This is a genomic window from Paraburkholderia nemoris (genome assembly GCF_905221015.1).
In the GTDB taxonomy this organism is placed as follows: domain Bacteria; phylum Pseudomonadota; class Gammaproteobacteria; order Burkholderiales; family Burkholderiaceae; genus Paraburkholderia; species Paraburkholderia nemoris.
In genome coordinates, this window is the sequence record NZ_CAJNBO010000013.1 from 1 (window position 1) to 115343 (window position 115343).

At 62.3% G+C, this 115343-nt stretch carries 101 protein-coding genes, 1 pseudogene and 2 riboswitches (1 of these 104 running past the window's edge); of the genes and pseudogenes, 48 read left to right on the forward strand and 54 right to left on the reverse strand.

Annotated elements, in window-relative coordinates; all coding sequences use genetic code 11:
• A partial coding sequence (locus KHO33_RS20690) for a hypothetical protein (protein ID WP_211629221.1) occupies positions 1–257 on the reverse strand: 257 nt, incomplete at its 3' end.
• 390 nt (positions 258–647) lie between these two features.
• Here KHO33_RS20690 and KHO33_RS20695 point away from each other — a divergent pair.
• On the forward strand, positions 648–1583 hold the full coding sequence (locus KHO33_RS20695; protein WP_200565909.1) for a flagellar brake protein: 936 nt from the start codon (positions 648–650) through the stop codon (positions 1581–1583).
• A gap of 47 nt (positions 1584–1630) precedes the next feature.
• Here KHO33_RS20695 and KHO33_RS20700 read toward each other — a convergent pair whose 3' ends face one another.
• The 4 genes from KHO33_RS20700 to cobW form a co-directional block, all read right to left on the reverse strand.
• Positions 1631–2221: a vWA domain-containing protein gene (locus KHO33_RS20700; protein WP_054036356.1), complete on the reverse strand. Its 591-nt coding sequence runs from the start codon at positions 2219–2221 to the stop codon at positions 1631–1633.
• Between the two features lie 80 nt (positions 2222–2301).
• Entirely contained in the window at positions 2302–3363 is a 1062-nt protein-coding gene (locus KHO33_RS20705; protein WP_200565910.1) for an ATP-binding protein, read from the reverse strand.
• Entirely contained in the window at positions 3360–7160 is a 3801-nt protein-coding gene (cobN, locus tag KHO33_RS20710) for a cobaltochelatase subunit CobN (protein WP_200565911.1), read from the reverse strand. The genes KHO33_RS20705 and cobN overlap by 4 nt, the downstream gene beginning before the upstream one ends.
• Positions 7161–7166: 6 nt before the next feature.
• Complete coding sequence (cobW, locus tag KHO33_RS20715) at positions 7167–8267, reverse strand: cobalamin biosynthesis protein CobW (RefSeq protein ID WP_328822803.1); 1101 nt, start codon at positions 8265–8267, stop codon at positions 7167–7169.
• A gap of 184 nt (positions 8268–8451) precedes the next feature.
• Positions 8452–8724, reverse strand: a riboswitch (cobalamin riboswitch).
• Between the two features lie 79 nt (positions 8725–8803).
• Positions 8804–9031, forward strand: a riboswitch (cobalamin riboswitch).
• A gap of 224 nt (positions 9032–9255) precedes the next feature.
• On the opposite strand from cobW, the pseudogene cobA reads away from it, so the two are divergent.
• The 5 genes and pseudogenes from cobA to bluB all read left to right on the forward strand — a co-directional run.
• Positions 9256–9978: pseudogene (gene cobA / locus KHO33_RS42805) on the forward strand (uroporphyrinogen-III C-methyltransferase); the annotation flags it as partial.
• Between the two features lie 33 nt (positions 9979–10011).
• A complete protein-coding gene (locus KHO33_RS42810) occupies positions 10012–10524 on the forward strand; it encodes a cobalamin biosynthesis protein (protein ID WP_328822805.1) in 513 nt (170 codons plus the stop codon).
• Entirely contained in the window at positions 10521–11123 is a 603-nt protein-coding gene (gene cobO, locus KHO33_RS20725) for a cob(I)yrinic acid a,c-diamide adenosyltransferase (protein ID WP_054036361.1), read from the forward strand. The genes KHO33_RS42810 and cobO overlap by 4 nt, the downstream gene beginning before the upstream one ends.
• 3 nt (positions 11124–11126) lie before the next feature.
• Entirely contained in the window at positions 11127–12425 is a 1299-nt protein-coding gene (locus KHO33_RS20730) for a cobyrinate a,c-diamide synthase (protein WP_200565912.1), read from the forward strand.
• A complete protein-coding gene (bluB, locus tag KHO33_RS20735) occupies positions 12409–13068 on the forward strand; it encodes a 5,6-dimethylbenzimidazole synthase (protein WP_200565913.1) in 660 nt (219 codons plus the stop codon). Before KHO33_RS20730 ends, bluB begins: the two co-directional genes overlap by 17 nt.
• Positions 13069–13090: 22 nt before the next feature.
• Here bluB and KHO33_RS20740 read toward each other — a convergent pair whose 3' ends face one another.
• The 4 genes from KHO33_RS20740 to KHO33_RS20755 form a co-directional block, all read right to left on the reverse strand.
• Positions 13091–13687, reverse strand: coding sequence for a DUF4136 domain-containing protein (locus tag KHO33_RS20740; RefSeq protein ID WP_236074691.1), 597 nt, complete (start codon positions 13685–13687; stop codon positions 13091–13093).
• 34 nt (positions 13688–13721) lie between these two features.
• Positions 13722–16244 (reverse strand): CHASE2 domain-containing protein, encoded by a 2523-nt coding sequence (locus tag KHO33_RS20745; protein WP_200565915.1) that lies wholly within the window; start codon positions 16242–16244, stop codon positions 13722–13724.
• 66 nt (positions 16245–16310) lie between these two features.
• Positions 16311–17696 (reverse strand): FecR family protein, encoded by a 1386-nt coding sequence (locus tag KHO33_RS20750; RefSeq protein WP_200566012.1) that lies wholly within the window; start codon positions 17694–17696, stop codon positions 16311–16313.
• 62 nt (positions 17697–17758) lie between these two features.
• Positions 17759–18496 carry a response regulator transcription factor gene (locus tag KHO33_RS20755; protein ID WP_054036368.1) on the reverse strand — a complete coding sequence of 246 codons (738 nt, stop codon included), beginning with the start codon at positions 18494–18496 and terminating at the stop codon, positions 17759–17761.
• 700 nt (positions 18497–19196) lie between these two features.
• Here KHO33_RS20755 and KHO33_RS20760 point away from each other — a divergent pair.
• Positions 19197–19415 (forward strand): type II toxin-antitoxin system HicB family antitoxin, encoded by a 219-nt coding sequence (locus KHO33_RS20760; protein WP_200565916.1) that lies wholly within the window; start codon positions 19197–19199, stop codon positions 19413–19415.
• 67 nt (positions 19416–19482) lie between these two features.
• Here KHO33_RS20760 and KHO33_RS20765 read toward each other — a convergent pair whose 3' ends face one another.
• The 4 genes from KHO33_RS20765 to KHO33_RS20780 all read right to left on the reverse strand — a co-directional run bounded on the left by KHO33_RS20765 (position 19483) and on the right by KHO33_RS20780 (position 24776).
• On the reverse strand, positions 19483–22968 hold the full coding sequence (locus KHO33_RS20765; protein ID WP_200565917.1) for a DEAD/DEAH box helicase: 3486 nt from the start codon (positions 22966–22968) through the stop codon (positions 19483–19485).
• 201 nt (positions 22969–23169) lie between these two features.
• Positions 23170–23949 carry a DeoR/GlpR family DNA-binding transcription regulator gene (locus KHO33_RS20770; protein WP_200565918.1) on the reverse strand — a complete coding sequence of 260 codons (780 nt, stop codon included), beginning with the start codon at positions 23947–23949 and terminating at the stop codon, positions 23170–23172.
• 114 nt (positions 23950–24063) lie between these two features.
• The gene (locus tag KHO33_RS20775; RefSeq protein WP_200565919.1) at positions 24064–24465 is read right to left on the reverse strand and encodes a type II toxin-antitoxin system MqsA family antitoxin; all 402 of its coding nucleotides are present in this window, start codon (positions 24463–24465) and stop codon (positions 24064–24066) included.
• A 2-nt stretch (positions 24466–24467) separates the two neighbouring features.
• Complete coding sequence (locus KHO33_RS20780) at positions 24468–24776, reverse strand: type II toxin-antitoxin system MqsR family toxin (RefSeq protein WP_054036375.1); 309 nt, start codon at positions 24774–24776, stop codon at positions 24468–24470.
• Between the two features lie 153 nt (positions 24777–24929).
• Between KHO33_RS20780 and KHO33_RS20785 the strand changes: the two genes are divergently transcribed.
• Positions 24930–27434, forward strand: coding sequence for a GcvT family protein (locus tag KHO33_RS20785; protein ID WP_200565920.1), 2505 nt, complete (start codon positions 24930–24932; stop codon positions 27432–27434).
• Here KHO33_RS20785 and KHO33_RS20790 read toward each other — a convergent pair.
• From KHO33_RS20790 to KHO33_RS20800, 3 genes are all read right to left on the reverse strand, one after another.
• Positions 27431–27970 carry a cytochrome b gene (locus KHO33_RS20790; RefSeq protein WP_200565921.1) on the reverse strand — a complete coding sequence of 180 codons (540 nt, stop codon included), beginning with the start codon at positions 27968–27970 and terminating at the stop codon, positions 27431–27433. The two genes, KHO33_RS20785 and KHO33_RS20790, sit on opposite strands and share 4 nt — an antisense overlap.
• Positions 27967–29058 carry a catalase family peroxidase gene (locus tag KHO33_RS20795; protein ID WP_200565922.1) on the reverse strand — a complete coding sequence of 364 codons (1092 nt, stop codon included), beginning with the start codon at positions 29056–29058 and terminating at the stop codon, positions 27967–27969. The genes KHO33_RS20790 and KHO33_RS20795 overlap by 4 nt, the downstream gene beginning before the upstream one ends.
• Positions 29059–29172: 114 nt before the next feature.
• On the reverse strand, positions 29173–29442 hold the full coding sequence (locus KHO33_RS20800) for a DUF4148 domain-containing protein (protein ID WP_054036532.1): 270 nt from the start codon (positions 29440–29442) through the stop codon (positions 29173–29175).
• 167 nt (positions 29443–29609) lie between these two features.
• Between KHO33_RS20800 and KHO33_RS20805 the strand changes: the two genes are divergently transcribed.
• The 3 genes from KHO33_RS20805 to KHO33_RS20815 all read left to right on the forward strand — a co-directional run bounded on the left by KHO33_RS20805 (position 29610) and on the right by KHO33_RS20815 (position 31821).
• Positions 29610–30335 carry an anti-sigma factor family protein gene (locus tag KHO33_RS20805; RefSeq protein ID WP_200565923.1) on the forward strand — a complete coding sequence of 242 codons (726 nt, stop codon included), beginning with the start codon at positions 29610–29612 and terminating at the stop codon, positions 30333–30335.
• Positions 30336–30478: 143 nt separating this feature from the next.
• Positions 30479–30997 carry a sigma-70 family RNA polymerase sigma factor gene (locus KHO33_RS20810; protein ID WP_054036380.1) on the forward strand — a complete coding sequence of 173 codons (519 nt, stop codon included), beginning with the start codon at positions 30479–30481 and terminating at the stop codon, positions 30995–30997.
• Entirely contained in the window at positions 30994–31821 is an 828-nt protein-coding gene (locus KHO33_RS20815; protein ID WP_200565924.1) for an anti-sigma factor family protein, read from the forward strand. Before KHO33_RS20810 ends, KHO33_RS20815 begins: the two co-directional genes overlap by 4 nt.
• Before the next feature lie 28 nt (positions 31822–31849).
• Here the strand turns inward: KHO33_RS20815 and KHO33_RS20820 are convergent, their stop codons facing one another.
• The 3 genes from KHO33_RS20820 to KHO33_RS20830 form a co-directional block, all read right to left on the reverse strand.
• On the reverse strand, positions 31850–32908 hold the full coding sequence (locus KHO33_RS20820) for a lipase secretion chaperone (protein ID WP_200565925.1): 1059 nt from the start codon (positions 32906–32908) through the stop codon (positions 31850–31852).
• A 4-nt stretch (positions 32909–32912) separates the two neighbouring features.
• Complete coding sequence (locus KHO33_RS20825) at positions 32913–34007, reverse strand: triacylglycerol lipase (protein WP_200565926.1); 1095 nt, start codon at positions 34005–34007, stop codon at positions 32913–32915.
• A 105-nt stretch (positions 34008–34112) separates the two neighbouring features.
• Entirely contained in the window at positions 34113–35048 is a 936-nt protein-coding gene (locus KHO33_RS20830) for an AraC family transcriptional regulator (protein WP_200565927.1), read from the reverse strand.
• 207 nt (positions 35049–35255) lie between these two features.
• Between KHO33_RS20830 and KHO33_RS20835 the strand changes: the two genes are divergently transcribed.
• Both KHO33_RS20835 and KHO33_RS20840 read left to right on the forward strand, forming a co-directional pair.
• A complete protein-coding gene (locus KHO33_RS20835) occupies positions 35256–36194 on the forward strand; it encodes an NmrA family NAD(P)-binding protein (protein ID WP_200565928.1) in 939 nt (312 codons plus the stop codon).
• A 26-nt stretch (positions 36195–36220) separates the two neighbouring features.
• Positions 36221–36421, forward strand: coding sequence for a hypothetical protein (locus tag KHO33_RS20840; RefSeq protein ID WP_200565929.1), 201 nt, complete (start codon positions 36221–36223; stop codon positions 36419–36421).
• A gap of 155 nt (positions 36422–36576) precedes the next feature.
• On the opposite strand, the gene ribA is transcribed toward KHO33_RS20840, so the two are convergent.
• Positions 36577–37227, reverse strand: coding sequence for a GTP cyclohydrolase II (gene ribA / locus KHO33_RS20845; RefSeq protein ID WP_200566013.1), 651 nt, complete (start codon positions 37225–37227; stop codon positions 36577–36579).
• A 267-nt stretch (positions 37228–37494) separates the two neighbouring features.
• On the opposite strand from ribA, the gene KHO33_RS20850 reads away from it, so the two are divergent.
• Entirely contained in the window at positions 37495–37938 is a 444-nt protein-coding gene (locus tag KHO33_RS20850) for a CBS domain-containing protein (RefSeq protein ID WP_054036399.1), read from the forward strand.
• Between the two features lie 322 nt (positions 37939–38260).
• Here the strand turns inward: KHO33_RS20850 and KHO33_RS20855 are convergent, their stop codons facing one another.
• The gene (locus KHO33_RS20855; RefSeq protein WP_200565930.1) at positions 38261–38605 is read right to left on the reverse strand and encodes a DUF4148 domain-containing protein; all 345 of its coding nucleotides are present in this window, start codon (positions 38603–38605) and stop codon (positions 38261–38263) included.
• Positions 38606–38876: 271 nt separating this feature from the next.
• A complete protein-coding gene (locus tag KHO33_RS20860; protein WP_054036403.1) occupies positions 38877–39524 on the reverse strand; it encodes a DNA-3-methyladenine glycosylase in 648 nt (215 codons plus the stop codon).
• Between the two features lie 394 nt (positions 39525–39918).
• Here KHO33_RS20860 and KHO33_RS20865 point away from each other — a divergent pair, with 394 nt between their 5' ends.
• Both KHO33_RS20865 and KHO33_RS20870 read left to right on the forward strand, forming a co-directional pair.
• Positions 39919–40284, forward strand: coding sequence for a BON domain-containing protein (locus KHO33_RS20865; RefSeq protein WP_054036405.1), 366 nt, complete (start codon positions 39919–39921; stop codon positions 40282–40284).
• Between the two features lie 424 nt (positions 40285–40708).
• The gene (locus KHO33_RS20870; RefSeq protein WP_200565931.1) at positions 40709–41791 is read left to right on the forward strand and encodes a calcium:proton antiporter; all 1083 of its coding nucleotides are present in this window, start codon (positions 40709–40711) and stop codon (positions 41789–41791) included.
• Between the two features lie 47 nt (positions 41792–41838).
• Here the strand turns inward: KHO33_RS20870 and KHO33_RS20875 are convergent, their stop codons facing one another.
• Complete coding sequence (locus tag KHO33_RS20875) at positions 41839–42732, reverse strand: LysR substrate-binding domain-containing protein (RefSeq protein ID WP_200565932.1); 894 nt, start codon at positions 42730–42732, stop codon at positions 41839–41841.
• Between the two features lie 564 nt (positions 42733–43296).
• On the opposite strand from KHO33_RS20875, the gene KHO33_RS20880 reads away from it, so the two are divergent.
• From KHO33_RS20880 to KHO33_RS20910, 7 genes are all read left to right on the forward strand, one after another.
• Positions 43297–44391 carry an ABC transporter substrate-binding protein gene (locus KHO33_RS20880; protein WP_200565933.1) on the forward strand — a complete coding sequence of 365 codons (1095 nt, stop codon included), beginning with the start codon at positions 43297–43299 and terminating at the stop codon, positions 44389–44391.
• Complete coding sequence (locus KHO33_RS20885) at positions 44388–45371, forward strand: ABC transporter permease (RefSeq protein ID WP_200565934.1); 984 nt, start codon at positions 44388–44390, stop codon at positions 45369–45371. Before KHO33_RS20880 ends, KHO33_RS20885 begins: the two co-directional genes overlap by 4 nt.
• Positions 45368–46255, forward strand: coding sequence for an ABC transporter permease (locus tag KHO33_RS20890; RefSeq protein ID WP_054036412.1), 888 nt, complete (start codon positions 45368–45370; stop codon positions 46253–46255). The genes KHO33_RS20885 and KHO33_RS20890 overlap by 4 nt, the downstream gene beginning before the upstream one ends.
• A 49-nt stretch (positions 46256–46304) precedes the next feature.
• Positions 46305–47378, forward strand: coding sequence for an ABC transporter ATP-binding protein (locus tag KHO33_RS20895; RefSeq protein WP_200565935.1), 1074 nt, complete (start codon positions 46305–46307; stop codon positions 47376–47378).
• Between the two features lie 90 nt (positions 47379–47468).
• Complete coding sequence (locus KHO33_RS20900) at positions 47469–48293, forward strand: transporter substrate-binding domain-containing protein (protein ID WP_054036414.1); 825 nt, start codon at positions 47469–47471, stop codon at positions 48291–48293.
• 67 nt (positions 48294–48360) lie between these two features.
• Positions 48361–49110, forward strand: a complete 750-nt coding sequence (locus KHO33_RS20905; RefSeq protein WP_200565936.1) for an amino acid ABC transporter permease — start codon at positions 48361–48363, stop codon at positions 49108–49110.
• Between the two features lie 2 nt (positions 49111–49112).
• Positions 49113–49769: an amino acid ABC transporter permease gene (locus KHO33_RS20910; protein ID WP_054036418.1), complete on the forward strand. Its 657-nt coding sequence runs from the start codon at positions 49113–49115 to the stop codon at positions 49767–49769.
• Positions 49770–49845: 76 nt separating this feature from the next.
• On the opposite strand, the gene KHO33_RS20915 is transcribed toward KHO33_RS20910, so the two are convergent.
• From KHO33_RS20915 to KHO33_RS20925, 3 genes are read right to left on the reverse strand one after another with little or no spacing between them, the layout of a single operon-like run.
• The gene (locus KHO33_RS20915; RefSeq protein WP_200565937.1) at positions 49846–51126 is read right to left on the reverse strand and encodes a c-type cytochrome; all 1281 of its coding nucleotides are present in this window, start codon (positions 51124–51126) and stop codon (positions 49846–49848) included.
• A 9-nt stretch (positions 51127–51135) separates the two neighbouring features.
• Positions 51136–53370 (reverse strand): xanthine dehydrogenase family protein molybdopterin-binding subunit, encoded by a 2235-nt coding sequence (locus KHO33_RS20920; protein ID WP_200565938.1) that lies wholly within the window; start codon positions 53368–53370, stop codon positions 51136–51138.
• Between the two features lies 1 nt (position 53371).
• Complete coding sequence (locus KHO33_RS20925; RefSeq protein WP_200565939.1) at positions 53372–53827, reverse strand: (2Fe-2S)-binding protein; 456 nt, start codon at positions 53825–53827, stop codon at positions 53372–53374.
• Between the two features lie 366 nt (positions 53828–54193).
• Here KHO33_RS20925 and KHO33_RS20930 point away from each other — a divergent pair, with 366 nt between their 5' ends.
• The gene (locus tag KHO33_RS20930; protein WP_200565940.1) at positions 54194–54592 is read left to right on the forward strand and encodes a hypothetical protein; all 399 of its coding nucleotides are present in this window, start codon (positions 54194–54196) and stop codon (positions 54590–54592) included.
• A 460-nt stretch (positions 54593–55052) separates the two neighbouring features.
• On the forward strand, positions 55053–55871 hold the full coding sequence (locus KHO33_RS20935; RefSeq protein WP_200565941.1) for an alpha/beta fold hydrolase: 819 nt from the start codon (positions 55053–55055) through the stop codon (positions 55869–55871).
• A gap of 169 nt (positions 55872–56040) precedes the next feature.
• On the opposite strand, the gene KHO33_RS20940 is transcribed toward KHO33_RS20935, so the two are convergent.
• Together KHO33_RS20940 and KHO33_RS20945 are read right to left on the reverse strand one after the other, a co-directional pair.
• Complete coding sequence (locus KHO33_RS20940; protein WP_200565942.1) at positions 56041–56994, reverse strand: peptidoglycan DD-metalloendopeptidase family protein; 954 nt, start codon at positions 56992–56994, stop codon at positions 56041–56043.
• A gap of 691 nt (positions 56995–57685) precedes the next feature.
• Positions 57686–58102 carry a hypothetical protein gene (locus tag KHO33_RS20945; RefSeq protein WP_054036427.1) on the reverse strand — a complete coding sequence of 139 codons (417 nt, stop codon included), beginning with the start codon at positions 58100–58102 and terminating at the stop codon, positions 57686–57688.
• A gap of 9 nt (positions 58103–58111) precedes the next feature.
• Here KHO33_RS20945 and KHO33_RS42630 point away from each other — a divergent pair, with 9 nt between their 5' ends.
• Entirely contained in the window at positions 58112–58246 is a 135-nt protein-coding gene (locus tag KHO33_RS42630; protein WP_267914199.1) for a hypothetical protein, read from the forward strand.
• Between the two features lie 136 nt (positions 58247–58382).
• On the opposite strand, the gene KHO33_RS20950 is transcribed toward KHO33_RS42630, so the two are convergent.
• The 4 genes from KHO33_RS20950 to KHO33_RS20965 form a co-directional block, all read right to left on the reverse strand.
• Complete coding sequence (locus tag KHO33_RS20950) at positions 58383–59645, reverse strand: cytochrome c (protein ID WP_234480659.1); 1263 nt, start codon at positions 59643–59645, stop codon at positions 58383–58385.
• Complete coding sequence (locus KHO33_RS20955; RefSeq protein WP_200565943.1) at positions 59642–60406, reverse strand: (2Fe-2S)-binding protein; 765 nt, start codon at positions 60404–60406, stop codon at positions 59642–59644. Before KHO33_RS20955 ends, KHO33_RS20950 begins: the two co-directional genes overlap by 4 nt.
• The gene (locus tag KHO33_RS20960) at positions 60403–63231 is read right to left on the reverse strand and encodes a xanthine dehydrogenase family protein molybdopterin-binding subunit (protein WP_200565944.1); all 2829 of its coding nucleotides are present in this window, start codon (positions 63229–63231) and stop codon (positions 60403–60405) included. The genes KHO33_RS20955 and KHO33_RS20960 overlap by 4 nt, the downstream gene beginning before the upstream one ends.
• A 458-nt stretch (positions 63232–63689) precedes the next feature.
• Positions 63690–64445: a DeoR/GlpR family DNA-binding transcription regulator gene (locus KHO33_RS20965; protein WP_200565945.1), complete on the reverse strand. Its 756-nt coding sequence runs from the start codon at positions 64443–64445 to the stop codon at positions 63690–63692.
• A gap of 123 nt (positions 64446–64568) precedes the next feature.
• Here KHO33_RS20965 and KHO33_RS20970 point away from each other — a divergent pair, with 123 nt between their 5' ends.
• Positions 64569–65156, forward strand: coding sequence for an NUDIX domain-containing protein (locus KHO33_RS20970; RefSeq protein WP_200565946.1), 588 nt, complete (start codon positions 64569–64571; stop codon positions 65154–65156).
• Positions 65157–65406: 250 nt separating this feature from the next.
• Positions 65407–65706, forward strand: a complete 300-nt coding sequence (locus tag KHO33_RS20975; protein WP_234476893.1) for a hypothetical protein — start codon at positions 65407–65409, stop codon at positions 65704–65706.
• A gap of 84 nt (positions 65707–65790) precedes the next feature.
• Here KHO33_RS20975 and KHO33_RS20980 read toward each other — a convergent pair whose 3' ends face one another.
• Positions 65791–66963, reverse strand: a complete 1173-nt coding sequence (locus tag KHO33_RS20980) for a porin (protein WP_200565947.1) — start codon at positions 66961–66963, stop codon at positions 65791–65793.
• Between the two features lie 547 nt (positions 66964–67510).
• On the opposite strand from KHO33_RS20980, the gene KHO33_RS20985 reads away from it, so the two are divergent.
• The gene (locus KHO33_RS20985; RefSeq protein ID WP_054036433.1) at positions 67511–68620 is read left to right on the forward strand and encodes an OpgC domain-containing protein; all 1110 of its coding nucleotides are present in this window, start codon (positions 67511–67513) and stop codon (positions 68618–68620) included.
• 170 nt (positions 68621–68790) lie between these two features.
• Positions 68791–69651: an alpha/beta hydrolase gene (locus KHO33_RS20990; RefSeq protein ID WP_054036536.1), complete on the forward strand. Its 861-nt coding sequence runs from the start codon at positions 68791–68793 to the stop codon at positions 69649–69651.
• An 84-nt stretch (positions 69652–69735) separates the two neighbouring features.
• Here the strand turns inward: KHO33_RS20990 and KHO33_RS20995 are convergent, their stop codons facing one another.
• A complete protein-coding gene (locus KHO33_RS20995) occupies positions 69736–70818 on the reverse strand; it encodes an AI-2E family transporter (RefSeq protein WP_200565948.1) in 1083 nt (360 codons plus the stop codon).
• A 345-nt stretch (positions 70819–71163) separates the two neighbouring features.
• Here KHO33_RS20995 and KHO33_RS21000 point away from each other — a divergent pair, with 345 nt between their 5' ends.
• Both KHO33_RS21000 and KHO33_RS21005 read left to right on the forward strand, forming a co-directional pair.
• Positions 71164–71448, forward strand: coding sequence for a DUF3331 domain-containing protein (locus KHO33_RS21000; RefSeq protein WP_028197253.1), 285 nt, complete (start codon positions 71164–71166; stop codon positions 71446–71448).
• Between the two features lie 382 nt (positions 71449–71830).
• On the forward strand, positions 71831–74395 hold the full coding sequence (locus KHO33_RS21005) for an adenosylcobalamin-dependent ribonucleoside-diphosphate reductase (protein ID WP_200565949.1): 2565 nt from the start codon (positions 71831–71833) through the stop codon (positions 74393–74395).
• Positions 74396–74457: 62 nt separating this feature from the next.
• On the opposite strand, the gene KHO33_RS21010 is transcribed toward KHO33_RS21005, so the two are convergent.
• The 4 genes from KHO33_RS21010 to KHO33_RS21025 all read right to left on the reverse strand — a co-directional run bounded on the left by KHO33_RS21010 (position 74458) and on the right by KHO33_RS21025 (position 80266).
• The gene (locus KHO33_RS21010) at positions 74458–75408 is read right to left on the reverse strand and encodes a dimethyl sulfoxide reductase anchor subunit family protein (protein WP_200565950.1); all 951 of its coding nucleotides are present in this window, start codon (positions 75406–75408) and stop codon (positions 74458–74460) included.
• A gap of 11 nt (positions 75409–75419) precedes the next feature.
• Positions 75420–76166, reverse strand: coding sequence for a 4Fe-4S dicluster domain-containing protein (locus KHO33_RS21015; RefSeq protein WP_054036437.1), 747 nt, complete (start codon positions 76164–76166; stop codon positions 75420–75422).
• 100 nt (positions 76167–76266) lie between these two features.
• Positions 76267–79188: a molybdopterin-dependent oxidoreductase gene (locus KHO33_RS21020; RefSeq protein WP_200565951.1), complete on the reverse strand. Its 2922-nt coding sequence runs from the start codon at positions 79186–79188 to the stop codon at positions 76267–76269.
• 145 nt (positions 79189–79333) lie between these two features.
• Positions 79334–80266, reverse strand: coding sequence for a 2-hydroxyacid dehydrogenase (locus KHO33_RS21025; protein ID WP_200565952.1), 933 nt, complete (start codon positions 80264–80266; stop codon positions 79334–79336).
• Positions 80267–80534: 268 nt separating this feature from the next.
• Here KHO33_RS21025 and KHO33_RS21030 point away from each other — a divergent pair, with 268 nt between their 5' ends.
• A complete protein-coding gene (locus tag KHO33_RS21030) occupies positions 80535–82013 on the forward strand; it encodes a sensor domain-containing diguanylate cyclase (RefSeq protein ID WP_200565953.1) in 1479 nt (492 codons plus the stop codon).
• A 79-nt stretch (positions 82014–82092) separates the two neighbouring features.
• Here the strand turns inward: KHO33_RS21030 and KHO33_RS21035 are convergent, their stop codons facing one another.
• Both KHO33_RS21035 and KHO33_RS21040 read right to left on the reverse strand, forming a co-directional pair.
• Entirely contained in the window at positions 82093–82395 is a 303-nt protein-coding gene (locus KHO33_RS21035; protein ID WP_200565954.1) for a putative quinol monooxygenase, read from the reverse strand.
• Between the two features lie 204 nt (positions 82396–82599).
• Positions 82600–82923 carry a VOC family protein gene (locus KHO33_RS21040; RefSeq protein WP_054036538.1) on the reverse strand — a complete coding sequence of 108 codons (324 nt, stop codon included), beginning with the start codon at positions 82921–82923 and terminating at the stop codon, positions 82600–82602.
• Between the two features lie 161 nt (positions 82924–83084).
• Here KHO33_RS21040 and KHO33_RS21045 point away from each other — a divergent pair, with 161 nt between their 5' ends.
• Complete coding sequence (locus KHO33_RS21045) at positions 83085–83522, forward strand: VOC family protein (protein WP_200565955.1); 438 nt, start codon at positions 83085–83087, stop codon at positions 83520–83522.
• Here KHO33_RS21045 and KHO33_RS21050 read toward each other — a convergent pair.
• Both KHO33_RS21050 and KHO33_RS21055 read right to left on the reverse strand, forming a co-directional pair.
• Positions 83502–84902 (reverse strand): heavy metal sensor histidine kinase, encoded by a 1401-nt coding sequence (locus tag KHO33_RS21050; protein WP_200565956.1) that lies wholly within the window; start codon positions 84900–84902, stop codon positions 83502–83504. The genes KHO33_RS21045 and KHO33_RS21050 overlap by 21 nt on opposite strands.
• A complete protein-coding gene (locus KHO33_RS21055; RefSeq protein ID WP_093638501.1) occupies positions 84899–85570 on the reverse strand; it encodes a heavy metal response regulator transcription factor in 672 nt (223 codons plus the stop codon). Before KHO33_RS21055 ends, KHO33_RS21050 begins: the two co-directional genes overlap by 4 nt.
• Before the next feature lie 182 nt (positions 85571–85752).
• Here KHO33_RS21055 and KHO33_RS21060 point away from each other — a divergent pair, with 182 nt between their 5' ends.
• The 3 genes from KHO33_RS21060 (at position 85753) to KHO33_RS21070 (ending at position 87888) form a co-directional block, all read left to right on the forward strand.
• Positions 85753–86385 carry a hypothetical protein gene (locus KHO33_RS21060; protein ID WP_200565957.1) on the forward strand — a complete coding sequence of 211 codons (633 nt, stop codon included), beginning with the start codon at positions 85753–85755 and terminating at the stop codon, positions 86383–86385.
• 100 nt (positions 86386–86485) lie between these two features.
• Positions 86486–87118, forward strand: coding sequence for a cytochrome b/b6 domain-containing protein (locus KHO33_RS21065; protein ID WP_200565958.1), 633 nt, complete (start codon positions 86486–86488; stop codon positions 87116–87118).
• Positions 87115–87888, forward strand: coding sequence for a molybdopterin-dependent oxidoreductase (locus KHO33_RS21070; RefSeq protein ID WP_054036452.1), 774 nt, complete (start codon positions 87115–87117; stop codon positions 87886–87888). Before KHO33_RS21065 ends, KHO33_RS21070 begins: the two co-directional genes overlap by 4 nt.
• Before the next feature lie 20 nt (positions 87889–87908).
• Here the strand turns inward: KHO33_RS21070 and KHO33_RS21075 are convergent, their stop codons facing one another.
• Positions 87909–88925 carry an AraC family transcriptional regulator gene (locus KHO33_RS21075; RefSeq protein WP_200565959.1) on the reverse strand — a complete coding sequence of 339 codons (1017 nt, stop codon included), beginning with the start codon at positions 88923–88925 and terminating at the stop codon, positions 87909–87911.
• A gap of 320 nt (positions 88926–89245) precedes the next feature.
• Between KHO33_RS21075 and KHO33_RS21080 the strand changes: the two genes are divergently transcribed.
• A complete protein-coding gene (locus KHO33_RS21080; protein ID WP_200565960.1) occupies positions 89246–90298 on the forward strand; it encodes an NAD(P)-dependent alcohol dehydrogenase in 1053 nt (350 codons plus the stop codon).
• An 898-nt stretch (positions 90299–91196) separates the two neighbouring features.
• A complete protein-coding gene (locus KHO33_RS21085; RefSeq protein ID WP_200565961.1) occupies positions 91197–92153 on the forward strand; it encodes a LysR family transcriptional regulator in 957 nt (318 codons plus the stop codon).
• A 37-nt stretch (positions 92154–92190) separates the two neighbouring features.
• On the opposite strand, the gene KHO33_RS21090 is transcribed toward KHO33_RS21085, so the two are convergent.
• Positions 92191–93336, reverse strand: coding sequence for a nucleoside hydrolase (locus KHO33_RS21090; protein ID WP_200565962.1), 1146 nt, complete (start codon positions 93334–93336; stop codon positions 92191–92193).
• Positions 93337–93398: 62 nt separating this feature from the next.
• Here KHO33_RS21090 and KHO33_RS21095 point away from each other — a divergent pair, with 62 nt between their 5' ends.
• Positions 93399–93671 carry a LysR substrate-binding domain-containing protein gene (locus KHO33_RS21095; protein ID WP_200565963.1) on the forward strand — a complete coding sequence of 91 codons (273 nt, stop codon included), beginning with the start codon at positions 93399–93401 and terminating at the stop codon, positions 93669–93671.
• A gap of 83 nt (positions 93672–93754) precedes the next feature.
• On the opposite strand, the gene KHO33_RS21100 is transcribed toward KHO33_RS21095, so the two are convergent.
• Positions 93755–94702 (reverse strand): hypothetical protein, encoded by a 948-nt coding sequence (locus KHO33_RS21100; protein WP_200565964.1) that lies wholly within the window; start codon positions 94700–94702, stop codon positions 93755–93757.
• 125 nt (positions 94703–94827) lie between these two features.
• On the opposite strand from KHO33_RS21100, the gene KHO33_RS21105 reads away from it, so the two are divergent.
• The 5 genes from KHO33_RS21105 to KHO33_RS21120 all read left to right on the forward strand — a co-directional run bounded on the left by KHO33_RS21105 (position 94828) and on the right by KHO33_RS21120 (position 101785).
• The gene (locus tag KHO33_RS21105) at positions 94828–95673 is read left to right on the forward strand and encodes a M15 family metallopeptidase (protein ID WP_054036462.1); all 846 of its coding nucleotides are present in this window, start codon (positions 94828–94830) and stop codon (positions 95671–95673) included.
• A 28-nt stretch (positions 95674–95701) separates the two neighbouring features.
• Positions 95702–95830, forward strand: a complete 129-nt coding sequence (locus KHO33_RS42635) for a hypothetical protein (RefSeq protein ID WP_266226574.1) — start codon at positions 95702–95704, stop codon at positions 95828–95830.
• A gap of 111 nt (positions 95831–95941) precedes the next feature.
• Positions 95942–99844 carry a type VI secretion system membrane subunit TssM gene (tssM, locus tag KHO33_RS21110; protein ID WP_200565965.1) on the forward strand — a complete coding sequence of 1301 codons (3903 nt, stop codon included), beginning with the start codon at positions 95942–95944 and terminating at the stop codon, positions 99842–99844.
• Positions 99841–100833 carry a type VI secretion system-associated protein TagF gene (tagF, locus tag KHO33_RS21115; protein ID WP_054036464.1) on the forward strand — a complete coding sequence of 331 codons (993 nt, stop codon included), beginning with the start codon at positions 99841–99843 and terminating at the stop codon, positions 100831–100833. Before tssM ends, tagF begins: the two co-directional genes overlap by 4 nt.
• Before the next feature lie 4 nt (positions 100834–100837).
• On the forward strand, positions 100838–101785 hold the full coding sequence (locus tag KHO33_RS21120) for an OmpA family protein (RefSeq protein WP_200565966.1): 948 nt from the start codon (positions 100838–100840) through the stop codon (positions 101783–101785).
• An 84-nt stretch (positions 101786–101869) separates the two neighbouring features.
• Here KHO33_RS21120 and tssA read toward each other — a convergent pair whose 3' ends face one another.
• The 9 genes from tssA to KHO33_RS21165 form a co-directional block, all read right to left on the reverse strand.
• Positions 101870–102979, reverse strand: coding sequence for a type VI secretion system protein TssA (gene tssA / locus KHO33_RS21125; RefSeq protein ID WP_200565967.1), 1110 nt, complete (start codon positions 102977–102979; stop codon positions 101870–101872).
• A gap of 67 nt (positions 102980–103046) precedes the next feature.
• Positions 103047–105722 carry a type VI secretion system ATPase TssH gene (tssH, locus tag KHO33_RS21130; protein ID WP_200565968.1) on the reverse strand — a complete coding sequence of 892 codons (2676 nt, stop codon included), beginning with the start codon at positions 105720–105722 and terminating at the stop codon, positions 103047–103049.
• Between the two features lie 35 nt (positions 105723–105757).
• A complete protein-coding gene (tssG, locus tag KHO33_RS21135; protein ID WP_200565969.1) occupies positions 105758–106852 on the reverse strand; it encodes a type VI secretion system baseplate subunit TssG in 1095 nt (364 codons plus the stop codon).
• Entirely contained in the window at positions 106816–108654 is a 1839-nt protein-coding gene (tssF, locus tag KHO33_RS21140) for a type VI secretion system baseplate subunit TssF (RefSeq protein WP_200565970.1), read from the reverse strand. Before tssF ends, tssG begins: the two co-directional genes overlap by 37 nt.
• Before the next feature lie 101 nt (positions 108655–108755).
• Positions 108756–109235 (reverse strand): type VI secretion system baseplate subunit TssE, encoded by a 480-nt coding sequence (tssE, locus tag KHO33_RS21145; RefSeq protein ID WP_054036473.1) that lies wholly within the window; start codon positions 109233–109235, stop codon positions 108756–108758.
• Between the two features lie 83 nt (positions 109236–109318).
• Entirely contained in the window at positions 109319–109822 is a 504-nt protein-coding gene (locus KHO33_RS21150) for an Hcp family type VI secretion system effector (protein WP_054036475.1), read from the reverse strand.
• A gap of 72 nt (positions 109823–109894) precedes the next feature.
• Positions 109895–111385, reverse strand: a complete 1491-nt coding sequence (tssC, locus tag KHO33_RS21155; RefSeq protein WP_093638439.1) for a type VI secretion system contractile sheath large subunit — start codon at positions 111383–111385, stop codon at positions 109895–109897.
• Positions 111386–111403: 18 nt separating this feature from the next.
• On the reverse strand, positions 111404–111949 hold the full coding sequence (gene tssB, locus KHO33_RS21160) for a type VI secretion system contractile sheath small subunit (protein WP_093638435.1): 546 nt from the start codon (positions 111947–111949) through the stop codon (positions 111404–111406).
• Positions 111950–111986: 37 nt separating this feature from the next.
• A complete protein-coding gene (locus KHO33_RS21165) occupies positions 111987–112679 on the reverse strand; it encodes a tetratricopeptide repeat protein (RefSeq protein ID WP_200565971.1) in 693 nt (230 codons plus the stop codon).
• Between the two features lie 365 nt (positions 112680–113044).
• Between KHO33_RS21165 and tssJ the strand changes: the two genes are divergently transcribed.
• The 3 genes from tssJ to icmH form a co-directional block, all read left to right on the forward strand.
• Positions 113045–113671: a type VI secretion system lipoprotein TssJ gene (gene tssJ, locus KHO33_RS21170; protein ID WP_200566015.1), complete on the forward strand. Its 627-nt coding sequence runs from the start codon at positions 113045–113047 to the stop codon at positions 113669–113671.
• Between the two features lie 108 nt (positions 113672–113779).
• On the forward strand, positions 113780–115126 hold the full coding sequence (gene tssK, locus KHO33_RS21175) for a type VI secretion system baseplate subunit TssK (RefSeq protein ID WP_200565972.1): 1347 nt from the start codon (positions 113780–113782) through the stop codon (positions 115124–115126).
• Positions 115123–115343 carry the 5' end (the start) of a type IVB secretion system protein IcmH/DotU gene (gene icmH / locus KHO33_RS21180; RefSeq protein WP_054036477.1) on the forward strand. Its footprint extends 559 nt past the window's final position, so the window shows 221 of its 780 coding nt (coding positions 1–221); the start codon lies at positions 115123–115125; its stop codon lies beyond the right edge, outside the window. Before tssK ends, icmH begins: the two co-directional genes overlap by 4 nt.

Here is a 115343-nt window from a genome sequence, read left to right on the forward strand (position 1 = left end):
TTTTTAAAGATCGAGTCCGCATTCACCACCGAACCGCCGCCCACTTCAACTACCCGGCACCGCTTCGTTCTGCGTCGCTGCATCAGCAGCAGAGAAACGAGATTATGGAGATAGGCCCGCCTGTCGTCAATCCCCCTTGCGCAATTATTTTCAAAAAGTTGAGAACCACCGAAACAGCCCTTGTTCACGACCCAAGAAAAATGCTTAGGTATCCAAGTTAATTCTCGAGCGATAGCAGTGATCGCAGTTTTTTGCAAGCGGGAGGCGCCGAAACGAACGAGCGAGCTCACATCACAAGAAGCGCAACCGAGGAGAGTGGTGTTATGAAGAACTCTTCGGCGCGCGCAGCGCCGCTGGAAGAATGACACCCTTGTCACAAGCACGTGCAGGGGCACGAACCCAGATTCCAGATGCACCACTACCCGTAGCAGGCTACGGTGCCCACTTAGCATGAGCGGTTTGAGCCGCTTTCTTTGCTTATCTTTCTTTGCGGCGGCAAAGAAAGTAAGTGCCGCCCCGCACAGGGGCAACGCTAATAGACCACTAACAAATCAAGCAAAACCACCACCCCAAAACAAACAACCCCTAAAGCTCCCAGCCAGACCAGCCGTAAACAAGTAATCCCGCCACATATTTAGCCACCGACCATGGAAAACCAGACAGAAGCCCAAGCCGAAGCTCAAGCCACGGCCCCAACCCCGTCCCTGACTCTGGAAGCCGTACCGGTAGGCACCCCACTCGACTGGCCGATCGCAGACGCCACCGGCACACTCCTCTTCGCCGCCGGCACCATCCTGGCGACCACGGACGAGCGCCAATTCCTCTTCGCCAACTTCCACCCGCACCGCGGCGACCTGTTGGAAAAGGCCCCACAACCAGAACCCCAGGCCGATCAACCCACCACCGCCAGCCTCACACTAAAAGACATGCACCTGACAATAGGTGCATTAGTCGGCGTGCGTTCCCAACTCGGCAGCGGCGCCCCGATGCATCCATGCCGCATCATCGGCTTCGCGCCCAACCATGCGCTCTTTGTCACGCCGCCGCTGCAAGACGGCCGCATCCTCCCGCTACGCCTCGGTGAAAACATCGAGATCGTCGCCATAGCAAGCCATGCCGTGTTTCGTTTCGTCTGCACGGTCGAGTCCGTGTGCCGCGCCCCATTCGACTACGTGGTGCTATCGAAGCCCGGCGTGATCCGCCGCCTGCGCGAACGCAAGTCGATCCGCGTCCACGCGCACCTCCCGGTGCGCTTCGGCATCGGCGAAACCGGGGATTCATATGACGGTCTGGGCCTCGCCAAAAGCATCAGCGCACTTGGCATGTCGCTGGCCGCTTCGTGGACGCTGGGCGCAGTCGGCGAACGACTGCGCATCGCCTTCAACCTCAAATCGGCGGAGATGCAAACGGAGATCGAAACCACCGCAGTCATCCGCAACGTGCAGAAAGGCAGTGCGCCGGGCGAACCGTCGACCCACGGCCTCGAACTCGATCAGCTCGACGCCGCGCAGCAGATGGCGATGAAAGTCTTCGTATTCGACCGCCAGGACGATGTGCAGTACTGGTCCAACGGTTTGAAATAAGCGCGCGAAAAAGACGTGCTGCGGCACGTCGCGCGTGCCGCGCAGACTCAGGCGATCAGTTCGTCCGGCGTAAACAGCGCCGCGCCCCATGCGTCGGCAAGCGTCTGACAACGGCCCAGCCGTATTGCCGCTCGCTCGAAGTCGACGAATACCACCTCGTCCGCGTGGCGCGGACGCGCCGGCTGATCGCCGCTGCGACCGTCGGTCAGGATCCACAGCCAGCGCTGCTGCGCGGGCTTGAGTCGGGCGCTGAGCTCCAGCACCTGCCCAGCCTGACGCACACCAGACGCTAACGGCGTCCCACCGCCCCCGCCCACCGGCCTTAGCCACCGCTCGTTCCACCAGCGCGGCACAGCAGGACCGAAACGCAGATCCGCGCCAGCCCCGCCAAAACACACCAGCGCCGCCTCGGCGCGAGCGGCGCTTGCGCGATCGAACAGCGCGATCAGCAGACCCTTGGCGAGCGCGAGGCGTTGGCCGCCCAGCATGGAACCGGAGCAATCGAGCACGAAGCAATGCAGCACCCCGCCCCGCGGCGCCTCTCGTGCGAAACGCAGATGCTCGGCCCGCAGCGTGTCCTGACGCTTTGCGACGAGCGTCGGCAGCCATGCAATGCGCCTGCCCGGTGCGCCTTGCAAGTGGCTGCGCGGACCTGCGCCGGCACCTTGCCGCCATCGAAAACCGCTGCGCGAGTCAGCGGCGGCACCCTTCCGATGGCTCAGCGTTTTTTTGCGTTGAGCGGAATGACGCCTTTCACCTGCGCGACGCCCGCAGGCTGCGGTGGCAAGTAACCCCAATCGCCATCGACGGCGGCAGCGCCTGGCGTTGCATCCAGCGAAGATGACGAGGACGCGGCATCCGCGTCGGCAGCCTGCCGCGGCGCATCGCTCTCACGTGCGTCGCCACCTGCGCGCGTCTCGCGATCGTGGCGTCGATGCATCAGCACCGACTCAGCGACCCGTTCGACATGCTCCGTCGTCACCGCATCCGCCTGCTCCAGCGCCGCCAATGCCCGCGCCGCGCGCAGCATCACGAGATCGGCACGCAACCCATCGACCGCCGCGTCGATGCACAGCGCACTGACATGCGCATGCACGGCATCGTCGAAGTGGAGTTGCGGCAGCGCTTCACGCGCCGCGCGAATCCGCTGAACATACGTTTCCTGTTGCTGGGTATATCCCGCGCGAAAACCCTGCGGATCGAGATCGAACGCCAGACGTGCCTTGACGATCTGCTGACGCACCTGCGGCTCAAAACAGTTCTGAAGTCCGACCATCAAACCAAAGCGATCGATCAGCTGCGGCCGCAATTCGCCTTCTTCCGGATTCATCGTGCCGATCAGCACGAAGCTCGCATCGTGACTATGCGAGACGCCATCGCGTTCGACGGTATTCACGCCACTGGCAGCCGCATCGAGTAACGCATCGACAAGCGCGTCGGGCAACAGATTCACTTCATCGACATACAGCACGCCGCGATGCGCCTTCGCGAGCAAGCCTGGCGAAAAACGCACCGAGCCGTCGCGCAGCACGGTTTCGATATCGAGCGTGCCAATCAAGCGGTCTTCACTTGCGCCGAGCGGCAAATTCACCAATTGCCCTTCCGGCAACAATTCGGCGAGCGCGCGCGCCGCGGTCGACTTCGCCGTGCCGCGCGGCCCGCTCACCAACACACCGCCCAGACCCGGATCGATCGCAGCGAGCAGGAGCGCCTGCTGCAATGGCGTCTGGCCGATCAGCGCGGCAAAAGGAAAAGCGGACCGTTGGGTCGCAGCGTTCATGTTTGCATTCCTTCAATCTGCTGCTCGCTCGTGAGCAGATGCTGTTCGACTTGCGCGCGATAGTCGCCGGGTGCCTGCCACAAACCGCGCTGCATCGCTTCGAGCAGACGCTCGCAGATCGAATGCATGGCGTGCGGATTGTGCCGCTGCAAGAACTCGCGTGTGTCGGCGTCGTTCAGATAAGCATCGGTGACGAGCGCATATTGATGATCGGCGATCACCCGCGCGGTTGCATCGTAGCCGTAGAGGTAATCGACCGTCGCTGCGATTTCAGCGGCGCCCTTGTAGCCATGGCGTTTCACGCCATCGAGCCATTTCGGATTGACCACGCGCGAGCGGACCACTCGCGCGATCTCTTCATGCAGCGTGCGCACGCGCGGCGCGGCTGGATTGCTGTGATCGGCGTGATAGATCTGCGGTTGATTGCCCGCCAGATGGCGCACCGCCGCGACCATGCCACCCTGAAACTGGTAGTAATCGTTCGAATCGAGCAGGTCGTGCTCGCGGTTGTCCTGGTTCTGCAGCACGACGTCCATCGCGGCGAGGCGTGTGCCGAACGCCTGGCGTGCTTCTTCGCCGGCGCTTTTCTGCGTGTACGCGTAACCGCCCCACGCCTGATACGCATTCGCCAGATCGGCGTCGGTTTGCCATTGCTGCGAGTCGATCATGTCCTGCAGACCCGCACCATACGCGCCGGGACGCGCGCTGAACACGCGCCAGCCGGCGCGCTTGCGCGCCTCGGCGGCGTCCATGCCGCGCGCAATCAGCGCGTCGCGTTCGCGCAGCACGCGCGCGCGGATCGGGTTCAGGTCTTCGGGCTCGTCGAGTTCGGCCACGGCCTGCACGGCGGCGTCGAACAGATGCATCACGTTCGCGAAGGCATCGCGAAAAAAGCCGGATACGCGCAACGTGACGTCGATACGCGGCCGGTCGAAAGCCTCGATCGGCATGATTTCGAAGTCGGTCACGCGATGACTGCCTGGTGCCCACTTCGGCCTCACGCCGAGTAAAGCAAGCGCCTGGGCGATATCGTCACCACCGGTGCGCATGGTCGCGGTGCCCCATACCGAGAGGCCGATCGCGCTCGGATAGTCGCCCTTCTCCTGCAAGTGCCGCTCGATCAACTGCTGGGCGGATTTCAAACCGAGCGACCATGCCGCTTGCGTCGGCACGGCGCGCGTATCGACCGAATAGAAGTTGCGGCCGGTAGGCAGCACGTCAGGCCGTCCGCGCGACGGCGAGCCGCTCGGCCCCGGCGGCACGAAACGTCCCTCAAGGCCACGCTTCAGGTGCAGCATTTCCTGCGAACCGCAGGCGTCGAGCCGCGGTAATACGTCGTTGCGCAGACGTTCGATCACCCGTTCGGCTTGCGGCAAAGTTCCGCTTGCGGGCGCCGCATCGGGCGTTTCATCGCCGCACACTTCACGCAACATCTCAGCCGCCAGCAGTTCCAGACGCTCGCGTGTATCGCCAAAATGCCGCCAGGGCGCATCGCTCACCCGCTGCAATACATCAGGACGTGGGCCGTCCCACGCCGCAGCCCAATCCACCGACAACGGATCGAATAGATGATCCATCAGCAGATCGCGCGCCAACGCATCGATCAAACCGGCCTTGCCGCCCTGGCCATCGCCGACCGGAAAGCGTCCCAGCGCCAGCAACGTATCGCGCCGCTGCACACCTTCAGGCGACTGCCCGAACGTATGCAAGCCGTCGCGAATCTGCGCCTCCTTCAACTCGCACAGCCACGCATCGACGCGCGTCAGCAGCGCATCTTCATCGTCCTGACCGTTCGGCTCCGCGAGACTCAACTCGTCATGCAGCTTGTGCTCGACGATGGTCGCGAGAATCGTGCGCCTCAACAGTTTCGAACGGCGCGGGTCGACCATCAGTGCTTCATAGTATTCGTCGACCTGGCGCTCGAGGTCCTGCAACGGCCCGTAACTTTCCGCGCGCGTAAGCGGCGGCATCAGGTGATCGATGATAACGGCCTGCGCGCGACGTTTCGCCTGACTGCCCTCGCCCGGATCGTTGACGATGAACGGATACAGATGCGGCATCGGACCGAGAATCAGATCGGGCCAGCACGCATCGCTCAACGCGACGCTCTTGCCCGGCAGCCATTCGAGATTCCCGTGCTTGCCGACATGCACGACCGCGTCGATGCCAAACTGATGACGCAGCCAGAAATAGAAGGCCAGATAGGCGTGCGGCGGCACGAGTTCGGCGTCGTGATAGCTCGCGTAGTCGCCCTGCTCGCGCGAACGCGAAGGTTGAATGCCAACGAACACTTGCCCACAACGCCAGCCCGCGATCATGAAACGGCCGCGCCGCAACGTTGGATCCTGCTCGGGCGAGCCCCAACGCGCGTTCAGCGCATTGCGAGCTTCCGCCGGCAACGCGTTGAAGTACACAAGATAGTCGTCGAGCGCGAGGCTTTGCAACGCAGGCCGCAAATCGCGCACGACCGGATCGTTGGTCACGCCTTCTGTCAGCTTCTTCAACAGCGCGTCGCCGTCGGCGGGCAGCTCGGCGACGCGATATCCCTCATCGCGCAACATGGCAAGCAGGCCGACCACCGAGGCCGGCGTATCGAGCCCCACGCCATTGCCGATACGCCCTTCGCTCATCGGATAGTTGGCGAGGATCAGCGCGAGTTTCTTGTCCGCGTTATCGAGCGTGCGCAGACGGCACCAGCGGCGGCTCAATTCGGCCAGAAAGCCGACGCGTTCGAGGTCCGGTTGGTAGCGGACCACATCGACTTCGGTATGCGGGCAACGATAGGCGAGCCCCTTGAAACTGATCGCCCGCGTGATGATGCGGCCGTCCACTTCCGGCAGCGCGATATGCATGGCGATATCGCGCGAATTGAGACCCTGATTGTCCTTAACCCAATCTTCACGATTACCGCCGCTCAGGATCGCCTGCAGCACCGGCGCGTCGCCGGCGAGCGCAAGCGGCTCGGGGTCGTCGATAGCAGACGCGGCGAATGCGGTTGTATTCAGCACCAGCGCGACATCATGTTGCGCGCACAACTGCTGTACGACGTCGCGGCTCATCGCATCTTTGAGCGAGGTAATCGCGATCGGCAACGGATTCAGGCCTTGTGCTTCGAGTGCATCGATCAGGGCGTCGAACACCGCTGTGTTGGCCGCCTGCAAATGCGCCTTGTAGAACAGAATCGCAGCGACCGGCGCGTCATCAAGCCAGCGCGCCTGCCAGTCGGCAATGGTCGGCGTGTCGCGTTCGGGATGGTAAAGCGTCGCGGCAGGCAACGCGCGCGGCAGCGCAGGCTCGCGCCCCCAGCCAAGCGAGCGGTACGCGATAAACCGCAGGAACGCCTCGGCATTCTGCGGTCCGCCTTCACGCAGATAGCGCCATAGCTGATGGCACAGATCGGCGTCAGCGGTGCTGCGCGCGAGCAGATTCGGGTCTTCCTGCAGATCGCCGGAGAACATCGCGAGCGTCTGCTGCTTGCGCTCGGCGAGGGCGACCACCTGTTCGATGCCGTACGGCCAGTATGCCTCGCCGCCGAGATGATCGACCACCACGACACGCGCATGCTGCAACACGTCTTCGACATAGAAATCGACCGAAGCCGGTTGCCGCAAATACGTGACGTTCGCAAGCCGCACGCTCGGAAAGCCCTCGCCCAAGCGAGGAAACACGCTCGCGAGCAACGATAGCGTGGTATCCGCGGAGCTGAGCACCACGATATCGGCGGGCTGCTGATCGATCCGGATCACGCCCTGGGTATCGTCGACAAAACCGCCCGGCGTGGTGCGCAGCAGATGCATGACCGGTTACGCCTGCTGCGGCTGGGCGCTCGCCACGGTGCCCAACGCGGCGTCGAATGCCTGTTGCAGCGCGGCCTGGTCGAGGTCTTCGCCGATCAGCACAAAGCGGCTTTGTTGATCTGCGCCGGTTTCACCCGCTTGCCAGCGCCGGTCGAAGTAACTATCGAAACGACGGCCCACGCCCTGGATAACCAGACGCATCGCCGCGCCCGGCAGCGCCGCGAAACCTTTGACGCGATAAATCGTGTTGGTTTCGACGAGCCCTTGCAACGCGGCGATCACGGCTTCGCGCGACAAAACATTCGCGTGCACGACAACCGAATCGAACTCGTCGTGGTGATGATCAGCGTCTTCGGCCGAACCGTGATGGTCGTGGCGTAGATGGATTGTTTCTTCCGAGGCCGCTTCGAGGCCCAGCAGCGTATGCAGATCAAGTTGACCCATCTGTGCGCGCACGATCTTCACTTGCGGCGGAATTTCTTCGCGGATAACGGTTTCGACAGCAGCTTGACGCGCTTCGTCGAGCAGATCCGTTTTGTTCAGAATTACCAGATCGGCCGCCGACAATTGATCTTCGAACAATTCGTGCAGCGGCGATTCGTGATCGAGATTCGGATCGGCCTTGCGTTGCGCATCCACGGCGACCGGGTTGTCGGCGAACTGACCGCTCGCCGCAGCCGGGCCGTCGACCACGGTGACAACCGCGTCGACGGTAAAGCTATTCTTGATCTGCGGCCAGTTGAACGCCTGCACGAGCGGCTTCGGCAAGGCGAGACCGGACGTCTCGATCAGCACGTGATCGATCTGCTCACGGCGCTCCACGAGCTTTTCCATCACCGGGAAAAACTCTTCCTGCACGGTGCAGCACAGGCAGCCGTTCGCGAGTTCATACAGTTGCCCTTCGGTCTCGACGCCGTTTTCATCGCAGCCGATGCCGCAACCCTTGAGGATTTCCCCGTCGATGCCGAGTTCGCCGAACTCGTTGACGATCACCGCGATGCGCTTGCCGCCCGCATGCTGAAGAATGTGCCGCAGCAGCGTGGTCTTGCCGCTGCCGAGAAAGCCCGTGACGATGGTGACGGGGATCTTGCGCATTTGAGTTTGCATCGTGAGGTCCATCCGTAGGAGTTGCTCGTGCACGCCGAGGCATCGTGTATAGGCCGGGCAAACGGGGCACATACCCCAAACCACGACATTAACAAAACACGGGGACGAACAACGGCGTTGCCGAGGCAACCGAAAACTGGAAACGAGAATGAGGTCATGAACGCGCCACCGCATCCCCGCGATGGTCGTTCTTCGTAGTCTGGCCGGTATCCGGGCTGGCGAAAGCGCCGCTTCCCCTTCCCGGACGAGTGGTTTCTCGCCCAGTGGTTATATGCCGACGCGGCCTTGCGCGTGGACATCGAAGCCGGCTCCGCGGCGCTCAGGAACGCACCGCTTTTCGCTTACCGTTGCGGGGGCAGCACAGGTTGACCCGGTCCATTGCAGGTGGGCACCCTGTTTCCCGTTTAACTGCATGCGCACGAGCGCGCACACGAGCACCAAAGTGCGTGCGAGTTTAGGCCGAGCGCCCCGTGCCGTCAAGGAAACGCGGGCTTCGGCAAGGCCTTTCCACAGTGCCGGCGCGGCCTGCCATGTGCTATCGTATGCGCGCGTTTGGTGCCCGCATATGCGTTCGCATGTGCAGTTAAACGGGAAACAGGCCGCGCTCGCTGCGCTCAACCTGTGCTGTCCCCGCAACGGTAAGCGACCTGCGGTGCTTTCGCATCGCGCATGCGTTTTTGATGCCACTGTCCGACGAATCCGGACGGGAAGGCAAAACGCATGAGGCCGCCAGCCCGGATACCGGCCAGACGCGGAGGCAGCGAACGTCACGCTGCCGGCCGCCGGAATCCGCGAGGGACGGATGTGAAGGCGCTGAAGCACGACGTGGCGCGGCCGTTGGCGTTTTCCTGTGGGAAGCGCGGCGAGCGGCGTTTCTCGTTGCGCGTAATCTGTAGCACCGCATGACCTCAATTTCTGCCGCCTCCGGCATCTTCGCGCCTCGTCCGCTCTCGTTTGTCACGACATGGCACGCGCCATGCACGCCGCGATGAGCCGCGCCTGGCTGATCGGCGCCGGCCCCGGCGACGTCGAACTGATGACGCTCAAGGCGACACGCGCGTTGGCACAGGCCGACGTGGTGCTGGTCGACGATCTGGTGAATCCTGAAGTACTGCAGTTCGCGCGCGCCGACGCGCTGGTCGTGTATGTCGGCAAACGTGGCGGGCATCCGTCGACGCCGCAGGCCGGCATCGTCGCGCAAATGCTCGAGCATCTGCAGGCGGGACGCAGCGTCGCCCGTTTGAAAGGCGGTGATCCGTTCGTGTTCGGTCGTGGCGGCGAAGAACAAGAGGCGCTGCATGCCGCGGGCATCAGCGTGGACGTGATCAATGGCATCACCGCCGGGATTGCGGCGCCCGCGGCAATCGGCATTCCTGTGACGCATCGCGATCACGCGCAAGGCGTGGTGTTCGTCACCGGACACGGCGCCGGCAGCGGCGAGCCGGACTGGGCCGCGCTCGTCGCTACGCGAATGACGCTGGTGATTTACATGGGCATGCGGCGACTGAACGAAATCGTCGACGCATTGCTCGCGGCCGGGATGAGCGCCGATACGCCGTGCGCAGCGATCGAATCGGCCACGCGCCCCGAGCAACGGCATGCGCTCTCGCGGCTCGGGGAGTTCGCGGATACAGTCTCGCGCGCTGGACTCGGCTCGCCGGCGATCGTGGTGATCGGTGGCGTGGCGTCGCTGGCTTTGGCGCGGGATGCGGTGAATGTCGGCAGCGAACCTTACGGACGCGCAATGAAAACGCTAACCGTCGGCATCGGTTGTCGTTTGCACAGCTCCGCCGAGGAAATCGAAACGGCTGTCCGTGCCACGCTCGGCTCGCATTCATTCGACGAAATCAGCATGATCGCCTCGGTTGACGTCAAAGCCCACGAAACCGGTCTGCTCGAATTTTGCGCAAGTCATGCGCTGCCGCTGAAACTGTTCAGCCGCGAGCAGATTGCGGCGATCTCCGTGGAGGATCCGTCGGCGGCCACGCGTGAGCATCTCGGCGTAGATGGCGTCTGCGAGCCGTGTGCGTTGCTCGCTGCGGCAGCCGAATCTGATGCGGCCCGCGCGCCTGACGCAGCCCATGCGCCAATTGGCTCAATGACCCCAGTTGCCTCGTTTGCAGCCGATACCGCCAACGCACGGCTACTCGTGCGCAAAACCGTACACGCCGGCGTCACGGTCGCAATCGCATCGACCACCGCTCGCCCCGCCCGCGACCACACAAACACCGACACTCAAGAACAGGACCGTCCATGAAAACCGATCCCGAATCGCATCAACGCATGACCGAACGCCGGCGCGAGGGCCACGAGAAAAAGCAGGCCAGCGCCACCGTCGAAAAAGGTCTGCTGATCGTCAATACCGGCACCGGCAAAGGCAAAACCACCGCCGCCTTCGGCATGGCCGTGCGCGTGCTCGGGCACGGCATGCGCCTTGGCGTCGTGCAATTCATTAAGGGCGCGCTGCATACGTCGGAACGCGACTTCCTCGGCGCGATCGCCAATTGCGACTTCGTCACGATGGGCGACGGCTACACCTGGAACACGCAGAATCGCGACGCCGACATCGCCACTGCGCGCAAAGGGTGGAACGAAGCACGCCGCATGATCGAAAGCGGCGACTATCAGATGGTGATCCTCGACGAACTGAACACCGTGCTGAAGTACGAATACCTGCCGCTCGACGAAGTATTGTCGGTGCTGAACGCGCGCGCGGAAATGCTGCACGTGGTGGTGACCGGCCGTCACGCGCCGGACGCGCTGATCGAAGCCGCCGACCTCGTCACCGAAATGCGCATCGTCAAGCATCCGTATCGCGAGCAAGGCGTGAAAGCTCAGCGCGGCGTGGAGTTCTGAGCGATGTCCGCGTGTCCCGCCCTGTTCATTAGCGCGCCCGCGTCGGGCCAAGGCAAGACCACGATTACCGCGGGTCTGGCGCGCTACCATCGGCGGCTGGGGCGACGCGTGCGCGTATTCAAAACGGGCCCCGACTTTCTCGACCCGATGATCCTCGCGCGTGCCAGCGGCGCGCCGGTGCTGTCGCTCGATCTGTGGATGGTGGGCAAGTCGGCCTGTCGCAATCTGCTCGCGCATGCGGCGGCCGAAGCGGATCTGATCCTGATCGAAGGCGTGATGGGTCTGTTCGACGGCACACCGAGCAGCGCCGATCTGGCAACTACTTTCGGCGTGCCGGTACTCGCGGTGATTTCAGCGAAAGCGATGGCGCAGACCTTCGGCGCAGTCGCCTTCGGCCTCGCGCAATTCAGGCGGGAGGTCCCGTTTTACGGCGTGCTCGCCAATCGCGTCGGCTCGCCAAGGCACGCGCAAATGCTCGAAGAGACTTTGCCGCCGGACCTGCGCTGGTGCGGGCATATCAGCGGCAACGACGAAATCGAACTGCCCGATCGCCATCTCGGCCTGCACCAGGCGGCGGAGATCGACGATCTGGACACACGTCTGGATCGCGCCGCCGATGCGCTCGCGCAAACCGCGCTGGCCGAGTTGCCCCCGCCGGTCGAATTCGGCGCGCCCATCGAAGAAGCACCGCCGCGTCTTCTGGAAGGCAAGCGCATCGCCATTGCGCGCGATGCCGCGTTCTCGTTCATCTATCCAGCCAACGTCACGTTACTGGAGACGCTCGGCGCGCACATCGACTATTTCTCACCGCTCGCCGATGAAGCGTTGCCGGAGCACGCCGACGCCCTGTACCTGCCAGGCGGCTATCCCGAACTACATGCTGAATTGCTCGCCGGCAATCTGCACAGCGCCGCAACGATCCGCACGCATGCTGCCGCAGGCAAACCGGTCGTTGCCGAATGCGGCGGCATGCTCTACCTGCTCGAACAGCTGACCGACACGAGCGGCACCACCACGCCGATGCTCGCCCTGCTGCCCGGCCATGCAACAATGCAAACGCGCTTCACCGCGCTCGGCATGCAACAGATCGACGGCCTGCACGGTTCAATGACCGGCCACACGTTTCACTACTCAAAGCTGACAACACCGCTCACGCCGCTGCGTTCAGCCACCCGGCCAAATAGCGATGCCCCCGGCGAGGCCGTGTTCCGCGCCGGCTCGATCGTGGCAACCTATATGCATGCTTACTGGCCCTCCAACCCGGCCTTCACGGCCGCCCTGTTCCATGGCGAAGCCTTTTAACGATTCCGAACGCGAAGCCGTCTACCGCGCGATTTACGAGCGGCGCGACATGCGCCATTTCGTGCCCGACCCGATTGAGCCTGCCGTGCTGCAACGCCTGCTCGATGCAGCGCATCACGCACCGAGCGTCGGCTTCATGCAGCCGTGGCGCATCGCGCGCATTACCGACCCGGCTTTGCGCACCGCGCTGCACGCAACCGTCGAAAGCGAACGCATCGCCACCGCCGACGCACTCGGCAAGCGTCGCGAAGAGTTCATGAAGCTGAAGGTGGAGGGCATGCTGGAATGCGGCGAACTGCTGGTGATGGCGCTGATGGACGGCCGCGAGCGTCACATCTTCGGACGCCGCACCTTGCCGGAGATGGACCTGGCTTCCGTGGCGTGCGCGATCCAGAACATGTGGCTGGCCGCGCGCGCGGAAGGTCTGGGAATGGGCTGGGTGTCGCTATTCGACGTCGACACGGTGCGTACGCTGCTGCATATGCCCGAGGGCGCACGGCCGGTGGCGATTCTGTGTCTCGGCCACGTCGATCAGTTCTACAGCGAGCCGATGCTGGAAACCGAACGCTGGGCGAGCCGCATGCCGCTTGCCGAGTGCGTATTCGAAAATCGCTGGCCGGAAGACGACAAAGCGCCGGAGTAATGCGGGCGCAGACGTCTGACCGCTAAGGCTGAAGAGGTTTGACCGAAACCACAGCCGGCACGCCGCCCGCCTGATCGGCCCGCAGTTTCACGCGCCAGTCCGGCGGCGCATCGAACGGAAATTTTGCCAGCGCGCTTTTCACGAGAAGCGGCATCGCATGCAATGGGTCGGGATCTCGATCGCTGCTGGCCGCACTCACCTTGTAGACTTCCTGTCCGCTCGACTGCTCGAAAAACCGCAGCGTCAGCGCGTGCTGATAAGCGCGTCCGCCGAATAGCGCGAACGGGGGTTCGGGCGAGCGTTCGCACACACCTGGCGCGCAGTCCTTCGAGCCCACGCCGATCGCGGCCGGCCGCGTGTCATACGCAATCGACAGTAAATAGTGTGCAGACCTGGCCGCCGAATCGGTGAAGCCGTTCTTCGCCAGCTCATCGCGCAGCATGGTTTCAAATTGCGGATGATCCGCGCTGGAATCCTGCGACGGCATGCGCGCAATCGTATAGGTGCGCTCGCCCTTCAGCACGGCCGAAGGATTCGCCGTGTGCACGTCGGCGTTCAAACCCGCGCATCCGGTCAGACTCGCCGCGGCGAGCGCGGCACAGATCAATATCGCTTTCACCGGCTTCTCGCTTCGATAAGATGAGTGTTCATAGTCATAAGCGTGGCGTTGTGGACACGTCGGCTTGCGCTTCGTCGAGTGCCGGCAGGGAAATCGTAAATGCAGTCCCCTTGCCCGGCGCGCTGACCACCTCGACGTCGCCGCCATGGCGCGTCACGACGGTCTTGACGAATGCCATGCCCAATCCGGCACCGCCCACTTCCGGCCGCTCCGTCTCGTGAAAGCGCCGGAAGCGCTCGAACAGGCCCGCCTGCTGCTCCTCGGGAATCCCATAGCCTTCGTCGCGAATCGTGCACGATACACGTTTTGCCGCAGCAGGCGCGGCCGTCTGCGCCTGGTCGCGTGAGGCGCTGAGACCGCCGAGGCTCGTCAGGCTGCATGTGATTCGCGTATCCGGTGGGCTGTACTTGACCGCATTGTTCAGGATGTTGACGAGCGCACGCGTCATCAGCGAGCGGTCGGCGCAGATCCAGTGGCCGTCGTCGGCATCGGTTCCGTCCGCCGTATCGGTTTGCAATGTGATGCGCTTGGCGTGCGCTTGCGGCCAGACTTCGTCGCTGGCGTCGATCAATAGCTCGGTCATGCTCACCGGTTCGAGCACATAGGTTTGCGATTCGGCGCGCGCGAGTTGCACGAAATCGTCGGCGAGCGTCAGCGCACGTTGCGCATAGCGCTCGATGCGCTCCAGCAGGCCACGCGCGAGCACCGGCTCGCTGCGTGCCCGCTCGATTTCCACCAGCGCGAGAATCGAAGCCTGTGGCGAGCGCATATCGTGCGACAGCAGCCGCAACGCGTCTTCCCGTTGACGCTCGGCCGCGTGCAAGGCCGATACGTCGACGAGGCCCGCGATCCAGCCCGTCGTCTCACCTTGCTCGTTCGTGCAATTCGCATAGCGCAGCAGATGGTCGCGCTCATGGGCGTCGCGCACCTCGACGCCTTGCGCCATCAGCTCGGCGAACTCGCTGCGCGCGGGATCGAGCAGCGCCGGCCACTGGGCATGAGCGAGGAGATTGTTTTCGGCGTCCGACGCTGCGCCACTGTCGATGGTCTTGACCAGCGTCAGGCCGCCCAACACCGCCCGCATCGGCCGGCCTTCCGGCAGCGGCGCGCCAAGACGCGCGAAATGCGCCTTGGCGGCATGGTTCGCAATCAGCACGATGCCTTCCACGTCGCTCACCAGGATCGGCTCGGGCATGCTGTCGAGGCTGTCCCATACGAAGCGCTTCATGTCCTGCACGCGCTGCGCCGCCTGCGCCATCAGCGCCATGTGCTGCTCCAGTACGTCGCCGCCGAACTCGCGGCGGCGCTGTGGCGTTTCCGGCAGGAGGTGCGGTTCGTCGGCGAGACGCTGCAGTTCTTCGCGCAGATAAGCCATCGTCATTTCGAGGCGCCGCCAGTTCCAGATCGGATACACCACGATCAAACCGGCGATCGCCGGCACGGGAGACATCCACAGCCGCGCGCCGTACAGCAGCGCCGCGCTGCCGACGGTGGCAAGCGCGCCCAACGCGACGGTCAGCAGCAACGAACGTCGCGGCGACAGCACCAGAAAGCCGGCGAGCAGCGCGGCGAGCGGCACCAGCGACGCCACGAACAGCACCCACGGCCTGGCGGGTTCGAGCTCGCGACCGGTCAGCAGCGTATCGAGCACGTTCGCGTGGATATAGACACCGGGCAGCGGCCCCAGCTCACCGGACACCGGTGTAGCAAAACGGTCGTACAAGCCGGACGCGGTCACGCCGATCAGCACGATGCGTCCGCGCAGCTTGTCCGCGGGGACATTGCCCGCGAGTACATCGGCGAAACTCAGCTTCGCGTAGTTCTGCGCGTTCGGACCGAAAGGAATCAGGAAGCGGCCTTCGCCTTCGTCATGGTCATCTGATTGGGGCGCCGCCTCGCGGGAAGCCGGCCGGGGCGCCCGCTCGTTCAATTGCAGAGCGCCACGCTCGACATCCTGGGCGACCGGCACCATCAATTGCGGCCAGCGCGAATTCGCGTCGCCCTCGAACTGCGCAACGCTGCGCACGATGCCGTCGCTATCGACTTCAAGGTTGATATGCCCAAGCCCAGCGGCCGCATGTGCGAGCGGCGCCACCGGCTCGACCGCGACGCGCTGGCCGGCGCTGTCCGGCGCCGTCAGCAGCATCGGCAGATAGGTGGGACTCAGGGCGACCGCGCGGGCGAGCTCGGCGTCTTCAGCATTGGCTTCGGTAAACAGCACGTCGTAGATCACCGCGGCGGGCTTCGCCTTCGCAATCTGTTCGAGCAGCCTCGCGTGGACGCTGCGCGGCCATGGCCAGCGGCCAAGCTTCGCAATACTGGCGTTGTCGATTTCGAGTACGACGATATCGCGCAGCACCGGTTGCGCGCGCAGACTCAGAAAGCGGTCGTAGACCAGGTGATCGACGCCGGCGGTCAGCCGGCCGAGCGAACTGAGCAGAATCACCACAATGCCCAGACAGCCGATCGCCACCCATTCGAGCAGAAAGCGGCGGCCGGCGCGCCGTCCGAGACGGGCGCGCGGGTCGAGGCTTAAGCGCGTGTGTGTGGTCGGCAAAGCGTGGCGTGGTTGAGAGCTAAGGAGCGGATCAGTTGTTGACCCGGCCCCGTGAATCTACCAGCGTCAGCGTGCAAGCGTAAACGAGCGGACCGTGCTGCTCTTCTCGTAGAAGCGGCCGTTTTCGAACTGCTCGGCGACGATCGTCCAGTAGTAGACGCCGCCCGGCAGGTCGCTCACCACGATCTGGCCGCCCGTCAGATCCGTCTTGTCGACGAGCGGATGGCGCAGGTCGGCGGTCGCGGCCAGCACAAATCGAAAGCGCGTCTCGACCGTGGAGCGGCTGACGAACCAGCGGAACTCGTAGTCGCGGCTGCCGGCGCGCGGGCCCGCCGACGCATTCAGACCGAGTTGGCGCCGCTCGAAACCGTAAACTTGCGGCAGGCCTTCCAGGCCGTTCGCGTCGATCGCGGCAATGCGCACGAAATACGTGCCGTCGGCCAGATCGCCGAAATCGGCGTGCGGCGCGTTCACGCGCAGATCGCGGATCAGGTCGAGCTGATCGGCATCGCGCGCGATCTGGACTCGATAGGCCACGGCGCGCTCAGCAGGGACGAGGTCGAAAGCGACGGTTTTGCTGTCTTGCACTTTTGCCGGGTCGGTAAGCGACGGCGCGGCCAGCAATTCCACCGGACCGCCGATCGCGCCGCCCGCTCGCGTGACACTGCCAAAGCGCGCCTTGACGAGTTGCGCCGACGCCTGCAGCGGCACGCCGGGTGGCGGCGCGGAGACCCGGCCATTGACGGCGGCCGGGTCGACGCCGACCGCTCCGTCCAACACTTCCACCGCGGTGGTTTGTGCATCGCCGTCGTAGGCGACCTTGAAGCGCGTACCGCGCACGCCCGCTACAACCGATGGCGAGCGGATCTGGAAGCGGTCGTCTTTTTTGGTGGCGTGCGTGACCTGGCTCTCGACTTCGCCATGCTGCAGATCGAGTACGCGATCGCCCGAGCCGGTCAGCACGGTGCGCCGCAGCGTGCCGATATCGAGCACACCGTCCTGCGACACCGTGATGTGCGAGCCGTCCGGCAGCTCCAGCGTGACAAAGCCGTTATGGCCGGTGCGAATGCGGTCGCCCTCGCCGAGCGTCGTACCCGCGGTGAGCGGCGTAAAAGGATTCTTGCCGAAAGCGTGCTCCGCCGGACCGCTCGTCGCGATCACACGCGCCGACTCCGGGTCCTGTTTGAGCCTGTCGACGGGGAGACGCAGCGTGATCCCGGCCGGCATGCGGCGTGGCGCGGGCACGTGATTCAGACGGCTCAACATGGCCCAATCGCCGGAGTCGCGCAGATAGCGGCCGGCGATTTCGTACAGGGTGTCGCCGTCGTGGGTCACGTACGACACATAGACGGGCGCAGTCGTTTTGTTACGTGGCTTCGGCGCGCGCGACGATTGCGCATCCGCCGACACCGGCGCGAAGCACGTCATGGCAATCAGACCGGCGGCCAGCATCACGCCGGCGCGCCAGCCCGCTGAACCTGCGCGGCCGGACACTACCCCATCGAAAGCAACCGTCACGCATCCCCCGCTTCGGGGCGCTCTTCGCTCGCCACGCGCGGCGAGCCGGATTCGATCCGTTCGAGCCGGTACCCATAGCCGTAGATCGGCGTCAGACGATAGCCATGCTCCGGCCGCAAGCCGAGCTTGCTGCGCAGCATCGACACGTGCGTGTCCATCGTGCGCGACGGAATGTCCGTCGCCTGCTTCCAGATCACATCGAGAATGTGCGCGCGCGAGAGCGGCCGGCTCAAGTGCTGGAACAACAGCAGCGCGAGCTCGAACTCCTTCTGAGTCACGGCGACGGTCGCGCCGCGCACCACCACGTGCTTCGCGCCCAGATCGAATTCGAATTCGCCGAAAACTTCTTTCGCCGCAGCCGGCTTCAGGTGATACGCCCGCCGCAGCAAGGAGCCGACACGCGCCAGCAGAACCGCCGCGGAGACCGGCTTGACGACGTAATCGTCCGCGCCAGTGTTGAGGATCGAGGTGATATCGGTTTCGCGGCCGCGGCTTGTCATGAACAGGACCGGCAAGCGCTCGGAGAGGCTTTCGCGCACCCAGCGCAGCACCTCTTCGCCCGACATGTCGGGCACGTTCCAGTCGAGCACGAGCAGGTCGAACGTTTGGCGCCGCAGTTGCCGCACCAGCTCACGGCCTGCGCCGAAAGCATGACAGACGTGGCCGGCCGCCGACAGCGTTTGGCAAACTAGATCGGCTTGAGCCGAATCGTCATCCAGGACTGCAATTCTCATAAAACCCCGCAACGCGACATCGTCCTTCGTAACTGTTGGCCGGTGAGCCGGCAGATGGCCGGGATGGCGGTGCGAACACCGACGATCCAGCTTGCTGTTTTCATCTTCGGCTGCACTCTTTTTCGATTAACGGTCCTTTGCCTCGCGCCCTGCTCAGTTCTGCCGTCTCACTGTCTCGAAATTAGCGCGTATTTTTGGCTTTAGCGCGCTGATTACCGAGGGGGCAGATCATCATAATCGAAAACGGCCGTTCTTTTCCCGGATGCGCTTATGCAGCTATGCGGCCCGGCTCGGCCACTGCGGGCCGCTCTATGGGATTTTCACCAACGTCTCTCAGGCTTGGCCTGTTATTGAGTCGACCTCAATGGGTCGTTATTCGAATCGGCTGGTCTCGCTCGCACGATGGTTGGCCCCGTCTGCCTTTTGTCCTATCGGGCTGTGCCCCCCGGCGTTCAGGAAACAGCGATTTGACAATTTGCGAGTCAGTATAGGAACAGTCTCAAAATAAATCGTTTAAGAATTGTTAGATCGGTTGATTGAAACCGGACTTTTGGCCCATTGGTGGGGAACTCGACGCTTTGGAGGCATCGTCAGAGTATGTCTGGCGATGTGTGCGACGGCACGGAAACCCGCAGTGCTGCATGGATTTGCGATGCGCCGCATGCATCGCGCGGTTTATTGAACCTGGAGTCGAACCGTGATGATTTCGATGGCGCACAAAGGCTACTTCGCGCAAGTTAAATTCGATCCGCGCGAGAATATTTTCGTCGGGCACGTGCTTGGCATTTCGGATCGGACTAGCTTTCACGGGGAAACCGTGACCGAACTGACTGATGATTTTCGTCAGGCGGTCGATCACTATCTGGAAGACTGCGCGAAAAGCGGATGCGACCCGCAAATCCCGCATCCGGCAAAGTGATGCTGCGCATTAGACCCGCGGTTCGCACCACAGTCGGCATCCCCGCGGCGAACGCCGCCTGTATTCCTCACCTGCTGCTTTCAATCTCCGGCATCGGCGCGAACAGCGCGTCGAGATCGTCGTCTGAGAACTTGGCGGCACCGGCGGCGTCTTCGGAGAGAATACTGTCGGCAAGCCCCGCCTTCTGCTCCTGCAACTCCACGATCTTTTCTTCGATGCTGCCCGCGGCAATCAGCTTGTAGACGAATACGGGCTTGTCCTGCCCCAGCCGATGGGCGCGATCGGTCGCCTGATTCTCGGCAGCAGGATTCCACCACGGGTCGTAATGAATCACGGTATCCGCAGCGGTCAAGTTCAGACCCACGCCACCCGCCTTCAGGCTGATCAGGAATAAGGGCACCTCGCCTTGCTGGAAACGCTCTACCGGTGTGATGCGGTCCGTCGTGTCGCCAGTCAGAATCACGTAGGGGATCGCGGCTTCCTCGAGCGCTTCTGCAATCAGCGCCAGCATGCCGGTGAACTGCGAGAACAGCAGCACGCGGCGCCCTTCCTCGATCAATTCAGGCAGCATCGACAGCAGCAAATCGAGCTTGGCCGAACGCGTGACACGTGCGCCCTTTTCGACCCTTTCCGCTTTTTCCACTTTGCCGCGCTTCACACCCGGTTCGTCCGGTTCGCCCGGCGCCTCGTCAACCCTGATTTTCCTCACGAGGCGCGGATCGCAGCAAACCTGGCGAAGCTTCAGCAAGGCATCGAGCACGATAATGTGGCTGCGCGCGAGCCCCTGAGCGCTGACCGCCGCACGCACCCTCTCCTGCATGGCCGTCCGCACTGTTTCGTATAGATCGCGCTGCGCGCCTTCCAGATCGACTGAACAGACGATGGTGGTCTTGGCCGGCAACTCCTTCGCCACTTCGTCCTTCCGACGGCGCAGCATGAACGGCCGGATGCGGCGCGCCAGCAGCGCGCGGCGCACGCCGTCACCGTTCTTCTCGATCGGATTGCGCCAGCGTTTGGTGAAGTCTTTCTGGCTGCCGAGAAAGCCCGGCAACAGAAAGTCGAACTGTGACCATAGTTCGCCGAGGTGATTCTCCAGCGGCGTCCCCGTCAAACACAGCCGATGCCGCGCGCGCAATCCGCGGATCGCCTGTGCGGCTTTGGTGCTGGCGTTCTTGACGTACTGCGCCTCGTCGAGGATCAGCAGGTGATAGTCATGCTCGGCGAGCACCTTCTGATCGCGCCACAACAACGCGTAAGTCGTAAGAATCAGGTCGTGCTCGCCGATCTGCTCGAAACGCTCCTTGCGCTGCGGGCCGTTCAGTATCAGCACTTTCAGGTCGGGCGCGAAACGCCGCGCTTCCTCGCGCCAGTTGTGCACGAGCGTGGTCGGCACGACGATCAGCGCGGGACGGTTGAGGCGTCCGGCTTCCTTCTCCGCGAGGATGTGCGCGAGCGTCTGCACGGTCTTGCCGAGACCCATGTCGTCGGCGAGCACGCCGGCCAGATCGTGTTCGCGCAGAAACTGCATCCAGTTCAGGCCCTGCTGCTGATACGCGCGCAGTTCCGCCTTCAGACCACGCGGTACCGGCACCTCGTGCAAGCCCGGGCCGGCCTGCAGACGCTGCGCCAGTTGGCGAATCGAATCGTCGCCCTGGAATTGCCAGCGGCCTGTGCTGTTCAAGGCTTCGAGGCGGCCCGCATCGACAGAGGGCACCCGCAGCGGCGCGCCTTCGGCCAGAGTGCCTCCCAGTGCGTCGAACAGATCGACCAGCACGCGCACCACCGGCTTAAGCCGGTCGGCGCGCAGGCGTAGACGCTTGTTTTCTTCGGTCTTTAGCTCGATCGGTTCGTCGTCGGCGATGGCTTCAAGCGCGCCACCGAGCCAGCGACGGTCGCGCCGGAACAGATCGGCGAGCAGCGGCTCGAGCCGCACATTGCGCTCGCCGATGCGGATGCCCATCTCCAGATCGAACCAGCCGTCGCCCGCCTGCTGCGCGGTGCCGTCGATCGCGTCGATCTCGATGATGTTGTAGCGGAACTCCGGCGCCATCGTCACGCGCCAGCCTTTGCTCACGAGCTCAGGTACAGCGTCGTTGACAAAGGCGGACCAGGATTCGGCATCGGGCAGACCGAGCATCGTGTCAGGCAAAAGCCGCGACGCGTACACGCGGCTGGTCGGGACTTTCTGCAGGCCGGTCTTGCGCAGTTCGAGCAAGCGCTTCTTTTCGGCTTCGTAGCGTCGGCGGATATGGATGACGTCGCCGCCCGGCATGGGCACGAGGGTGACGCTGCTATCGACATTGATACTGACGCCGTCGTAATCGAAGCTGACGCCGGCCAGTTCAACAGCCTCTGATTTTCGTTGCCCCGCCTTGACCGTCGACGGCAGCGCATGGCTATTGAGCGTGAGCACCGGCACGGGATCGACGTCGATTACGCGAATCGCGGAGGCGTCGTGCGTGGGCGGCAGCGGCAAATCGGGCGCGATCTCACGCAGCACCGAGGCGACGAGCGGCGCTTCGGCGAGCGAGATCGGCGGCATGGCGAGGTAGTCGGGCAACTGCTGGAACGGCAACGACGATTCGACGATACCCGCTTCATTCGCGACGCCGTCCACGTACCAGATCGGCTCGGTGGGCAGCACCATGGTGGCGCGCGGCTCGGTGCACAGCACCGGCCGCAGGCGTTCGTCCGCCAGCGGTTCCCATTCGATCCGCCCGGGCCGGGTGGCGCCGCGCGACAAAGGTGTCGGTCCATCGTGACCCGGCGCCGGCTTGAACTCGAAGAACAGGCGCCCCGTGGCCATCAGCTTTTGCAACATCTCCGCGCCGCTCGTGCCGCGCAGAACGAACTGGCCGAAATCCTCGCGCGAGCGGCCGAGCCACAGACCGCGCAGGATCGACAGGTCTTCGTCGGAGACAAACCTGGGTTGCTTGAGCAAGGCGGCTTCCACATTGCCCCAAGGCTCGTCGACTTCGACAATCGTGCCGTCCAGAGTGCAATGCGCCCGGTACAGCACGACTTCGTGGCGCATGTGGAATTTGGACCAGTTCAGCAGGTAGGCCAGCGTTTGAGTACGCGCGGCGGCCGCCTTCTGGGCGACTGCATCGGCGGCCTCGGCGCGTGCGCGAAAACGCTCGAGCCAGCTGACCAGTTCGGGACGTACGCCGGATGGCGGCTGCATCGCTGTTCCGGACGACGCCTGCGGGTAACCGGCGGACGAGCGTTCATCGGAGCCGATGTCAGTGTCGACGATGGTGATGTGGTCCATCTCGTCGTGATACTCGAGCTCGGCGAGCAGCAGCGCGGCGACATGCTTGCAATTGCGGCTGACCGGGCAACTGCATTCGCTCTGCGCCCACGGTCTGCCGCCATCGGTCCGGAACCGCACCTGCGTGTGGTAGGGCAGCACCCGTGAGCCCTGCACATAGCCGCTGAGCTTGGCGCCGTCCCATTTCACGTTCGTGACGGCGCCGACCGAGCGCGCCTTGGCGACGGTGTGGTCGCCCAGCCATTCCGTAATCCGTTCCCGATCGAAGAAAACTGACGACATCAGGGTCCATTCCTTTTCAAGCCGGCGGGGGCAACCGTGCGCGGACGCGGAATCGGCGCGGCAGGCGACGAACGGCGACTGCCCGCGCAGTTTCAGCCCGGCATAGATTGCCCGTGGTAACCGGCCATTTTACGCGTCGGACGAAATTAGCTGTGGAGACGGCTTTCAAGGCAGTGCAAGGGACGGATGGCCTGGCTTCGCTCAGAGTGCGGGGTCGCTGGATGCCCCGACGCTCACTTCCAGTCCCGCTGCCGCGAACACCTGAGCGAGCGCAGGCGTTGGCGCCTCATCGGTGACCAGCAGATCGACCGCGTCCGGGCCGAAAGCGTGTACCAGCGCGCTGTGGCCGAACTTCGCGTGATCCGCCGCGACCACGCGCCGCTCGGCCTGCGCAAAGGCGGCGAGCGAAAACGCGACGTCGGCGGGCAGTGCGTCCATGAAACGGCCCTGCAGGTCGATCGCGGTGACCGACACGATTGCGTAGCGCACATGGAACTGGCGCAGGAAGACAAGCACGCTGTCGCCGACTGCAGCGGAGTCGTCAGCACGCAGTTCGCCACCCGCGATGAACACCCGGTTGCCGTTGCGCGGCGCCAGCACGCGGGCGACTTCGATGGAATTGGTCACGACCGTGAGGCGCGAGCGCGCGGCGAGCGCTTGAGCAATGTGCAGGCAGGTCGTGCCGCCCTCGAGGATCAGCGAGTCGCCGTCCCGCACGAGTTCGCTGATGCGCGCGCCAATCACCTGCTTGCCCTCGCGGCTTGCCACCATGCGCCGCTGGAACGGCGGCTCGTCGAGCCGCTCGGGCAGCATGATGCCGCCATGGACCTTGATGAGCAGGCCATCCGCGATCAACGGCTTGATATTGCGGCGGATGGTCTCGTCGGAAACCTCGAAGCGGCCGGCGAGATCGGTGATCGTGCAGGTACGCTGCTCGCGGACGAGTCGCAGGATTTCGGCTTGGCGTTGGGTGGAGAACATAGGATCGAGACCGGGAGACGGTGCTCAGTCTAGCAAACACCTCACAGTTCTCCAAGAAATCTCAACGCATTCCCATATAAATCCACAATCGGCACGCTAAACCCGCCCTGAAGCTCAACCAGCCCTTACTTCCGCCAGCAACTCGGGATGCCGATCCAGTACTCGCAGCAGTTTAATTAGCGCGAGCGGCGGCCTGGTTTTGCCATTCTCGTACCGCGAAAAAGCGTTCACGCCGCCGCCGAAAATTTCCGCCGCTTCGCGCTGGTCCAGCTCAAGCTTCTTGCGGACGGCGGCAATGAATGCGGGATCCACTTGCGATGCATTCACCTCCTTCTTGAAGGCCAGCATCATTTGACCCGTGCGGGTCGCCTCGTCCATGTCGAGCACAGCCTCTTCACATGCCGGGCAATAGTCGCCGGTGACGGCCTCGAAGACGGCCGTCTCTCCCTTGTAGACATAGCGCATATTGCGCGTGTCGCGCACCAGTTCGGCCGCTCCGCAGTTCGGGCACTTCATGCTCACCACTCCTTGAATGACACGACGAGGACGTCATCGACCACCGTCAATTTCAAATAGACCATGCCTGCTTCAGTCATGGCGCAGTAGACGTCCTGCCAGACCCGATGGTCCGCGTACGTAGTCATGCTTTTTCTGAAAGCACGCCGATCGAGGGACATCACCGTTTCGACAATCGCCGCAGGCCCGAAGCCGAGTGCCGCAGCCCCGATCACGGCCGATTTCGTGATTCTGATCTTCCCTGCACTCGCCAAGCCCTGGACATCGGCCAACTTGCAGTGAGGCGTATTTTTTCCACTCTTGCCTCCGATTGATATTAACCTACTTGGTTATAAAAAGGTAGGGCGGCCGTCTGTTACTGACGTATCCGCGACATCCTTTGATCCCACATCAACCAAATCGATCGTTGCTTTTTGCCAAATTTTGTTGCAATCTACGCGCGTCAATTCAACTTATTTCCACATATGTCCACATCTATCCCCACCCACACCCGTGTCGTCATCATCGGAGGCGGCATCATCGGTTGCTCGGTCGCCTATCACCTGACCAAACTGGGTTGGACCGATGTGGTTCTGCTCGAACAGGGTCAGTTGTCGTGTGGCACGACCTGGCACGCGGCCGGCCTCGTCGGCCAACTGCGCGCGCAGGAAAGCATGACCAAACTGATCCGTTACTCGACCGCCCTCTACGCCGAACTCGAAGCCGACACCGGCCTCGCGACCGGCTGGAAGCAATGCGGCTCGCTCTCGGTGGCCCGCACGGCCGAGCGGATGACGCAGCTCAAGCGCACCGCCGCCGTCGCGCGCGCCTACGGCGTGGCGTGCGACGTGATCAGCCCGCACGAAGCCGGCGATCTATGGCCGGTGATACGTACCGACGATCTGCTCGGCGCCGTCTGGCTGCCGGGGGATGGCAAAGCGAATCCCACGGATCTGACCCAGGCCCTCGCCCGCGGCGCCCGCACGCGTGGCGCACGCATTGTCGAGAACACCCGGGTCACAGCGATTCACACGCGCACCGCACTCGAAGACAAGGCCAACGGCACAACAGGCACACGCGAAGTCAGTGGCCTCGCGTGGCGTAACAAGGACGGCGAAGAAGGCACGATCGGCGCGGACATCGTCGTGAATTGCGCGGGCCAATGGGCCAAAGCGGTGGGCCGCCTGTGCGGCGTGACCGTGCCGCTGCACTCGGCCGAGCACTACTACATCGTTACCGAACGCATTGCCGGCGTGCATCCGGACCTGCCGGTGATGCGCGATCCGGATGGCTTCATCTACTTCAAGGAGGAAGTGGGCGGTCTCGTGATGGGCGGCTTCGAACCGAACGCGAAACCGTGGGGCATGAACGGCATCCCGGACAACTTCGAATTCCAGTTGCTGCCCGACGACTGGGATCAGTTCGAAATCCTGATGGAAAATGCGCTGCAGCGCGTGCCCGCGCTCGAAACGGCGCAGGTAAAGCAGTTCTATAACGGCCCGGAATCGTTCACGCCGGACAACAACTTCATGCTCGGCGAAGCGCCAGAATTGCGGCGCTTTTTCATCGGCGCGGGTTTCAATTCGATGGGGATCGCATCGGCGGGCGGTGCGGGCATGGCGCTCGCCGAATGGATCGTCGCGGGCGAACCGACGATGGACCTTTGGCCGGTCGACATTCGCCGCTTTGCGCGTTTTAACGGCAACGACACCTGGCTGCATGATCGCGTGAAGGAAACGCTCGGCCTGCACTATGCGATGCCGTGGCCGAATCGCGAACTCGACAGCGCGCGGCCGTTCCGCCGCTCACCGCTGTATTCGTTGCTGCGCGATGACGGCGCCTGCTTCGGCAGCAAAATGGGCTGGGAGCGCGCCAACTTTTTCGCGCCGACACCCGCCGAAGCACAGATCGATTACGCGTTCGGCCAGCAGAACTGGCTGCCGTGGAGCGGCGCCGAACATCGTGCATGTCGCGAAGGCGTCGCGCTCTTCGACATGACGTCGTTCTCCAAATTTCTCGTCAAAGGACGCGATGCGGAAAGCGTGCTGCAAGGGATTGTCGCCAACGATGTGGCTGTGCCACCCGGCACCACGGTCTACACCGGCATGCTCAACGAGCGCGGCACTTACGAATCGGATTTCACGCTCACGCGCCTCGCCGACGATCAATATCTGCTGGTCACCGGCACCGCGCAAACCACGCGCGATTTCGACACCATCGAAAAAGCGATTCCGCACGACAAACACTGCACGCTGGTCGACGTCACAGGCCAGTACGCCGTGCTCGCCGTAATGGGCCCACGTTCACGCGAGTTGCTGCAAAGCGTGTCGAAGGCGGACTGGAGCAATGAGGCGTTCGCGTTCGGCCAGAGCCGCGAGGTCGATCTCGGCTACGCGACGCTGCGCGCCACCCGCCTCACCTACGTCGGCGAACTCGGTTGGGAACTGTACGTCCCGGTCGAGTTCGCAGTCAGCGTGTACGAAACCTTGCAACAGGCAGGCAAGACCTTCGGTCTCGTCAACGCGGGCTACTACGCAATCGACTCTTTGCGCATAGAGAAAGGCTACCGCGCGTGGGGTCGCGAACTGACGCCGGATACGAATCCGTTCGAAGCGGGGCTCTCGTTCGCCTGCAAGCTCGACAAGGACATCCCGTTCCGCGGCCGCGACGGGTTGCTGAAATTGCGCGCCGAGCCGCTGCGCCGCCGCATGGTGGTGCTTACCGCCGACGGCGCCGCCGATCGCATGCTGTGGGGCGGCGAAGCCATTCTGCGTGACGGCAAACCTGTCGGCTTCGTCAGTTCGGCAGCGTTTGGGCACACGCTCGGCTGTCCGGTAGCCATGGGCTATATCAACAATCCGGATGGCGTCGCCGATGCCGCGTATCTGAACAGCGGTCAATACATGATCGACGTTGCCGGCGATCTGCTGCCGGCGACCGTCCATCTAAAGGCGCCTTACGATCCGCGCTCGGAACGGGTGAAGGGCTAACGCCCGCCGCGCGCCATACTCGAAAACACCCCATCGCGGCGGATCAAACCATGAAACGACGCCGCCGCGAGATGCAAAAGCACCGTGGCGAACAGCGCGAATGCCAGCCATGTATGCAAGGCACGCAGTAGGGCGAACAGTTCGGTGTTATGCGGCGCGATCGGCGGCAAATGCAGGGGACCGTATAGCGTGATCGGATATCCCGCCGCGGATAGCATCCCCCAGCCGATCAGCGGCATCGCGATCATCAGCGCATAGAGGATGAGATGCGACAGCCTCGCGGCAATACGCTGCGGCGCTGGCATGTAGGCCGGCAATGGCGGACTGCCACGCCGGATACGCACGCTTACGCGCAGTATCACCAACAGCAGCAGCGCTATCCCAAGCGGCTTGTGAATCGCGATCAGCGTGTTATGCGCACTCGATACGGTCGCAACCATCCCCACGCCGATAAACAGCATCGCGATAATCAGCGGCGCCATCGTCCAATGGATGAGTCGCGCGAGCGGACTGAAATGGCTACGCGTCTGTGTCATGAACGCTCTCCGTTCGACTTCGTTTGATGAACTTCGGGGTGCAACGATTCTTCGCGCGTGCGGCGTTTATACGACAGCGCGTACGCAGCCGAGCGCGCGGCGAGCAACGGATCGTTGGAAGGCCGGATACCGGCCGGCAAGATGGTCGGGTCAAAATTGACATCGCGACAGGCACCGTCTTCCTGCGACGTCGTGTGATCGATCACCAGCGTGCCGGCATCGATGTGCTGACGATCGTCGGGCCATTGCATCGTCGCGTCGTCGATGGGATCGCCGGGCTGCGCGACTGTCAGGATCAGATGCCAGCGCAACGGTCCATTTTGCAGACGCTGATCGAGGTCGGCTTCGAGGAAATTCTTCTCTTCCTTTTGTGCATCGGTGATCGGCGCATACGGCGTTTCAGGCTCCATGGCCCAACGCACAGCGCGAGTATTGCCCGCGCTGTCGGTGAACTGGAATGCGTTGATGCTGTAGTACGCGGCGTTCGCCAGACTCGACGATGGCGGATGCGCTTTCACCCATGCCTGAAACGGCTTAGTCTCCGGATTCGCGGCATAAAACGCCTTCAGCTTTACGGGGTCCGGTTTGCCGGTCGCGGCATCGGGTTTCGCCGCAACCAGTTGCTGATAGAACTGCTCGGGCGTATGAACCGCGAATACGGGTGTCGAATTCATCCCCGTGCGCCACTGCTCGCCATTCTGCAACTGGAACAGCAACGCCATGCTGCGCACCGGTGAGCTCGTGTCGGGCGCGGACGGATTGCCGCCGGGAACCGCGAAGCGGCCGATAACAGGCGTGCGGCCCGGCGCGAATACCGCGGCGTGTGAAAGCACCGAACCGTCGCCGCTACTGTCGAAATAGCCCGCTACACATAAGCCCTTCGCGTGGTTGCGGCGATAGCCGGGATGCGGATGGCCGGCCACCGCTTCGAACGTGTTGATGATTCGCGGCGCAGTGAGCCGCGCGGGTGTCAGCCAGCCCGCCGTGTAGGCAAAGCCGCCGGCAAGAAGCGCGACGACCGCGCCAATCGCGGCGAGCCGGCATGGCACGCATGGAGGCGCAGCGTTGGGAACGGATGGTTTTGTCACGACGACTCCTTGACTCTCGGATAGATGCACTCATCGGCAAACACCGAATTCGGCGATCTATTCCATTCGACATCCGGCGCGTCCGTTCCGTGTGCGCGCCGGCTATCGATACCATCAATTGACGCTGCCTGATGTCGCGGCGCCGCTCGCGACGTGGTTCGCGGCGGCCGCCTTGGCGGCGAGTGCTTCCTTGTTGTGCGCAACCTGCTGTGCAAAGATGGGATTCACATCCGGATACGATGTATCAGTGACGTAGTTGAGTCCGTTCTGTTGGGCTTCGATCAACTCCTGGTACACCTGAGCACGTGTCTTGCCTTCTGCAAAAACGCTCGACGAAGCGGCGAGAACGGCGAGGGACAATGCGGCAAAAGCGATCTTCTTCATGATGAACTCCAAAGAGTTTTATGCGGGTTTGCATGAGGGATAACCACGGGTTCGCGGCTTTTATTCCTGCCTTGGCGCTTCGTCAAAAACAAACTTCGAAGGTGGAATAAACTCACGCTTGCGTGTGTTCGCCACTCGATAGCTGAAATCCGACGAATGCCGACACCATGACCTCAACCGCCCCTCCCTCTGATTCGCCGCTTTCCGAAGCCGACATTCAGGCCTACGCCGATGGCACGCTGACGCCGGAACGCGCTGCGTTTCTGCAGGAATATCTGGGCAAGGATCCGGCGGAAGCACGTCGCGTGGCGTTCTACGGCAGGCTCAACACGCAGATGCAGCAGGCCTTCCAAACAACTGACGAACCTGTTTCGACCCGTGCTGAAGGTTGGCGCGGCGTACTCGAGCGGCTGAAGGCCGCGAAACGCCCGGGTAAGATGGTGAGCGTTCTCGGGGCACTCGTTCTGACGCTGGTCGCCGCGAGTGGCTGGCTCGCCGCCACCCAGGTCTCCCGCCAGGCACTCAACAATGCGGCCGTGATGGCGTTGGCGGAAACCGCCGCCGTACAGTACTCCGCGGCCTCACCGACGCGAACCGACGTATCCGCGCCCAACCTCGCGTCGATCGGTTTACGCCTGGTTGATCAAAGGGTCCTATCGCTAGGTCCCTTCCAACGCGCAGGCGAATTCATCTATCTGAACGGCGACAACCGCCCCGTCGTGCTGATTTCCACGCTGGCACTGCTGGCGCCGGCCCAGCCGCAGTGGGCCGCCCAGCGCATCGGCGAGATCCGCCTGCTGACCTGGACGGCGCAGTGGCAGCGCTTCGTGGTGGCCGGCGACGCCCGCACCCACGGCCTGATGCGCGCCGCCGACGTGATGACGATGCGCTAAGCCCTTTCCAGTTTTTTTCGCAACGCGACAAACACAACGGAATAAAATTCGCCCACGCGTGTTTGCACCTCGAATACGCGTGGTGGTTCAATCGACGGCCGCCCACCCGGCGCCTACGAGAAGCCCCACGATTGGGATAGAAAATGGATGTCCGTGACGAGTTGATGGAGCATGTGCCGCGCTTGCGGCGCTATGCGCGAGCGCTGATCAACAATCGCGATCTCGCCGACGACCTGGTGCAGGACACGCTCGAACGCGCGCTCGGCCGGACCGGCATGTTCCAGCCCGGCACGGATCTGCGTGCGTGGCTATTCACGATCATGCATAACGTGTTCGCCAATCAGGCGCGCAAGGCTTCGGCGCGCGCGGTTCACGTGGCGGTCGACGACGACAGCGTCCACGAAAGCGAATTTGCCGTGCCGTCCGATCAGACCCGTTCGCTGGAAATGCGCGACCTCGACTATGCATTGCAGCGTCTGCCGATGGAGCAGCGCGAAGTCGTGCTGCTGGTCGGTCTCGAGGAAATGAGCTACGCCGACGTGGCGCTGGCGCTGAACATTCCGATCGGCACGGTGATGTCGCGCCTTTCGCGTGGGCGCGAGCGGCTTCGGGCATTGATGGCGGGCACGCAGCCCGGTGCAAAATTACAGGTGGTGCGATGAGCGACCAACACACGCCGATCGGCGAAGAAGATCTGCACGCGTACGTGGACGGCACGCTGTCCGACGAACGACGCGTTGAGGTGGAGCGCGCGCTCGAACAGAACCCCGAGTTGGCCACACGCGTCAGCGATTATTTCTCGCTGAACAACATGTTTCATGAACGCTATGACCGCGTGCTGAGCGAGCCGGTGCCCAAACGTCTGCAAACACCTCTGGCCAGCGGGCGCCGCTGGCGCATAGCCGCCAACTGGCCGCAGTTCGCCGGGATGGCGGCAGCGCTGGTGTTGGGCGTGGGCATTGGCGTCGGCACGCATATGGGGCAGGACGTCGTGGTGCCGGTCGCCAGTCACTCCGACACGCGCCCGGTCAGTGCGGACAGTTCGGAAATGTTTGCGCGGCAGGCTGCAGTGGCGCATGTGGTCTATATGCCCGCCGTCGACCGTCCAGCCGAAATGACTGCGGATCACGAACAGGATTTCGTGCAGTGGCTGTCCAACCGGCTCGGCACCAACGTGCATCCGCCGATGCTGTCGAAGAGCGGTTTCAACCTCTCGGGCGGGCGCCTGTTGCCGGGCGCCGATGGCCCAACCGCGCAGTTCATGTATCGCGGGCCGAATGGCGAACGCGTGACGCTGTGTATTTCGCACCGTCAGGTGAACTCGAATACCACCGCGTTCAAGCTGTATCAGGACGGACCGGTGAACGTGTTCTACTGGGTCGACGGCGACTTTGGCTATGCGGTGTCAGGCGGGATCGATCGCAAGGTGCTGTTGCAACTGTCGCATGACGTGTACTCGCAATTGACGGGCGTCGCGCCGGGTTGAGATGCTGCATCAGATCGCGATAGCGGGTTCAGTTTGCCGAACCGCTACCGCGATCGAGCGACGCCGCGCGCATCGCGTCGCTCGGATTGGTGAAGAACTGCTGACGCAACTGCGCAATCTGCGCGTCGCGTTGCTGAGGCGGCAAGCCCTGTTTGTCGATCTGCGCGCGCTGGCTTGAATAGTCCGCATAGCGGGCTTGCCAGACGTCGTCAGCCTGCTGCATCTGCACGACGCGTTGCGCCGCTTCGGGTCCAAGTGTCTGCGTGATCTGCGCACGCATCGTATCGAGCGAACCGCCCTGCTTTTGCGCCTGACTGATCGCGTCGAGTGCGGCCTGCTGCTGGCGCGCCCTTTCGTGGGCTGCGCGTGTTTCCGGCGGCAATGTCGCGTCCAGTGCGGCGAGACGTGCCGTTTTTTGCGCCGCGCTCAACGAGCCATCTGACGCGATACGCAGACGTGCCAAATCCGTATGTTGCTGCTGCGATTCGGCGCCGAAGAACGGCTCGTTCCATTCACCCATCAAACGAGTGCCTAAGCCGTCGTGCTGGTCGAGCGAGAGTTGCAGCGCGTCGAGGTCCAGCTTTGCGCTGCTCTGGCTTTGGATCGGCGAGGTTTGTGGCAACTGGTCGAGCGCCGCTCGATACGCGTTGTAGCGCTGCCAGACGGTCACCGCTTCGTCGGCGGCCGGCGTGCCGTCGAGTTGCGCGGCGATCTGGCGACGCACCAAAGCATCGAGCGTCGCGGGAGAGATTTCGTTTTGCGCCGTCAGGAAGTAATCGAAGAAATCGCGGACCGCACGCGTGTGCGCGAGGTGGCCGCGGCCATCGGTTGGCAGATGCGGTGGCGACGAACCGTCGAGCGAAGCGGGCAATGCGCCGGCCGTCGACGTGCCGGCCACCATGTCCTTGCCCGAAACAAGCGTGGTTTGCGCAGAACTCGCTGCATTCACCGCGTGCAGCGCTGACGCATCATGCGCGGACGGCGGGCGGTTCAGCCACAATGCCGCGCCCGCCGACACCGCACCCACCGCCACGAAAACCAGCCACTGACTCCGCGCGCTGCCCCGCTGCCGATCCAATCGCCGCATCCGGTCACACGCCTTGCGTCTTCAGGCGGTTCGCCTGCGCGCGAATCACTGCCACCGGATCGGCCGCATTCGCGCCGCGCACGCCGAGCAACTGGTTGATCTCGTCGAGATGGTTCCACTTGTAGCTCGTGCCGAGCACCTTGCCGTAGAGCGCGCTGCACACCGAGACGAGTCCGTCGTTCTGTCCCGACTGACGGCTCAGCATGATCGTGCCGGTGCCGTACAGGACGAGTGTCGAAGGATCCAGGAGGTTGGCGGAATCGATTGGCGCGACGCTGGTGTCGGTAGCGCCGGGGATGCCCAGCACGGACGTCGGCTGAATCGCGCTGCCCGCCCACGAGTACAGCAGATGCGTGTTGCCGTTGACGGTTTCAGTCGCGGCGCCCGTTTGGCAGGAGCCTGGCGCACCGAGGCCGGCGCTCGGATAGCGCAAGTTGTAGGCCGCGGCGTTAGCCGTGGTCAGGGTTTGCAGCGCCGCTACCGCGTTCTGATTCGTGTTGTGATTACTACTCGTCAGGATGCCGAATATATTCGCAAACGCGCCGATGATCGGTGTCGAAAGACCGGTCGGATCTTTTTGCAATGCGTCCTGCACGAAGTCGGCGAACTCCGATCCGCGATGCGGCGTACCGATCGTGGTGACCGAAGCGACGAGTTCCGGCGCTACAGCCGCAACGTAGCGCGAGGTCAAGCCGCCCTGGCTGTGGCCGATCAGGTTCACCTTCTGCGCGCCGGTCGCGGCCAGGACCTGCTTAACGTAGGCGAGTAATTGTTCACCGCGGCCATTCGGCCCGTCATCGCTCTGAAAGCCCGACAGGTTCGCCACATACACGCTTGCACCGTGCTGCTGGAGGTCCGACTGAATGCCGTACCAGTAGTCGAGCACGCCGAGATATTTGTCGGTCCCGGTGAGGCCATGGACGAGGATGATCGGATAGCGGGTTGCCGCATAATCGTCGGCGCTGGTGGTCGACGTCGCGGCGACTGCGCGATCGATGGCAACCGGTGTAGCGATGGTGAGAAGCACAGCGAGCGGCGCATTGGCGACAGCGGCCGCAATCGCCCAGGCGACGATGCGAGAACCCTTCGATTTCGACATGTGACGGCCTCCGGTTGCGAAGTCCGCGTATTTAGCTATACAAATCGATCGAGGGCAATAGAGCCGGTCCTCCAAACTGCTTATGCTGCAGTGCGGTTTTAAGGTCTATCGCGGCGTTGCAATGCGACGGGCATTGAAGGTATCGAACTCAACAATGCTGCCTGGATTCGCGCTTGACTTGACCAACTCTCGCGGCGTAACGCCCAACAACCGCCCCATCCAATGCGCCATATGGCTCTGATGCGCAAAGCCCGTTTCCAGCGCGATCTGACTCGCGCTCAACCTGCCTTGAAGCAATAGCGCTCTCGCCCGCTCCACGCGCCGCTGCACGACATACTGATGCACCGGCATACCGAGCGTTTCGCGAAACAGCACCTTGAAATGCGGAACACTCAGCTCAGCGTGCACGGCGAGTTCGCCAAGCGTGAGGCGCTGATCGAGATGCGCTTCGATAAACTCGATCACGCGAGCGGCAGTCTTTGGCGCAAGCGTACGACGCTTGTTCTCGAGTTTGTCGAGCACCGGCGCGCTGCCGATCAGCCGCACCACCATCGCCGTACACAGGCTTTCGGCGTACAGCGGATCGGATGCATCGTCCGCTTCGAGTTCCGCGCGCAACGCCCAGGCCAGATGCTGAAAACGCGGGTCGCGCATCTGGAACTGCGGACGAAGCCGCGCTTCGCTCGTCTTCAATTCGAGTTGTTCGACAGTCCTCTGCGCGAAGTCTTCGCCAATCCACACACTGAAAATCGTGCAGGCGGCCTCATCAGTCCACTGTCCGTCGACGCCTGCGGGAATCACATCCGCATCGCCATGCGCCTGAATCCGCGAAAAGCGGCGCTCATTGCACATGCAGCGCGCCTTGACCGGCGCCCCGACATGCACACCCACGCGATGATATTTGAGCGCCGGAATCCGGTGCAGCCCGGCCGACACGTTGACCAGTTCAGCGCCGAAGCCCTGCCAGCCGAGCGTCTTGCTTGAGAGAAGCGCGATGCGGGAGCCACTGTGCGGCTGCGGTATCGGTGTCACGGCGTTCATTGCTTTTCCTCGTGGATGGCGGCAAACGTGTGTGCATTGTGCTGCGTTTTTCGCTCCTTCGCTTGACTCGCACCGCCTCAACACACGTGCTGCGCCGCCACAAGGAAAAACAATCATCCGAATCTGCGCATGACGATCCGTGCCCGCGCGTTTCTCCGTCGCCGGCTCCCTAAGATGACCGCATACCGACTCAGGAAGGAGCTCAACGTGTTCGTGATCTTTGGAGCAGCAGGCAATGTGGGCAGAGTGAGCGCGGCGGCGTTGCGCCGGGCGGGCCGCGAAGTGCGCGCGGTTGTGCGCGATGCCAGGCAAGGGGATGTACTAGCGAAAATCGGCTGTGAAATCGCCATCGCCGATCTGCTCGACGCAGCTTCGGTCGCGCGCGCTATCGAGGGAGCATCCGCGGTACAGATACTGTGCCCAGTGCCGCACGCAGACACCGATCCCGCCACCACGATGCGGCGCATGATCGACGTGAGCGCGGACGCATTGCGCGCCAACCCGCCGCAACGTGTGCTCGCGCTGTCCGACTACGGCGCGGAACACGCGAGCGGCACCGGCATCACGACGCTGTTTCACATCCTCGAAACGCAACTCGCGCCCATTGACTCGCAGTTGACGTTTCTGCGCGCAGCCGAACACATGCACAACTGGGCGCGCGTGCTGCCGATCGCGCTCGCGAGAGGCGTGCTGCCGAGTCTGCATCATCCGTTGAGCAAGCTGTTTCCGACGGTCGCCGCACAGGATGTCGGACTGCTGGCCGCTGAACTACTGCTCGACGACAGACCGGCGAAGGTATCGCCACGGGTGGTGAGTATTGAAGGTGAAACGCGCGTCAGCGCGTTAGACGTCGCACGCACGCTCGGTGCATTGGCGCACCGTCAGATCACGGCCTACGAAGCGCCACGCGGCGAATGGGCCGCCATGCTCCATGGCGCGGGACTCGGCGAGAACCACGCACGTCTCATCACGGATCTGTACGACGCGCACAACGCTGGCCGCATCGACGTCGAAACGGAGATCAGCGAGCGGCGCTTCGGCGCGACCTCGCTAGAGGGCGTGTTTGCGTCGATCCTGGCGCGTGTCACTGAAACTTCGGCTGAAACTTCAGCTGCAAAAGCAAGTGCAAACGCAAATGCGCGCTAAGCGGCACTCGTATCAGGAGAAATGAAATGCATACCTGCCCTTTGCTGCGCGCATCGATGGAATCGCGCAAGATCGTGGCGCATCGAATCTCTCGAACGCGCGCGACCACGAGCGCCCGCTACTGGACGGCGATCCGGGCAAGTCTTGCGGGACTGACAGGCTGGCGAGCACTTCGGGACGTGCTCAACGCAATCCCGAATAGCAACGACGACTTTGGCTTGTTCTGATTCGCCGCAGCCCAAACTCCACTCGGCTCGATACACCGTAGACACGCCGCAGATGCGTCGTCACCGCATCAAACGCCGCACTACATTGACGAAACCGACGCCGCAACGCCGGCCACCGTTTGCAAACGGTGGCCGGCTTGGCTTGCATGCGTCGATTATTCGTTCTCGTCGAAGTAGTGCCCAAACTTCAACTGTTTGGTACGGATATAGCGCTCGTTTTCCTCGCGCATCGGAATCGCCAGCGCGACGCGCTCGCATACCGGAATGCCATGCTTCGACAGCGTGTCGAATTTTTCCGGATTGTTGCTCATCAGGCGCACCGAGGTGACCCTGAGCGTGCGCAGAATGCCCGCCGCGGAATCGTATTCGCGCGAGTCGTCGGGCAAGCCGAGATCGAGATTGGCCTCGACGGTGTCGCGGCCCTGCTCCTGCAACGCATACGCGCGAATCTTGTTCGACAGGCCAATGCCGCGCCCTTCGTGGCCGCGCAGATACAGCAGCACGCCGCAGCCTTCAGCCGCGATGTAGCGCAGCGCCAGATCGAGTTGTTCGCCGCAATCGCAGCGGTACGAGCCGAGCACGTCGCCCGTCAGGCACTCGGAGTGCAGGCGCGTCAATACGGACGACTGGTTTGCGACGTCGCCCATCACGAGCGCGAGATGTTCGGCGCCGCTATCGGCCACGCGAAACACGTAGGAAGTAAACGTGCCGTAGCGCGTGGGGAGCGTGGCGGTAGCGTCGAGGACGACGCACTCGCCGCTGGGTGCGCCGTCTGTTGCTTGCGACGGATCGTGAGACGTGAGCATGGCGTTGGACAATGGTGCTGACATGAACCCGCAAAATTGGGATGCGGTATGGACCGGCAGTTTACCGCTAATCGGCACGCCGCGCCCGGATGCCCGCGCGCCGCGTACGAAACCGGCGCGCGTCACATGGCTACCTGAGTTGAACGCGCCGCGCGCCACAGGTATTCCCGAGGTCCTTCCGCCGCGCGCCGCGCCTATACTGGAATAGCCTGTCCCTCACGACAGCGCGCCGCATCGGCGTGCTGCACTGCGAAACGGAGTTGCTCCATGACAAGCGTTGCACAGCTTCTTAAAACTAAACCGAACAACACCACCGTCTTCACCGTCGGGGCCGACGATTCCGTCTACGACGCGATCAAGCTGATGGCTGAAAAAGGTATCGGCGCACTAGTCGTGACGGACGGCGACAGCATCGCCGGGATCGTTACGGAGCGGGACTATGCGCGCAAGGTGGTCCTGATGGACCGTTCGTCGAAGGCTACGCCGGTGCGCGACATCATGAGCAAAGCCGTGCGCTTTGTCCGCCCCGACCAGACCACCGATGATTGCATGGCCTTAATGACCGAACGGCGCATGCGCCACTTGCCGGTCATCGAAAACGATCGCCTGGTCGGCATGGTGTCGATCGGTGACCTGGTGAAGAACATCATCGCCGAGCAGCAATTCACCATTCAGCAACTCGAGTTCTATATCCACGGCGAACGCCCCTGAGATTCGCGGCATATCGCAGGCCGCGCCACTCGCCGGGCGCAGCGCACCGCCGAACGGGGCGCAAAAAAAGCCCAATCCTTGAAAAAGGTTGGGCGAAGCTACCTTGCGGCAGCGGAGGTTCCTGAATTGTGGACCGCGAGAATGCACGCCGCATAAAGCGCGCATGTGCCTCGCCACATCACATTGCTGATTGGCTGCTAAACGCGGAACGTGCGCTCAGCGGATTCACGCACGCCCCGCTTCGATCAGATCAACTGCCGGCCGGACCAGCCGGCCGCCAAACTTAGTTGCCAAACCTGGTTGCCAAACTTGGTTGCCAAACTTAATTACCAAAATAAACCGACTTCGGGCCGGACATCGGTTGCAAGACGCCACCCGCTTGCGACGAACCGCTTACCGCGCCACCGTAACCACTCGTATCGGCGACGGGTTCCTGCGTCTGCGCGACTGCCGGATTTTGCGCCTGCACACGGCTTTCGGCGGCTTGAGCGTCGCCCGGATAGTTCGTGTCGTTGCTGGCGGCCGGGTTGTAGCCCGCTTGTTCAAGCTGGATCAACTGACTGCGGACTTCCGCGCGGGTCGCGGGCTGGTCGCTCGATTGAGCGAACGAAGCAACTGGGGCGGCGAGAACGGCTGCAATGGCGATTGCCTTGATGAGCGATTTCATGACTAAACCTCCAGATCTGTTTTTTAGCTTCGCTTGCCACACCATGTGAGAAGCGAGTGATTTCAGTCTAGTCACCCAATCATCGCGGGAAAACCCTTAATTGCGAGATAGATAATTGTTAAAAACGCAAGAGTGTGGCGAAACTTACCGCCAAACTCGATTGAAGGCTTCGTTTTACCGTAATAATTGTCGGGATCGTAACCTTTCTGTCTGATGGTTCGAAAATGCGTCCCCACCGAGCGTGTTTTGCCGCTTTGCCTGACGCAAATTGTCAGTTTGGCGTACTCGTCAACGCCTCGGCATGCGGCGGCAGCAGCAATTTTCGCGGTCCGCTGACGAACGCGCTGCCGGGTTCGAAAAACCGTAACGGCCGATGCATCTCACGCGACAAGCCGATGCGCGTCGTCACGCCGATCGGCACATCGCCCGTCTCGATCACGCCAATCCACAGGCCATGCCCACTGCAAAGATCGCGGCCGTCAAACGACTGGTCGATACCCAAGGCCGTGGTGAGCCGGCCAGGACCGCGCGCGAGATCGCGCAACGGCACGCCAGCCCGCCGCGCCTCCATCAGCGGCAAGCCTTCCAGCGGCTCGATCGCGCGAATCAGAATGCCGGCACCGACCTCTTCCGCTTCCGCCGACATGTTCAGCATGTACGACAGCCCATACGTAAGCCGGATATACGCGTGGCCGGGGGCGAGAAACATCGAGCCGTTATATGGGCGGCGGCCCGCAAACGCGTGGCTGGTTGAATCCCCGAGCGGATACGCCTCAGTTTCGACAATACGGCCGCTGATACGGCCTTCGGGAAGATCCTGCACCAGATATTTGCCGATCATGAACCGGGCCAGCGCAACGGTATCGAGCGGTAAATCGTCACGAAGCAATGGGAGGATGGGTAGAGGCTGATTCGGCATGCGGTTCGGACGAGTCGTTGAGCGCAAAGCGCAGGGTTCGATAGATGCGCGGTCTACCCATGCAGCGGGCACGCCAACGGGCGTGCAACCCGCGCCGCATCAAGCGGTGAACCGCCATCGGCCTGCCTTCATCGGCCCATTCGTTGTACCAAAACCTCATTTCCTGGCACCGACGCATTCACCATGGCACTAATTGGAGTATCGTGTGTTTCCGGCTTGCAGGACAGCCTTTGCCGGCATGCGTGTGCTTAGGCGCGCCTGATCCGCTTACAGATGGCAAGAAGTCGCACGACCGCAGCAACGTTCCATTCAGATTTGATCCCGAAGTACCCGCTGGTGCAGTACACCGGCCCATCCCCGGGCCGTCGTATTCATGACAATAGGAGAGAGTTGAATGAAAGCATTCCAGGCAATCAAGATGGTCGGCGGTGCGCTGATCGTTCTGGCGTCCATCAATGCGTACGCGCAAAGCAGCGACGCTGCAGCCCCGGCGGCTCCCATGGCGGCTTCGTCCGCACCTAGCGCCAAGTCGGTCAAGGCCGCCAACCGCGCATTGGGACGTAAAGTGCGCAGCGCGCTGTCGAAGACCAAGGGCCTGAGCGTGACCAACATCACCGTGCGCGCTCGTGGCGGCGCAGTGACGCTGGCCGGCACAGTGCCTGAGCAGCCGCAAGTCGACCTGGCAACCCAGGCCGCGCAAGGCGTGCCGGGTGTGACGTCGGTCAAGAACGCACTGACGATCCGTCCGGTCGGACAGTAATCCGCTTCAGGCAGTCGTCGCGCTACATCCGGACGCAACGCTTCATCACGAAGCGGCGCGTCCGGACCGAAACATCCGGATTCTTTCCTTGAAGCTGCCAACCTGGCAGTGGCGGTCTGATGAAGTGTCACCCATCGAAACCGCGCCGCATTTTCCGCGCATTCCCGCGCGACTCAATCCTTCAGGTGCAGATGAGCCGCAGGTTGCCTTGCCGCCTTCGCCACTGCGTCGGCACGATCCGTCGTACGGGCTGACAAAGCCTCGTCCGCCGAAAATTATCCTTTATAATTTAATGCGTTAGGGCGCATTGTTGACAGGATGGTTTAGGTCTTGCGCCCGCTCCAAGGTCTCATCGGCGCCCGTCCGCGCACGCCGCGCCCGTCCAAGACACACCACAAGAACACGCAATGAAAGGAAGCCCTGAATGACCACGCCCGCGACCGTTTTGCCCCGCTGGACCATTGCCGCGCCCTTTGTTGCCTGGATCGTGCTGGGCGTCGCGTATGCCTTGCCGGGCAACGGGCTGCTACTCGCGCTGATCGGGGTCGCGCTGTGCGCCGCCGTGTTCACAGCGGTGCACCATGCGGAAGTCGTCGCGCATCGCGTCGGCGAGCCGTTCGGCACCCTGGTGCTGGCGGTGGCCGTCACGGTGATCGAGGTCGCGCTGATCGTTTCGGTTATGTTGACGTCCGGGCCGGAAAAGGCCGGTCTCGCGCGCGACACCGTATTCGCCGCGGTGATGATCGTCTGCAATGGGATCGTAGGCATCTGCCTGCTGGTGGGCGGTATCCGGCATCGCGAGCAGGACTTTCAGAGTCGCGGCGCTGCGGCCGCGCTGGCGGTGCTCGCGTCGTTGTCCGTGTTGACCATGGTCATGCCGAACTACACAACGACCAGCGCCGGCCCGGTATTGTCGTCGTCGCAACTGGCGTTCGCAGGAGTGTCGTCGCTGGTGCTGTATGGGGTGTTCGTGTTCGTCCAGACCGTGCGGCATCGCGACTACTTTCTTGCCGACGTTCCCGACGAGGACGTCCATGCCGCCCCGCCAAGTACCGGTGTCGCGCTGGCAGCCGGCGGCTTGCTGGTGGTGTGCCTGGTCGCCGTCGTGTTGCTGGCGAAAGTGCTCTCGCCAGTGGTTGAAACCGCGGTGAAGAATGCGGGCGCGCCGCCGGCGGTGGTCGGCATTATCATTGCCGCGCTGGTGCTGTTGCCGGAAGGGCTCGCCGCCGTACGCGCGGCGCGCGCCGATCGCTTGCAGAACAGCCTGAATCTCGCACTCGGCTCGGCGCTGGCCAGCATCGGGTTGACCATCCCAACGGTCGCCGTGGTGTTCTTGTGGACCGCTCAGCCGCTCATCCTCGGTATCGACGGCAAGGAAACCGTGCTGCTGGTGCTCACTTTGATCGTCGGCACCCTGACGCTCAGTTCCGGACGCACGACGATCCTGCAAGGCGCCGTGCATCTGTCGCTGTTCGCGGCGTATCTGTTTCTGTCCTTCGCGCCCTGACGATAAGGCTCGGGGCCGCGCTCCACGCAAACAACCGGCCCCTCTCCTTACTCCTCCCAATGCTCCGCAATCCAGTCGCGGAACAGATTCAGCTTCTGCTGATGCGCGACTGAATCCGGATACACGAAGTAATACCGCCAGCCGGTCTTGAGCACCGTATCGAACGGCCGCACGAGACGCTTGGCCGCGACATCTTCGTCGATCAAGGCGAGATCGCTGATGGCGACACCGAAACCCTGCAAAGCGGCGTTGGTCGCCATATCGAGCGTGTCGAAGCTCGGGCCGTGTTCAGCGTCAATCGCCGGCGCATTCGCGGCATCCACATCGGTCACCTTGGCGAGCCACATCTTCCAGTCGCGGTGGTCGCGCGTTGGATGCAGCAGCGTGTGGCGCGCCAGATCCGCCACCTCGTCCAACGGTTTGTCTTTCAGCAGATCCGGCGCACACACCGGCGTCAGACGCTCCTCGAATAAGGGCACCGCCTGCACATCCGCGCCCGGTGACGAGCCATAGATGATCGCTGCATCGAACGGCTCGAGCTGGAAGTCGACGTCGTGCTGCCAGGTGGTGGTGATCTGAACGTGCAGCTCGGGATACTCGGCCTGGAAGCGCATGATCTTCGGCAACATCCAGCGCATGACGCAGGTCGGCACTTTCAGCGCGAGATCGGTGCGTTGACGCGTGAGGCGCAGCGATATCTCCTCGATACGCGCGAAGCTCTCCTTGACTGCCGGCAGCAGCAGTTCGCCTTCGGCGGTCAGCGTCAGGCCTTTCGCATGGCGCTTGAAGAGCGGAAACTTGTAGTAGTCCTCGAGCGCGATGATTTGTCGGCTTACCGCGCCTTGTGTCAGGCATAGGTGGTCAGCGGCGCGCGTGAAGCTGCGATGCCGCGCGACGGTTTCGAAAATCTGCAGCGCGTTGAGCGGCGGGAGACGTCGCATCTGGATGAGTCCGGTCAGGGATCAGGAAAAGTCATTGCGCGGGCGGCCGGCGTTGCGTGCCGTCGCGCCCCTTGAACCAACAGGATACGCGATAAGAATATTTTTCACGGGTTGCGCGCGAGCAAATATGCATGCATTTCGCTCATGACGTGGCTGTCAATTCCGCCCTGGGCGCGCCGGCTTGCACCGACTGAGGGCAGACCCTGCCGGACACCGCACCAGAACCGAGCTTTCCTCATACCTCCCTGCGACCCGCGCGCGCGAAAAAATCATGGACGTTAACCCCGATACGCCACTGGATTGGCGTTCCCACGGACTACGGCAAAGCCGCCGCTAGCGTCGCGCGACAGCCGGCCCATGAGATTCCGTCATGCGCTCCATGCGCATATTTCGTTTGTTGAGGGATTTTGGCAAACCTAGAGTGCATCAACACGCAACGCACCCGGTAACGCGTGAGGTTGGGTAGTTGGAGTTGAGTACAGCAAGCAGCGCAAATGGGCGATGCAGCGGCAGCGGTCAGAGCGAAACTCACCAGGCAACAGGCGTTCAACACAGGAGACCGCCATGCAAGAGATCAAACGGGGTAGAAGGCAGGCCATCAAGGCAATCGGCGCAGCACTCGCGGCGTCCAGTTTGCCGATGCCGTTCATCAATCTGCGGGCACAGGAGCACAACTTCTCCGGCAAGACACTGCGCTTGCTGACCTGGTCGGACGACACCGGCGCCGCCGCCTTGCGCAACATCGCCGCCACGTTCACGGCGAAGACCGGCGCCAAGGTCATCGCCGACCGCGCCGACGGCACCTCCGGCATGGTCGCCAAGGTCAAGGCCGCGGGTGACCGGCCGACTTACGACGTCATCACGCTGGCGGGCGTCGGCGCGGCGGGTCTCGGCGACGCGGGTCTGCTGATGAAGCCCGATCTCGACAAGCTGCCGAACCTGAAGGAGGTTGCGCCGCAATACCGCACGGGCGCGAATGGCTTCGGCGTGGGTTATCTGCTGTGGTCGGACGGGTTGATCTACAACACGTCGACGGTCAAGACGGCGCCGTCTTCGTACGAAGCACTGTGGGACCCGAAGTACGCCGGACGCCTCTTCCTGCCGCCGCCCGAGTGGGCCGAAGCGGTGGACCTCGCGATCATCGCCGCGAAAATGAACGGCGGCTCGCAGCAGAACATCGAGCCGGGCTTCAAGAAGCTGATGGAACTGAAAGATCACGTGATGACGCTCGGCGAAAACCCGAACCAGGTGGCCGATCTGTTCCGCACCGGCTCGCTCGATATCGGCGGCATCTATTCGCCGGCCTTTTTCCCGGACCAGATCCGCAAGCCCGAGTACAAGATGGGCGTGACCTACGGCATGAAGGAAGGCTTCGCCACGCAGCTGATGTTCACGGTGATCCCGAAGTCGCATCCCGCCGACAGCGATCTGATCCACGCCTTCATCAACCATTCGCTCGACGCCGGCGTGCAAGGCCGCATGGCTGCCGACGTGCTGAACGGACCGGTCAATTCGAAGGCGGTGATTCCGGCCGAGAGCCGCGCGTTCGTGCCGAGCCCGAAGCAGATCGCCGAGAAAGCCATCCTGCATGACGACAAGGCGCTCGCCGTCGTGCAGCCGGCGTGGATCAAGCGCTACACCGAAATTTTCTCGGCATGACCGCGATGCTCGCGCGTTTTTCGCGGCGTGCCTCGTCGGCGTCGGACGCTGCGTCCGGTGATGCGTCGGGCGCGGCTTCCGGTTCGCCCGGCGCCGCTTCCCGCGCACCGGACGAGCAGGCGTCCTCGGCGCTCGCGAAAGCGCGCCCCTGGATTCTGCTCGCGCCAATCCTGCTGTTTCTCGCCATTCTCGGCGCGGCAGCGCTCGTCGTGCTGCGCATGAGCTTCGGTACGCAAGGCAACGAATGGCGCGGCTTCACGCTGCAGAACTATGCCGATCTCATCGACGGTTATTTCCTGAAGTCGCTGTGGCTCACGTTGAGGCTCGCTTTTCAAAGTATGGTCTGCGCCGTGCTTCTGGCGATTCCTGTTGCGTTGGCAATGGCGCGCACCAAGTCGCGGCTCGCGCGGCGGCTGTTGCTTGCAGGCGTGCTTCTACCCTTGCTCGTCAATCTGCTGCTGCAAGGCTATGGCTGGCTGATCATTCTCGGCCCGGCCGGTCTGCTCAATCACGCGCTGCTCGGCAGCGGCCTCGTCGACCGCCCGGTGATGTGGCTGTATCGCGAACACGGCGTGTTGCTCGGTCTGATTCAGACGGCGTTTCCTCTGGCCGTGCTGCCGTTGTCGAGCGCAATGCGCGCGGTTTCGAGCTCGTATGACGAAGCCGCGGCCACGCTCGGCGCGACGCGTTGGCAAACGCTGCGTCATGTGTTGCTGCCGCTCGCCATGCCGGGCCTTGTGTCGGGCGCGTTGCTCGTGTTCGCCTACAACGCCAGTGCATTCGCCGTGCCCCTGCTGCTAGGCGGACGCCGCGTGCCGATGCTCGCCGTGCTGGTCCACGACCAGGTCGCGCCCTTGCTGAACTGGCCCGCCGCTTCGGCATCGGGCGTCGTATTGATGGTCGCGACACTTACCGTGATGGCACTGTCGCAGCGCCTCGTGCGCCGCACACAACGTCTCGCCGAGGAGCCTCACGCATGAGCACGCCGATCCAGACTCCCCTGACGCGCCCTCCGCGTTCACCGCGCCTGCCGCGTTTGCCGACCACCATGCCCGGCCAGCTCGGCAAAGCCACCGCGCTGCTCGCCGCGATCGTGCTGTTTCTCGCCGCGCTGCCGATCCTGACGATGATCACGATGTCGTTCAGCGCCGCCGACACGCTCGAATTCCCGCCGCACGCTTACGGCCTCCATTGGTACCGCGCGGCGTGGCACAGCTTCGTCTCGCCGGACGCGAGCGACTCGCTCTCGATGGGCGCCGCGCTCAGCACGAGCCTGATCGTCGCGCTTTCGACGATGGTGATCGCCACGCTCGTCTCGGTGCCCGCCGCTTACGCACTGAGCCGCTACCGTTTTCGCGGCAAGCCCGCGGTCGAACAACTCGTGGCGTTGCCGCTCGTCTATCCGCTGGTGATGCTCGGCTTGTCGCTCTTGCTAGTGTTCAACGTGCTGCCGATCGAACTCGGCGTATTCCGTCTGATCATCGCGCACGTGATTCTGGCGCTGCCGTTCACCGTGAAAAATTGCGCGGCGTCGGTGGCCTCGATCGGCCCGGAGTTCGAGGAAGCCGCCTGCGTGATGGGCGCGAGCCCGAGCCGCGCGCTGATCGATGTGATCCTGCCGCTGATGCGCCCCGGCATTCTCGCCGGCATGCTGTTCGCGTTCATCGTCTCGTTCAACGAATTCACGGTGACCTTCTTCCTGTACGGCATCGACACGATGACGCTGCCGGTGTGGCTCTACAGCCGCACGGTGTCGTCGCTCGATCCGACCGTGTTCTGTTTCGCCGTATTCATCGTCGCGATCGACTTCGCGCTGATCTGGCTGCTCGAAAAGCTGATCGGCGACGAAGGGGTGGCGCTTTGACCGCCCTTTCGATTCGCGCTGCGCTGACGCCTTTTTGCTGGAGCATTCGATGACCCATCTGACCTTGCAGGCCGTGACCAAGCGTTTCAACGCGGCCTATGCCGTCGACAGCGTCGATCTGAGCGTGCCCGACGGCAAGCTGGTGTGCTTTCTCGGGCCGTCCGGCTGCGGCAAGACCACGCTCCTGCGGATGATCGCCGGGCTGGAAACGCCGAGCTCGGGCAGCATCAATTTTGCCGGCCGCGACATCACGCATCTGCCTGCGAACCAGCGCGACTTCGGCATGGTGTTCCAGTCGCTCGCACTGTTTCCGCATATGACGGTGGCGCAGAACGTCGCGTATCCGCTCAAGCTGCGCAAGACCGCGAAAGATGCGCAAGCGCGCCGCGTCACCGAATTGCTGGAGCTGATCCAGTTGCCGCACATGGCGAACCGGCCGGTCACGCAACTCTCCGGCGGCCAGCGCCAACGCGTGGCGATTGCGCGTGCGATCGCCTCGCAGCCGAAACTGCTGCTGCTCGACGAACCGCTCTCCGCGCTCGATGCGAAGCTGCGCGAAGCGATGCAGGTCGAGATTCGCCTGCTGCAACAGCGTCTCGGCATCACGACGATCATGGTCACGCACGACCAGCGTGAAGCGATGACGATGGCCGACGAGATCGTGGTGATGGAAAAAGGCCGGATCGCCCAGGTCGGCAAGCCGCTTGATATTTATCGCGATCCGGTCAGCGAATTCGTCGCCGACTTCATCGGCCTCGGCAACATCCTGCCGGTCAGCTACGACGGCGCGGGCAGCGTCAGCCTGCCTGGCGGAAGACGCATTGCGGTTGTTCAACCGGCACGGATGCCGGAATCCAGCAGCGATATCCGTCTGCTGATCCGGCCGGAAGACGTGTGCGTCAAAACGGCGTCCAGCGATGCCGGGCAGAACCGGCTCGCCGGCACGGTGACTTTTATCCGTGACGTGGGGGCGTCGCTGGAAGCCACGATCGATTGCGCAGGATTCACGCTGACTGCCGCGACCACGCCGCGCGAAACGCCGGGCCTCACGCTCGGCATGCCGGTGTTCGCGGAATTGCCACCGCACGCGTGCAAACTGATCGCCGCCCGTGCGGCGCACTGAAACGTGCCGCTGAAGCAAGGCATCGAAACGCGTCGCTGAAGCGTTCACTGAAACCCATTCCAATACCGAGTTTTCGACAGAGGAAAGACCATGAATCAGCCCCAAGTTGCTCAATCGAACGCACGCCGCGTCTTCGCCACCCTCGCCGCGACGCTCGCCTTCACCGGCCTCGGCGCACTGTGCGCCTTTTCGTCGGCCGCACATGCGGACGCGCTCGACAACATCGCCAAGTCCGGCACGGTACGCATCGGCGTATTCGAGGACTATCCGCCGTTCGGTTCGATCGGCCCGGACATGAAACCGATGGGCTACGACATCGACGTCGCCAACCTGATCGGCAAGTCGCTCAATGCGAAGGTCGAACTCGTGCAGGTGACCGGTGACAACCGCATGGCCTACCTCGCCGACCACAAGGCTGACATGCTGCTTTCAGTCGGCCAGACGCCGGAACGCGAAAAGGTGATCGACTTCTCGCAGCCTTACGCGCCCTACTACCTCGCCGTCTTCGGCCCGAAAACGCTGCCCGTGAAGAACGCCGCCGACCTCGCCGGCAAGTCGATTTCGGTTGCGCGCGGCACGCTGGAAGACCTGAGCGTGACCAAAATCGCGCCGCCCAGCGCGAACATCAAAAGATTCGACGATCCTAACGGCGCAATTTCGGCGTTTCTTTCTGGTCAGGTACAGTTGATGGTAGTCGGCAACGACGTCGGCGCAACCATTCTCGCGCGTCATCCGGCGAACGATCCGGAGCAGAAGTTCTCGCTATTCAGCTCGCCGGATCACGTCGGTTTGAACAAGAACGAGCCGCGTCTGAAGCAGAAAGTCGACGAAACGATTGCCAAGGCCCGCAAGGACGGCACCATGAACGCGATTTCGCAGAAATGGCTGCGTGCGCCGCTGCCGGCCGACCTCTGAACCTTTATTGCGCGGACCGGCCAGGCCGGCCCGCGCCGGAGTTTGACCACACGATGAGCGCCACGCCATGACTTATGCGTTCGATTTCAGCGGCTTCGGCCTCTATGCGGGGCTGCTCGCGCGCGGCGTCGCCGTCACGCTGGGGCTGACCGCCGTGTCCACCCTGCTCGGCGGTCTCGTCGGCATTGGAGGCGCGAGCATTGCGGTGGCCGGGCCGAAGTGGGCGCGCTGGGTGGTCGCGACTTATGTCGAGTTGATCCGCAATACGCCCTTCATCGTGCAGTTGTTCTTCATCTTTTTCGGCTTGCCGAGCCTCGGCATTCATATCGACGAGGTGCAGGCCGCGATTCTGGCGATGACCGTCAATCTCGGCGCGTACGCGATCGAAATCGTACGCGCCGGTATCGACTCGATTCCGCGCGGTCAGGTGCAGGCGGCGCAAGCGCTCGGCCTGCATGGACGGCAAGTGTTTCGCTACGTCGTGCTGCCGCAGGCGATTGCCAACGTATTTCCCGCGCTGCTGAGCCAGGTGCTGATCGTGATGCTCGGTTCGGCGGTGGTCTCGCAGATTTCGGTGCCCGATCTGACCTATGCGGCCAACTTCATCCAGTCACGCAATTTCCGCTCATTCGAGAGCTACGTGATCATCACCGCGACGTACCTGGTGTTGTCGATCGTGTTGCGGCAACTCATGAACCGGCTCGGCCGTGGCCTCTTCGCGGGCCGCGTGGCTCGCGGCGGCAGCGACAGCGCGCCGCGTAACTGGCGCACCCGCCTGATGTGGCGCGCCGCCCGCACTTTGCCGACGGAGCGTTGATCATGGTCGAATTCACGCTGTGGGACATCGCCCGCAATCTGTTGCTCGCCGCCCGCTGGACGGTGTTGTTGTCGCTGATCGCGTTTGTTGGCGGTGGCATTGTCGGGTTGATCCTGCTCGCGATGCGCGTGTCGCCGTTGCCGTGGCTGCGGCGAATCGTGGTGGTGTACGTGGAAGTGTTTCAGGGCACGCCCTTGCTGATGCAGCTGTTTCTGGCGTTCTTCGGCCTGCCCTTGCTGGGTGTCGATGTGTCGCCCTGGGTTGCGGCGGCCGTCACGCTGACGCTTTACACCAGTGCGTATCTGGTCGATATCTGGCGCGGCTGCGTGGAAGCCGTGCCGCGTGGTCAATGGGCTGCGGGCGCGAGTCTAGGCATGACGTTCAGTCAGCAATTGCGCTACATCATCTGGCCGCAGGCGCTGAAGATCGCCGTGGCGCCCACAGTCGGCTTCCTTGTGCAGGTGGTGAAGAGCACGGCGCTCGCGTCGATCATCGGCTTCACGGAATTGACCAAGACCGGCACGATGATCACGAACGCCGCATTCCGCCCGTTCCCGATCTACGGAATGGTCGCGATGATTTACTTCGCGATGTGCTTCCCGTTGACGTGGTATGCGCGCGTGCTGGAGAAGCGGCAGAAGGTGGGGCAGCACCGCTAGCATTTTCTGCGGGGCTATAAAAAAGCGGCAACCGTTTTGCACGGTTGCCGCTTTTTTTGTTTTCGGGCCGATGCTTCTATCGAGCCGCCTGGGTCGACTTCCGCAACTTCGCTACGTCACCCGCCGCGACAGGCGACCCACCGTTATTCCACCCGGCCCGCACGAAGGTCAGTACATCGGCGATCTGCTGGTCGTTGAGCACCGGTGCGTACTTCGGCATCGGATACGGCGCGGGAATACCGCCGATCACCAGATCCTCCGTACCGTTCAACGTCACATTGATCAGCGAGGACGAGTCCTTCTCCAGCACGTTCGGATTCCCGGCCAACGGTGCGAGCATTGGCGCAAAGCCGCGTCCATCGACACCATGGCAGTGCATGCAATACGCCGTATAAACGCGCGCACCGGCATCGTTCGCGGGACGGTTCAGCGATACCTTCGTCGCTTGTGGATCGTACGTATAAGGCGGCGAGCCACTGCCGCCCGCCGGCGGTAGCGATTTCAGGTAGGTGGACATCGCGGCGATGTCGGTGTCGTTCATGCCCTGCGTGCTATTGTTGATCACGCTGGTCATCGAACCGAATGCCGACGCATGGCGATTGGCGCCGGTCTTCAGGAACGCCTGCAGATCCTGATCGTTCCAGCGACCGAGGCCGACGTTGTGCTCGCCGGTCAGGTTCGCGGCGAACCAGCCGTCGAGCACGCCGCCCGTCAGGAACGCGCTGCCGCTTTCATCCAGCGCCTTCTCCTGAAACGCGATACCGCGCGGCGTATGACACGAGCCGCAATGCCCCAGACCCTGAATGAGGTATGCACCGCGATTCCACGCGACATCCTTGCCCGGCTTGTCCTGATAGGCGCCCTTCTCCAGGAACACCATGTTCCAGAACTTCAGCGGCCAGCGCATGTTCAAGGGCCATTTGATGTCCGGCTCGCGATTCGCCTGCAACACCGGCGCGACGCCGTTCATGAAGTACGCGTACAGCGCTTTCATGTCTTCGTCGTTGACCTTTGCATACGACGGATACGGCATCGCCGGATACAGGTTGTGCCCGTCTTTCGCGACGCCTTCGCGCATCGCTTTCGCAAAGTCCTCTTCCGTGTAACTGCCGATGCCGGTTTGCTGATCCGGCGTGATGTTGGTGGTGTAGATCTGGCCCATCGGCGTGGTCATCGGCAGGCCGCCCGCAAACGGCTTGCCCTTCGGCGCCGTATGGCAAGCAACACAATCGCCCACCTTCGCAAGATAGGCGCCGCGTTGCACCAGTGCCTGATCCGCCGCTTGTACCGGAGCTTGGGTGAGGAACGGCAACGCCACACACAGCGCTGCACCGAAACCCTTGAATGTGTTTTTCATGTTGGGCTCTCAGGCGGTTTGTAGTTGACTGCCGACCGGCAATTGCCGCAGCCGCTTGCCGGTGGCCGCAAAAATCGCGTTCGTCAGAGCCGGCGCGAGCGCCGCCGTACCCGGTTCGCCGATGCCGCCAGGCGCCTCGCTGCTCTTCACGATATGTACCTCGATCGGCGGTGCCTGATCGATGCGCAGCATCCGGTAGTCGGTGAAGTTGTTCTGCTCCACGCGACCGTCCTTGATCGTGATTTCGCTGTAGAGGGCCGCCGTGATGCCGAAAATGATGCCGCCCTGTACCTGCGCTTCGATCGTGTTCGGGTTCACCACCATCCCGCAATCGACCGCGCACACCACACGCTTGACCGCCACCTCGCCCTGATCGACCGCGACGTCGACCACCATCGAAAAGAAGCTGCCGAACGCATGCATCACCGACACGCCGCGCCCTTGACCCTTCGGCACCGCACTGCCCCAGTTCGCCGCCTGGGTGGCGGTATTGAGCACGTTCAGCGCACGCGGCGTTTTGCCTAGCAGATCCTGACGGTATTTGACCGGATCGATTTTTGCCTGTGTGGCGAGTTCGTCGATGAAACTCTCGACCACGAAGGTGCCGCGCGTCGGCCCCACGCCGCGCCAGAATGCAGTCGGCACCGCGTGCGGCTCCTGGCGCACATAGTCGATCAGTTGATTCGGCAAGTCGTACGGCAGATCCGAGGCGACTTCCACCGCATCCGGGTCGATCCCATTCTTGAACGCGGGCGGCGCGAAACGCGCCAGGATCGACGAGCCGACAATCCGATGCTGCCACGCAATCGGCTTGCCATTCGCGTCGAGGCCGGCGGAGATCTTGTCGTAGTAGTACGGCCGGTACATGTCGTGCTGGATATCTTCTTCGCGCGTCCACACCACCTTCACGGGCGTCGACACCTGCTTGCCGATCTTGACCGCCTGCGTGACCATGTCGAACTCGAGCCGCCGGCCGAAGCCGCCGCCAATCAGATGGTTGTGCACGACGATCTTGTCAGCCGGCAAACCAGTGACGGCAACCGCGGCGTCCACTACCCGCGTCGGCACTTGCGAACCGAGCCAGACATCGCAACCGTCGGGCCGCACATGCACCGTGCAGTTGATCGGCTCCATCGTGGCGTGCGCGAGGAACGGCTGCTGATACACGGCGTCGACGCGTGTCTTCGCGTTTGAAAACGCGTTGTTTACGTCGCCGTCTTTACGCGCCACCGCACCGTTTTGCTGCGCGGCCTTGGCAAGATCGTCGACGATCTGCTTCATCCCGATCTGCGCGCCCGCACCTTCGTTCCATTTGATATCGAGCGCCTGCAAACCGCGTTTGGCGGCCCACGTGTGATCGCCGATCACGGCGACCGCGTTATCGACTTTGACGACCTGGCGCACGCCGGGAATCTTCTTCGCGTTGGTATCGTCGACGCTCGCGAGCGTGCCGCCGAACACAGGGCAGTTCGCGATGGCCGCGTAGACCATGTCGGGCACGCGCACGTCCAGTCCGAACATCGCCGTGCCGTCGACCTTCTCGGGTGAATCGAGGCGCTTCACCGCGGTGCCGATCACCTTGAAGTCTTTCGGATCTTTCAACTTGACGTTCTGCGGGGCGGGGAGTTTGGCCGCGGCCGTCACCAGTTGACCATAGCCAATGCTGCGATTGCTCGCAGCATGAATCACCTGACCGGCTTCTGCATGACAGCTTGCCGGATCGACTTGCCATTGCTGCGCGGCAGCGCTGATCAATATGGTGCGCGTGGTCGCGCCAGCCCGGCGCATCGGCTCCCATGCATAGCGGATCGACGTCGAGCCGCCGGTGAGCTGGCCGCCGAGCAGCGGATCCATGAAGAGCTTTTCGTTCGGCGGCGCATGGTCGAGCGTGACCGAATCGAGCGGCACTTCGAGCTCTTCGGCGATCAGCATCGGGATCGATGTGTAGACGCCTTGCCCCATTTCGACCTTCGGGATCACCAGCGTGACCTTGCCCGCGGTGTCAATCTGAATAAAGGCGTTCGGCGCGAACACGCCGCTTTGTGGCGCTTCATCCCCATCGCCGCCGATCACGGATTTGCCGGCCTTCTGATCCTGGCTGACGGCAGGCATGCTGAAGCCGAGCAGCAAGCCGCCGCCAGTTGCAGCTCCCACCGTGACGCCGAATTTGAGGAAGGTGCGGCGCGAGATGCCGCCCTTCGGCGGCTGCGCGCCGTTTTGTGAATCGAGCAATCCCTGGGACATGTCAGGCTCCCTTCGCGGCTTGCTTGATCGCCGCGCGGATGCGGTTGTACGTCCCACAGCGGCAGATGTTGCCGGCCATGGCGGCGTCGATATCCGCATCGGTTGGATTCGGGTTGCTCGCGAGCAGCGAAGCCGCCGACATCACCTGCCCGGACTGACAGTAGCCGCATTGCACGACGTCCAGCTGACGCCAGGCCTGCTGCACCTTCTGCCCGGCCGGCGTGCTGCCGACCGCTTCGATGGTGGTGATTTTCTTATCGCCGACAGCCGCCGCCGGCAGCACGCACGAGCGCACCGCGACGCCATCGAGATGCACGGTACACGCGCCGCATTGAGCGATACCACAACCGAACTTGGTGCCGGTCAAACCGACGAGGTCGCGCAAGACCCACAAGAGGGGCATGTCGGGGGGTGCGTCGACGGTATGCGTCTGGCCGTTAATGTTGAACGTTGTCATGGGCGGCTCCGGGTGGGGTTTATTGTTTGTCAGGCTGCTTGTTCAGACTGTTTAGACAGAGACGCCGAACCAAAACGCAAAGACTTGCCGTGTTTATTCGACACGCCGTGCTAATTCGTCATGCGGCTACTGTTCAATTGCAGATCAACGAGTACAGTAAATGATGCGCAGGGCGAGTGCGCTGGAAGAGACCTGGAAATTGTAGTCGTGGATAAAGAAGTTCGCCGGCAACGTGACATGTCCGCGTGCGTATCCACACGGCGAAAAGGACTTCGCGGCGGCGCTTGCCTGAAGTGAAACGAGATTCAAATCAATGCGTTACCATTGCGGCATTGGTTTGGCATAACTATCCGAAGGAGCGGCAAGATGAACGACCAGCAATGCATTCAATTCCTCTCGGAAATTCGCAAACCGCTACTGGCGCTGCATAAGTCGATTCTCGATCACGAGCGCGCGGCGTACGAAAAGGAATTCGGCCCTGTGACCCCGGCGGCCTTCCTGCAGGTGCTCATCAACGGCTCGGCGTTCCGCTGGCTCACGCCGCTCTCCACGGTGATCGCCAACGTCGACGAAATTCTCGACGACAAGGAAGCGGAAGCCGCCGATCGGCTCGCGGCAGCCGAAGCCGTCTCCGGCCTCTTTTCTCCCGACCAGCCCAACAACGCATTCCTGCCGCGCTACTTGCCGCTCCTGCAAGTCGACCCGGCGATCCTGCATCACCATGGCCAGGTTTCGCAATTGCTGCGCGGCGCTGAAGCGAAGTAGCCGGCGGCGCGTTACTTCGCCCGGGGCTCGTTAGGCTTCGTCGGCGTTAGCCGACGGTTCTCACTGCGATGGTGCGCGGCATTCCATATTGATTGCGCCTTCGGCTCCCGAATTTGCTCACCATTGCCATGCGCACATTCTGATCGATCACGCGTCGTTTCGTTGAATACCGAATCGACGCGCCCCCGACGATTACCAGGCTCCCCGAATCCAGCCAACACAGAAACGCCCTATTTCAAGGTGATTTATTCTCGTTTCGTAACAGTCCACTATACCCGCGCCACCCACCGTTCAATCCTGCAACGCCGTGAGTCGCAATCTTTTCAATTTGCCTGGCTTTGCTGAATAAAACAAAGGTGAGTCTTTTCGGGAGGCTTTCCGAGCATGCTACGAAAAGCCGGTCAGCGCGCTTCGGAACACCCTGCTAAGGTAAGCAGACTTTCTCGCGACGCTCATCATCATGCAAAACTGGCCGCTTCCTGAAAGCTATACGTTCCGTGATCAAACCGTGCGTTTTCGCGTGACCGGCAACGGCCCGCCGCTGGTGCTGGTTCATGGCACACCGTTTTCTTCGTATGTATGGCATCGCATCGCCCCGCATCTCGCGCAAGTACGCACCGTGTATTACTACGATCTGCTTGGCTACGGCCAATCGGAGCAACGCGACGCTCAGGACGTCTCGCTCGGCGTGCAGAACTTGCTGCTGGCGGAATTGCTCGCGCATTGGGACCTGACGAATCCGGACATCATCGCGCACGATTTCGGCGGCGCGACTTCCTTGCGCGCGCATCTCATTGACGGGTGCGACTATCGCAGCCTGACGCTGATCGATCCGGTCGCCGTCGCGCCATGGGGTTCACCGTTTGTGCAGCACGTGCGCGAACACGGCGCGGCCTTCGCGGGACTGCCGCCGTATATCCACGAAGCGGTCGTGAAGGCCTATGTGCGCGGCGCGATTGCTCGCGATATTCCGGACGAGGAACTCGCGCCTTATGTGACGCCGTGGCTCGGCGCAACGGGCCAAGCCGCGTTCTACCGCCAGATCGCCCAGATGGATCAGCGCTATACCGACGCGGTCGAAACACGTTATTCGCAGATGCGCTGCCCGACGCAAATCCTGTGGGGCGAAGACGACCAGTGGATTCCGCTCGAACGCGGCCGGCAACTGGCGGCGGTCATACCCGAGGCGCGCTTTCAGGCGGTGCCCAAGGCCGGTCATCTGGTGCAGGAAGATGCGCCCGAAGCGATCGTCGCAGCGGCGCTGCGGTGGTTCGATTGAAGGAAGGCGCGTTACGGGTAGCCGATCTGATCTGGCTGGGAGCGGACCTGGAGGGCCCAGAGGATCCGAATGCAAGGATGTGACGAAGCAGCGATCCCGGCAAATGACTGACCGGGATCGCTGCTTGTTTGCTGTTGGCGAGAACTCGCCGGCTAGTGCCTAGTCGCGCCTAGCCGCGGCCTTGCGGCAAATACGGCATCGGATCGATCGGCTTGCCGTCGCGGCGCAACTCGAAGCCGACCGAGACGCGCGAGTTGTTCTCATCGCCCATCTCGGCAATCTGCTGGCCTTGCCGCACGATGTCGCCGATTTTGACCAGTAGCTTGCGGTTATGCGAGTACGCGGTCAAAAAGTCCTTGTTGTGCTGGACGATGATCAGGCTGCCGTAGCCGTTCAAACCGGTGCCGGCGTACATCACCTTGCCGTCGGCCGCGGCCCGCACCGGATCGCCGACCTTACCGCCGATCTCGATGCCGCGCGTTTCGCCCGGCTGGAATGCTTCGACTACACGGCCACCTGCAGGCCATGCCAACGACACGCCGTTCGCATGCCGCGAAGTTTGCTGCGCGACTTCGCGTGCCTCGGCGGCGCTTGCCGCGGGAGATGGCGTGGCAGACTGCGCCGTTGCCTGCGAGGTAGTTGCCGCCGGCGCCTGCTGCGCGGCAAGCGGAACAGCCGGCGCGGACGCCGCCGCAGCCTTCGCAGCGGCGGCTGCCGCATTGGCTGCCCGCACCGTTTCCGGCGAAGCGACGTGCAACACCTGCCCAAGCTTCAATCGCGAGGACGGTTTGAGCCCGTTCCACGCCTGTAACTGCCTGACACTGCAATGATGATGTTGCGCGATGCGCGCCAACGTGTCGCCACGCTTGACGCGATACACCAACGGCGGCGACCTCTTAAGCGGCGTGCCGTCGTCGGCGGCTAACTGGACCGACGAACCTGCGAGCGCACCGGAAGCCGGCACGGCAGCCGCAGCCGGCACACCGGACGCAGCCGACGCGGCCGATGCCGCGCCAGTTTGCGCATCCTGCTGTCCCACATTCGCACAACCGCTGACCGCCAGCGCGACCCATACGCCAGCCAGACTGGCCATCATTGTTCTGTCGAAACGCTTTCCCAACATGTTCGACTCCTGCTTTTTATTGGCGAGCCGGATGCTGCCCTGTCGCATGCGATGCGCGCATTCTGACGAAGCGCTGCTTTCTGCCGCGACACAGCGAGGCCGCCTCGTGCGGCGCTCACCCGTGCCCTGCCGTACAACCCAATCCCTTTCGCCTTACTGGATGCCCAGATGCTCAATGCGCAGACGCCGGATCTTCGGATGCCGGATGCCCCGACGCCTGAAAACAGCCGATCTTCCGCGAAAAGGGCCAGATTGCCGATTAAAATTCACGCGGAATTGTAAAGTGCGTTTTGTAAAAAACGTCCCGGTCCACACAAACAGATACAAACCTTACGCACGGTGTTGCAGATACGGTTGCATCCGCAACCAGTCCGGCGCCGCATTTCCTCGAGCCTCCGCTACTCCGTGCGGGTCCGTGCTGATGCGCTTACCGCCGCCCTGGCGGCATCAGCCGGCACGTCAGGCCCGTCTGCGCCTCACCCGCGGTGTCGGCCTCGCGTCTCAACGCGCATGATCGCGAAGACCCGTAAACGGCCGCGCCGGCCGGCGACCGGACGATAACGCCTGCTTATCGGCAAAACGCTGAAAAAACTTGAATTACCGGTATGCGGGATGAGAAGCGAAGGCGGGGGATGCGCAGGCGAGCGGACGGACAGGCGGGCACCGCCCAGCTCGCAGCGACTGGCCTGACCTAGCTGTAAGTGTGACCTTGATACAGCACGAAGCCGACCGGATGATGCGTAAAGTGCAGCACCGGCAGAACCGGGTTGTTGTTATCGGCGGTGGGATAGGCGCTGGCCTGGGCGATGTATTCGCCTTGCGCCTCGATTGGCTGGCCGACCTGCAGACCGGGAATTTCCTGCGCGAGCCCTTCGCTGTCGCCGTAGCGCACGGCAACGAATACTTCGGTACCCACCAGGTTCTGCGTGCCGCCTTCGAACTTCACGACACTGTCGATCTTGATGACGAATTGCTGATGTTCGGCGGTGTGGTGAAATTCCGGGTTGAGGAACACCTTGCTGATCGTACCCTGTACGCAAGCCAGCGGCGCGCCGACCGAATGAGGGTCACTATGATGAGGAAGAATCTGCGTTGCGAGATTGCTCATGAAGTCTCCGTGAAGGACATCGGAACGGTCTACGGCAAAACGTACGGCGCGCCGCCGGAAGGCAACGGCGCGATACCGTTTGAGCAGACCATTACGTGTGAGTTCATTGCGCGCCATTCGCAGGAGACACGAGGATCGACGTGAAAGACGTCAATCATTGGCCGGGTGGCCCGGTGGCACTCCGGCCAGCACATAAAAAAAGCCGGTGGCCTTGTGGGCACCGGCTTTTTCTTACATAACGATTAGCGCTTTATTTCCAGCGCCCAACGCATGCCATGCTTCAACGCAACGCCTTTACCGCATCGGCCGTCACGTCGGCGGGTTGGCCGCCATACGTCGCGCGCAGATAATTCGCGAGCTGCGCGAGTTCCGTGTCGCTGAGTTGCGTGGCGAAGCCCGGCATCTCCTGCATCCGCTCGAGACCCGGGAAATCCTGCGCGCCGATGCCGTCGAGCATCGCCACGATCAGGTTGTGCGCATCGCTTTGACGCACTGTCGAGTTGCCGTGCATCGGCACCGCGACGTGCGGCTTGCCCTCGCCGCTCAGCCCGTGACAGCCCGCACACATGGCGAGATACACATTGCGCCCGGCCTCGAGTTGCGCGGCATCGGCGGAGACCGATTGCAAAGGTTGCGGCGCCGGCGCCTGGTCACCAAGCAGATAGGTCGACATCGCGCGCAGATCGTCATGCGTCATGTACTGACTGCTCAGATGCACGACCGGATACATCTCGCCGAAAGCCGAGCCTTGCGGCGCGATGCCCGTGGCGAAGAACGTCTGCAGGTCCGCGGCGGTCCAGCCACGTGCGGCCAAACCATGCGGCGTGATGTCCGGCGCGGCGATCCTGCCGAGCGCCGCGCCCGTCAGCGGCTTGGCGCCGTCGAGTTGGCCGAACTTGCCGCGCGGCGTATGACATTCGGCGCAATGACCGAGCGCACTCGCCAGATAGCGCCCGCGATTCCAGTCTGCGGACTGCCCGTTAGATGCATTCGGCAACGTGTCCTTCAGGAACACCCAGTCCCAGAAACGCACGCCAAAACGCATGTTGAACGGGAACGACAACTCGGGCTCGTGGTTCGCCACGGCCGCCGGCTTCTGCGCCATCAGGTACGCGTAGATCGCATCGCTATCCGCGCGCGACAGTTGGCGGTAGGACGTGTACGGCATGGCCGGATACAACTGCTTCGTCGGTGTGACGCCGTCGTGCAGCGCCTTGTAGAGATCGTCCGCGCTCCAGTTGCCGATGCCGTGGTCCTTGTCCGGCGTGATGTTGGTGCCGTAGAAGGTGCCGAACGGCGAGGCCAGCTTCACGCCACCGGCGAACGGCGCGCCATCCGACGTGGTGTGGCAGGCCGCGCAATCGGCGGCTTTCACGAGGTAACGGCCGCGTGCGAGCGGATCGGCCGCGGTGGATTGCGGGCCCATTGCGGCGGCGGCCTGCATCGCCGAGGCGGAGTCGTCCTGTTTGCCACAAGCGCTTAGCAAAGCGGCCGTGCCGAGCAACAGCAACGCGCGGAGCACATTCATCGAGGGAGTCATCATGCCGCGTCCTTTACGAGGCCAGGCATGGTCATCACAACCTCCTTCACGGCTTCGTAGTAGCGCACGTAGCCCGTGCAGCGGCAGATATGGTCGTTCAACGCCTCGGTGATGGTTTGCTCGACCTTGTCTTTGGCAATCGGCTGACGCTTCAGACGTTCGATCAGCACGGTCGCAGCGTTGACGAAACCGGGCGTGCAGTAGCCGCACTGAAAACTGAAGTGCTCGAGAAATTTCTGCTGGATCGGCGACAGTTCGACGACCTCGCCTGCTTCGTTGCGCTTTGCGTGGCCTTCGATCGTGCGGATGGTTTTGCCATGAAAGAAATTCGCGCCCGTGATGCAGGTGCGCACTTCTTCGCTGGTGCCGTCCGGCTTGTCGACGATCACGACGCACGCGTGGCAGATGCCCTGGCCGCAGCCGAGGCGCGAGCCGGTCAGATGCAGATACTCGTGCAGGAAGTCGATCATCATCAGACCGGCAGGCACGTCGGTCGGGCCGACGATCTCGCCATTCACCTTGACCGACACCGGCAGTGTGCGGAAATGCGTCAACGGACGCTCGACCACCGTTGCGGCCGGCGCGCCGGCCGCAACACCCGAGGCACCCGAGGCACCCGAGGCACCGGAAGCAGTGTGCGCGGCAGCAGCGCTCGCGGGACCGGAGGCCGCAGAAACTGCGATGGAAGCGGAAGCGCCAGAAACAGAGCCCGAGGCAACAGCGGCGCTCGCAGCATTAGCGGAAGTTTGAGTGGGGGCCGTCATGCGAGCACCTCCTGAATACGTTGCGGGGTGACCGGCAGGTCGGTAAAGCGATGCCCGATCGCGTGCGCGATACCGTTCACGATGGCGCCGACCACCGGAATCATCACCACTTCGGCGATGCCCTTCGGCAGATCGGTTTCGGTGAGCGGCGGCAGCACTTCGCCGGTCTGGGTCCATACGGCGACATCCGTCGCGCGCGGCAAGTGGTAACGATTGAAGTTCCACGTGCCGTTGCCAGGACCGTCTTCGTAGAGCGGCAGATACTCGTGCAATGCGTGACCGATGCCCATCGCAAGGCCGCCTTGCAGCTGGCCCGACACAAGTTGCGGCGAGAGCTGATTGCCGCACTCCATGATCGAGTGATGGGTGAGCAGGTCCACCTTGCCACTCGCTTCATGCACCGACAGCTCGACCAGCGTGCCGACCGCGCTGTAATACGTCACGGCCGCGTTGTTGCGCTGAACCGGCGGAATGAACACGCGCTGACGATCGAGCACGCGGTAATGGTTCGGCGTGGTTTGCAGTTTCTTTTTATCGGCCGAAGCGTTGTCGCCATATCGAAGCGCAAGCCCATCGAGCGGCAGACGCTCGACATTGCCGTCGATCTCGAAGTCCGACTCGGTCCATTGCCAGCGATTGAACACATGTACCGTCGCGCCGGTGACCAGACCCAACTCGTGCGCCGTCTTCGCGAGCCGTTCGAACGGCAACGCTTCGAGTCCCGCCGCGGACAGCTTGCCGTCGACCCAACGCGCGTCCTCCATGCGTACCACCAACGGCGCAGCTTGACCACCGCCGCCGCCCTGACTCCAGATCGCCATCGCCGCCGGCCACAAACCGTGCGCGAAGACGACGCGTGCCGCTTCGCGCGTGCTGTGCGTGAAATAGAACGCCGAGTTCGTCGCGCTCGATGGCGACGCATAACCCGGCGACCAGCGCGGATTCGCGGCCAGCTTGTCCTGGTCCGCTTGCGACATCATGTATGGATCGCCGCTCGTGACGACCGGCAGATCGGGCCAATCGGTGATCGCGACATGCACGTCGGTGGCCGGCTTGCCGAGCCACTTCGCGACCGCGATCGCCTGCGAGGTCGACATGCCGGTACCGATTTCGGCTGCCGTGTGTTGCAGGCCGATCTTGCCGTCGGCGCTGAACTCGACCTTGGCGAACGAGGTTTCCGCGCCCGTGCCGAAGTCCTTCTGCACACACGCAAAACCGACGCCATACCGCTTGCCCGGATGCGCGGCTTCGAACTCGGCCTTACGCTTCACGCGATTCACCCACAGCGGATGAACCTTCGCCTTCTGCAACACTTCGTCAACGCGAATCGCGCCGGCGGGCACCGCGCCCTGGGTGTTCTTCATGCCCGAACGCAGCGCGTTTTTCAGGCGGAAGTCGATCGGATCGAGTTTCAGCTCCGCGGCGATTTCGTCGACCATCATCTCGGTCGCGGCCATGCTTTGCAGCGTGCCGTAACCGCGCGCCGAACCAGCGTCGATCGCGCGCGAGGCGATCGCCACCGCCGAGAGATCGTTCTTCGGGAAGTAATAAATCGATTGAGCGGCCGTCGCGCCGACCATCGCCACCGACGGCGAGAAGTTGCAACGCCCGCCGCCGTCCGCTTCCATCGCGGCCTTGAACGATTGCATCAGACCGGTGTTCCTATCGACGGCGATCCGGTAGTTCATCTTGAACGCATGGCGTTTCAACGACGTCTGGAACTGCTCGTAACGATCGTTCGCAAGACGCACCGGGCGGCCGTTCGCATACATCGCGCAGACAAGGCCGTAGAACGGCACGTTGAAGTGATCCTTCGAACCGTAGCCCACCGTGTAGCACGGGTGAATGAACAGGTTCTTCACCGGGAACGCGCACTTCGCGACCATGCCGGCCGCGCTGTCGGCGACTTCGGACGGCGCCTGGGTCGGCACGACCATGTGCAGCGATTGCGTCGCCGCGTCGTACCAGCAGTTAGCGTTGTCGGGTTCGAGCGCGGCCGTGTCGATCGACTGCGTGTTGTACTCGCGCTCCATGACGAGCCAGTCCGCCGACGGGTGATCCAGCTCCTGCTGGATCTGACCGGCATGGAACATGCCCTGCTCGTCGAGCTTCCCGTGTTCGACGCCGTCCGGCCACACCGGCTGGTGCTTGCGCATCATGCTCGGGAACACCGGTGCGTCTTTCAGGCTGGAGAAAACGTCGTCGTCATACGGCGTCTTGCCGCCTACTCGCACGAAGCGGAACGTGCCCCACGGATCGCGCTCGAGCGGCCCGGTTGGCGCGCCGTAACGGATGATCTGATCCTGGAACTTGAGCTTGTCTTTTGCGAAGCGGAAGCGCGCGAAGTCGTGATAGATCAGGATCGCGACCGCCTGGCCGAGATACGCGGGCGTCTTGCCCGGCGGCAGCAACATGTCGTCGCCGTAGAAGGCCGGGAAGATCAGGCCGTCACGCGTCAGATCGGCCGCCGTCACCACGCGGTCGGGCTTCAGTTCATCGCCGAGCAGCGACAGGTCGAAGCCTTCATAGCTGCGGTCGGCCTGCGTCGTGCGCAGGATGAAAGCATGCGATTGCTGCTGCGGCCAATGCGGCATGTCGGCGGCGCGGATGTCGCGCGCGAACACTTTCGAACCCGTCACTTTGGCGATACCGTCGATGCGGAATTTCGCCTGGCCATTAGTGGCATTCCACTGAACTGGCGTCAGAATTTTGTCTTCGAACAACGCAGCAAATGCGCGGCTGCCCATCGGCGCGATATACACCGACACACCCGCCAATACGCTGGCCTTCAGAAAACCACGACGCGAAAGGTCGAGTTTCCCCATGGACTTCTCCTTTAGTGAACACAGCGGCAACTCGTGAGCAGGACGACCGTGGAAAACGTCAAATCTCGCGCGCGACCACGCACGTGTTCGCGCGCGGCGAACCTGCGCTGGACGGCGATAACCACGAGGGAGGTGTTCGAACCGCGGGCGCTTGCTTGAGCCCGGGCGTACCGGCGACGTGCAGTAGCCATCACTTCGGCTGCCGCAGTCGATCTGATTGACCTTGAACTACCGTGAGTTGCCTTTTCCCTGCCCTACAGAGGGCCAAGGGCCGGGATTATCTCGCTGTTTAGACGCACGGTGCGTCATTTTTTGTCAGCTATCTCGCAAATAACGAATTGGGTATGAATCGTTATAACAGCGGGTTTATTGCGCTTTTTGTTATCTGATGCGAATCGGCGATGGTCGCTATTTTGTCGCGACCGTACCTGACTAAAACGTACTTATTAAAACGCACACTAAGCGCGCAGGATCGTGATCCCCAATGCTTCGAACGGCGTGGTCAGCACCTCTGGCGTGTTCCGCTCGACGACGATTGTGCCGGCCGCCGACACGTCCGCGATCTTGTACGCCGACGCCGCATTGAGTTTTTCCGCCGACGCCAGCACCACCGTTTCCGCCGCATGCTCCGCGAGCGCGCGCTTCACGTAGGCCTCCTCCATATCACCGGTGCTAAGACCCGCTTGCGGATGCACACCCGTGACGCCCATGAAATAGAAATCGGCGCGAATATGGCTGAGCGATTCGATAGCCGCCGCGCCCACGTTGACCATTGAGTGCCGGAACAGGCGCCCACCGATCATGATGACCTCGAGCTCGGCGTGCTCGGCCAGTTCGACGGCGATGCTCGGGCTGTGCGTGACGATCGTCGCCCGCAAGTCACGCGGCAAGTGACGCGCCAGTTGCACGGCCGTCGTGCCGCCGTCGATGAGCGCAATCTGCCCGCGCGCGATCATGCCCGCCGCCGCCCGGCCGATCGCCGCTTTTGACGCAGATTCGATGCGCTCGCGCCCGGCAAAATCCACCGCCGCTGGCGACGCCGGCAAGGCGCCGCCATGCACGCGCTGAAGCTGCCCCTCGGCGGCGAGCTCGCGCAGATCGCGGCGGATCGTGTCCTCCGAGACGTCGAACTCAACGCTCAAAGTCCTGGCGATCACCTGGCCGTCACGCTTGAGCGCTTCAAGGATCAACTGTTTTCTTTGCGATGTGAGCACGGCTGGCGTCCTGAAAGCATTTTGGCAATCTGCACGAAATTTCTTGTTTTTGCACGATACTGCACGATACCATAAATTGCATGCGGTGCAGACCGCCTTTCCCAACGGAACAGGATGAAAGCCATGAACGAAATCGCCGGGCGGGTGCGGATCGTCGACGTGAAAGTACTATCGGACGACTGGTACGTGCTGAAAAAAACCACCTTCGACTACCAACGCGCGGACGGTAGCTGGCAGCGCCAGAGCCGCGAAACCTACGATCGCGGTAACGGCGCGACCCTGTTGCTATATGATCCGCGCCGCCGCACGGTGGTGCTGACGCGGCAATTCCGCCTGCCGGCGTTCGTCAACGGTCATCACGGCATGCTGATCGAGGCGCCGGCGGGCCTGCTGGAGGCGGCCTCGCCCGAAGAACGGATTCGCGCTGAAGTCGAAGAGGAAACCGGCTACCGCGTACACGACGTGCGCAAGGTATTCGAAGCCTTCATGAGCCCGGGTTCGGTAACGGAAAAGCTGCACTTTTTCGTCGCTGAATACGATGCGGTGGCGAAAGTCGGCGCGGGCGGCGGTATTGCCGACGAGGGTGAAGATATCGAGGTGCTGGAGCTGCCGGTGAACGACGCGCTGGCGATGGTCGAGCGCGGCGAGATCGTCGACGGGAAGACGATCATGCTGTTGCAATACGCAAAGTTGAGTCTGTTCGGCGCGTAAGCGTTGCTTCGCCGCAAGCCGCGGCATTTCAGACTAGTCCCACGCGACTTTGGGAAAAGGACGATATGTCGACGAACCTCAAAAAAATATCCTTACGGGTCCTTTTAAAGCCTGCCTCGCGGCCATTGCGAGGCCAGTCTTTAACCGGGCAAGCCATTTCCGTCAGGATATTTTTTTACTTCGTCAGCTTCATAAAGCCAGCGAATGATTTGAGGTTTAAGTGGATTCTCTTAATTCAGCGAACAGATTCATGGGTGGTTTCTTTTTTGGCACCGTGGTCGCTGCAGTCGTAATGGTATTACTGTGCAATGCCGGTGACTTTTCGCCGTTTATCGCGAAGCTGCATGCTTTGGAACAGGTCATCCTGACCGTGCTTATTTCGATCGTTATCGTCGATGCAAAGCCATTGGCCTATAAAACGGTCTGGCGTGAGCGCCGCTGCAGCTTCATACTCGATGAGGATCTAACCGCGACCATTCGCGGCAGAACCTTCGGCATTCCCGCCGGCGTGGTAGCCGGGATTCTGATTCAGAACTACGTGATGAACTGATCTCCCGTCACAAGGAAAACCGATATCCATCATGCGGGCTCTGCAGTCATCATTCAGCCCATCGCCGGAACGCCCTGCCATCTCCTAGAACTTATGCCGTATCGCCGCGCGCACCACGACCTGCTTCGACGTCGATGACGGCGACTGCGTGCCGGGCGTGAAGGCATCATCCAGAATCGAATAGGTGGGGTCGCCGGTCACCTGCTGGTATTCACCCTGAATGTACACATCGGTGCGCTTGGACAGGTTGTAGTCCGCCATCAGGCCGAACGAATGAATCTTCGGCTTCACGCCGCCGCTCGAGGCGTCGTAGGTTTCCATCGTGTACACGTACTGCGCGCCGACGAACAGCATCGGCGAAATCTGATACTTGCCGTTCACCTCGAAGTTCTGATACTTGAGCGAGTTCAACAGCACGCCCGGCGGCACGAGCGGCGTCACGCCGAGATAGCCGTTGCCGGTCGGGTCCAGATAGTTCGAGTTGGTGTACACAAAGCCCGCCGTGGCCGGGCCGAAGGTATAGGTGATGCCGCCGCCGAACACGCGCATGCGGGCGGCGATGAAACTGGCGTCGTTCGCGGTGATCGCGCCGTTTGAGCCGTTGCCGGGGTTGTCGGCCTGCAGATAGGCCGCGGCCACCAGCAGTCCGCCATAGGTGTACTGCCCGCCGAAACTGTACGCGCGATTGTTGGCGAAGCCGGTGTCGTTGCTGAAGCTGTAGACGCCGCCGAACTGGAAGCCCGAGATCGACGGGCTGGTGTACTTGACGCTGTTGTCGAGGCGGAACGAGTTATCGGTGTTGTCGTTATCGTACGGGTGCGAGAACAGGGAGCCGGCCCAATTGCCGTTGGCCGTGGTCTGCGCCAGATAGTCGACCACCGAGTCGTACTGGCGGCCGAACGTCAAGGTGCCGTATGGCTCCGAGCTCAGGCCGACGAACGCCTGGCGGCCGAACATCCGGCCGCCCTGGTTAAGCCGCCCGGAGCTGACGTCAAAGCCGTTTTCGAGCTCGAAGATCGCCTTCAGGCCGCCGCCCAGTTCCTCGGCGCCCTTCAAACCCCAGCGGCTGCCTTGCGCATAGCCGCTTGCGAGTTCATAGACATGGCCGCGGCCGACATTGTTGGTGTAATTGATGCCTTCATCGAGCACGCCGTACAGCGTCACGCTCGTCTGGGCAAAAGCAGGCAGGGAGAAAATCGCTAACGAAACGGCGGACAAAGCAGTGGAGACAGCCAGCGCGAACACTTGCTTGTTCATGATGATCTCCCTGAGCTCGAGCAATGGGACAACTCGATCCGACCGCTTTCTTATTGACGCTTCTCGAGGCGTTTAGCGACCCCGACGCGCTTTGAAGAAATCCTCACACGCCGTTACGTCGCCGTCCATCGGGTGTCGCGCGCATATCTCAAAACGTTGCGAAATCTCCACTGCTTAGGGCAGCCCCTTTTTTCGGGACGCTTATTCAGGTAAACGGCGCCACAACGTCGGGACTTAAGCTGACCGTCACATCAGCCATGCAGGCTTGCACGTTTCGAAGCGGTTTTGTCATGGAAAGAAATATAATCGAAAGCTTTTGCGGCGCTGCAGCGGAACTCTGCGCCCTCAAACGGGTCATTTTTACTGGCCTCTGCAGCCGCGCCTCGCATGGCCGGTTCAAGCGGCGACACGGATGACCGCCCCGCGGGTCGCGCATCCACCGGTCCGCCGCCCGCCGCAACACCTAATCCAATTTCAAAAGCTTTGTGAGACGCCTGCCGCGCTGAACTAGCGCGCCGTCGCACGGGGCTGCTTTTGGCACTACACAATGCAAAAGTCGCAATCCCGCTTGATCGAGCTCGATTTTTTCCGCGGGCTGGTCCTCCTGATCATCGTCGTCGATCACATCGGCGGCAGCATTCTGTCGCGCGTCACGCTGCACGCCTACGCGCTGTGCGATGCGGCTGAAGTCTTCGTGTTCCTCGGCGGCTTCGCCACCGCGACGGCCTACGCGGCGCTCGCCGAACGGCGTAACGAGGCGACCGCGCGCAGCCGCTTCCTGCGGCGCTCGCTCGAAATCTATCGCGCCTTCCTCATCACGGCCGGCTTGATGCTGCTGGTCAGCGCGGTGCTGACCGCGTTCAGTATCGACGGCCCGAATCTCGCGACCACCGATCTCGACGATCTGATGGACACCCCCGTGGCCGCCCTGCGCGACATCCTCCTGTTCCGCCGTCAGCCGTATCTCGCTTCCGTGCTGCCGATGTACGCGTTCTTCGCCCTGCTGGTGCCGATGATCCTGCCGCTCGCGCGCAGCAAGCCGTGGCTGCTGCTGGCCGGCAGCGTCGCGCTGTGGGCAGGCGCCCCGGCGATCGACGCTTACCTGCCCGCCGCGCCGGACATGCACTGGGATTTCAACCCGTTTGCCTGGCAGTTGCTGTTCGTGCTCGGCGTGCTGGCACGTTGCCAGCCGGTTTATCAGCGGATCAGCGCGCATCGGGCCGGCTGGCTGGTTAGCGTGCTGGCGTTCGCCGTGGTCGCCGCCGCGGCGTACTACAAGCTTTTTATTGAACGCGAGCCGCTCGATGCCAGCTTCAAGCAAAACCTCTCCTATCTGCGCGCGGTCAATTTTCTGGCGATTGCCTGGCTCGTCGCGAACCTGATCCAGCTCGGCTGGGCAAGGAAGCTCGCTCAATGGATGCCGTGGGTCGGCATGATCGGGCGCAAAGGGCTGCTGTGCTTTATCGCGGGCGCCGTGATTTCGCTGGTCGTCGATTCGGTGCTGTATGCGGCGACTGACGGCTATCTGAACTATCCCCTCGGCCTGATAGCGGATGCATGCGCGGTCGGCGCGCTGTTCGCCGTCGCGAGAGCATCTGAGCCGCTCAAGCGCTTCGCGACGCACCTCTGGAGCTTGCGTCTCAGAACGTCGCCCTGAGCGAGCGGCGTGCACATGCCGCGCGCGCTTTGGCTGTGTTGCTGTTTGCCGACTGCTGCGTCCCACTTGCGTGCCTGACGAACTGCCGCCGCGAGGCCAGCCAATTTTCACTGCCGATCCTGATAGCATGACGGCCGCGCGCGACCTGCGCGGCGGCCTCTTACTTTGACATGCGTCTATTCCTACATTCCGCACTCCTCGCGCTATGCGCCGCTGTCGGCGCGCCGGCGAGCGCCAGCACCGTCATCAGCCGAAGCTTCCATTCCGAAGCGCTCGGCCGTGACTGGGCCTACACGATCTATCTGCCCACCGGCTATCGCCACGACGCCGCACGCATTCCCGTGCTCTACCTCCTGCACGGCAACAACGGTGACGCCAACGACTGGCTCACGCAAGGCCACCTGCAAACCACCGCCGACACACTGATCGACCACAAGGAGATGCCCCCGGTCGCGATCGTGATGCCGCAAGGCGGCACGGACTGGTATGTCGATCGCAAGGAGAAGATGGAAACCGCGTTCTTCGGCGATCTGCTGCCGGAGATCGAAACGCGCTACGCGGTCGCGACGCAGCGTAGCGGGCGAATGATCGGCGGCGTTTCGATGGGCGGTTTCGGCGCGTTGCGCTACGCCATGACCCAACCCGAGCTGTTTTGCGGCGCGCTCCTGCTAAGCCCCGCGATCTATGCGAACGGGCCGCCGCTCGCTTCGGCGGCGCGCCGCGTCGGTGTGTTCGGCGACCGGCAGTTCGATCCGCACGTCTGGCATGCGCTCAACTATCCGGCGCAATGGGAGCGGTACATGAGCCAGCCGTATCGCCTGCCGATGTTCATCGCCGCCGGCGACGACGACCTCGCGATCCAGGCCGACGCGTCATCGCTTTACACACATCTTCGGCTGGCGGGGAACCCGGCGGCACTGCGCATCATCGACGGCGGCCACACCTGGGATGTCTGGAGCGCGCTGCTGCCTGCCGCGCTGAAATACACGCTGGGCTGCGTCAAACAGCCGGCGCGCGATCAGGACAAGTAGTCAGGAGGAGTAAGCCGGCAAATCAGCAATCCTGATTGCGCCGGCACATTGCGTGAAACAGTTGCGCGCACCAAGTGCGTGCAACTATTGCACGAGGTCGGTCCACAGCACCACCAGCACGGTCATGAGCGCGGGCCCGATGAAGAGGCCAAGCAAACCGAACGTCTCCGCCCCGCCGAGAATGCCGAATAGCACAAGCAGGAAAGGTAATCGCGTCGAGTTGCCGATCAGCACCGGCCGCACGAAATGTTCGGCGACGAACACCACAACCGAGCCGAACACCGCAAGCCCCACGGCCGCGGCAACCGAGCCTTGCGAGAACAGCCACAGGGCAGCAAGGCCGAACGTGAGCGGCGCGCAGAACGGCAGCATCGCGGCAATCGCCGTGACGAGCGCGAGCAGCGCGACGTGCGGCAAGCCGGTCACGAAGTAGGCGACGCCCATCAGCACACCCTCGCCTAGCCCGACCACCACGAGCCCTGACACCGTGCCGCGTACTGCCGCGGCCATGCGCGCGAGCAACTGCGCGCCGTCCTCGCCGAAGCCGCGCCGCACGCCTTTCATCAGCGAGCCGGACAGACGCGGCCCCGCCTGAAAGATCACGAACAGCGTGACGAGCATGAAGGCGAACACCATCACACCGTGTGCCGCGCGCGCACCGAAGTGGCGACCGAGCGTCATCACCGTGGTGCTGTGCAGCCCCTTCATTGCCGCCGAGTCGCGCAGAGGCTGAGCGAGATTGGCCTGCCACCAGGCTGAAATCTGCTGCACGCCGAACGGCAAGCGCTGGATGACGTCCGGCATCGGAATACCGTTTTCCTGCGCGGCCTTGAACCACTCATTCATGTCATGGGCTTCGCGCAGCGCCTGGGCAATGCCGACACCCACCGGCAGCACCACCAGCAATGCGATCGCAACGGTTAGCGCCGCGGCGATCAGCGTCGTGCGGCCAGCAAGCCAGCGGCAGCGTTCCGCCTTTTGCAACAGCGGCCACAGCGCGATCGCAATCACGCCCGCCCAGGCCGCCACCGCAATGAAATCGCGCACGACCCACAGCGCCAGCAATACGAGTGCGATATACAGGACGAGTGACGCCGCTTTCTGCTTTTTCAGGCAATCAGGCGGTGTCGGCGATTCGGACGGCGCAACGGGGGGGCGTGAAATCATGTGGGCTCTTGAGTTCTTGTGAATATGCGCGCGTGACGACCAGAAAAATGCAAACCCGCTACACTTGCGTCGCACGGTTGCTCATCAATAACCACATCTTAAAGGAAGCACCGGGGCCCCTCGCAGGCAGCATGCTCGTCGCACTGGGTACAACACTGCGTTGCAAAAATCCACGCTATCGCAAATTCACCTCGCATATAGCCCGCAAAGGCCCGCCGGTTCGGGTAAGCCCGAATGTCAAGTTTCATTGTTGCTGTTTGGGGAACACTGTTTCAACCGCGGCACAATGGCTATCCGCCGCGCGCGGGACTACATTCGGCACTCCACAATACGGAGCCGACGATGATGACCTTAGAGTCCATCCCCCTTGACGGAACCAATGGCGTACGCATCGAAATTCTCGAGCGCTCCGACACCACGCTGGTGATCCGCTGGGTCGAACCAGGGCGCTGTCATTACGGCGAGCAGCGTTGGCGGCGGCGCTCGGCGCATACGTCGGGAACGTGCGCGGTGACTCGGCGCAAGATTCGCCGCGGCGACGCGGTGTTCAAACCGGCTGAACGGCCGGCGCCTTCGAATGCTTCAGCAATGATTTGTGCTGAGGTGTTGGGCGAACTGGTTGAAGCCTGAAGTTTTTGCCTTTGCCTCGACGACATGCGGCTGCCGTGAGCCTACCGCCCCTGCCGTCGTAGGCGCCCTTCGTGATCTACTGGCGCAGGCTCTCCGCCGCGCTGCCCGCTTTTTTCAGCCGCTCTCCCACACGCCCGGCGCCGCTCGTCAACTCACTGCCTGTATGTCGATAACGGCCGCTGCGAAAGGCCGCTGGCATTGGCCGGCAGTCACTCTGCCGCCCCGCCCTCAAAAGCCCGATTGCGGCGCTTAGCCACGTGCGCTAATGTGATCCCCGTTGCGCCAACTCATCACCCCTGTCAGATGCGCAGCGTTAAATGAATGCCCCGCATCCCATTCGAACGCGCCGCTGCCCGTCTGGCGGCAAACGAGAGGCGACACCATGGCAGAAGACACGCACGAACCCCGCGCCACAGCGGTTCTCCCCCACCAATTGGTTGCACCGCAACAATTCGCTCTGGACGTCCTGCTCGAGAAATACGCCAAAGGCGACGAGCAATCGGCCGACGACGTATTCAAACGCGTCGCCCGTGGCGTCGCCCAGGCGGAACCGGAAGCCCTGCGCGAATCGGTGGAAGCGCTCTTTGCCGACAATCTGCGGCACGGCGCGCTTGGCGCCGGGCGCATCATGAGCGCGGCGGGCACGGGCATCGCCGCCACGCTCATCAACTGCTTCGTGCAACCGGTCGGCGATGCGATTCAGGGTGTCGACGAACAGGGCCTGCCCGGCATCTACGTAGCGCTGCTGCAAGCCGCCGAAACGATGCGCCGCGGTGGTGGTGTCGGCTACAACTTCTCCGCGATCCGGCCCAAGGGGGCCCGGGTTCATACCACCAGTTCATCGGCGTCCGGACCGTGCAGCTATATGGACGTGTTCGACGCGTCGTGCCGGACCGTCGAAAGCGCCGGCTCGCGGCGTGGCGCGCAAATGGCCGTGCTCGACTGCAACCACCCCGATCTGATCGAGTTCATCGAGGCGAAGCATTCGAAAGGCCGCTGGAACAACTTCAACGTGTCGGTGGGCGTCACCGACGAATTCATGCGCGCTGTCGAAGAAGATCAGCCTTGGCAACTCGTGCACCGCGGCGAGCCGTCGCCGGCGTTGCGCGCGGCCGGCGATGTGCGGCAACGCGAGGACGGCCTGTGGGTCTATAGCGAAAAGCCGGCACGCGAGATCTGGGACCGCATCATGCGCTCCACGTACGACGTCGCCGAGCCCGGCATCGTGTTCATCTCGCGCATGAACGAGGACAACAATCTACGCGCCGTCGAAACCATCCGCGCCACCAATCCGTGCGGCGAACAACCTCTGCCGGCCTACGGCTGTTGCAATCTTGGACCGTTGAACCTCACGCGCTTCGTGGTCGATCCGTTCGCGCAAATGAAAGGCCGCAAGCCTTCGTTCGACTGGGACGGTCTCGCCAAACGCACCCGCATCCAGGTGCGCTTTCTCGACGACGTGCTCGACGTCACGCTATGGCCTCTGCAACAGCAATATGACGAGTCGCGTGCCAAGCGGCGCATCGGCGTGGGCTTCACCGGCTTAGGCGACACGCTCGTGATGCTCGGTCTGCGCTACAACTCGCAGGAAGGCCGCGACTTCGCAGTGCGCATCGCCCGGTTGATGCGCGACGAGGCCTATCGGGCGTCGGTGGAACTGGCACGCGAGCGCGGCGCGTTTGAACTGTTCGACGCGGCACGCTATCTGGAAGCAGGAACCTTCGCCTCGCGCCTGCCCGATGACATCAAGGACGCGATACGCCAGGACGGCATCCGCAACAGTCATTTGCTGTCGATCGCGCCGACGGGAACCGTCAGTCTCGCGTTCGCCGACAACGCGTCGAACGGCATCGAGCCGGCCTTCTCGTGGACCTACACGCGCATGAAGGTGATGGCCGACGGCGGCCGCGAGTCGTTCGACGTCGAAGACTACGCATATCGCCTTTATCGCGAGCTAGGCGGCGATGTGAAAAACCTGCCGGACTATTTTGTCAGCGCACTCGAAATGTCGGCACGCGACCACCTCGACATGATGGCCGCCGTGCAGCCGTACGTGGACACGTCGATCTCGAAGACGGTGAACGTGCCGGCGGACTATCCGTTCGAAGCGTTCGAAAGCCTCTACTTCGACGCATGGAAAAACGGCCTCAAGGGTCTCGCCACCTACCGTCCGAATGAAACGCTCGGCGCAGTGCTAAGCGTTAGCCCGCCGCCGCAAGCAGACGATACGCTGACCGAGACCGATCAGGATCCGCTGCGCATCGCGATCGATCACCGGCCCAAGGGTGAATTGCCGGCGATCATCGAAAAGGTCGAGTACCTGACGCAAGCCGGCAAGAAGTCGCTTTACGTGGCGGTGTCGTTCATCGAAGTGACGGGACGGCTGGGCGGTGAAGACGTCACGATCGAACGCCCCATCGAATTCTTCATTCCGACCGGGCAGCGCGACGAATCGCAGCAATGGATCACGGCGACGATGCGTTCGCTGTCGCTCGCGGCACGCGGCGGTTTTGTCGCGCGCAACCTGCAGGATATGCGCAAGGTGTCGTGGGATCGCGGGCAGGTGCGGCTCGGCGAGGTGCAGCGTCTCGACGGTCACCGCACGCCGCGCTGGCATGACTCCGAAGTGGCGGCGCTCGCCTTTGCGATCCAGCAGATTCTGCATCGTCGCGGTTTTCTCGATGCCGAAGGCAATCAGGTGCCGTCGCGCATGCTGGCGCGTTTGCCGCGCGGGCAAATGAAGGCCGAGACGGCGTTACCGGCGGATTTCGGCATCCGTCCGCCACCTGGCGAGGCTGACGAAGCCGCCTTGCTGCAACCCGGCGGCATGCAAGGCTTGCACACCATGCTCGGCAGAAAATGCGGCTCGTGTGGAGCGAATGCGGTGATTCGCAAGGATGGGTGCGACTTCTGTACCGCGTGTGGTGAAGTCGGCGCGTGCGGGTGAGTGACAGCTAGCCGCAACGCAGACGCGGCCGCCGATAGCGGACGGCCGCGCCAACCCACGCGTCATCCCACTCGCGCGTAATACAGATTCTGCGGATGCTTCGCTTCGGCGAAGAAGAACCAGCGTTCCGCCACGAGGCCGGCGTATTGCACGAGACACGCTGTGGCCAGCAAGCCGAGCGAGACGTCGATCGAATGCAAACCTGCGCCCAGCGCCATCAGCACAACCGGCAAGGCAAACGCGGCCGCGAGGAACCCCCACTTGACGCCACGCAGCGTCCCCGCCGATTTGCCGTGAAAGAACTCCCGCAGATTGAACGCGCCGGCGGTGAAGCCGCGCGAGATCTGCACGAGCTTCGGATTCTGGATGCCCGTCGCGCTTTGCACGGTGGACTTCGGCCGTAAGCGCGCATTGCGCACGAGCGACGCCGAGCGGCTCGCGCAGCCCGCTAGTGTCAACACGCAAGCACAGATCGCGAGTCCGACTGTCAGCGCGGGCGCGAACCACGCGGTCAGCGCCGTCGCCAGTGTGAAGCCGGACGCGCAACCGAGCAGCACGAAGTTGACCAGCGTAAGCGGCGTCGCCCATTCCTGCAGAAAGCGCAGGCATGCGTAGATCATCGCCGAGCAGACGAACAGCGCGGCGCTTGCCAGCACACCGAGCCAGCCTATCGCGAGCGACCACCGCGAGCCGAAGCCGTGCGCGACGCCGTAAAAAAACGCGCAGGCGAGAAACGCCGGCAGGCACAAACATTCACGCGACAACCACGACGTCCGCCACATTGCGACCGCGCGCCATGCGCGCTCCGGATGCCCGAGATGAAAGAACGAGGCGATCAGCCCAAGGCCACCCAACACGACCGACAAGCCCGCGCCGGTGACGTAGAACACATCCGCGGGCGCCGTGACGAGCCCAAGATGCGCGGCCGTCTCCACGCCGACGAGTGCGATCAGCAGACCCTGCGCCGCACCGCTCAATGTCGTGAGAAAAACCACTGAAAAAGCCGGATTCATGGCGGGGTCCTTTAGATACGCGTCGCCATCGACGCAAGATGCAGTTGGCCGTGTTCGAGTTGCGCATCAAGTGATTCGGGTGCCTCCAGAGCTACACCTTTGTCTTTGCACGAGCATGCATCGCTGCCGCAACCCGATGCCGACGTTGTGATGCGCGGCAAATAGTGGTTCGCAGGCTTCGTGTTCCACTCAGGCATCAACTGATAACCACCCCGTTCCTCAATTGCCTTCGACACCACCGACTCCGGATCGTGAATATCACCAAACAGTCGCGCTGAAGTCGGGCACGCAAGCACGCACGCCGGTTGCCGGTCGCGCTCGGAGAGGTTTTCATCGTGAATGCGATCGACACATAGCGTGCACTTGGTCATCTCCTTGCGCGCTTCGTCGAGTTCACGCGCACCGTATGGGCACGCCCACGCGCAGTATTTGCAGCCGATGCACTTGTCGAAATCGACCAGCACGAGGCCGTCTTCCTTGCGCTTGTAGCTGGCGCCGGTCGGACAAACCGGCACGCACGGCGGGTCCTCGCAGTGCAGGCACGACTTCGGAAAGTGGATCGTGTCGGCGTTTGGGTAGCTGCCGGCTTCGAAGCTCTGCACGCGATTGAAGAAGGTGCCGGACGGATCGGCGTCGTACGGATTCAGATCGGCGAGACTGCCCGACTCGCCCGACGTATTCCACTCCTTGCAACTCGTCACGCAAGCCTGGCATCCCACGCACACGTTCAGGTCGATCACTAAGGCCATCTGAGTCATTGAACGCTCCTTGCTGCTTTACCGCGTTGTTCGCGCGCTGACCGCTGTGCAGCGGTGCCCGGTTTCGCCTTGCTCGCGTGCGAATCCTGCGAATCCCGCATCACTTGCGCCCCACCGCACCACGCAGCCGTGCCGCGAATTCACCGCGCCCGGCGAAATAGGTCTGCACGACCCGCGATATCACCCCGTTCGATCCCGGCAACGCGGGCATCGCACCGAACTGCGGCAGCGTATGACGCGCGTCCGCTTCCGCCGGATAGATGCGCACGCGCACGTCGTACCACGCGGCCTGGCCTGTCACCGGGTCCGAATTCGAGAGACGCGCGGCCGCTTCGTCGCGGCCGGGCAATTCGTCGGTGATGAGGTGATTGAGCAGGAAGCCGCGCTGCGATTCGTTCGCCCCCGCGCCGAGGTTCCATGCGCCCGACGCCTTGCCGATCGCATTCCAGGTCCACACCGTCCCCGGCTCGACGGTCTCGCTAAAGCGCGCCATGCAGCGCACGCGGCCCCATTGCGATTCGGCATAGATCCAGCTGCCGTCGGCAATGCCGTTTTCGGCCGCCATCAACGGATTCATGTAGAGGTAGTTCTCGCCATGAATCTGCCGCAGCCACGCATTTTGCGAATCCCACGAGTGATACATCGCCATGGGCCGTTGCGTCACTGCGGCCAGCGGAAAACGCGTGAGATCGGTCGAATCGCTTTCGAGCGGCGCATACCAGAACGGCAGCGGATCGAAATACTTTTCGACCCGCGCCCGCAGGTGCCCGGGTGGTTGCCTGCCGCTCCTGCGGCCTTGCGCGGCGAGCCTGAACTTCTGCATGACGTCGGAGTACAACTGGATCAGGATCGGCTCGTTGAACTTGCGGAAGCCGTTTTTCACCGCCCAGTCGAGATACGGCCCGTTGCAGTTACGCATGTATTGGAGCGTCTCCGGCAAGCGGTAATGGAACACGCAGTTGTTCTTTGCATACTGTTCCCATTGCTGCGGATTCGGCTCGCCCACCAGCGCCTTGTCGCCATCCTTGCCGCGCCAGCCGATCAGAAAGCCCACGCCGGAAGTGGGCGTCGTCGTGTGATTGACGATGAAGTCGGGATAGTCGCGGAAGCGGCGCGTGCCCTCGGCCGTCGTGAAGGCGGGAAACTTCAGGCGCGAAGCCAGTTCGATCAGCACTTCCTGAAACGGCTTGCACTGACCCGTCGGCGGCACGACCGGCACGCGCACGGAATCCACCGGACCGTCGAATTCGGAGATCGGCCGGTCGAGCATCGACATCGCGTCATGCCGTTCGAGATAGGTCGTGTCCGGCAGGATCAGATCGGCGAATGCCGTCATCTCCGACTGAAACGCGTCGCACACCACGAGAAACGGAATCTTGTACTCGCCGTTCGCGTGCTTGTCGGCGAGCATCTCGCGCACCTTCATCGTGTTCATCGACGAATTCCAGGCCATATTGGCCATGAAAATCAGCAGCGTGTCGATGGGATACGGATCGCCACGCCAGGCATTGGTGATCACGCTATGCATCACGCCGTGCACGGCAAGCGGATATTCCCAGGAGAAAGCCTTGTCGATGCGAACCGGGCCGCCCTGTTCGTCGATGAACAGGTCTTCGGGCGCGGCGGGCCAGCCGAGCGGACCGGTGGCAAGCGGCGTGTTCGGCTTGACGGCGTCCGGACTGTTCGGTGGTTTCGCCGATGGCGGCACCGCGCGAGGAAACGGCGACTTATGCCGAAAGCCGCCAGGGCGGTCGATCGTGCCCAGCAGCGACATCAGCACCGCCAGCGCGCGGATCGACTGGAAGCCGTTGGAGTGCGCGGCGAGGCCACGCATCGCGTGAAAAGCGACCGGATTGCCGGTGACGGTCTCGTGCGTCTCGCCCCACGCGTCGGTCCATTGGATCGGCAGCGTGATCCGGTGATCGCGGCTGGTCTGAATCATTTCGCCGGCTAGGCGGCGAATCGTATCCGCGGCAATGCCCGTGATCTCAGCGGCCCACTCGGGCGTGCAGTCGGCCACGCGTTCGCGCAGCAAAGCGAACGACGGCGTGACCGGCGTGCCATCCGCGAGCGTATAGCGGCCGTCGAGCGCGGGCGTCACACCGGGTGCATGGTGCGGCACGGCGCGCGCGGCTGCGGCATCCCACCAGAGATGGTTCTGCGGAAACAGCGGATTGCCAACCGGCCTATCCGGATCGCGCACGAACAGGCCGAAGTTTTCGCTGGCTTCGTCGAGATCGACCAGCTCCGCCGCGTTCGTATAACGCTGCACGAACTCGTGATCCCAGGCCTCGGCTGCGATCAGTTCGTGCAGAAACGCCATGAACAGCGCGCCGTCGGTGCCGGGTTTGATGGGCACCCATTCGTCGGCAATCGCCGCATAGCCGGTGCGGATCGGATTGATTGCGATGAAGCGCCCACCCGCGCGCTTGAACTTCGAAATGGCGATCTTGAGCGGATTCGAATGATGATCTTCCGCCGTGCCGATCATGAAGAAAAGCTTGGCGCTGTCGAGATCGGGGCCGCCGAACTCCCAGAACGAGCCGCCGATCGTATAGATCATCCCAGCTGCCATGTTGGCCGAGCAGAAGCCGCCATGCGCCGCGTAATTAGGCGTACCGAACTGTTTGGCGAAGAGGCCGGTCAGCGCCTGCATCTGGTCGCGCCCGGTAAACAGCGCGAATTTCTTCGGATCGGTGGCGCGAATCGCGGCGAGGCGCTTTTCGAGCACGTCGAACGCGACCTCCCACGACACCGGCTCGAACTGCGCACTGCCCCGCTCCGCGCCCGCCTTGCGCATCAGCGGCTGGGTCAGGCGCGCGGGCGAGTACTGCTTCATGATGCCCGAGGCGCCCTTCGCACAGATCACCCCCTGGTTCAGCGGATGCTCGGGGTTGCCGTCGATATAGCGCACCTCGCCTTCCCGCAGATGCACGCGGATGCCACAGCGGCAGGCGCACATGTAGCAGGTGGTGGTCTTGATCTCGAGCCGTTCGTCCTGCGTGCGGGCGTGGTGTTCCATGCGGGATCTCCGTCGCGGCTCCGGCTGTGTCGAAGCGAGGTGGGTTCGATACCGACCATCCTATTCGCCACGAGCCTACAAGGGAAATCGCGATTTACGAGAGAAACTATCCGCTGGACTGATGGTTTCAGTTTGCCTTCAAATGTCAGATCGGCGTCAACACCGCCTCGCCAGCAAAGTGGCGTCTGGCATTGGTCAGGAAATTGTCGACCGAAGCCGTGATCGCCTCCGGCGAGCGGCCGCCCACATGCGGCGTCAGGACGACGTTGCGCAGCGTCAGCAAGGCTTCCGGCGGATGCGGCTCGCTCTCATAGACGTCGAGACCCGCGCCGGCGATCGCGCCGGTGGCAAGTGCATCCGCTAAAGCAGCGGTATCCACCACGCTGCCGCGCGAGACGTTGACCACGAAACCGTCCGGCCCGAGTGCATCCAGCACCGCCTTGTTAATCAGATGACGCGTACCGGCGCCGCCGGGCGTCGCCACCACCAGAAAGTCGCACCACTGCGCCAGACCCTGCACGCTGTCGAAATAGCGCAGCGGCGCGCCTTCGCGCGGTTTGCGGCTGTGATAGCCGATTTCCATATCGAAGCCGGCGCCACGCCGCGCGACCTTCTCGCCGATATTGCCGAGCCCGACGATGCCGAGCCGCTTGCCGGACACGTTCGGGTGCATCGGCAACGTGTCGCGCCAGGCGCCCTTGCGGGTGGCCTGATCGAGTTGCGGCACGTCGCGCACCACCGCAAGCAGCAAGGCAAACGCGTGATCGGCCACGCAATGGTCGTTGGTGCCCGCGCCGTTGACGAGCACGATGTCGCGCGAACGGGCGTGGTCGACGGCCAGGTTTTCGTAGCCGGCGCCGAGCGCGCTGACAAACTCGAGCTGCGGCATCCGATCGATTTCAGCGGCCGTCAGCCCGGTTGTGCCGTTGGTCAGTACGGCGCGGATCGTCTCGCCATGCGTGGCGATCGCGGCGGTCCGTTGGGCGCCATCGGGTGCATAGACGACGTCGAAAGCAGTCTCGACGCTGGCGCGGCTTGCGTCTTTCAAGGGGATCAGAACCAGCAGGGATGGCTTCATGACGGGTGTTTTTTCTAAAGGCGATGAGGGACGGAGGACGCGACGGGTGAGTGTAACAAGCCTCCCGCAGCCCTGCTGACGGGCGATCACGGGAGCTCGCAAGTACAAGACCCGGTTGCGAACCTGCCGCCGCGTAGCCTAAAGTCCCTGCGACTCATGCCGTTATCTTCGTGAATAGATCGGCGCCAAGAATATGCGCCATGCGTCTTTCTTTTGAGCCGAATGCAAGCCGCTTTAGAATAGCCGGAACTCCGACCACGGGAATCTCATGCAGGACACCCTCCGACGCGGCTCAGCGCCCGCCAACGACGATTCCGAAATGTTCGAACTCGCGCCTGTCTCGCTCTGGCTCGAAGACTTCAGCGGCGTGCGCGCGCTATTCGACAAATGGCGGGCAGAAGGCGTGACCGATCTGCGTGCGCATTTCGCCCAATATCCGGCCCTTGTCGCCGAATGCGCGCATAGCATCCGTGTCATCAAGGTCAATCAAAAGACCCTGACGCAATTCGAGGCCGCCGATTTCGACGCGCTCACCAGCAATCTCGCCTCCGTGTTCCGCGACGACATGCTCAAGACTCACCTCGAGGAGCTATGTCAACTGTGGGCCGGCCAGGCGCATTTCACGAGCCAGACGGTCAACTACACGCTCGGCGGACGCCGCCTCGACGTGTTGCTCAAGGGCGCCGTGCTGCCCGGCCACGAAGACCGCTGGGACCGCGTGCTCGTATCGGTCGAAGACATTACCGAACTCGAAGGCGCGCGGCATCGCGTGACGCTTGCCGAACAGTATGTGCGCGGCCTGTTCGAATATTCGCCGGTCTCGTTGTGGGTGGAAGATTTCAGCGCGGTCAAGCGTCTGCTCGACGACGCGCGCGCGGCCGGCATCAGAGATTTTCGCGTGTTTACTGACGTGCATCCCGAGTTTGTCGAGCGCTGCATGCAGGAAATCCACGTACTCGACGTGAACCAGCACACGCTCGACATGTTCGTCGCAAAAGACAAGAAAACGCTGCTGGCGCGCCTGCCGGACGTTTTCCGCGACGATATGCGGCCGCATTTCCGCGAGCAGTTGATCGATCTATGGGACGGCAAGCTGTTCCAGCAGCGCGAAGTGCTCAACTATTCGCTCGACGGCAACGAGGTGCACGTGCACCTACAGTTCTCCGTACTGCCGGGACATGAAAAGAATTGGGACCTGGTGCTGGTGGCCCTCACCGACATCACGGCGCGCAAGAAGGCCGAAGCGTATCTGGAGTTCCTCGGCAAGCACGACGTGCTGACCAAGCTGCGCAACCGCTCCTTTTACGTGGATGAACTGAACCGGCTGGAGCGTAAGGGTCCGTGGCCCGTGACGATCATCATGGCCGATCTGAACGGCCTCAAACGCGTGAACGACCAGCTCGGCCATGCGGCCGGTGACGCGCTGTTACGGCGGGCCGGCGAAGTTCTCGCCAAGGCGACGGACGCGCCGTTTCACGCGGCGCGTATCGGCGGCGACGAGTTCGCGATCTTGATGCCCGACACCGACGAGCGTGGCGGCGCCGCGATGGTCGATGCGATCCGGCAACTGGTCGATCTGAACAACCAGTTTTATCCGGGCTCGTTGCTGAGTCTTTCGATGGGTGCGGCGACATGCCAGCGCGGCGACCGTCTCGAAGCCGGCGTGCAACGCGCCGATCTGCTGATGTATGAGGAAAAGCACGCGCACTACGCGAACCGTCCGTCTGCGGACGCGTCGAGCGACTGACGCCCGACGGCATCGCACGTTGGTACGGTGTAATTCGATTGCTGAAAGGCCGCGCCGTGTCAGCGGATTGGCAGCTCAATCAGCCTGGCAATTTGGATGCCAGCACATCGAGTTTGTGGATGCTGGGCGGCGTGGCGAATAACTCGCCGGCCTTCGCCATTAGCGCAGCGGCCACCTTGCCGTTCAGATGCGCCTCGCGGCCAGCTTCGTCGGGGAAAGCGTCGAAAATGGCATAGGTGGTCGGTCCAAGCTTGAGACCGAACCAGGCGGTGGTAGCAGGCTCCTCCTCGACGAGCGGCAAGCCGCTCAGCAGAAAGGCCTCGACATCCTGTTCCTTGCCGGGTTTGGCTTCAAGACGAACGTACAGAGCAAGTTTGACCATGGCGCGACTCCGTGGGTGAAGTGAGGACAATGGATCCGCTTTGCCAGGCCGGCAAAGCGCGGTGAAAGGCATCGGCTCGTCAAGCCTCTCAGCAAGTATAGGGCGGCGGTCGTGAAGCTGTGCCGAAGAGCATGGGGGCACATCGGGTCGCGCGAGGCACCATCAGACACAGGCATTCAGCTTGCATCCGCGCAGAAAAGCATGTCAGCCTTTGTCGGTTCGTACCGCCTCGCCGTAAGTGCTGACGATCCGCCGATCCTGCTCTTCCACCGAAAACAGCTCCCATTCGAGGCCGTTTACGTCCTTGCTGCTCGAGTAACCGTCTACCGAGTCGTCCTCGAAGCCGACGTGCCGAAGCTGCCCACCTTTGTCCGGCATCTCGTTGATCGAAAAATTGAGCAGTTCGGTTCGCCACATCGCGTAACGGCCCGGCACCACGGCCGTGGGCGGCTGGCCAAGACGGGTGCTGTAATCGTCGATGGAAGCCTCGAGGCTGGTAACGGCCAAAGCAATGTGGAAGCGTTTCATAGCGGTTTTCTCGACGGTTAGGATGAGGTGTTTCATCGTATCCGCCGCGCGCCGCCGCAACCAGTTGGGCGATCATCCCGGTATCGGCATTACCGGTTTGCGCCGCAACGGTATCCGGCCCGCCCTGGGCCTGCCTGCAACACAAAAGAGGAGCGACACTGATGCTTTCCCACGTATTCGTCGGCATTACGGATTTCAAGCGCGCGTTCGGCTTTTATGGCGTGCTGATGGAAACGCTCGGACTGCGGCTCAAGTTCCGCGATGAGGATGCGTGCTGGGCTGGCTGGATGCCGGCAGACGCACCGCGGCCGCTGTTCGTGATCAGCAGGCCCCATGACGGTCGTCCTGCCACCGTTGGCAACGGCCAGATGTTGGCCCTGCTGGCCACGGACCGCATCACGGTCGATCGCGCGCATGCAGCGGCGCTCGCTCACGGCGGCGCCTGCGAAGGGCCGCCGGGTTTGCGACCGCAGTATCACGCGGACTATTACGGCGCGTACTTTCGCGATCCCGATGGCAACAAGCTCTGCGTGTGCTGCCATGCACCGGACACGACCTCGGCCACGCAGCCCGTTAAACTAAGCGCCTGGAAAGCGTAATTCGAAGCGCACCACGCCTGGCACCGGACACACCACGCGCGCCGTGCCACCGTGCAGATGCATGATCGCCTTGACGATCGCGAGTCCCAGCCCGCTCGACTCGGTGAACTCGCTACGCGCCGCATCTCCGCGGTAGAAACGATCGAACAGACGGTCCAGTTGCTCGCCAGGAATCGGCGCACCGTCGTTTTCCACCACCACGGTCGCGCCCTGCTCGTCCTGTGTGCCGCTCAAGCGCACTACCGTATCGCCCGCGCCGTATCGCACCGCATTCACGACAAGATTGTTGATCGCCCGCCGGCATAGCATCGGATTGGCCGACACCACGCCCTGAGCCTCGACGGTAAAGCGCATGCCGCGTTCATCGGCGGGGCCTTCGAAATAGTCTGCGATCCTGACGAGTTCATCGCGCAGATTGACCGGCTCACGATCGATGGACAGCGCCGCATGGTCCGCGTGCGCGAGAAACAGAATGTTCTCCGCGATGTGGCTCAAACGGCTCAACTCCTCGAGATTCGATTCGAGCAGTTGCTGATATTCATCGACGTCGCGCGGTTTGGCTAGCGTGACCTGGGTCTGGCCAATCAAGGCGCCTACTGGTGTACGAATTTCATGCGCCAGATCGGCGGAGAACTGAGAGAGGCGCTGGTAACCATCGGCAAGACGGTCGAGCATGGCGTTGAACGCATGCGTGAGCTGGCGTAGTTCGACCGGCGCGGCCTCGCTGTCGAGCCGCACCGACAAACTCGCCGGACTGATCTGCGCCGCCCGCGTGGCGATCTCGCGCACTGGCCGCAACGCGCGGCGCAGCACGTAATAGGCGAGCAACGTAGCAGCCAGCATGCCGGTCAGCGTGGCCAGCACGATGCGATTGCGGTAGGCGGCCAGCATCCGCACCTCCTGGGTCATCGGATGCGCGGCAATCACCTCGACTTCGCTGCCATCCTCACGCGCTTTGACGGTAGCGATCGCCCAATGAACCGGCACGCCGTCCGGCAGCATGGTCTGGCGGATGTCCGAAAGCGTCGGCAAGTGGTCCACGGTGCCAGCCTGCAGCGCGGGCACCGCGACATTGGCGGGGTTCACGTCGATAAACGGCGCTTCGCCCGGACGGCGAAACAGCAGCACGTCCTGCTCCGCGCCGAGCATCGTCTCGAACAGCAACGGCCGGCTCTTCAATTCGCTGACGGAATAGAGATCGTGCACGATGCGGCTGAAATGCTCGACACGGCCGGTGAGCACCACGTCCGCGCGGCGCTGCAAGGACAGCTCGGCGGAGTGGTAGAAATACATGCCCAACGTGCCGATCACCACGCACGCGATCGAGGCGAACAGCACCGTGGTGCGAGCCGTCAACGAACGTTCGGTCCACAGTTTCATGCGCCGTCGCCGAACGTGTAGCCGATGCTGCGCACCGTATGAATCAGCTTCTTTTCAAACGGATGATCGATCTTCGCGCGCAACCGTTTGATCGCCACGTCGACCACGTTGGTGTCGCTATCGAAGTTCATATCCCACACTTCCGAGGCGATCTGCGTACGTGACAACGCCTCGCCCTGGCGGCGCACCAGCAGATGCAACAGCATGAATTCCTTATTGGTCAGCGGAATCTCGACGCCTTCGCGCGTCACCTTGCGGCGCAGCACGTCGAGCTTGAGGTCGGCGATCTCGAACACATCACTTTCGCGGATCACGCCGCGGCGCAGCAGCGTGCGGATGCGCAACACCAGCTCGGTGAACGAGAAGGGCTTGACGAGGTAATCGTCGGCACCGAGTTCGAGGCCGCGAATGCGGTCGCTGACGTGATCGCGCGCGGTCAGGAAAATGACCGGCAGATCGCGCCGCGCCCGCAGCGCACGCATGATTTCCCAGCCGTCGATACCGGGCAGCATCACGTCCAGCACCACGAGGTCATACGCGTGCTCGAGCGCCATGTGCAGCCCGTCGGTGCCGGTTCGCGCAAGGTCGACCGCGTAGCCGCTTTCGCGCAGGCCTTTTTTCAGGTAGTCGCCGGTTTTCGGGTCGTCTTCGATGACGAGGATGCTCATTGCCTGGTTTCCGCCCCCGAGCGCCGCCGTGGGCGTGGGTCATGAATGTGGACGTGGATATGGCGGCCATTCTACGTGGCTGCGGCGCGCCGTTCATGACGTTTTTGTCATCCGTCTGTCACTTGGCGGAGCCGATCGCGCGCCTAACCTGACGCTATCTTTCACCCACCCAGAGCAGACTCATGAAGATTGTCTCCGCTAATGCGATGCGCGCCTTCGTTGCCCCCGCGCTCGTCGCCGCTTCATTGTTCGCAGCAGGACCCGCCGCACAAGCTCAGACCGCGGCGCCCACCGGCGTACGTGGCACCGTGACCTCGCTCTCGGGCGACGTGCTCAAGGTCCACACCCGCGACGGCAAAGACGTCGACGTGAAGCTCGCCAAAGACACGCCGATTCGCGGCGTGACGATTGCCGACGTGAACGACATCAAGCCGGACAGCTATGTCGGCACCGCCGCGATCCCGCAGCCCGACGGCTCGCTGAAGGCGCTCGAAGTGCACGTATTCCCCGCCAGCATGCGTGGCTCCGGCGAAGGTCATCGCCCGTGGGACCTCGGTACGAACAGCACGATGACCAACGGCACGGTCGGCTCGCTGGTGGTTAGCAACGGCCGCACGATCACCGTCAAGTACAAGGACGGCGAAAAGAAAATCGTGATTCCGCAAGACGTGCCTATCGTCGCGCTCGAACCCGGTGACCGCGCGCTGCTGGTGCCGGGCGCGAAGGTTGTGCTGTTTGCCCATAAGGAAGCCGACGGCTCGATGGCGGCGAATTTCATCTCCGCGGGCGAGCACGGTGTAACGCCGCCGATGTAATACGGCGTTTCTTCGACCGTTCGCTTTTTAAGCCATTCGAACAGCCGCGTGCCTCAATGACGCGGCTTTCATATTTTTCCTTGTTTTATCACCGATGACCATGGCCGAACCGCAAGCGCGCTTCATCGTTCACCCACTCGTCGTACGAATCACGCACTGGATCAACGCGTTTGCCATGGTCTGCATGGTGATGAGCGGCTGGGCGATCTATAACGCGTCGCCCTTCTTTCCGTTCAAGTTTCCGGTGTGGGCGACCGTCGGTGGCTGGCTGGGCGGCTCTATTGCGTGGCATTTTGCGGCCATGTGGCTGTTGTGCGCGAACGGCCTGCTGTATCTGGTGTATGGCATCGGGCGCGGGCATTTCCGGCGCAAGCTGTTACCCGTCTATCCGCGCGACGTCGTACACGATGCCGCATTAGCGATGCGCTTCAAGCTGCCGCACGATACGGGCAAATACAACGCGGTGCAGCGCGCGCTCTATCTCTTCGTATTGTTCCTTGGCGTGCTGCTGGTCGCGTCCGGACTTTCAATCTGGAAGCCGGTGCAATTTTCATGGCTTACCGCACTATTCGGTGGTTTCGATTTCGCGCGTCGCGTGCATTTTGTCGCGATGGCGGGCGTGGTGGGCTTTGTCGTCGTGCATCTGGCGCTGGTGCTATTGGTGCCGCGCACGTTGCTGCCGATGTTGACCGGCCGCGCCCGACTGTCCACGCACGAAAGGAGCGAGGCATGAGCGACGCAGAACGCAAAGACTCGCGCGGCACGCGCATTGTCCTCGCTGACCACAAACCGCAAATCGAACGATTGCAACGGCGCCTGTTCCTGCGCTCGTCACTTTCGATCGGCGCGCTGGCGATGCTCTCGGGCTGCAACATGCAGGACGGCGATTCGGTCGACAAGGTCCTGTGGGCCATGTCGCGCTGGAACGATCGCGTGCAGGGGTGGCTATTCGATCGAAACAAGCTCGCGCCGACCTATTCGGCGAAAGAAATCACCGATCCGTTCCCCTTCAACGCGTTCTATCCGGAGTTCGACGCGCCGGATATCGACGGCTCGACGTATCAACTGGAAGTGTCGGGTCTGGTGTCGGACAAGCGCACGTGGAATCTCGATCAACTGCGCGCGTTGCCCCAGGCCTCACAGATTACGCGGCACATCTGCATCGAAGGATGGAGCGCGATCGGGCAATGGCGTGGTGTGCCGTTTCGCACGTTCCTCGAACGTATCGGCGCCGATCTGAGCGCGCGCTATGTCGGCTTCAAATGTGCGGACCGTTATTACTCGAGCCTCGACATGGCGACGGCCTTGCATCCGCAAACCCAGCTCACGCTCGACTTCCGCGACGCGCCGCTGCCGGCCAAATACGGCTACCCGCTGAAGCTGCGCGTGCCGACCAAGCTGGGCTTCAAGAATCCGAAGCACATCGCGGCGATTTTCGTGACCAACACGAACCCTGGCGGCTATTGGGAAGACCAGGGGTACAACTGGTTTAGCGGGCTATAACGCTTCCTGAGAACGCGCGCTTATACCGCGGTCACATAGCGCGGGACCGGCTTGACCACGCGCGGCGGCGGCGGTGCATCGTACACGGTGCGCATGCGCTTGACTTCATCAACCGGGCTCAGGCCGAACAGACGCTTGAACTCGCGGCTGAATTGCGACGCACTTTCGTAACCGACGCGTGCCGCGGCCGCACCGGCATTCAGACCATCGTGCGCCATCAGCAAACGCGCGTGATGCAAACGCGTGGTCTTCACGTATTGCATCGGCGAGGTCGCCGTCACAGCCTTGAATTGCGCATGAAAGACGGCGAGACTCATGCCCGCTTCAGAGGCAAGCGTATCGACGTCGAGTTGCCCCTGATAGTCGGCGTGGATACGCCTTAACGCCTTGGCGATGCGGCCGAAATGATTCTGATGCGTGAGCGCCGCGCGAATCGCATCGCCCTGCTCGCCCGTCAACACGCGATAACAGATTTCGCGGACCACGCCTGGCACCAGAATCCGCGCATCGAGCGGTGAGGCCAACGCGTCCATCAAACGCTGCACGGCATTGGAGAGGGCCGGGTCGAGCGGCGTCGAATAAATGCCGAGCGGCTCGTTTTGCGTCGCGCCCTGCGTTTCGTTCAGCGCCATCAGCAACTCGGCCACCATGGTCAGATCGACGCGTACCGAAATCGCGAGGAACGGCTCTTCCGGACTCGCCTCGGTTTCGCATTCGAACGGCAGCGGCACCGACAGCACCAGGTATTGCTGTGCGTCGTACTGGAACACCTGATCGCCGAGAAAACCGCGCTTGCGCCCCTGACAGACGATCACGATGCTCGGCTCGTACATCACGGGCATACGCGGCATCGGACTATTGGCGCGCAACAGGTTGACGCCTTCGAAGCTCGAACGCGTCATGCCCGGTTTGGGCGCAAGCAAATCGAACAGGTCGACCAGACGCTGCTGGGCGGAATCGGTGGGGCCGCCAGCGGACTGGCCGCGCTCGGCCGGATCATGAGTGACCGAGGCGGCTTCAACGGAACGGATTGACATGACGGTATAGTGACGTGCAAGAGAATAATGCTTGAAATTTAGCACCAAACGACCTACTGCGCTCACCGCCAGGAGTTTTAGGCAAATCTTCAAGACATTCAGGTATTCCCCGGTTCGTTCTTGGCCCCTACTATGGGAACCCTACCGGATCATCTATTTCCACGCTGCGCCGGGCTCGGTTATCCGTACACCGTTTCGGTGAATGCGTCGACCACCGCCTGCGCCCTGATCCCGGTTCATGACAAGGTTTGGCCGCATCGGCGACACGCGTCGCCCATTGCCGGCGCCTTGCGACATCACCCTCTTTGCTGGAGTTACCCATGAGCACGACTTACGCCTATGCAGCGACCGACGCGACTGCGCCGCTCGCTCCGTTCGAAATCCAGCGCCGCGAACTGCGCGCCCATGACGTGCAGATGGAAGTCCTGTTTTGCGGTGTGTGCCATTCCGACTTGCATCAGGCACGCAACGAATGGAAGAACACGGTGTTCCCGGTGGTGCCGGGCCATGAAATCGTCGGCCGCGTGACGGCGGTCGGTCCGGACGTGACGAAGTACAAGACAGGCGATCTGGTGGGCGTGGGATGCCTGGTCGATTCGTGCCGTACGTGTGCGAGTTGCGAGGAAGGTCTCGAGCAGTATTGCGAAAACGGTTTTGTCGGCACGTACAACGGTGTGGACCGGGTTGACGGTCAGATCACTTACGGCGGTTACTCGACGCAACTGGTAGTAGATGAAGCATTCACGCTGCGCGTGCCGGAGAACCTCGACCCGGCGGGTGTGGCGCCGTTGCTATGCGCGGGTATCACGACGTATTCGCCGCTGCGCACGTGGGGCGCCGGTCCTGGCAAGAAGGTCGGGATTGTCGGCCTTGGCGGCCTGGGTCACATGGGCGTGAAGCTGGCCCGTGCGATGGGCGCACATGTCGTGTTGTTCACGACGTCCCCGTCGAAGATTGAAGATGCCAAGCGGCTTGGTGCGCATGAGGTTGTCATTTCAAAGAATGCTGAGGAGATGGGCGCACATGCCAATAGCTTCGATTTCATTCTGAATACGGTGGCTGCGCAGCATGATTTGAATCCGTTTTTGAATCTGCTCAAGCGCGATGGGACGATGACGCTGGTTGGAGCGCCGGAGCATGACCATCCGTCGCCGCAGGTGTTCAATCTGATCTTTAAGCGCCGCAGGCTGGCTGGGTCGTTGATTGGCGGGATTGCTGAGACGCAGGAAATGCTGGATTTTTGCGGCGAGCATGGGATTACTTCGGATATTGAGGTGATTCCTATGCAGGGGATTAATGACGCTTATGAACGGATGCTTAAGAGTGATGTTAAGTATCGGTTTGTTGTTGATCTGGATTCCTTAAGGAAGTGATTTTGTTTTTGCCTTTGCGGCGGCATTGGCCGTGTTCTTAGGGCTTTGGCCTTTTCCTTGATCTGGATTTGGTGCCTTTCCTTGTTCTGGTTTTGGTGCCTTTCCTTGAATTGTTAGTGGTCTATTAGCGTTGCCCCTGTGCGGGGCGGCACTTACTTCTCTTTGCCGCCGCAAAGAGAAGTAAGCAAGAGAAAGCGGCTAGAAGCCCCTGCTAAGTGGGCACCGTGGTCTGCTACGGGTAGTGGTGCGACTGGAATCCGTGTCCTTCCGCGTTCCACGTTAGTGACAAAGGGCTCATCAGCTCCCACTCCGCACTGCGTGCGTCGCGGACGGGTCTGCAGGGGAAACCACCGGCTTCGGTTTTGGTTTGTGGGGCCGTCGGCTTCGCCTCGGCGACGCGCTGTCGCACTCGTGGGCGAACCCCACTTCAAATAAATATCGATCACTCGCAGTGGCGATGCAATAACGAGTCGTGGTGCAGTAAAAACGCGAGAGCCCAAACCCAAGGGCTCAACCGCGGGAGCACCAACGCCAGCACCAAACGTAGCGGGTGGTTTTAAGAAGTACTCTTCGGCGCGCGCAGCGCCGCCGGAAGTATGACGCCCTTGTCACAAACACCTGCACGGCACGAACACAGATTCCAGATGCACCACTACCGTGAGCGAGCTGCGGGACCCGCTTAGCAGGGGCTTCTAGCCGCTTTCTTTTGCCTACTTCTCTTTGCGGCGGCAAAGAAAAGTAGGTGCCCCCGCGCACAGGGGGAACGCTAATAGACCACTAACAATTCAAGGAAAGGCACCAAAGCCAGAACAAGGAAAGACCAAAGCCCTAAGAACACGGCCAATGCCGCCGCAAAAGGCAAAAAAACAACCCTCTCTCACCAACAGGAGTTTGCATCGTGATTGACAGAATAACTGCAATGCGGACATTCATCCGAATCGTGGACACCAACAGCTTCACCCGCGCAGCGGAATCCCTCAACATCCCCCGCGCGACAGCGACAACCATCGTCCAGAATCTCGAAGCGCTGCTAGGCACCGCCCTCCTAACCCGCACGACGCGGCGCCTGAGCATCACGCCAGAAGGCGCAGCCTACTACGAACGCTGCGCGCAAATCCTCGCCGACATCGACGAAATGGAAGCGAGCCTCCGTCACGCAACAGACAACCTGACCGGCCGCCTGCGCATAGAAATGCCCGGCGCGGTAGCGAGCACCATCGTCCTCCCAGCACTGGAGGACTTCCACACCCGCTATCCGAATCTCGATCTCGCCATCGGCATCAGCAACCGCACGGTCGACCTGATCTCGGAAGCCATCGACTGCAGCATTCAGCTAGGTGAATTGCCCGACTCGAATCTGATCGCGCGGCAATTGGGCACCCTCGAGCACGTGACATGCGCAAGCCCGGCTTATCTGGCCCGACATGGCACGCCCGTCGACCTCGACGATCTGCGCGGACACGCCGCCGTCAATTGCATGTCACCGCATAACGGCCGCGAAGTCGACTTCGACTTCGAAGTGGACGGCGAAGCTCAAAACGTCAAGGTCAGAGGCTTCGTTAAAGTCAGCGACGAGCAGGCTTATCTCACCTGCGGACTGCAAGGCCTGGGGCTGATCCAGCCCGCACGAATCGCCGCACAGCCCTACCTCGATTCGGGACTGTTGCGCGAAGTACTGCCGCAATGGAAACCCGCGCCGATGCCGGTCTCGGTCGCGTATGTGAAAAACCGTCGGGTGTCGCCGCGCGTTCGGGCTTTCGTCGACTGGCTTGCGGAGTTGTTCGAGCAGACCGAACACGTCGATCAGGACCTGTCGCGAGTGCGTCAGTTGTTGCGTGGCCTGCATCCCGCTTGAGGCGGGTTTCATGCAGGCCCGCAACATCACGGATACGTTAGTTCGGTAGTGTCACCGGCACCGGACGTGTCAGCAGATCAACGTAGAAATTGAAAAAAGTCGGATTGTCGAAGCGTTTCACCACTGTCATCTTCTGCAAACCCGCCGGCCGCGAACTGGTGTAACCAGTCGACTTGCCGTCATTGGCGCCGAAGCTCATATCCACATCCACCCATTCATCCACCGTCTGCGTCGCGAACGACGGATGCATTAGATACGCCAGCGTCAGCGTGTCCCAGATATTCGTGGTGTAGTTCGGATTCGTTTCAAAACCGTTCTTCCCGTCGAAACCATAGCCGTTCAAGGTCTTGAATAGTTGCGTGATGATGGTCTGTTTGTTCGGATCGTGCGCAACGCGGTCGTACAGCGCTTTGTCCATCTTCACGGTGTCCGTCACGTCGAGCGGAATCACCACCTGTTTGATCGGCAGGCGCAACACAGTCTTCGCGGCTTCCGGATCGAACCACCAGTTGAATTCGGCTGTGGGTGTCGTGTTGCCAGGCACGTCGATCGCACCACCCATATAGATGATCTGTTTGATCAGCGGCACGATCTCAGGGTGCTGACGCGTGGCGAGCGCGATGTTGGTCAGCGGGCCGATCGCCAGAATCGTCACCTCGCCAGGATATTGCTTCACCGAATCGACGATGAAATCCACCGCGCTCTTGCCCTGCACTTTTGTGTGCGTAGCGAAGCCGTCCGGTGGTGCAACGAGGTCGCCGTCCGATTTCGGCTCGGGCGTATTCCACGCGCCGAGATAGCCGTCGCCGCCCGGGAATTGCTTCTGCTCGGCCTGGATGGTGGCGAAATCATGCGATAACGCATAATTGGCGCCCGCATAGACGCCGATCTGATTTTCAACGCCAAGACGCTCAACCGATTTCAATGCATCCGCTACGCCCTGCTTCAACCATTGATTGCCGGAGACCACCGTAATACCCAATACTTTCAGTGAGCCTTGCGCCTGCAATTGCGCAGCCATTACGCCGAGCTGCCCGTCGTCGCTCAGTGTGTTGTAGTCGCTGTCGATAATCACTTTGGGTGGATTCGTCTGCGCACGGATATCGTTGCCGCCACACGCAGAGAGCGCCGAGACGGCCACCACGCTTGCCACGCAGGTCAACGCCACGAAAAGTCCCTTCACCGATGTCTCCTTTTTGTGCAGTCATACCGCTCGAATAAGCGGGTTCATCATAGACGTAATATGTGCCGCCGCTCGTGCCTGAGTTTCTTGCGAATCATCCCGCCATTGCGCTCGACATCGTTCTGGCCGATCAGGTGGTGGACCTGCTTGAACAGTGCGCTGATATCGCACCGCGCAGCGGTCCGCTGAAGAATTCACAACTGGTAGCGCGCAAGCCGGGCGACGCGGAGCAACGCAGGATCGAAGTACCAGTGGAAGATAATGCTCAGGTCGGCGATGGTGGAACGAATGCGCGTCGAGTGACGCGCATCGCTAGCTGTGAAGCCGCAGATTGACAGCTAGCGATGCGACAGCGAATGTGAATTGCGTGGACCGCATGTGCCGCGAGTCACGAAGACGCGCAGCACATTACGCGAACTTACGGCTGACGTGCCTGCGGCGCAGCCCCCGGACAAGCGGGGTCTTTACCCCAATGCCCGTCGCACACGCGCCAGCGGCACAACTGGTCTTCAAAGAAGCCGCGTTGCCCGCACTCTTTCACGCGTTCGGCCAGCTTGGCGTTCCCAGGCGCAGCCGATGCACTGACCTTGGTGGCCGTGCTGCCGTCTGCCGCTTTCGCGTCAGCCGGTTTGGTGCGCGCCACGAGTGCAGCCAATAGATCGGCATCCGAATCATCTTTCGAAGCATTACCGGCAGGGCGCGATTTCTTCGTTTGAGCGACCGCGGTCGGCGCGCTCGCGTGATGATTGCTTGCGCTCGCGCTTTCCTTCTTGCTGTGCGCCGCTGTGTCGTGTTTCGCATTGCTGGCGACAGCCGTGGAGGAGCTCTTACCGTGCTTTGCCGCCGGCACCGTGACCGCCGACGCAGCCGTTGCGGACGCAACCGGTGTAGACGCGGTGCTCGGCTCAGCGCCATCGGCAAGCGCGCGCGATAAGCGGTTTTCATCGCCACTGGCAGGCGCACTCGCGGATGCCTGTGGCGCCTTGTTGTCGCTGTCGTCAGCAACGATCGTGGCCGCTTGTGACGACGCTGCAACCGGCGCCTCCGCTTTCGCAGTGACCTGCGGCGCACCGCTCGCGGCGGACGCCGGCACCGCAGCTTTCGCGGCGTTCGCAGGCGTGGCTGAGGCCAACGACTCCGTCTGCACACGCTGCTGCATATGCCACGCGCCCCAGCCGCCGGCCGCGATCACCAGCAAGGCGACCAGCAGCAGCGGCGTTTTGGACCGGCGTGGTTTATCGGTAGGCGGCTCGACGCGGCCTTCCAGATTCGCGAGAATTCGCGAACCATTGCCATCGGCGCCCTTAGCCTTATCGGATAACAGGCTAGGTGGGGCTTTGGAATTCGAACTTTCCGGCGCACTCATTCACTGTCTCATTGAATCCTGGATTATTTCGCCGTGATAATACCGTTCCGGCTCCTCTCCGAGCAGGCCTGATTCTAAGAGCAAGCATTACAAAATACAATTGTTTCCAATTTCCGGGGTCGACTTTGATTGCCGTAGTACTTCTCGCCTATTTCGCCTTCGCCGTTGTGATCGCCGCAATGCTGCTATTGCCGGCGGTACGCGCCTCTTTATTAGGCGCCGCACTCGCCATTCACGGCCGCGTTATGCGCGGAGCATCTCAAGGTGCTTCACGTGCTCGCGGTCAATTAGTACGTTCGGCAAAAATTTCGCAATCGACTGCAGTCGATATGCAAAAGTTACTGGCAAAGCGGCGCTTGCTGATTTTTACCACCACAGGTATTCTTGCGACGCCGCCATTGGTGGCATTGGCTTTACGCGGCAGGCAATTATTCCAATTCGATGACACTGCACGGGTACCGGATGAGAAAATTGCCGCGTTATTGAATGGCGAACAGCTCGTGCCCCCGCCGCCGCTGCCGCCCGAGGTATTTGCAACGCAGGAAGTGGAGCAGATTCGGCCCGCGCTGAAAGACGCGAGCCGCGACTGGAATTTGCTCGACGCCGATTTCAGAACGCGTTTATTGCTCGTTTACAAAATCATGCACGAGCAGTACGGGTATGAAATGGCATTGCTGGAAGGTTATCGCAGTCCGGAGCGGCAAAACCGCCTGGCGCAAATGGGGGGCAACGTCACCAATGCCGCAGCGTTTCAAAGCTATCACCAATACGGTCTTGCCGCGGACAATGCGTTTTTGCGCGACGGCAAGCTCGTCATTTCAGAAAAAGATCCCTGGGCCATGCGAGGCTATCAGTTATACGGACAGACGGCCGAACAGGTCGGCCTGACGTGGGGTGGCCGTTGGAAATTGATGGATCTCGGGCACGTTGAATATCACAAACCCGGCTTCGTCCTGGGGCGTGGTCATTAAGGCGAAGTGGGCAATAAAGAGGTTGGCAATGGGGCGTTCAAGCAAATTTTCTGGCAAAAGTCGGCAATGCCGCCTGCATAACGGCATTCGTCCCATCGCCATCGGCGAAACATTCCACGGCGGATTTAACAATCCGGCCGCATTCACCTTCGCCTGAATATGCTTTCGATTTATTTCAAACGCGGCGCTGGCAGACTTTGCCCGCGCTCGCACCATGCTGTTTGTCACACACGCGCCACAACACACATCACCAAGACCTGAACGGCCTATGCGACGCATTCTTAACGTGTTGACCCATACACGCACGCTCTCGATCATCGGCTTGCTCGCGCTCGCTGCTGTTTTGTTCATCGGTGCCGATACCTTGCAGATCGACCTGATGTGGCCTGCCATCGTGCTCGGCGCGGTGATCGCGCTATGGCTGCTGGTGTGGGTGGTGCGCCGCCTGCGCGCGCGGCGCGCGAACAACAAGCTCGGTGAAATGCTCGAGCAGCAAGCCGAAAAACAGACCGAAACCGGCCCCGCCCCAACGCCCGCGCGCCAGGCCGAACTCGACGTGCTGCGCACGCGCCTCGTCGACGCGGTGAAAACGATCAAGACCTCGAAGATCGGTCAGATGTCCGGCGGCTCCGCGCTGTATGAATTGCCCTGGTACATCGTGATCGGCAACCCGGCCGCGGGCAAGAGCAGCGCCGTGCTGAATTCCGGTCTGCAATTTCCTTTCGCCGACAAGAACAACGCCGTGATTCACGGCATCGGCGGCACGCGCAATTGCGACTGGTTCTTCACGACTGAAGGCATTCTGCTCGACACCGCCGGCCGCTATTCCGTGCACGAAGAAGACCGCACCGAATGGATCGGCTTCCTCGGCCTGCTCAAGCGCTTCCGGCCGAAGGCGCCGATCAACGGCATCATCGTCACGGCGAGCATTGCCGAGCTGACCAGCAGCAAGCCCGAGTTCGCGATCAATCTCGCGAAGAATCTGCGCCAACGGGTGCAGGAGTTGACCGAGAAGCTCGAAGTGTTTGCGCCGGTGTATGTGATGTTCACCAAGGCCGACCTGATCACGGGCTTCACCGAATTTTTCAGCGGCAGCGACCGCCACGAATACGATCGCGTGTGGGGCGCCACCCTGCCCTACGAGCCGGACGAGAAGCGCGACGTAGTGGGTCTATTCGACGACCACTTTGAGGAACTGTATGACGGCCTGAAGGAAATCAGCGTCGCGCAGATGTCGATCAACCGCGGCAACAAGCTCTCGCCCGGCCAGTTGAGCTTCCCGCTCGAATTCTCGGCGATCAAGCCCGCGTTGCGTGCGTTCCTCGCCACGTTGTTCGAAACCAATCCGTTCCAGCACAAGCCCATTTTCCGCGGCTTCTACTTCACCAGCGCGTTGCAGGAAGGCGAGACCAACAGCGCCGCCGCCACGCGTATCGCCAACCGCTTTGGTCTTTCCGCGGACAGCCTGCCCAAGCCGCATAGCGCGTTCTCGAAGAACGGCTTCTTCCTGCGCGATCTGTTCTCCAAGGTGATCTTCGCCGACCGGCAAACCGTCAAGCAGTTCGCCAGTCCCGCCAAAACGCGCATGCGTTATGCCACGTTCTTCGGCTTCGTCGCGGTGCTCGCGTTGGCGCTCGGCGGCTGGACGTGGTCGACGATCGGCAATGAGCAGCTCGCCGACAACGTCAAGGCCGACCTCGACAACGTGGTGCGCCTGCAGCAGAACCGCAACGACCTGCAATCGCGCCTGCAGGCCATGGACATTCTGGAAGACCGCATCGACCAGCTCGAACAGTTCCGCCGCGACAAGCCGCTGGCCGTGTCGCTCGGGCTGTATCAGGGCGACCGCCTCGAGCAGCACTTGCTCACGGAGTATTACAACGGCGTGCGCCAGATCCTGCTCGACCCGGTCTCGCAGAATCTCGCGTCGTTCCTGAAGGACGTCAACGCGCACCCCGATCAGCTCGCACCGTTGAACCGCACGCCGGACGCCGCGGCGATTCCGGTGTCCGCACACACGGCGATGGCGGCGAACAGCCAGGGCGGCCTGTATAGCGATGCGTCGCCGACTAACGTGGAAGACGCGTACAACGCGCTCAAGACCTACCTGATGCTGAGCGACAAGCGTCACGTGGAAACCGCTCACCTGACCGATCAGGTCGCCCGCTTCTGGCGCGGCTGGCTCGAGACGAATCGCGGCAACATGCCCCGCGACGAGATGATCCGCAGCGCCGAGCGCATGATCACCTTCTATCTGTCGCGCGTGTCCGACAACGACTGGCCGATGATCGACCAGAACCTCGGCCTCGTCGACCAGACCCGCGAAAACCTGCGCCGTGTCGTGCGCGGCATGCCGGCTCGTCAGCGCGTCTACGAAGAAATCAAGGCGCGTGCGTCGACCCGTTTCGCGCCGATGACGATCGCGCGCATCGTCGGCGAAAACAATACGGCGCTGGTGGCCGGCAGCTACGCGATTCCCGGCACCTTCACGCGTGAAGCATGGTTCCAGTACGTGCAGCCGGCGATTCGCGATGCCGCCACCAAGGAATTGCAGGCCAAGGACTGGGTGCTCAATACCTCCGCGCACGACGACCTGACGCTCGAAGGCAGTCCCGAGCAGATCCAGAAAGCACTCGTGGCGATGTACAAGACAGAGTACGCAATGCACTGGCAGAAGTTCATGCAGGGCATTGCCGTGCAGAGCTTCGGCAGCTTCGGTCAGGCGGTGGATGCAATGAACCGTCTCGGCGACCCGCAGGATTCACCAATCCGCAAGGTCCTCGAAACCGCGTACGACCAGACTTCGTGGGACAACCCGTCGCTCTTCAATGCGAATCTGAAGCGCGCGCAAACCGGCATGACGAGCTGGTTCAAGAACTGGTTCTCGCGTGCGCCGACCGGCCAGCTGAACGCCAACATCGACATCAACGGCAATCCGGTGGAAGTGCCGATGGGTCCGATCGGCCAGGAGTTCTCGGCGTTGGGCCGCATCGTCGTCTCCGGCGACAACGGCTCGATGTTGAAGGGCTACATGGACACGCTCTCGAAGGTCCGCACGCGCTTTAACGTGATCAAGAACCAGGGCGATCCGGGACCGGGCGCACGTCAGCTGATGCAGCAGACGCTCGACGGCAGCGGCTCCGAACTGGCCGATTCGCTGAAGTACGTCGACGAGCAGATGCTGACGGGCCTCACCGATTCGCAACGCAAGGCGCTGCGCCCGCTGCTGGTGCGTCCGCTGATGGCGGCGTACGCGGTGGTGATCCAGCCGGCTAGCGTCGAAGTCAACAAGGTGTGGAACGCGCAGGTCTACCAGACCTTCCAAGGGTCGCTCGCGAACAAGTATCCGTTTGCAGGCGATGCAAAGGTCGAAGCCGGCGCAGGCGAAATCGCCCAGGTGTTCGGGCCGGACGGCGCGATCGCCAAGTTTGTCGGCACGACGCTCGGGCCGCTCGCGGTGCGCCGTGGCGACACGCTGACCTCGCGCACATGGGGCGACATGGGTCTCGCGCTGACGCCCGACTTCACCAGCGGTTTCGCACGCTGGGTGGCGCCGCTTGCCGGCGGCGCCGCGACCTCGGGTGGCCAAAGCTCGGCCGAACCGCAGACCGTATTCCAGATCCTGCCGCAGCCGAGCAGCGGCACCACGGAATACACGCTCGCGATCGACGGCCAGCAGATGCGTTACCGCAATACGCCGCCGCAGTGGACCAACTTCGTGTGGCCAAATCCGTCGGGCTCGCCGGGCGCCACGCTGAATGCGACGACCTTCGACGGCCGCACGCTGCAACTGGTCAACGAGCCGGGCCGCTACGGTCTGGAGAAGCTGATCAACTCGGCGCAGCGTAAGCGCCGTCCGGACGGCACCTTCGATCTGTCGTGGACGCAAGGCAATGTCACGGTGGCAGTCAGCATGCGCATCATCAGCACGTCGCAGGCCTCGGGCGGCGCCAGCAGCGATGCACCGCAACAGCAAAGCCTGCGCGGCTTGCGGCTGCCGTCGTCGGTGGCGGACGTCAGCGCCGCGGCGAATTCAGTCAATGCGACGGCCGCGGGTGCGCCAGGACCAACAGGAACAGCGGGCACCGCGCCCGCTGTCGCACCGGCCTCGCCAGCGGCACGGCCGGCCACGGCCGCCGCCGCGGTTTCGAACACAGGGGGTGCGCAATGACGCAAACCGTGCAGGCGCAAATCGCCTACTTCGGCAAGATTCCGTCGCGCGGCGACTTCGTCAAAAGCGCGCATAACCCGCAATTGCTGGCCACGCTCGACCGCTGGATCGCCGAGGCCATGGAGTTGCTCACTGACGATCCGCGCTGGAAGATCGTCTACGAAAACGCCAAGCCGATGCACTTCGCGTTCCTCGGTTCGCGCAGCAAGCTGGCGATCGCCGGGCATATGGTGGCGAGCCAGGATCAATCGTCGCGCCGCTTTCCGTTTCTTGCCGCCACCGCGCTGGAAGTGGAAAAGCCGCTGACGTTCCTCGCGCATAGTCCGCTGGCCTTTGCGCGCCTGTGGTCGCGCATCGCCTCGCAGATGAAGCCCTTGCTCGGCGTGAGCGAGCCGGCCGGCGCGCTGCACGCGCTCGGCGAAACGCAAGTGCCGATCGAAATCGGCGGCGGTCCTGGCAATCCGCACGACGGCACCTTCAACGATTTCGTCGAGCATCAGACCCTCTCCGGCCTCGAACAGATGCTGCTTGCAAGCGGCCATCCGGTGCGCCTGCGTGGCGCGATGCTGGCGCTCGGTTCGCTGCTGCGGCCGGTGATGCAAAGCGGCTCGTCGCATCTCGAACGCGGGCTCACGCTGCCGCTGCCGAACGATCCGTTCTATCGCTCGCTCGTCGCCGCTTTCTGGCTCGAACTGATCGCACCGTTCGTCTCGCAGGCCGACTTCGAACTGGCGATTTTTATCGGCACGATTGCCGAGCGCGAACGGCTCATCATCGGCTTTAACGGCGCCTCGGCCAAAACGCTGCACAGCGTGGTCGATCCGCAGGCGTACGCGGCACACAACATCGATATCGACGATCCCGAGTGGATCGACGAACACGCACAAAACGACCATGGCATCAGCAAGCTCGTCAGTTACCTCGACCAACCGCAACTGTCGTTGCGTGTCAGCATCGACACGTTCCGCGAAGCATTCACGGGAGCGTGACACGATGTTGAGCAAACACACGCGCATTGCCTCGCTGCTGGCAGGTCTTCTCGTCTGCGCACTCGCCCATGCCGACAACGACGGCCCCGCACGCGTCACGCCGGTCGACAACAGCGGCATGGCGATTCGCACGACGGCTCTGCCGTCGGCACAGTCGGGCACTGCAGGTCCTGCTGTCAGCACGGCCGGCCTCGCCAGCGGCACCACGGGCGGCGGCACGGGCGCGATCAGCGCAGCGCCGCCACCGGCCAATGCAACACCGGGCCAGGTGGTGGTGGGCGGAAAGGTACCGGATGAAGCGACCAAAGCGGCCGTGCTCGCACGTCTGCGCGACACCTACGGCTCGGCCAACGTAGTCGATCAGATCGAAGTCGCCGACGTCGCGACGCCGCCGAACTGGTCCGCCAACGTGCAAAAGCTGATCGGCCCTCAACTGAAGCAGATCAGCAAAGGCCAGTTGAAGATCGACGGCACGCAGATCGACGTGAAGGGCGAGGTGCATAACGAATCGCAGCGCCAACAGCTCGCAAGCGATATGGCGAACGCGCTGAATCCGACCTACACGATCAAGAATGGCTTGCGCGTGAGCGCATCGGAACAGGGCCTGCTCGACCAGACATTGGCGAATCGCACGATCGAGTTCGAGACGGGTAGCGCGACACTTACGCCGCAAGGCCGCGCGATTCTCGATCAGATGGCGGCCGTGTTGTCGAAGATGCAGACGAAGACGGTGGCGATCATCGGCCATACCGACAACTCGGGCAATCGCACCTCGAATATCGCGCTGAGCCAGGCGCGCGCGGATGCGGTGAAGGGCTATCTGGTCGCGCGGGGCATTCCGCCCGAGCAGATGACGACCACAGGAGTTGGTCCGGATCAGCCGATCGCATCGAACGATACGACCGACGGACGGGCGCGCAATCGGCGTATTGAGTTTCGCGCGGGGTCTTGAGTTGCTGCTTGCTTGACCTGACGAATTAAAAAAGCCTGGCACCGATTTCGATGCCAGGCTTTTTTTCTTGCATTCAAGGAAGTTCTAGCTGTTTTCCTCGGGCTTCACGCCCAACAACTCGCGAATATGCGCGAGCGACCCATCGTCCTTCACCACCGACGACAACCACTGATGCAAAGGCATATCCGCGCATTCCGCCGCCTTGTCCGCAAGGTACGCAGCCGGGTTATGCGGCTCGGTGCTGCGAAAGAATTTGGCCACGGCACGCAACTGCGCGACGGCTTGCGCACGGCTCTGGATTCCTGCAATCGGACTGATCGTGGTCGGCATGGTCGTCAACACGGGTTCCTCGCGTTGCGGTGAAGTCTTGAAGGTAGGCTCGGCGCGTTCGTGTTCTTCCGGCTTCGGCGCTTTCGGCGGCGACGCTTCAGCGCTGACGCCCAGTTCGCGTGCGAAGCGTTCCGCCAACCGGTAGACGCTCTCGTACGCATCTTTCGCCTGACGGAAGCTCGGTGCCGAATCGCCGGCGCGCTGGTCCAGTTGCTGTTCGAGTGCGAGCATCGCCGCTTCGAATGCTTTCAGATCGGCCAGCAGGGTCGAATAGAACGCCGGCGGGGTGGCGCGTTTCGATGCTTCAATCTGCTCGATGGAGGGCTTGCCGCGCGCGATATCGTCGGCATGATCCGGATCGCGCTTGACCGCTTGCGCGACATGCGTGGCCACGTCCCAATCAATCGTGCTGTACGAGCTGCCTTGCGACGACGTGAGTGACATCGCCCGCAAGAGATCACCAGTACGGCCCATCAGCCACGCGACGTTGCCGAGGCGATACTCTGTGTCGTCGCCTTCCGGCAACGGATGCACGTGATCCCAGTACTTTTCGCACAGCCCCGTCAGCAGCGCATACCCCTGCGTGAGACCGGTCACGCCCTCTTCGATAGCCAACGCCTCGGTGAGCCAGACAGCGAGGCGCAGGTCTTTGGTCTGCGTCTGCAGCAGGTTGCTGGAGCGTTCGACCACGAATGGCCAGTCGGCCTCCTTGATATCCGTGACCCATTCGCCCTGGTCGAGCGACGGGTCTTCGAATCGGCGCGCGTGCTGAATCGCGTCGAAATCTGCCGAAAACAGCAGGTCGTCGCCACAAGGCGAGGTTTCGCTGATCGGCGCCAGCAGCGTGTTCAGATTAGTCGGCATGACAGAAAGCAATAAGGTTCCGGTACGGCATTAAAACAGATTGGCAAGCAGACGGGGACTGGCCTGTTCACGCAACCGTGTATTCGAACTCGCCCGCTTCGCTCGCGCGGACCGAGATGCGTTCGATCGCGGTGCCATTGGCAATGCGCTCCAGCACCTGCTGCGCGACTTCAGGCAATAGCGTGCCGTTCAGAATGTGGTCCACATTGCGCGCACCGGAATCCACTTCGGTGCAGCGCGCCAGCACAGCGTCGACGAGCGACTCGTCCCACTCGAACACCGCCTTGTGATTCGATTCGATGCGGCGGCGAATCCGCTCCAGCTTCAAGTCGATGATTTCGGCGAGCACGTCGTCGGATATCGGGTAGTACGGCACCACTTTCATACGACCGAGGAACGCCGGCTTGAACGCCTTGTACAGTTGCGGGCGCAACGTCTCCGCGAGTTCGTCCGGATCGGGCAACTCTTCGGCACTCTTGTTCAGGCATGCCTGCATCACCGCCTGCGAACCGACGTTCGACGTCAGAATGATCAGCGTGTTGCGGAAATCGATCTCGCGGCCTTCGGCGTCGTCCATCGTGCCCTTGTCGAACACCTGGAAGAACATTTCCAGCACGTCCGGGTGCGCCTTTTCCACTTCGTCGAGCAGCACGACCGAATACGGATTGCGACGCACCGCTTCGGTCAGCACACCGCCCTCGCCGTAACCGACGTAGCCCGGCGGCGAACCCTTCAGGCCCGATACGCTGTGCGCCTCCTGATACTCGCTCATGTTGATCGTGACCATCTTGCGTTCGCCGCCGTACAGCACATCGGCGAGCGCCAGCGCGGTTTCGGTCTTGCCGACACCCGACGGTCCGACGAACATGAACACGCCGCGCGGTTTGTTCGGGTCTTCGAGACTCGCGCTGGCGGTGCGCACGCGCTGTGCGATTGCATCGAGCGCGTGGTCCTGACCGATCACGCGAGCGGCCAGCAGCGGCTGCAGATTCAGCACGGTCTGAATTTCGTCCTTGATCATGCGGCCGAGCGGAATGCCGGTCCATGAAGCGACGATTTCGGCCACCACGTGGCCGTCGACCTGCAAGGGGACCATCGGCTGGCCGCCCTGCAATGCATGCAATTCCGCAACACGCGTGGCCAGCGTTTCGCGTGCCTGCTGCGCCTTGTCGGCCTGCGCGGCGTCCGCGCTGCTCACGCGCGCGGCGTCGATTTCCGCACGCAAGCCGACGATCTCCGTCACCAATGCGCGCTCCTTGTCGTAGCGCGCCTCGTCTTCGGCCAGGTCTTTCACGTCTTCTTCGCGCAGGCTGCGCAGTTCCGCGAGCCGCTCGTCGTGCAACGCGCCACTCGCCACTTCGCGTTCCAGCGCCGCGATTTCGGCGTCGACGCGTTCGAGGCGTTTCTTCGTGTCGTCGATCGCGGCGGGTGTCGAGCTATGCGCGAGCGCGACTTTCGCGCAGGCGGTGTCGAGCACGCTGATCGCCTTATCCGGCAGTTGACGGCCGCTGATGTAGCGATGCGACAGACGCACCGCTTCGGTGATCGCATCGTCCAGCACGCGAACGTTGAAGTGCTTTTCCATCAACGCGGCCATGCCACGCAACATCGCCGCCGCGAGCGTCTCGTTCGGTTCTTCGATCTTTACGACCTGGAAACGCCGCGCCAGCGCCGCATCTTTCTCGAAGTACTTCTTGTATTCGCTCCACGTGGTCGCCGCGATGGTGCGCAATTCGCCACGCGCCAAGGCCGGCTTCAGCAGATTCGCCGCATCGTTCTGCCCGGCCTGGCCACCGGCGCCGATGATCGTATGCGCTTCGTCGATAAACAGAATGATCGGATGCGTGCTCTTCTTCACCTCGTCGATCACGTTCTTCAGGCGGTTCTCGAACTCGCCTTTAACGCTCGCGCCGGCTTGCAACAAACCCATATCGAGCACATGCAACGCGACGCCTTTCAGCGGTGCAGGCACGTCGTCAGCCGCAATGCGCAGAGCGAGGCCTTCGACTACCGCTGTTTTACCGACGCCCGCCTCACCCGTCATGATCGGATTGTTCTGCCGGCGACGCATCAGGATGTCGATGGTCTGGCGAATCTCGCCTTCGCGGCCGATCACCGGATCGATCTTGCCTTCTCGCGCACGCTGCGTGAGATTGCTGGTGTAAGTATCGAGCGCGGGGGTTTTAGAAGGTGCACCGGGTGCAGAATCGGCTGCAGCTACATCGCTCACGCCTTCCGCAGCGTTCTCTGCGGTATTGCTCCGTTCGACTTCACGCGACCCCGCGGTCATTTCGTCGAACTTGTGCTTCAGATCCGTCACCCGCACGTCGCGCAGCAACGGCGACATGCGCTCGGCAAACTGCGCGAGGTCCGGCGCCGTCAGTAACGCGAGCAGCAAATGCCCCGAGCGAATCCGGCCGATCTGCGAATCGAGCGACGCAATCAACCACGCCTGTTCGAGCAAATCGATGAGGTGCTTCGAGAAGACCGGTGTGCGCGTATTGCCGGTCTTCAAGCGCTGCAATTCGCGCTCGATATCCGCGCGCAAAGCATGCGCGTCGACCCGGCTCGCACGCAGCGCCAGCGTGACATCGCTCGCCGGTTCATCCAGCAGCGCGAGCAGCAGATGCTCGAGGTCGACCTCATAGTGACCGCGCGCGAGACAGTTGTTCGCCGCGAGTAACGCCGCTTGCCGGCAGGTCGGATTCAGTTTGGCGATCAGGGTATTGAGGGACGTGCTCATGTCGTGCGATCCGGGTCCAGGTTCTATTGTTGTTGTCAGTGAATCACGTGCAATTCGTAGCGGGCATCCGCACGGTCACGGTCGGCTTCTCGCGTGCACAGAAATGCGTCCCAGCCGAGGCGTGCGCCGCCGCTCAGCGAGCTGGGTCCCACCTCCTTGCGGCGCAGAACCAGCGAGACCTCATATTCGAGGGTCACGCCGGCAAGCAGCGTCAGCATGCGTTCGAGCGCCACGGCGCGGTCTGCACCAGGTAAAAACGCTTCGTAGTCGGTCTTGTCGAGCGGCCCGATCACAAGCCGCGCGCGCATGTCGCGCTGCCAGACCCGCTCGCCCGCCAGCGCGGTGGCGCCGAGCGTCGCGTTGACGCCGCCGAGTACGGTCAATTGATCGCGCGGTACGTCGTACCATTTGCCGACGAACTGCTCGACGCGCACCCGCACCTTGAAGTACTCGGACAGGGTACGTTGCAGATAGGCCGCTGAAACCGGCCGGTGTCGTGCGGCCAATGCATAGCCGGCAATCGCTTCGTCGAATAGCGCGCCGTCGCCGCTTTGCAGACTGTTGCGCGTGTCGTCGTCGGCGACGCCTGCCAACGCGAGCAACAGCGGCAGATAACGTTCGTCCCGATCCAGTTCGTAGTGAAACGGCAGCCTGTACTTCTTCCACGCCGCGTAGAACAGCGCAGTCGCGCGATTCGAAAACACGTCGAAGAATTCGCGCGCGGCCCGGTCGCGCTTAATCTGCTCGCGCGCGATGATCTGTTCGGTGTAGTGCAGCGGCAAGGCGCCCTGCCCGCCGAGCAACCCGAAAAAAGCCGGCGTGATATCGACCTTGTTGAGCGAGCCTGCTTCAAGCGCGGCGGTGCGTTGCGGCTTCTCTTTCAGCGCCGTGCCTTCATCGTCGTAAGACTGTGCGCTGTGAATTTCGCTCGGCGGAAACGACATCGACAGCGAATTGCGAAAGGCAATTCGCTGCGCGACGATTTCGCCGGGGCGTCCATGGCTCGACGGCGTTTGTTGCGCGAACCACTTCTCGAGAATCCGCACCGCCTGAAAAAATTCGAAGCGATGCGGTTCGTCGAGAAGTTGCTCGACTACGCCAGGATCGATTCGCCGCTGCGCGGTTTGCATCGCAGAATCTCCTCGCCGGTGCGTTTCGACACGACGACCAGTTGCACAAAGCTGTTCAGATGTACGTACAGCCCGAAAAACGTATCGATCACCCGCACAAACGAAGCGAGACTCGTGCCGACGAAGTGCTCTTCGTCGATCGTCAAACGAATCTCAATGCCACGCACGAAGGTTGCAAACGGTTTGCCCGGCAGCCATTGCACCGCTGCGCGCTGCTCGATGCCGACCAAACCGTCGATATGCCGCGCCGACACCGCCGTGCGCCGCAAATCGTAAAGCACCAGCATTTCCTTGAGCGCCGACAGGCCGCTATTAGCGAGCGACACATGGTTCAACGCCAGATGCGAAATCAGCCGCCAGTGCGAAGCGCGCCCGCGCTCGAAACGCACACTAGGCGTCGGCCTGCGCAGCATCGTGATGCTGCCCGTTAGCGAGCCGCCTTCCAGAAACAGATCGCCACCTTCGAGACCCACGGCGAGGCTGGCCGGCAGGTCGCGATTGGTACACGTCAGATCGAGACTCAGCGTATCGGTCTGCGGCGCGGCCGGTTCGAAGTCGATATCGACGATCGAGATTTCGGTCTCGTAACCGGGGCTTTTCTGCGCAACCCAATCGTTGCGTCGCGCGAACCAGTAGTGCCCTGCACGCGCCGCTTCGCCGTGATGCAACGAATAGAACGGCCGGAATTCGATCACCGATTCTTCATGCGCCTGCTGCCGGACGAGTTTCACCGAGTCGATCGAATAGACTTCGTACGCGAATGCCCGGCGCGCTTCGGCGATCACCGGGTACGAAATCGCCTGGTGACTGATGCGGATCGGCTCGCCGTGCTGTTCGAACAGATTCACGACCGGCGTGCAGAACAAGCGGAAATGGTGCGCGGACAACGAATCCAGCAAGCGCGCAACATGAGAATCGCTGCGCACTTCCTTCAGTACGATGTGCAGCGTCAGACGCTGGCAGCGGCCGCTCGCGCGTGTCATCGCCGCCAGATCGAAATCGGTGAAGTTGAATTTTTCGGGGAAAGCAAAGTATTCAGTCAGCAACCGGTACGCCGGATGCGATTTGGCCGGATAGTCGATCAGCGCATCGTCTTCATCGAAACCGGCTTGTACGACCGGCGATTGACGCAGTTGCGTCCACACGCCGCGGCGGTCGGCTTCCACATAAGTGGCCATCGCGTTGACGAACAGGCAGTCCGCCAGCGCCGCGATAAACGACTGTTCGCCGTGCAGGTGCGTGCGCAACGTGCCGACTTTCAATGCGGAGAGATCGAGCTGCGCAGCTGTGGATTCGAACGTGATCGACACAATCGCCGTAGCGTTGCCCGGCAGAACGGTCGCGCTTGGCGCCATGGCCACCGATGTGTACTTGGCCTCCGAGATCCGGATTGGCGCCAGCGTCACATCGTAGGCGGTCCGGAAGCGGCATTGCACGCCGCGAATCGGGCGCGACTTGAGTTCGGTGCCACGCTCGACCAGCACCGGTTCGGTCAGATGACTGAGCGCGGCCGAGGTACCCAACTGCGCGATCGAGCACGACGGAAACGGCCGCAGGTAGTGCGGATACAGCACTTCCAGCAGCGCTTCGGTGAATTCGGGGTAATCGTCGTCGAGCTTCTTGTTGATACGCGCGCCCAGCAGCGCGAACGATTCGATCATCCGCTCGACGTGCGGATCTTCGCAGTGCTCGCCCGACATCGCGAGGCGCGCTGCGATCTTCGGATAGCGCTCGGCGAAATCGCGCGAGTAGCGCCGCAGAAATGATAATTCGCGCTCGTAATACGGCAGCAATTCTTCCATCGATCTATCCCCGAACCTGAACCATCGCCGCCTGATCAGTCACCACCGTTGCGCGTTAACGGTAACGACAAAGCGGTACTCAAAACACTAAAACGCAGGTACTAAAGCTTCGCGCGTGCGCGCGTCACCGAATATTGCAGCGTAGAAGGCTGCAGCATCGCATCGAAACTCACCGGTTCTTCCGCCGGGTGCACCACCAGCAACGCCTGAATCGCAAAGTTCAGCGCGTTGGTGGATTGTTCGTTCAATTCGAGCGTGACCGCCACCTGCTGCAAGCGCGGCTCATGCCGTGCGATGGCCTGTTGAATCGATTTGCAGATAAACGTGCGGTCGTAGTGACTCGCCAGGCTCAAGCCCGCGAAATCGTTCAGCCCGTACGTGAGCACCGAGCGCTGACATTCCGGCAGCGCCGCCAGCTCGTGCTCGGTCAGGGCAATCCGGGTGTTCAGGATTGCCTCGACGTCGCGTGCAACAGTGGCCTTCAACTCGTCCAACGACAATTGCCGCATCGCCGGGGAAGCCGGCAGATGCGGTTCGTCGTCGAACAGCTTGTCGAGAAAGCTGGGTTCGAAGCGTTTCATCAGCGTCCGAAAAACCGGTTCGATGCGAGGCGCGCGCGGCGGGCATCAGCCTTTTCAGGCTGCGAGGCGCGTGCGCCCCGGCATCAGACCGCGTACGTCTTGTCGTTCTTCGTCAGGCTCCACGCGCCTTGCGCGTTGCCGCCCTGGTTGCCGCCGATCTTCTGCTGCGTGTACTTCCACTGCACGGCAGCGTACTTCAGCGAGAACTGTTCGGTCGGCAGGCCTTCGCCCACCACGCTCGGCGTAGCGCTCGAGATGATCACGTACTTGAGTTTGACTTCCAGGTACTTGATGCGGTTGCCTTCGCCGTCCGAACGCATGAAATCGATCGTCACTTCGTCGAACGTCGTGCCGCCCGATGCGTGTTGATAGATCAGCGGGCTGACCACGTCGATGTCTTTCGTGAACTGCATGTCGGCGTGTTCGCAACGCTCGGACGTATGACCGCCCGCCGTCGAAGCCGTTGCCGAACGCGGTTGCGTAATCGAGTGGCTCCACGAATCGATTTCGATCCAGCCAGCATGATCTTTATCGGCAGACTCGCCTTTGATCGCCGGATTGCCGAATTTTAAATAGATGTCCTTCATAACTCATCGACTCCCCAAAGAGGTGGTTTTAACAGCTAACCCGTGCGGCCGGCACGGGCTTTCTGACTTCGTTTATGAATTTGCCGGTTTCGGCAGGTCAGCGACAAGCCGCAAAGAGATCGACAGCTCGTCCAGTTGAAAGTGCGGACGCAGGAACGCGACCGAACGATACGCACCAGGTTTGCCCGGAATCTCCGAGACCTGTATCGATGCCTCGCGCAGCGGGAACTGCGCTTTCTGCTCCTGAGTCGCGTTGTCGTCCAGCAGCACGTACTGCGAGATCCAACGGTTCAGGAATACTTCGACGTTCTGCGCCGATGCGAAGCTGCCGATCTTGTCGCGCATCATCGCCTTCAGGTAGTGCGCGACGCGCGATACCGAGAAGATGTACTGCAGCTGCGCGGACAGCACGGCGTTCGCATTCGCGCTATCGGTGCTGTATTTCTTGGGTTTCTGCACCGATTGCGCGGCGAAGAACGCGGCGTAATCCGAATTCTTGCAGTGCACGAGCGGAATGAAACCGAGGTCGCTCAGTTCCTTTTCGCGGCGATCGGTAATCGCGATTTCGGTCGGGCATTTCAGCGCGACTTCGCCATCGTCGGTCTTGAACGTGTGGGTGGGCAGGTCTTCAACCAGACCGCCGCCTTCCACGCCGCGAATCGCCGCGCACCAGCCGAAGTCGTCGAATGCAGCTGTCAGGCGGGCGGCAAATGCCCACGCTGCGTTACACCACAGGTATTTGCTGTGATCGGTGCCGTCCACGTCTTCGACGAAGTTGAAGCCTTCCGCCGTGGCGCCGTCTTTCGGATTGAAAGGCAGGCGGCCGAGGAAACGCGGCAAGGTCAGACCGACATAGCGCGAGTCTTCGGAGTCGCGGAACGACTTCCACTTCGCGTATTCGACGGTATCGAACACTTTGCCGAGATCGCGCGGCTTGCCGAGATCGGCAAACGTTTCGAGACCCATCAGTTCAGGCGACGCCGACGCGATGAACGGTGCGTGCGCCGCAGCCGCGACATGCGCCATCTGTTCGATGAAGTACACGTCTTCCGGCTGACGCGTCACTTCGAAGTCGCCGATGATCGTGCCGAACGGCGCGCCACCGAACGTACCGAACTCTTCTTCATACACCTTCTTGAAGAGTGCGCTCTGGTCGAATTCGATGGCGTTCTTGAAGTCGCGCACGAGGTCGCGCTTCGGCGCGTGCAGCGCCTTGATCTTCACCGTCGAGCCGGTATTGCTTTCCTTGCACAGATAGTCGAGGCCGCGCCACGTGCTTTCCATGCGCTGGAATTGCGGCGCGTGCATCACCGCGCTCAGTTGCGCGGAGATCAGGCGGTCGAGTTCCGCGACGCGCGCGTCGATGGTGGCCGACAGGTTGTCGGACATGACCACCGTGCCGTCGAGCACCTGGTGGACGAGCTCGCCGATCAGGTCTTTCGCGCGCGCGTGCTCGGAATCGGACTTCGCCACGCGGCTTTTCTCGACGATTTCGTCGAGCAGCGTGGATTCCGTGCCGCTCTGCACGCTGGCGAGTTGGGCTGCTGCCGTTTGCTGGTTCATCTCACACCCCGTACGTACTTATTCGCCCTGCTTGTCGTGATCCGGCGCGCCGGCGTGGTCTGCTGCGTTGCCCTGATCTTTCGCCAGAGTCTGCAACTGCTGCGTGTTGTTGAGCACTTCGCTCAGCAGGTCCTCGAGCTTGTCGTTGCCGGCCAGCTTGTTGCGCAGATCGGCCAGCTTCGAACGCGCATCGAGCAGACGGCGCAGCGGTTCGATCTGCGCGACCACTTCATCCGGATTGAAATCGGCCATCGACTTGAAACGCAAGTCGACTGCAAATTTGCCGCCCGCTTCGCTCAGGCGGTTTTCCACCTGAAATGCAGCGCGCGGCTCAATCGCTTTCATCACGTCGTCAAAATTGTCACGGTCGATATTGACGAACTTGCGATCGCGCAGCTTCGGCTGCTCGACTTCGGACTGTCCTGCCAGATCGGCAACCACACCGACTACGAACGGCAGCTCCTTGATCTCGATCGCATCACCGCGCTCAACTTCGTACGTCAGTTGAACGCGCGGAGGCCGCACTTTTTGCAAACGCTTCTGAATACTTTCTTTCTTCGCCATCGTCGGCTCCCGGATGCAGATAGGTCAGGCGTGTGGATCAGCGCAGCGCGCTGAACGGGTCGGACGCGCCGCCGCTTTGTGCGGCTTTGGCGGGTGCTGCAGGCGCAGCCGGGGCGGCGGGCGCCGCGGGGGCCGCCGGCGTGGTGGCCGGAGCCGCTGCGCTGGTGGTGGCATCCGGCGTATCGCCGGCCTTGCCTTTGGCGACGACATGGCGAACGATGCGCTTCTTCTTCACCGCCGGTTTGTCGTTCGGGTCAGGCGGGAACAACGTGGCTTCGCCGAGCGTGTCACGCAGTTGCTTGGCGAGCGCTTGCGCGTCCGACTTCGCATCACCCGCGAGCGACGCATCCTGACGCAATTCGCCGAGCGATTGCGTGGCCACGCGCAGGCCGGCTACCGCCAGCACGCTCTTGGCCTGACGATCCGTCTGGTCACGCTGCAGCGCTTCCTGAGCGGCGACGATGGCCTGACCGTAATGGCCCTGCGTGAACTGGATCTGCGCAATGCGCGACCACGGTTCTTCACGGGTCGGATCGGATTTTGACAATTGCTGATAAAGCGCGATGGCGCGATCCTGATCACCGCCCTTGGCGACGGTATCCGCGTCCGCGAGTTGCTTATTAAAAGCCTCCGGTGTGGTCGCTGTGTTGTTGCCCTGTGTCGCGCAACCGGCAATCACGCCGCATGCCAACACTACCCCAGATAGTTTTACTAACAGACGCTCATTCATCGTTTTTCACCGACGTGCGATTTTTTTAATTCAAGGAGAAACCGGAGTTTTGCTTTGCTTCAACTGCGCGGGTATAGTACAGGCCAATTTTCGATAATTCAACTTTCGTGTGAAGAAGCATTGCACAAAAAAAATGCATGTGGATGATTTAAACGAAGCATGCAGAAATTGTTTCCTGGCGCAATAGTCACATTGTGGAGAACGGAAAAAATTTCCGCATACCGGCCTGCCAACACACGAGCGTCATAGAACAATGCACTTTGCATAAAGCGGCATTACGCGGCATAGCGTTGCTGCAAATTTGCCGGATTGAATTCGTTATTGATGTTTTGACGGGGGACGGCGCCGAGCCGGTCGATGTATATATGAATTCGCGTCTTGTTCGCCATGCATCGCTATTGCTTACAACCGCCGCGGCGTGCGCGCTGCTGGGCGGCTGCGCGGCCGCCGTGCCGGCGCTGGGAGCCGCTGCCAATGCGGTTTTGCAGGCGAGCGGCCTCGGCAAGCCCGAGGTGCCGGATGCGCAAAAGCCGCCACGTAATGTCGACCTCACGTTATACGCCGCGCCGAATCTGAATTCCGCCAATGACAACCGCCCACTGGCGCTGGTCGTGCGGCTTTACGTGCTGAAAGACCCCACTTCATTCCAGCAGGCGCCATTCGACGCTTTTACCGATCCGGCCAAGGAAAAGACCATTCTCGGCGGCGATTTGCTGGGCGTGCGCGAAGTGACACTGATCCCCGGTCAACGTTACGTCGTCACCGAAAAAGTCTCGCGTGAAGCGCAGGCATTCGGTATCGTCGCTCTATTCCGCGATCCGGCCATGCAACGTTGGAAATTCGCCTTCGACCCGGCGAAGTCGGAGAAATCCGGCATAATGATCGGCCTGCATAACTGTGCAATGACGGTGACCAACGGCACTGTGATCCCGCCAGAACAGGGATTGCCCGCCCAGCCGTTGAATATGCTTTCTTCGGTAAGCTGCGGCTAAAGATGCCGCGCAAATACGATTTAACAGTTTTTAGAGAATTAACAATGCGGCGTTCGAATTGGTTATCTCCGGACGCATCACACGCTGAACGCATATAACAGGTTTGAGATGAGTTATTCAGCAAAAGTGCTTTGGGGGGAAGGCCTGTTTCTGAGGCCGCAGCATTTTCAGCGTCAGGACGCCTATCACGAGGCGCGCCTGTTCGAATCGATCCAGGCAATCCAGCCGTACAACTGGGGCGTGCGTTCGGCGCGCTTCGACCGCGACGCACTCGGCAGCAACGTGCTGCGTGTGAGCGAACTCTCGCTGGTGTTTCCGGATGGCGCGCTCTACTCCGCGCCGCAAGCCGACGGCCTGCCACCGCCGATCGCGCTCGACACGCTGCCAGACGGCATCAACGAATTCACCTTTTATCTCGCGCTGCATCCGTTGCGCGAAGCCGGCGCGAACTACTCACAAGACAGCAATGCGGGTTTCGTGTCGCGTTATGTCAGCGAGCAAGCACCGGTGGCCGACCATTTCACCGACGCCGCCGAAGCCGACATCACCTTCCTGAAGACCAGCGTCAAACTCATTGCGCATAGCGAGCCGCGTGACCAGTTGCTGTCGGTACCGCTCGTGCGCGTGCGCCGCACCGCCACCTCGGGTTTTGAAATCGACGACACGTTCGTGCCGCCCTGCCTCGCGATCGACGCGTCGCCGATCCTGCACCAACGGCTGCGTCAACTGATCGACGCGCTGCAAGCCAAGGTCAACGCGCTGTATGGTTTTCACCGCGAGCCGACCAAGAACATCATCGAGTTCCGCTCGGGCGACATCGCGTCGTTCTGGCTGCTACACACCGCGAGCGCCGCGTTTGCTTCGCTTGCGCATCTGTATCAGCATTCGGCGCTGCATCCTGAGCGCCTGTTCCAGGAATTGCTGCGCCTGGCCGGCCAGTTGATGACGTTTTCGAAGGGTTATGCGCTGTCCGATCTGCCGGCTTACCGGCATGACGACCCGGGCCCCGGCTTTGCGCGCCTCGACACGATCCTGCGCGATCTGCTCGAAACCGTGATCTCCACGCGCTACTTCGCGATCGCACTCGAAGAAGTGCGCCCCTCGTTCCATGCGGGCCGCCTCGACTCGGGCAAGATCGACGACAAAACGATGTTCTACATCGCGGTGTCCGCAGACATGCCGACCGCCGAACTCGTCGAAGCCGTACCCGCCCGCTTCAAGGTCGGCGCGCCGGACGACGTCGACAAGCTGGTGCTCTCGGCTATGCCCGGCGTGCGCCTCGTCTACACGCCGCAAGTCCCGCCCGCCATTCCGGTGCGGCCGGGCGCCTGCTACTTCTCTTGCGAATCGCGCGGCGCTTTGTATGACCGCATGTTGCAGGCCCAATCGGCAATGATCTACGCGCCGTCGGGCATCAACGATCTTCAACTCGAACTGATCGCCGTCACATCATGAGCTACGCGCCTTCCCTGTTTGGCGGCAGCACGCCTGCCGCGACGCCCGCCCCCATGACCGAGCCGAGCTACCAGGTCCGCTCGTTGCTCGATCTGCTGTACGACGGCTTCTTTATGCTGTTTCTGTTGAAGAACGGCCGCGAGCCCGGCGAGGCGCACGAATTCAGTCAGCGCATCCAGCAGTTTCTCGGCGACTTCGAGCGCGGCGCGAAAAAGCT

What these genes read in the sequence shown, in the direction of transcription:
- KHO33_RS20695 (WP_200565909.1), top strand. Translation starts at nt 648, where the DNA reads ATGGAAAACCAGACAGAAGCCCAAGCCGAAGCTCAAGCCACGGCCCCA.
- KHO33_RS20705 (WP_200565910.1), bottom strand. Translation starts at nt 3,363, where the DNA reads ATGAACGCTGCGACCCAACGGTCCGCTTTTCCTTTTGCCGCGCTGATC.
- cobN (WP_200565911.1), bottom strand. Translation starts at nt 7,160, where the DNA reads ATGCATCTGCTGCGCACCACGCCGGGCGGTTTTGTCGACGATACCCAG.
- cobW (WP_328822803.1), bottom strand. Translation starts at nt 8,267, where the DNA reads ATGCAAACTCAAATGCGCAAGATCCCCGTCACCATCGTCACGGGCTTT.
- KHO33_RS42810 (WP_328822805.1), top strand. Translation starts at nt 10,012, where the DNA reads ATGAAAACGCTAACCGTCGGCATCGGTTGTCGTTTGCACAGCTCCGCC.
- cobO (WP_054036361.1), top strand. Translation starts at nt 10,521, where the DNA reads ATGAAAACCGATCCCGAATCGCATCAACGCATGACCGAACGCCGGCGC.
- KHO33_RS20730 (WP_200565912.1), top strand. Translation starts at nt 11,127, where the DNA reads ATGTCCGCGTGTCCCGCCCTGTTCATTAGCGCGCCCGCGTCGGGCCAA.
- bluB (WP_200565913.1), top strand. Translation starts at nt 12,409, where the DNA reads ATGGCGAAGCCTTTTAACGATTCCGAACGCGAAGCCGTCTACCGCGCG.
- KHO33_RS20750 (WP_200566012.1), bottom strand. Translation starts at nt 17,696, where the DNA reads ATGCTGGCCGCCGGTCTGATTGCCATGACGTGCTTCGCGCCGGTGTCG.
- KHO33_RS20755 (WP_054036368.1), bottom strand. Translation starts at nt 18,496, where the DNA reads ATGAGAATTGCAGTCCTGGATGACGATTCGGCTCAAGCCGATCTAGTT.
- KHO33_RS20760 (WP_200565916.1), top strand. Translation starts at nt 19,197, where the DNA reads ATGATTTCGATGGCGCACAAAGGCTACTTCGCGCAAGTTAAATTCGAT.
- KHO33_RS20765 (WP_200565917.1), bottom strand. Translation starts at nt 22,968, where the DNA reads ATGTCGTCAGTTTTCTTCGATCGGGAACGGATTACGGAATGGCTGGGC.
- KHO33_RS20770 (WP_200565918.1), bottom strand. Translation starts at nt 23,949, where the DNA reads ATGTTCTCCACCCAACGCCAAGCCGAAATCCTGCGACTCGTCCGCGAG.
- KHO33_RS20775 (WP_200565919.1), bottom strand. Translation starts at nt 24,465, where the DNA reads ATGAAGTGCCCGAACTGCGGAGCGGCCGAACTGGTGCGCGACACGCGC.
- KHO33_RS20785 (WP_200565920.1), top strand. Translation starts at nt 24,930, where the DNA reads ATGTCCACATCTATCCCCACCCACACCCGTGTCGTCATCATCGGAGGC.
- KHO33_RS20790 (WP_200565921.1), bottom strand. Translation starts at nt 27,970, where the DNA reads ATGACACAGACGCGTAGCCATTTCAGTCCGCTCGCGCGACTCATCCAT.
- KHO33_RS20800 (WP_054036532.1), bottom strand. Translation starts at nt 29,442, where the DNA reads ATGAAGAAGATCGCTTTTGCCGCATTGTCCCTCGCCGTTCTCGCCGCT.
- KHO33_RS20805 (WP_200565923.1), top strand. Translation starts at nt 29,610, where the DNA reads ATGACCTCAACCGCCCCTCCCTCTGATTCGCCGCTTTCCGAAGCCGAC.
- KHO33_RS20810 (WP_054036380.1), top strand. Translation starts at nt 30,479, where the DNA reads ATGGATGTCCGTGACGAGTTGATGGAGCATGTGCCGCGCTTGCGGCGC.
- KHO33_RS20815 (WP_200565924.1), top strand. Translation starts at nt 30,994, where the DNA reads ATGAGCGACCAACACACGCCGATCGGCGAAGAAGATCTGCACGCGTAC.
- KHO33_RS20820 (WP_200565925.1), bottom strand. Translation starts at nt 32,908, where the DNA reads ATGCGGCGATTGGATCGGCAGCGGGGCAGCGCGCGGAGTCAGTGGCTG.
- KHO33_RS20825 (WP_200565926.1), bottom strand. Translation starts at nt 34,007, where the DNA reads ATGTCGAAATCGAAGGGTTCTCGCATCGTCGCCTGGGCGATTGCGGCC.
- KHO33_RS20830 (WP_200565927.1), bottom strand. Translation starts at nt 35,048, where the DNA reads ATGAACGCCGTGACACCGATACCGCAGCCGCACAGTGGCTCCCGCATC.
- KHO33_RS20840 (WP_200565929.1), top strand. Translation starts at nt 36,221, where the DNA reads ATGCATACCTGCCCTTTGCTGCGCGCATCGATGGAATCGCGCAAGATC.
- ribA (WP_200566013.1), bottom strand. Translation starts at nt 37,227, where the DNA reads ATGCTCACGTCTCACGATCCGTCGCAAGCAACAGACGGCGCACCCAGC.
- KHO33_RS20850 (WP_054036399.1), top strand. Translation starts at nt 37,495, where the DNA reads ATGACAAGCGTTGCACAGCTTCTTAAAACTAAACCGAACAACACCACC.
- KHO33_RS20855 (WP_200565930.1), bottom strand. Translation starts at nt 38,605, where the DNA reads ATGAAATCGCTCATCAAGGCAATCGCCATTGCAGCCGTTCTCGCCGCC.
- KHO33_RS20860 (WP_054036403.1), bottom strand. Translation starts at nt 39,524, where the DNA reads ATGCCGAATCAGCCTCTACCCATCCTCCCATTGCTTCGTGACGATTTA.
- KHO33_RS20865 (WP_054036405.1), top strand. Translation starts at nt 39,919, where the DNA reads ATGAAAGCATTCCAGGCAATCAAGATGGTCGGCGGTGCGCTGATCGTT.
- KHO33_RS20870 (WP_200565931.1), top strand. Translation starts at nt 40,709, where the DNA reads ATGACCACGCCCGCGACCGTTTTGCCCCGCTGGACCATTGCCGCGCCC.
- KHO33_RS20875 (WP_200565932.1), bottom strand. Translation starts at nt 42,732, where the DNA reads ATGCGACGTCTCCCGCCGCTCAACGCGCTGCAGATTTTCGAAACCGTC.
- KHO33_RS20880 (WP_200565933.1), top strand. Translation starts at nt 43,297, where the DNA reads ATGCAAGAGATCAAACGGGGTAGAAGGCAGGCCATCAAGGCAATCGGC.
- KHO33_RS20885 (WP_200565934.1), top strand. Translation starts at nt 44,388, where the DNA reads ATGACCGCGATGCTCGCGCGTTTTTCGCGGCGTGCCTCGTCGGCGTCG.
- KHO33_RS20890 (WP_054036412.1), top strand. Translation starts at nt 45,368, where the DNA reads ATGAGCACGCCGATCCAGACTCCCCTGACGCGCCCTCCGCGTTCACCG.
- KHO33_RS20895 (WP_200565935.1), top strand. Translation starts at nt 46,305, where the DNA reads ATGACCCATCTGACCTTGCAGGCCGTGACCAAGCGTTTCAACGCGGCC.
- KHO33_RS20900 (WP_054036414.1), top strand. Translation starts at nt 47,469, where the DNA reads ATGAATCAGCCCCAAGTTGCTCAATCGAACGCACGCCGCGTCTTCGCC.
- KHO33_RS20905 (WP_200565936.1), top strand. Translation starts at nt 48,361, where the DNA reads ATGACTTATGCGTTCGATTTCAGCGGCTTCGGCCTCTATGCGGGGCTG.
- KHO33_RS20910 (WP_054036418.1), top strand. Translation starts at nt 49,113, where the DNA reads ATGGTCGAATTCACGCTGTGGGACATCGCCCGCAATCTGTTGCTCGCC.
- KHO33_RS20915 (WP_200565937.1), bottom strand. Translation starts at nt 51,126, where the DNA reads ATGAAAAACACATTCAAGGGTTTCGGTGCAGCGCTGTGTGTGGCGTTG.
- KHO33_RS20920 (WP_200565938.1), bottom strand. Translation starts at nt 53,370, where the DNA reads ATGTCCCAGGGATTGCTCGATTCACAAAACGGCGCGCAGCCGCCGAAG.
- KHO33_RS20925 (WP_200565939.1), bottom strand. Translation starts at nt 53,827, where the DNA reads ATGACAACGTTCAACATTAACGGCCAGACGCATACCGTCGACGCACCC.
- KHO33_RS20930 (WP_200565940.1), top strand. Translation starts at nt 54,194, where the DNA reads ATGAACGACCAGCAATGCATTCAATTCCTCTCGGAAATTCGCAAACCG.
- KHO33_RS20935 (WP_200565941.1), top strand. Translation starts at nt 55,053, where the DNA reads ATGCAAAACTGGCCGCTTCCTGAAAGCTATACGTTCCGTGATCAAACC.
- KHO33_RS20940 (WP_200565942.1), bottom strand. Translation starts at nt 56,994, where the DNA reads ATGTTGGGAAAGCGTTTCGACAGAACAATGATGGCCAGTCTGGCTGGC.
- KHO33_RS20945 (WP_054036427.1), bottom strand. Translation starts at nt 58,102, where the DNA reads ATGAGCAATCTCGCAACGCAGATTCTTCCTCATCATAGTGACCCTCAT.
- KHO33_RS20950 (WP_234480659.1), bottom strand. Translation starts at nt 59,645, where the DNA reads ATGATGACTCCCTCGATGAATGTGCTCCGCGCGTTGCTGTTGCTCGGC.
- KHO33_RS20955 (WP_200565943.1), bottom strand. Translation starts at nt 60,406, where the DNA reads ATGACGGCCCCCACTCAAACTTCCGCTAATGCTGCGAGCGCCGCTGTT.
- KHO33_RS20960 (WP_200565944.1), bottom strand. Translation starts at nt 63,231, where the DNA reads ATGGGGAAACTCGACCTTTCGCGTCGTGGTTTTCTGAAGGCCAGCGTA.
- KHO33_RS20970 (WP_200565946.1), top strand. Translation starts at nt 64,569, where the DNA reads ATGAACGAAATCGCCGGGCGGGTGCGGATCGTCGACGTGAAAGTACTA.
- KHO33_RS20975 (WP_234476893.1), top strand. Translation starts at nt 65,407, where the DNA reads ATGGGTGGTTTCTTTTTTGGCACCGTGGTCGCTGCAGTCGTAATGGTA.
- KHO33_RS20980 (WP_200565947.1), bottom strand. Translation starts at nt 66,963, where the DNA reads ATGAACAAGCAAGTGTTCGCGCTGGCTGTCTCCACTGCTTTGTCCGCC.
- KHO33_RS20985 (WP_054036433.1), top strand. Translation starts at nt 67,511, where the DNA reads ATGCAAAAGTCGCAATCCCGCTTGATCGAGCTCGATTTTTTCCGCGGG.
- KHO33_RS20990 (WP_054036536.1), top strand. Translation starts at nt 68,791, where the DNA reads ATGCGTCTATTCCTACATTCCGCACTCCTCGCGCTATGCGCCGCTGTC.
- KHO33_RS20995 (WP_200565948.1), bottom strand. Translation starts at nt 70,818, where the DNA reads ATGATTTCACGCCCCCCCGTTGCGCCGTCCGAATCGCCGACACCGCCT.
- KHO33_RS21000 (WP_028197253.1), top strand. Translation starts at nt 71,164, where the DNA reads ATGACCTTAGAGTCCATCCCCCTTGACGGAACCAATGGCGTACGCATC.
- KHO33_RS21005 (WP_200565949.1), top strand. Translation starts at nt 71,831, where the DNA reads ATGGCAGAAGACACGCACGAACCCCGCGCCACAGCGGTTCTCCCCCAC.
- KHO33_RS21010 (WP_200565950.1), bottom strand. Translation starts at nt 75,408, where the DNA reads ATGAATCCGGCTTTTTCAGTGGTTTTTCTCACGACATTGAGCGGTGCG.
- KHO33_RS21015 (WP_054036437.1), bottom strand. Translation starts at nt 76,166, where the DNA reads ATGACTCAGATGGCCTTAGTGATCGACCTGAACGTGTGCGTGGGATGC.
- KHO33_RS21020 (WP_200565951.1), bottom strand. Translation starts at nt 79,188, where the DNA reads ATGGAACACCACGCCCGCACGCAGGACGAACGGCTCGAGATCAAGACC.
- KHO33_RS21025 (WP_200565952.1), bottom strand. Translation starts at nt 80,266, where the DNA reads ATGAAGCCATCCCTGCTGGTTCTGATCCCCTTGAAAGACGCAAGCCGC.
- KHO33_RS21030 (WP_200565953.1), top strand. Translation starts at nt 80,535, where the DNA reads ATGCAGGACACCCTCCGACGCGGCTCAGCGCCCGCCAACGACGATTCC.
- KHO33_RS21035 (WP_200565954.1), bottom strand. Translation starts at nt 82,395, where the DNA reads ATGGTCAAACTTGCTCTGTACGTTCGTCTTGAAGCCAAACCCGGCAAG.
- KHO33_RS21040 (WP_054036538.1), bottom strand. Translation starts at nt 82,923, where the DNA reads ATGAAACGCTTCCACATTGCTTTGGCCGTTACCAGCCTCGAGGCTTCC.
- KHO33_RS21045 (WP_200565955.1), top strand. Translation starts at nt 83,085, where the DNA reads ATGCTTTCCCACGTATTCGTCGGCATTACGGATTTCAAGCGCGCGTTC.
- KHO33_RS21050 (WP_200565956.1), bottom strand. Translation starts at nt 84,902, where the DNA reads ATGAAACTGTGGACCGAACGTTCGTTGACGGCTCGCACCACGGTGCTG.
- KHO33_RS21055 (WP_093638501.1), bottom strand. Translation starts at nt 85,570, where the DNA reads ATGAGCATCCTCGTCATCGAAGACGACCCGAAAACCGGCGACTACCTG.
- KHO33_RS21060 (WP_200565957.1), top strand. Translation starts at nt 85,753, where the DNA reads ATGAAGATTGTCTCCGCTAATGCGATGCGCGCCTTCGTTGCCCCCGCG.
- KHO33_RS21065 (WP_200565958.1), top strand. Translation starts at nt 86,486, where the DNA reads ATGGCCGAACCGCAAGCGCGCTTCATCGTTCACCCACTCGTCGTACGA.
- KHO33_RS21070 (WP_054036452.1), top strand. Translation starts at nt 87,115, where the DNA reads ATGAGCGACGCAGAACGCAAAGACTCGCGCGGCACGCGCATTGTCCTC.
- KHO33_RS21075 (WP_200565959.1), bottom strand. Translation starts at nt 88,925, where the DNA reads ATGTCAATCCGTTCCGTTGAAGCCGCCTCGGTCACTCATGATCCGGCC.
- KHO33_RS21080 (WP_200565960.1), top strand. Translation starts at nt 89,246, where the DNA reads ATGAGCACGACTTACGCCTATGCAGCGACCGACGCGACTGCGCCGCTC.
- KHO33_RS21100 (WP_200565964.1), bottom strand. Translation starts at nt 94,702, where the DNA reads ATGAGTGCGCCGGAAAGTTCGAATTCCAAAGCCCCACCTAGCCTGTTA.
- KHO33_RS42635 (WP_266226574.1), top strand. Translation starts at nt 95,702, where the DNA reads ATGGGGCGTTCAAGCAAATTTTCTGGCAAAAGTCGGCAATGCCGCCTG.
- tssM (WP_200565965.1), top strand. Translation starts at nt 95,942, where the DNA reads ATGCGACGCATTCTTAACGTGTTGACCCATACACGCACGCTCTCGATC.
- tagF (WP_054036464.1), top strand. Translation starts at nt 99,841, where the DNA reads ATGACGCAAACCGTGCAGGCGCAAATCGCCTACTTCGGCAAGATTCCG.
- KHO33_RS21120 (WP_200565966.1), top strand. Translation starts at nt 100,838, where the DNA reads ATGTTGAGCAAACACACGCGCATTGCCTCGCTGCTGGCAGGTCTTCTC.
- tssA (WP_200565967.1), bottom strand. Translation starts at nt 102,979, where the DNA reads ATGCCGACTAATCTGAACACGCTGCTGGCGCCGATCAGCGAAACCTCG.
- tssH (WP_200565968.1), bottom strand. Translation starts at nt 105,722, where the DNA reads ATGAGCACGTCCCTCAATACCCTGATCGCCAAACTGAATCCGACCTGC.
- tssG (WP_200565969.1), bottom strand. Translation starts at nt 106,852, where the DNA reads ATGCAAACCGCGCAGCGGCGAATCGATCCTGGCGTAGTCGAGCAACTT.
- tssF (WP_200565970.1), bottom strand. Translation starts at nt 108,654, where the DNA reads ATGGAAGAATTGCTGCCGTATTACGAGCGCGAATTATCATTTCTGCGG.
- tssE (WP_054036473.1), bottom strand. Translation starts at nt 109,235, where the DNA reads ATGAAACGCTTCGAACCCAGCTTTCTCGACAAGCTGTTCGACGACGAA.
- KHO33_RS21150 (WP_054036475.1), bottom strand. Translation starts at nt 109,822, where the DNA reads ATGAAGGACATCTATTTAAAATTCGGCAATCCGGCGATCAAAGGCGAG.
- tssC (WP_093638439.1), bottom strand. Translation starts at nt 111,385, where the DNA reads ATGAACCAGCAAACGGCAGCAGCCCAACTCGCCAGCGTGCAGAGCGGC.
- tssB (WP_093638435.1), bottom strand. Translation starts at nt 111,949, where the DNA reads ATGGCGAAGAAAGAAAGTATTCAGAAGCGTTTGCAAAAAGTGCGGCCT.
- KHO33_RS21165 (WP_200565971.1), bottom strand. Translation starts at nt 112,679, where the DNA reads ATGAATGAGCGTCTGTTAGTAAAACTATCTGGGGTAGTGTTGGCATGC.
- tssJ (WP_200566015.1), top strand. Translation starts at nt 113,045, where the DNA reads ATGAATTCGCGTCTTGTTCGCCATGCATCGCTATTGCTTACAACCGCC.
- tssK (WP_200565972.1), top strand. Translation starts at nt 113,780, where the DNA reads ATGAGTTATTCAGCAAAAGTGCTTTGGGGGGAAGGCCTGTTTCTGAGG.